General features: G+C 59.5%; 85 protein-coding genes, 1 tRNA gene and 8 pseudogenes (1 of these 94 running past the window's edge). 67 read left to right on the forward strand and 27 right to left on the reverse strand.

What is annotated here, in order from left to right; translation table 11 throughout:
* From pgaA to QF045_RS03745, 7 genes and pseudogenes are all read left to right on the forward strand, one after another.
* Positions 1-1,682 (forward strand): annotated as a pseudogene (gene pgaA, locus QF045_RS03715) (poly-beta-1,6 N-acetyl-D-glucosamine export porin PgaA) (it extends 800 nt beyond the left edge of the window).
* 12 nt (positions 1,683-1,694) lie between these two features.
* Entirely contained in the window at positions 1,695-3,692 is a 1,998-nt protein-coding gene (gene pgaB / locus QF045_RS03720; protein WP_306491099.1) for a poly-beta-1,6-N-acetyl-D-glucosamine N-deacetylase PgaB, read from the forward strand.
* 2 nt (positions 3,693-3,694) lie between these two features.
* Positions 3,695-5,035 (forward strand): poly-beta-1,6-N-acetyl-D-glucosamine synthase, encoded by a 1,341-nt coding sequence (pgaC, locus tag QF045_RS03725; protein WP_306491100.1) that lies wholly within the window; start codon positions 3,695-3,697, stop codon positions 5,033-5,035.
* Positions 5,036-5,037: 2 nt separating this feature from the next.
* The gene (gene pgaD, locus QF045_RS03730) at positions 5,038-5,520 is read left to right on the forward strand and encodes a poly-beta-1,6-N-acetyl-D-glucosamine biosynthesis protein PgaD (RefSeq protein ID WP_306491101.1); all 483 of its coding nucleotides are present in this window, start codon (positions 5,038-5,040) and stop codon (positions 5,518-5,520) included.
* A gap of 481 nt (positions 5,521-6,001) precedes the next feature.
* Positions 6,002-7,723 (forward strand): ShlB/FhaC/HecB family hemolysin secretion/activation protein, encoded by a 1,722-nt coding sequence (locus QF045_RS03735; protein WP_306491102.1) that lies wholly within the window; start codon positions 6,002-6,004, stop codon positions 7,721-7,723.
* 31 nt (positions 7,724-7,754) lie between these two features.
* Positions 7,755-17,963 carry a hemagglutinin repeat-containing protein gene (locus tag QF045_RS03740; RefSeq protein WP_306491103.1) on the forward strand — a complete coding sequence of 3,403 codons (10,209 nt, stop codon included), beginning with the start codon at positions 7,755-7,757 and terminating at the stop codon, positions 17,961-17,963.
* Positions 17,960-18,487: a hypothetical protein gene (locus QF045_RS03745; protein ID WP_306491104.1), complete on the forward strand. Its 528-nt coding sequence runs from the start codon at positions 17,960-17,962 to the stop codon at positions 18,485-18,487. The genes QF045_RS03740 and QF045_RS03745 overlap by 4 nt, the downstream gene beginning before the upstream one ends.
* 252 nt (positions 18,488-18,739) lie before the next feature.
* On the opposite strand, the pseudogene QF045_RS03750 reads toward QF045_RS03745, so the two are convergent.
* Positions 18,740-19,933 (reverse strand): annotated as a pseudogene (locus tag QF045_RS03750) (IS4 family transposase).
* 268 nt (positions 19,934-20,201) lie between these two features.
* Between QF045_RS03750 and QF045_RS03755 the strand changes: the two are divergent.
* Together QF045_RS03755 and QF045_RS03760 are read left to right on the forward strand one after the other, a co-directional pair.
* The gene (locus QF045_RS03755) at positions 20,202-21,572 is read left to right on the forward strand and encodes a hypothetical protein (RefSeq protein ID WP_306491105.1); all 1,371 of its coding nucleotides are present in this window, start codon (positions 20,202-20,204) and stop codon (positions 21,570-21,572) included.
* Between the two features lie 51 nt (positions 21,573-21,623).
* Positions 21,624-22,022 (forward strand): hypothetical protein, encoded by a 399-nt coding sequence (locus tag QF045_RS03760; protein ID WP_306491106.1) that lies wholly within the window; start codon positions 21,624-21,626, stop codon positions 22,020-22,022.
* 39 nt (positions 22,023-22,061) lie between these two features.
* Here the strand turns inward: QF045_RS03760 and QF045_RS03765 are convergent.
* Positions 22,062-23,256 (reverse strand): annotated as a pseudogene (locus tag QF045_RS03765) (IS4 family transposase).
* A gap of 77 nt (positions 23,257-23,333) precedes the next feature.
* Between QF045_RS03765 and QF045_RS03770 the strand changes: the two are divergent.
* The 7 genes and pseudogenes from QF045_RS03770 (at position 23,334) to QF045_RS03800 (ending at position 35,741) form a co-directional block, all read left to right on the forward strand.
* A complete protein-coding gene (locus QF045_RS03770) occupies positions 23,334-23,825 on the forward strand; it encodes a hemagglutinin repeat-containing protein (protein ID WP_306494848.1) in 492 nt (163 codons plus the stop codon).
* 141 nt (positions 23,826-23,966) lie between these two features.
* A pseudogene (locus QF045_RS03775) lies at positions 23,967-31,311 on the forward strand (DUF637 domain-containing protein).
* A gap of 385 nt (positions 31,312-31,696) precedes the next feature.
* Entirely contained in the window at positions 31,697-32,218 is a 522-nt protein-coding gene (locus QF045_RS03780; protein ID WP_306491107.1) for a TNT domain-containing protein, read from the forward strand.
* A gap of 1 nt (position 32,219) precedes the next feature.
* Positions 32,220-32,627, forward strand: a complete 408-nt coding sequence (locus QF045_RS03785) for an Imm63 family immunity protein (protein ID WP_306491108.1) — start codon at positions 32,220-32,222, stop codon at positions 32,625-32,627.
* A gap of 1,116 nt (positions 32,628-33,743) precedes the next feature.
* Positions 33,744-34,106 carry a hypothetical protein gene (locus tag QF045_RS03790; protein WP_306491109.1) on the forward strand — a complete coding sequence of 121 codons (363 nt, stop codon included), beginning with the start codon at positions 33,744-33,746 and terminating at the stop codon, positions 34,104-34,106.
* Positions 34,107-34,402: 296 nt separating this feature from the next.
* Positions 34,403-35,047 carry a hypothetical protein gene (locus QF045_RS03795; protein WP_306491110.1) on the forward strand — a complete coding sequence of 215 codons (645 nt, stop codon included), beginning with the start codon at positions 34,403-34,405 and terminating at the stop codon, positions 35,045-35,047.
* Between the two features lies 1 nt (position 35,048).
* Entirely contained in the window at positions 35,049-35,741 is a 693-nt protein-coding gene (locus tag QF045_RS03800) for a hypothetical protein (protein ID WP_306491111.1), read from the forward strand.
* On the opposite strand, the gene QF045_RS03805 is transcribed toward QF045_RS03800, so the two are convergent.
* Entirely contained in the window at positions 35,734-35,886 is a 153-nt protein-coding gene (locus QF045_RS03805) for a hypothetical protein (protein ID WP_306491112.1), read from the reverse strand. The two genes, QF045_RS03800 and QF045_RS03805, sit on opposite strands and share 8 nt — an antisense overlap.
* Positions 35,887-36,152: 266 nt before the next feature.
* On the opposite strand from QF045_RS03805, the gene QF045_RS03810 reads away from it, so the two are divergent.
* Complete coding sequence (locus tag QF045_RS03810) at positions 36,153-38,741, forward strand: autotransporter outer membrane beta-barrel domain-containing protein (RefSeq protein WP_306491113.1); 2,589 nt, start codon at positions 36,153-36,155, stop codon at positions 38,739-38,741.
* Between the two features lie 800 nt (positions 38,742-39,541).
* On the opposite strand, the gene QF045_RS03815 is transcribed toward QF045_RS03810, so the two are convergent.
* On the reverse strand, positions 39,542-40,129 hold the full coding sequence (locus QF045_RS03815) for a hypothetical protein (RefSeq protein WP_124369157.1): 588 nt from the start codon (positions 40,127-40,129) through the stop codon (positions 39,542-39,544).
* Positions 40,130-40,145: 16 nt separating this feature from the next.
* The gene (locus QF045_RS03820) at positions 40,146-40,757 is read right to left on the reverse strand and encodes a hypothetical protein (RefSeq protein ID WP_124384574.1); all 612 of its coding nucleotides are present in this window, start codon (positions 40,755-40,757) and stop codon (positions 40,146-40,148) included.
* 269 nt (positions 40,758-41,026) lie between these two features.
* Here QF045_RS03820 and QF045_RS03825 point away from each other — a divergent pair, with 269 nt between their 5' ends.
* The 6 genes and pseudogenes from QF045_RS03825 to QF045_RS03850 all read left to right on the forward strand — a co-directional run bounded on the left by QF045_RS03825 (position 41,027) and on the right by QF045_RS03850 (position 46,033).
* A complete protein-coding gene (locus QF045_RS03825; RefSeq protein WP_124384575.1) occupies positions 41,027-41,707 on the forward strand; it encodes a CsgG/HfaB family protein in 681 nt (226 codons plus the stop codon).
* A gap of 29 nt (positions 41,708-41,736) precedes the next feature.
* Positions 41,737-42,101, forward strand: a pseudogene (locus QF045_RS03830) (DUF4810 domain-containing protein).
* Positions 42,098-42,748 (forward strand): DUF799 domain-containing protein, encoded by a 651-nt coding sequence (locus QF045_RS03835; protein ID WP_124384577.1) that lies wholly within the window; start codon positions 42,098-42,100, stop codon positions 42,746-42,748. The pseudogene QF045_RS03830 and the gene QF045_RS03835 overlap by 4 nt, the downstream one beginning before the upstream one ends.
* A 221-nt stretch (positions 42,749-42,969) precedes the next feature.
* Positions 42,970-44,592 (forward strand): VWA domain-containing protein, encoded by a 1,623-nt coding sequence (locus QF045_RS03840; RefSeq protein ID WP_306491114.1) that lies wholly within the window; start codon positions 42,970-42,972, stop codon positions 44,590-44,592.
* 269 nt (positions 44,593-44,861) lie between these two features.
* Entirely contained in the window at positions 44,862-45,434 is a 573-nt protein-coding gene (locus QF045_RS03845) for an RNA polymerase sigma factor (RefSeq protein WP_306491115.1), read from the forward strand.
* A complete protein-coding gene (locus QF045_RS03850; RefSeq protein WP_306491116.1) occupies positions 45,431-46,033 on the forward strand; it encodes a hypothetical protein in 603 nt (200 codons plus the stop codon). Before QF045_RS03845 ends, QF045_RS03850 begins: the two co-directional genes overlap by 4 nt.
* Before the next feature lie 244 nt (positions 46,034-46,277).
* Here QF045_RS03850 and QF045_RS03855 read toward each other — a convergent pair.
* Positions 46,278-46,497, reverse strand: a pseudogene (locus QF045_RS03855) (hypothetical protein).
* A 545-nt stretch (positions 46,498-47,042) separates the two neighbouring features.
* Between QF045_RS03855 and QF045_RS03860 the strand changes: the two are divergent.
* A complete protein-coding gene (locus QF045_RS03860) occupies positions 47,043-47,576 on the forward strand; it encodes a Pycsar system effector family protein (RefSeq protein WP_306491117.1) in 534 nt (177 codons plus the stop codon).
* A gap of 15 nt (positions 47,577-47,591) precedes the next feature.
* On the opposite strand, the gene QF045_RS03865 is transcribed toward QF045_RS03860, so the two are convergent.
* Positions 47,592-48,878, reverse strand: a complete 1,287-nt coding sequence (locus QF045_RS03865; RefSeq protein ID WP_306491118.1) for an adenylate/guanylate cyclase domain-containing protein — start codon at positions 48,876-48,878, stop codon at positions 47,592-47,594.
* A 652-nt stretch (positions 48,879-49,530) separates the two neighbouring features.
* Between QF045_RS03865 and QF045_RS03870 the strand changes: the two genes are divergently transcribed.
* The 5 genes from QF045_RS03870 to QF045_RS03890 all read left to right on the forward strand — a co-directional run bounded on the left by QF045_RS03870 (position 49,531) and on the right by QF045_RS03890 (position 55,840).
* Positions 49,531-49,875: a hypothetical protein gene (locus tag QF045_RS03870; RefSeq protein WP_306491119.1), complete on the forward strand. Its 345-nt coding sequence runs from the start codon at positions 49,531-49,533 to the stop codon at positions 49,873-49,875.
* Positions 49,876-51,133: 1,258 nt separating this feature from the next.
* The gene (locus tag QF045_RS03875; protein ID WP_306491120.1) at positions 51,134-52,009 is read left to right on the forward strand and encodes a serine protease; all 876 of its coding nucleotides are present in this window, start codon (positions 51,134-51,136) and stop codon (positions 52,007-52,009) included.
* Positions 52,010-52,019: 10 nt separating this feature from the next.
* On the forward strand, positions 52,020-52,280 hold the full coding sequence (locus QF045_RS03880; RefSeq protein ID WP_223023322.1) for a hypothetical protein: 261 nt from the start codon (positions 52,020-52,022) through the stop codon (positions 52,278-52,280).
* Between the two features lies 1 nt (position 52,281).
* Positions 52,282-53,376, forward strand: a complete 1,095-nt coding sequence (locus QF045_RS03885) for an AAA family ATPase (protein ID WP_306491121.1) — start codon at positions 52,282-52,284, stop codon at positions 53,374-53,376.
* Positions 53,300-55,840 (forward strand): S8 family peptidase, encoded by a 2,541-nt coding sequence (locus QF045_RS03890; RefSeq protein ID WP_306491122.1) that lies wholly within the window; start codon positions 53,300-53,302, stop codon positions 55,838-55,840. Before QF045_RS03885 ends, QF045_RS03890 begins: the two co-directional genes overlap by 77 nt.
* A gap of 260 nt (positions 55,841-56,100) precedes the next feature.
* Here the strand turns inward: QF045_RS03890 and QF045_RS03895 are convergent, their stop codons facing one another.
* The 4 genes and pseudogenes from QF045_RS03895 to QF045_RS03910 form a co-directional block, all read right to left on the reverse strand.
* Complete coding sequence (locus QF045_RS03895) at positions 56,101-56,247, reverse strand: hypothetical protein (protein ID WP_306491123.1); 147 nt, start codon at positions 56,245-56,247, stop codon at positions 56,101-56,103.
* A gap of 65 nt (positions 56,248-56,312) precedes the next feature.
* The gene (locus QF045_RS03900; protein WP_306491124.1) at positions 56,313-57,176 is read right to left on the reverse strand and encodes a chromosome segregation protein SMC; all 864 of its coding nucleotides are present in this window, start codon (positions 57,174-57,176) and stop codon (positions 56,313-56,315) included.
* A 225-nt stretch (positions 57,177-57,401) separates the two neighbouring features.
* Positions 57,402-58,504: pseudogene (locus QF045_RS03905) on the reverse strand (DUF927 domain-containing protein); the annotation flags it as partial.
* 66 nt (positions 58,505-58,570) lie between these two features.
* Positions 58,571-58,647 (reverse strand) — tRNA-Arg (locus QF045_RS03910).
* Positions 58,648-58,843: 196 nt separating this feature from the next.
* Between QF045_RS03910 and QF045_RS03915 the strand changes: the two genes are divergently transcribed.
* The 10 genes from QF045_RS03915 (at position 58,844) to gabT (ending at position 66,246) form a co-directional block, all read left to right on the forward strand.
* Positions 58,844-59,560 carry a Crp/Fnr family transcriptional regulator gene (locus tag QF045_RS03915; RefSeq protein ID WP_306491125.1) on the forward strand — a complete coding sequence of 239 codons (717 nt, stop codon included), beginning with the start codon at positions 58,844-58,846 and terminating at the stop codon, positions 59,558-59,560.
* A gap of 87 nt (positions 59,561-59,647) precedes the next feature.
* The gene (locus tag QF045_RS03920) at positions 59,648-60,190 is read left to right on the forward strand and encodes an RNA polymerase sigma factor (RefSeq protein WP_306491126.1); all 543 of its coding nucleotides are present in this window, start codon (positions 59,648-59,650) and stop codon (positions 60,188-60,190) included.
* A gap of 103 nt (positions 60,191-60,293) precedes the next feature.
* Positions 60,294-60,521: a RebB family R body protein gene (locus QF045_RS03925; RefSeq protein WP_003187543.1), complete on the forward strand. Its 228-nt coding sequence runs from the start codon at positions 60,294-60,296 to the stop codon at positions 60,519-60,521.
* Positions 60,522-60,539: 18 nt separating this feature from the next.
* Complete coding sequence (locus QF045_RS03930) at positions 60,540-61,112, forward strand: hypothetical protein (protein ID WP_306491127.1); 573 nt, start codon at positions 60,540-60,542, stop codon at positions 61,110-61,112.
* Between the two features lie 82 nt (positions 61,113-61,194).
* Positions 61,195-61,821, forward strand: a complete 627-nt coding sequence (locus tag QF045_RS03935; protein ID WP_306491128.1) for a hypothetical protein — start codon at positions 61,195-61,197, stop codon at positions 61,819-61,821.
* Positions 61,822-61,861: 40 nt separating this feature from the next.
* Positions 61,862-62,173, forward strand: a complete 312-nt coding sequence (locus QF045_RS03940; RefSeq protein ID WP_306491129.1) for a hypothetical protein — start codon at positions 61,862-61,864, stop codon at positions 62,171-62,173.
* 82 nt (positions 62,174-62,255) lie between these two features.
* Positions 62,256-62,570: a RebB family R body protein gene (locus tag QF045_RS03945; protein WP_124384586.1), complete on the forward strand. Its 315-nt coding sequence runs from the start codon at positions 62,256-62,258 to the stop codon at positions 62,568-62,570.
* A gap of 50 nt (positions 62,571-62,620) precedes the next feature.
* The gene (locus QF045_RS03950) at positions 62,621-62,935 is read left to right on the forward strand and encodes a RebB family R body protein (RefSeq protein ID WP_078731054.1); all 315 of its coding nucleotides are present in this window, start codon (positions 62,621-62,623) and stop codon (positions 62,933-62,935) included.
* Positions 62,936-63,345: 410 nt separating this feature from the next.
* Complete coding sequence (gene gabD, locus QF045_RS03955; RefSeq protein WP_306491130.1) at positions 63,346-64,788, forward strand: NADP-dependent succinate-semialdehyde dehydrogenase; 1,443 nt, start codon at positions 63,346-63,348, stop codon at positions 64,786-64,788.
* Positions 64,789-64,968: 180 nt separating this feature from the next.
* Complete coding sequence (gene gabT, locus QF045_RS03960; RefSeq protein ID WP_306491131.1) at positions 64,969-66,246, forward strand: 4-aminobutyrate--2-oxoglutarate transaminase; 1,278 nt, start codon at positions 64,969-64,971, stop codon at positions 66,244-66,246.
* An 80-nt stretch (positions 66,247-66,326) separates the two neighbouring features.
* Here the strand turns inward: gabT and QF045_RS03965 are convergent, their stop codons facing one another.
* The 5 genes and pseudogenes from QF045_RS03965 to desA all read right to left on the reverse strand — a co-directional run bounded on the left by QF045_RS03965 (position 66,327) and on the right by desA (position 71,468).
* Entirely contained in the window at positions 66,327-67,526 is a 1,200-nt protein-coding gene (locus QF045_RS03965; RefSeq protein ID WP_373424395.1) for a hypothetical protein, read from the reverse strand.
* 13 nt (positions 67,527-67,539) lie between these two features.
* The gene (locus tag QF045_RS03970) at positions 67,540-68,427 is read right to left on the reverse strand and encodes a nitrilase family protein (RefSeq protein WP_306491132.1); all 888 of its coding nucleotides are present in this window, start codon (positions 68,425-68,427) and stop codon (positions 67,540-67,542) included.
* A 95-nt stretch (positions 68,428-68,522) separates the two neighbouring features.
* Positions 68,523-69,056: pseudogene (locus QF045_RS03975) on the reverse strand (FAD-dependent oxidoreductase); the annotation flags it as partial.
* A gap of 37 nt (positions 69,057-69,093) precedes the next feature.
* Positions 69,094-70,095 (reverse strand): sensor domain-containing diguanylate cyclase, encoded by a 1,002-nt coding sequence (locus QF045_RS03980; RefSeq protein WP_306491133.1) that lies wholly within the window; start codon positions 70,093-70,095, stop codon positions 69,094-69,096.
* A 188-nt stretch (positions 70,096-70,283) separates the two neighbouring features.
* The gene (desA, locus tag QF045_RS03985; protein ID WP_306491134.1) at positions 70,284-71,468 is read right to left on the reverse strand and encodes a delta-9 fatty acid desaturase DesA; all 1,185 of its coding nucleotides are present in this window, start codon (positions 71,466-71,468) and stop codon (positions 70,284-70,286) included.
* 165 nt (positions 71,469-71,633) lie between these two features.
* Between desA and dibA the strand changes: the two genes are divergently transcribed.
* The 6 genes from dibA (at position 71,634) to QF045_RS04015 (ending at position 77,973) form a co-directional block, all read left to right on the forward strand.
* On the forward strand, positions 71,634-73,547 hold the full coding sequence (gene dibA, locus QF045_RS03990; protein WP_306491135.1) for a phosphodiesterase DibA: 1,914 nt from the start codon (positions 71,634-71,636) through the stop codon (positions 73,545-73,547).
* A gap of 301 nt (positions 73,548-73,848) precedes the next feature.
* Positions 73,849-74,031, forward strand: coding sequence for a sulfur starvation response protein OscA (gene oscA, locus QF045_RS03995; protein ID WP_060755534.1), 183 nt, complete (start codon positions 73,849-73,851; stop codon positions 74,029-74,031).
* Positions 74,032-74,095: 64 nt separating this feature from the next.
* Positions 74,096-75,106 (forward strand): sulfate ABC transporter substrate-binding protein, encoded by a 1,011-nt coding sequence (locus QF045_RS04000; protein ID WP_124384594.1) that lies wholly within the window; start codon positions 74,096-74,098, stop codon positions 75,104-75,106.
* Positions 75,107-75,284: 178 nt separating this feature from the next.
* Positions 75,285-76,103: a sulfate ABC transporter permease subunit CysT gene (cysT, locus tag QF045_RS04005; protein WP_065949976.1), complete on the forward strand. Its 819-nt coding sequence runs from the start codon at positions 75,285-75,287 to the stop codon at positions 76,101-76,103.
* A gap of 13 nt (positions 76,104-76,116) precedes the next feature.
* Positions 76,117-76,989, forward strand: coding sequence for a sulfate ABC transporter permease subunit CysW (gene cysW / locus QF045_RS04010; protein ID WP_101219760.1), 873 nt, complete (start codon positions 76,117-76,119; stop codon positions 76,987-76,989).
* 3 nt (positions 76,990-76,992) lie between these two features.
* Complete coding sequence (locus QF045_RS04015) at positions 76,993-77,973, forward strand: sulfate/molybdate ABC transporter ATP-binding protein (RefSeq protein WP_065949978.1); 981 nt, start codon at positions 76,993-76,995, stop codon at positions 77,971-77,973.
* Positions 77,974-78,099: 126 nt separating this feature from the next.
* Here the strand turns inward: QF045_RS04015 and QF045_RS04020 are convergent, their stop codons facing one another.
* Positions 78,100-78,627 carry a DUF962 domain-containing protein gene (locus QF045_RS04020; protein ID WP_306491136.1) on the reverse strand — a complete coding sequence of 176 codons (528 nt, stop codon included), beginning with the start codon at positions 78,625-78,627 and terminating at the stop codon, positions 78,100-78,102.
* An 83-nt stretch (positions 78,628-78,710) separates the two neighbouring features.
* On the opposite strand from QF045_RS04020, the gene QF045_RS04025 reads away from it, so the two are divergent.
* On the forward strand, positions 78,711-79,397 hold the full coding sequence (locus QF045_RS04025) for a Crp/Fnr family transcriptional regulator (RefSeq protein WP_306491137.1): 687 nt from the start codon (positions 78,711-78,713) through the stop codon (positions 79,395-79,397).
* Here QF045_RS04025 and uraH read toward each other — a convergent pair.
* Positions 79,392-79,802 carry a hydroxyisourate hydrolase gene (gene uraH, locus QF045_RS04030; protein WP_306491138.1) on the reverse strand — a complete coding sequence of 137 codons (411 nt, stop codon included), beginning with the start codon at positions 79,800-79,802 and terminating at the stop codon, positions 79,392-79,394. The two genes, QF045_RS04025 and uraH, sit on opposite strands and share 6 nt — an antisense overlap.
* A gap of 23 nt (positions 79,803-79,825) precedes the next feature.
* Positions 79,826-80,299 (reverse strand): heme-binding protein, encoded by a 474-nt coding sequence (locus QF045_RS04035; RefSeq protein ID WP_306491139.1) that lies wholly within the window; start codon positions 80,297-80,299, stop codon positions 79,826-79,828.
* A 100-nt stretch (positions 80,300-80,399) separates the two neighbouring features.
* Here QF045_RS04035 and QF045_RS04040 point away from each other — a divergent pair, with 100 nt between their 5' ends.
* Positions 80,400-80,765: a response regulator transcription factor gene (locus tag QF045_RS04040; RefSeq protein ID WP_306491140.1), complete on the forward strand. Its 366-nt coding sequence runs from the start codon at positions 80,400-80,402 to the stop codon at positions 80,763-80,765.
* A gap of 110 nt (positions 80,766-80,875) precedes the next feature.
* Here the strand turns inward: QF045_RS04040 and QF045_RS04045 are convergent, their stop codons facing one another.
* On the reverse strand, positions 80,876-81,880 hold the full coding sequence (locus QF045_RS04045; protein ID WP_306491141.1) for an AraC family transcriptional regulator: 1,005 nt from the start codon (positions 81,878-81,880) through the stop codon (positions 80,876-80,878).
* 101 nt (positions 81,881-81,981) lie between these two features.
* Between QF045_RS04045 and QF045_RS04050 the strand changes: the two genes are divergently transcribed.
* Positions 81,982-83,052: a fatty acid desaturase gene (locus QF045_RS04050; RefSeq protein WP_306494850.1), complete on the forward strand. Its 1,071-nt coding sequence runs from the start codon at positions 81,982-81,984 to the stop codon at positions 83,050-83,052.
* Here QF045_RS04050 and QF045_RS04055 read toward each other — a convergent pair.
* Together QF045_RS04055 and QF045_RS04060 are read right to left on the reverse strand one after the other, a co-directional pair.
* Positions 83,039-83,854 carry an ABC transporter ATP-binding protein gene (locus tag QF045_RS04055; protein ID WP_306491142.1) on the reverse strand — a complete coding sequence of 272 codons (816 nt, stop codon included), beginning with the start codon at positions 83,852-83,854 and terminating at the stop codon, positions 83,039-83,041. The two genes, QF045_RS04050 and QF045_RS04055, sit on opposite strands and share 14 nt — an antisense overlap.
* A complete protein-coding gene (locus QF045_RS04060; protein ID WP_306491143.1) occupies positions 83,851-85,425 on the reverse strand; it encodes an ABC transporter permease in 1,575 nt (524 codons plus the stop codon). The genes QF045_RS04055 and QF045_RS04060 overlap by 4 nt, the downstream gene beginning before the upstream one ends.
* Before the next feature lie 278 nt (positions 85,426-85,703).
* On the opposite strand from QF045_RS04060, the gene QF045_RS04065 reads away from it, so the two are divergent.
* Positions 85,704-86,705: an ABC transporter substrate-binding protein gene (locus QF045_RS04065; protein WP_306491144.1), complete on the forward strand. Its 1,002-nt coding sequence runs from the start codon at positions 85,704-85,706 to the stop codon at positions 86,703-86,705.
* Between the two features lie 104 nt (positions 86,706-86,809).
* On the opposite strand, the gene QF045_RS04070 is transcribed toward QF045_RS04065, so the two are convergent.
* On the reverse strand, positions 86,810-87,730 hold the full coding sequence (locus QF045_RS04070) for a LysR family transcriptional regulator (protein ID WP_306491145.1): 921 nt from the start codon (positions 87,728-87,730) through the stop codon (positions 86,810-86,812).
* Positions 87,731-87,911: 181 nt separating this feature from the next.
* Between QF045_RS04070 and QF045_RS04075 the strand changes: the two genes are divergently transcribed.
* Positions 87,912-88,817 carry a TauD/TfdA family dioxygenase gene (locus QF045_RS04075; protein WP_306491146.1) on the forward strand — a complete coding sequence of 302 codons (906 nt, stop codon included), beginning with the start codon at positions 87,912-87,914 and terminating at the stop codon, positions 88,815-88,817.
* Positions 88,818-88,940: 123 nt separating this feature from the next.
* Here QF045_RS04075 and QF045_RS04080 read toward each other — a convergent pair whose 3' ends face one another.
* Positions 88,941-90,548 (reverse strand): alkaline phosphatase family protein, encoded by a 1,608-nt coding sequence (locus QF045_RS04080; protein ID WP_306491147.1) that lies wholly within the window; start codon positions 90,546-90,548, stop codon positions 88,941-88,943.
* Positions 90,549-90,738: 190 nt separating this feature from the next.
* Positions 90,739-91,683 (reverse strand): LysR family transcriptional regulator, encoded by a 945-nt coding sequence (locus tag QF045_RS04085; protein WP_306491148.1) that lies wholly within the window; start codon positions 91,681-91,683, stop codon positions 90,739-90,741.
* 155 nt (positions 91,684-91,838) lie between these two features.
* Between QF045_RS04085 and QF045_RS04090 the strand changes: the two genes are divergently transcribed.
* A complete protein-coding gene (locus tag QF045_RS04090; RefSeq protein WP_306491149.1) occupies positions 91,839-94,178 on the forward strand; it encodes a TonB-dependent receptor in 2,340 nt (779 codons plus the stop codon).
* Here the strand turns inward: QF045_RS04090 and QF045_RS04095 are convergent.
* Positions 94,149-95,348, reverse strand: coding sequence for a CynX/NimT family MFS transporter (locus tag QF045_RS04095; RefSeq protein WP_306491150.1), 1,200 nt, complete (start codon positions 95,346-95,348; stop codon positions 94,149-94,151). The genes QF045_RS04090 and QF045_RS04095 overlap by 30 nt on opposite strands.
* A gap of 108 nt (positions 95,349-95,456) precedes the next feature.
* Here QF045_RS04095 and QF045_RS04100 point away from each other — a divergent pair, with 108 nt between their 5' ends.
* The 12 genes from QF045_RS04100 (at position 95,457) to QF045_RS04155 (ending at position 106,037) form a co-directional block, all read left to right on the forward strand.
* Complete coding sequence (locus tag QF045_RS04100) at positions 95,457-96,308, forward strand: LysR family transcriptional regulator (protein WP_306494851.1); 852 nt, start codon at positions 95,457-95,459, stop codon at positions 96,306-96,308.
* Between the two features lie 241 nt (positions 96,309-96,549).
* Positions 96,550-97,356: an energy transducer TonB gene (locus QF045_RS04105; protein WP_306491151.1), complete on the forward strand. Its 807-nt coding sequence runs from the start codon at positions 96,550-96,552 to the stop codon at positions 97,354-97,356.
* Between the two features lie 25 nt (positions 97,357-97,381).
* On the forward strand, positions 97,382-98,104 hold the full coding sequence (locus tag QF045_RS04110; RefSeq protein ID WP_124388903.1) for a MotA/TolQ/ExbB proton channel family protein: 723 nt from the start codon (positions 97,382-97,384) through the stop codon (positions 98,102-98,104).
* A gap of 1 nt (position 98,105) precedes the next feature.
* Positions 98,106-98,507 carry a biopolymer transporter ExbD gene (locus QF045_RS04115; protein ID WP_010565408.1) on the forward strand — a complete coding sequence of 134 codons (402 nt, stop codon included), beginning with the start codon at positions 98,106-98,108 and terminating at the stop codon, positions 98,505-98,507.
* 238 nt (positions 98,508-98,745) lie between these two features.
* On the forward strand, positions 98,746-99,327 hold the full coding sequence (locus QF045_RS04120; protein WP_306491152.1) for an alpha/beta hydrolase: 582 nt from the start codon (positions 98,746-98,748) through the stop codon (positions 99,325-99,327).
* Between the two features lie 45 nt (positions 99,328-99,372).
* Complete coding sequence (locus QF045_RS04125; protein ID WP_306491153.1) at positions 99,373-100,299, forward strand: sigma 54-interacting transcriptional regulator; 927 nt, start codon at positions 99,373-99,375, stop codon at positions 100,297-100,299.
* 107 nt (positions 100,300-100,406) lie between these two features.
* The gene (locus QF045_RS04130) at positions 100,407-101,189 is read left to right on the forward strand and encodes a MetQ/NlpA family ABC transporter substrate-binding protein (protein WP_306491154.1); all 783 of its coding nucleotides are present in this window, start codon (positions 100,407-100,409) and stop codon (positions 101,187-101,189) included.
* Between the two features lie 324 nt (positions 101,190-101,513).
* Complete coding sequence (locus QF045_RS04135; RefSeq protein WP_306491155.1) at positions 101,514-102,878, forward strand: TcdA/TcdB catalytic glycosyltransferase domain-containing protein; 1,365 nt, start codon at positions 101,514-101,516, stop codon at positions 102,876-102,878.
* Between the two features lie 229 nt (positions 102,879-103,107).
* A complete protein-coding gene (locus QF045_RS04140; protein ID WP_306491156.1) occupies positions 103,108-103,773 on the forward strand; it encodes an amino acid ABC transporter permease in 666 nt (221 codons plus the stop codon).
* Positions 103,754-104,413, forward strand: a complete 660-nt coding sequence (locus QF045_RS04145) for an amino acid ABC transporter permease (RefSeq protein WP_306491157.1) — start codon at positions 103,754-103,756, stop codon at positions 104,411-104,413. Before QF045_RS04140 ends, QF045_RS04145 begins: the two co-directional genes overlap by 20 nt.
* Positions 104,410-105,186, forward strand: a complete 777-nt coding sequence (locus tag QF045_RS04150; RefSeq protein WP_306491158.1) for an amino acid ABC transporter ATP-binding protein — start codon at positions 104,410-104,412, stop codon at positions 105,184-105,186. The genes QF045_RS04145 and QF045_RS04150 overlap by 4 nt, the downstream gene beginning before the upstream one ends.
* Positions 105,183-106,037 carry a transporter substrate-binding domain-containing protein gene (locus QF045_RS04155; protein ID WP_306491159.1) on the forward strand — a complete coding sequence of 285 codons (855 nt, stop codon included), beginning with the start codon at positions 105,183-105,185 and terminating at the stop codon, positions 106,035-106,037. The genes QF045_RS04150 and QF045_RS04155 overlap by 4 nt, the downstream gene beginning before the upstream one ends.
* Before the next feature lie 120 nt (positions 106,038-106,157).
* Here the strand turns inward: QF045_RS04155 and QF045_RS04160 are convergent, their stop codons facing one another.
* A complete protein-coding gene (locus QF045_RS04160; RefSeq protein ID WP_306491160.1) occupies positions 106,158-107,318 on the reverse strand; it encodes an AAA family ATPase in 1,161 nt (386 codons plus the stop codon).
* A 121-nt stretch (positions 107,319-107,439) separates the two neighbouring features.
* Here QF045_RS04160 and QF045_RS04165 point away from each other — a divergent pair, with 121 nt between their 5' ends.
* The 4 genes from QF045_RS04165 to QF045_RS04180 all read left to right on the forward strand — a co-directional run bounded on the left by QF045_RS04165 (position 107,440) and on the right by QF045_RS04180 (position 115,037).
* Positions 107,440-108,522: an efflux RND transporter periplasmic adaptor subunit gene (locus QF045_RS04165; RefSeq protein WP_306491161.1), complete on the forward strand. Its 1,083-nt coding sequence runs from the start codon at positions 107,440-107,442 to the stop codon at positions 108,520-108,522.
* A complete protein-coding gene (locus QF045_RS04170) occupies positions 108,519-109,589 on the forward strand; it encodes an efflux RND transporter periplasmic adaptor subunit (RefSeq protein ID WP_306491162.1) in 1,071 nt (356 codons plus the stop codon). Before QF045_RS04165 ends, QF045_RS04170 begins: the two co-directional genes overlap by 4 nt.
* Entirely contained in the window at positions 109,586-112,642 is a 3,057-nt protein-coding gene (locus tag QF045_RS04175; RefSeq protein WP_306491163.1) for an efflux RND transporter permease subunit, read from the forward strand. The genes QF045_RS04170 and QF045_RS04175 overlap by 4 nt, the downstream gene beginning before the upstream one ends.
* Positions 112,643-112,835: 193 nt before the next feature.
* A complete protein-coding gene (locus QF045_RS04180) occupies positions 112,836-115,037 on the forward strand; it encodes a glycoside hydrolase (protein ID WP_306491164.1) in 2,202 nt (733 codons plus the stop codon).
* Positions 115,038-115,343: the final 306 nt, after the last annotated feature.

Here is a 115,343-nt window from a genome sequence, read left to right on the forward strand (position 1 = left end):
ACCGCGCCATCAACGACTACGACCGACTGATCGCCCGCTGGGCCCCGGACGCCAGCGCCCATGACGACGTGGTGCGCTGGCGCATCGACCGCCTGGGGGCGCTCAAGGCCCGGGCGCGCACCGCGCAGGTGATTCGCGAGTCCCAGACCCTCAACAGCGAAGGCGTGCAGTTGCCCACTTACGCGGTGCGTTGGGTCGCCGCGTCGTACCTCGACCAGCGCCAGCCGGAAAAAGCCGAACCGCTGTATCGCCAGGTGTTGAACGCACCGGATGCCGACGCCAGTTACCGCGTCGACGACAGCACTGCGTTGTTCTACGCGTTGCTTGAAAGCGACAAGGTCGAGGACGCCCGCCAGGTCGCCGACACCCTCGCCAAAGAGCAGAAACCCCGCGTCGAACTCAAGGGCCTGCCGATCGGCAACCCCAATGACAATTGGATGGACGCGCAACAGCTGTCTGCCCAGGCCGGCACCTTCGGCGGCGACCTGCCGGGCAGCGAAGCCAGCCTGGAAGCCTTGGTGGCCAAAGCGCCGGGCAACGTCGGCCTGCGCCTGGCCCAGGCCGACATGTACCGCGCCCGCGACTGGCCGCGCCGCGCCGAAGGCACCCTCAAGGAAACCGAAGCCCAGGCCCCGCGCGACATCGGCCTGGAAGTTTCCCAGGCCTACACCGCCATGGACCTGCAGGAGTGGCGCCAGATGGACGCCCTCACCGACGATGTGGTGGCGCGCAACCCGGACAACCGCCAGGTGCAACGCCTGAGTCGCCTGCGCGATGTACACGACATGGCCGAACTGCGCGTCGAGGCCTACACCGGCAAAAGCTACGGCGGCGGCAATAACAACGACACCGGTGCCGTGGCCGGTAGCCGCGACTGGGGCATCGAAAGCGTGATCTACACGCCGCCCATCGACGAAGACTGGCGCCTGTTCGCCGGTGCCGGCTACGCCACCGCCGACTTCAGCGAAGGCACTGGCCAGCACCGTTGGCAGCGCGTGGGTGTGGAGCGGCGCACCCGCGACATGACCCTTGAGGCCGAAGTGTCCAACCATTCCTACGGCGATGGCTCCAAGCAAGGCGCGAGCGTGTCGATTGCCCGCGACATCAACGATCACTGGCAGTACGGAGGCAGCCTCGGCTACCTGCTCAGCACCACGCCATTGCGCGCCTTGAACGACGGCGTGACGGCCAACGGCGGCAGTGGTTTTATCCGCTGGCGCGCCAATGAAAGCCGCGAATGGAAACTGACCCTCAGCCCGTCGCACTTCAGCGACGGCAACGACCGCTTCGAAGCGCTGCTCAGCGGCCGCGAGGGCATTTACAGTTCGCCCCATGTGCAAGTCGACCTCGGCCTTGAAGTCGGCGCCAGCCGCAACAGCAAGGAAGACACCGCCTACTTCAACCCGAAGTCGGACTTCACGGTGTTGCCGGTGATCAACATCAATCACGTGCTCTATCACCGCTACGAGACCCAGTGGAGCCAACAGTTCCAGATCGGCGCGGGTACCTACAGCCAGCGTGACTACTCCACCGGCGGCATCGGCCTTATCGGTTACGGCCAACGCTTTCGCTGGAACGACGTACTGGAAATGGGCGCCAACCTCAGCCTGATCAGCCGACCTTATGACGGTGATCGCGAACGCGATCTGCGCCTGCTCGTCGACCTCACTTACCGTTTCTAGAAGAGCCTGACCATGACCGTCCTCAGCCGTTGCTTGTTGGTCCTGGGTGTAATGCTGGCCGCCGCCTGCGCCCAGCAACCCGCGCCCTATACCCCACCCGCGCAGCGGCCAACCGCGCCGAACGAAGCGCCGTGGCCGAAAAACCATTTCCTGGGCATTGCCTACCACGACGTCAGTGATCGCGACCCCGATCAGGCGGTGGTGGCGGTGCGCACTGAGCGCTTGATCGAGCAACTGGCCTGGCTGCGCGAGAACGGCTACCAGGCGGTCAGCGTCGACCAGATCCTGAAGGCGCGCAACGGCGGCCCGGAGTTGCCGCCCAAGGCGGTGATGCTCAGCTTCGACGACGGTTATGCGAGCTTCTATACCCGTGTGATGCCGATTCTGCGCGCCTACCAGTGGCCAGCGCTGCTGGCGCCAGTGGGCTACTGGATCGACACGCCGCTGAACAAACCGGTGGACTTCGCCGGCTCACCGCGCCCGCGTGGAGAATTCCTCACCTGGCAGCAGATTCGCGAAGTGTCCCAATCGGGTTTGGTGGAGATCGCCGCGCACACCGACGACAACCACAAGGGCATCCTGGCCAACCCCCAGGGCAACCTGGAGCCGGCGGCGACCTCGCTGCGTTTTGATCCGGCTACTGGCCGCTATGAAAGCCAGGCGCAGTTTGACGCACGGATGCGTGCCGATGTGGCGGCCATCTCCAACAAGATCCAGACCGTCACCGGCAAGAAGCCACGGGTCTGGGTGTGGCCGTACGGCGCGGCCAAGGGCACTTCGCTGGCGATCGTCAGCGAGCAGGGCTATCAGATGGCCCTCACCCTGGAGGACGGCCTCGACAACCTCGACAACCTGATGAACAGCCCGCGCTTTCTGGTGGCCTCCGACCCGGACGGCGAGCACTTCGCCAACAGCATCGTCGCGGCGCAAACCCCGGCGCCGCTGCGCGTGTTGCACGTGGACCTGGATAACGTTTACGACCCCGACCCGGCCCAGCAAGCGCGCAACCTCGACCAGCTCGTCCAGCGCGTCGTCGACATGGGCGCCGGCACGGTATTCCTGCAAGCCTTCGCCGACCCCAAGGGTGACGGCCTGGTGCATTCGCTTTACTTCCCCAACCGTCATTTGCCGGTGCGCGCCGACTTGTTCAACCGCGTCTCCTGGCAGTTGCACACCCGCGCTCATGCCGCGGTGTATGCGTGGATGCCGGTGCTCAGTTTCGCCCTCGACCCCAAGCTGCCCCGCGTAAGCCGTTGGGACCCGCAAACCGGCAAGCTGGGTGCCGACCCCGATCAGTACAAACGCCTGTCGCCGTTCGACCCGCAGGTGCGCAAGATCATCGGCGAACTCTACGAAGACCTCGCCCGCAACAGCGCCATCGACGGTGTGCTGTACCACGACGACGCCGTGCTCTCGGACTTCGAAGACGCCAGCCCCGCCGCGCTCAAGGCGTACGCCGCCAATGGCCTGCCGGGCAGCATCGCCGCCTTGCGCGCAGACCCGGCAACCCTGCAGCGCTGGACCCGCTTCAAGAGCCGCTACCTGATCGACTTCACCCAGGAGCTGACCACCAAAGTCCGCGCCATCGCCGGGCCGCAGGTGCAGACCGCACGCAATATCTTCGCCGAGCCGATGCTCAACCCGGCCAGCGAAGCCTGGTTCGCGCAGAACCTCGATGACTTCCTGCAGGCCTACGACTGGACCGCGCCGATGGCGATGCCGCTGATGGAGGGCCAGTCCCTGGAAAACTCCAACGCCTGGCTGGAAAAGCTCGTCGCCACCGTCAAGGCCCGCCCCGGCGCGCTGGAGCGGACCGTGTTCGAACTGCAAGCCAAGGACTGGCGCACCCAGGCCGCCCCCGATATCGACGCTGCGCAAATGACCGAATGGATGGGTGTGCTCAAACGCCAGGGGGTCAAGAGCTTTGGCTACTACCCGGACAACTTCCTGGAAAACTCGCCGGACCTCAAGACCGTGCGTCCGGCCATTTCCAACCAGTGGAATCCTTGATCATGTTCGACAGAATCCTGGCTTTATTCGTGTTGGCGCTGGTACTGGGCGTGCCCCTGGGCCTGATCTTCCTGGTTACCGGGCAGTTCCTGATGGACTTCGTGTTTTTCTACCCGTTGTTCATGTCCGCGTTGTGGATCGCCGGCGGCCTGTACTTCTGGCTGCACTGGGAACGCCACTGGCCGTGGAAGGAAGACACCCCGGCGCCGACCCTGGCCGGCGAGCCGCTGATCTCGATCATCATCCCTTGCTACAACGAGGGGGATAACGTCGCCGACACCATGGCGGCCGCCTTGGCCCAGGTGTATCCGAACATCGAAGTGATCGCGGTCAACGACGGCTCCAGCGACAACACCGCCGCCGTACTCGACGCGCTGGCGCTGCAACACCCACGCCTGCGCGTGCTGCACCTGGCGCAGAACCAGGGCAAGGCCGTGGCCCTGCGCATGGGGGCAGTGGCCGCGCGCAGCGAATACCTGGTGTGCATCGATGGCGATGCGTTGCTCGACAAGAACGCGGCGGCCTACATGGTCGCGCCGATGCTCGACAACCCGCGCCTGGGCGCCGTGACTGGCAACCCGCGCGTGCGCACACGCTCCACCCTGATCGGCCGGGTGCAGGTGGGCGAGTTCTCCTCGATCATCGGCCTGATCAAGCGCACCCAGCGCGTGTTCGGGCGGATCTTCACGGTATCGGGCGTGGTGGTGGCGTTCCGTAAAAAGGCGCTGGACCGCATCGATTACTGGAGCACCGACATGATCACCGAGGACATCGATGTCAGTTGGAAGCTGCAGCTCGACCACTGGGCGATCTTCTACGAGCCGCGCGCGCTGTGCTGGATCCTCATGCCTGAAACCGTCGGTGGCCTGTGGAAACAGCGCCTGCGCTGGGCCCAGGGCGGCGCGGAAGTGCTGTTCAAGAATATCCGCGGCATCTGGCAATGGCGCCATCGCTACCTGTGGCCGCTGCTGTTCGAATACTGCCTGTCCACCGGCTGGGCCTTCACCTTTCTGCTCTCGGTGTTGTTCTGGGGCCTGGGTAAATTCGTGGTGTTGCCCCAGGCGATTACCGTCGACTCCCTGGTGCCACCGGCGTTTACCGGGCTGGTGCTGGCGATGGTGTGCCTGCTGCAGTTCGCGGTGAGCATCCTGATCGACCGGCGTTATGAAAAAGACCTGTGGAAAACCCTGTTCTGGACCGTCTGGTACCCGATGGTGTTCTGGCTGGTGAGCCTGTTCACCACGCTGGTCAGCTTTCCCAAGGTGTTGTTCAACCAGCACCAGAAACGCGCACGCTGGGTCAGCCCGGACCGTGGTATCAAACCTGCCCAAGAGGAGGCGTGACGATGAAATTGGTCAGAACCCGCCAGAACCTGGTGATGTGGATCATCGATGTGCTGCTCACGCTGCTGGCTTGGGGCGGCCTGGTCTGGCTGCTGGCCCGGGGCATGAGCGCCATGCTCGAAACCCACGGTGGCCCACGCCTGGAAGCGCCGATCTTCGCCGCGCTCAACACCTTGCAGACTTACCTGTGGATCGCGCTGTTCAACGCTGTGATCCTGATCGCCTGGGCGCGCTACCAGCAACGCAAAGGTCGCAAGTTCGCCCAGCGTCGCGCCGAAGCGAATGCCCTCAGCGACCAGCACCTGAGCAAAAGCTTCAACCTCGGCGAGGGCGACCTCGAACAACTGCGCCGCCCCGGCGTGCTGGTGATCCACAACGATGAAGAGGGCGGCGTGGAAGGCGTGAAGTCCCACGTGTCCCGCGACGTCGAACGCCCCGGCCTGGCCCTGGTGCCCGGCGCTGAAAAAGACAAGGGCATTGGCTAGGCATCTTTAATGGTGTGAATACCCAATGTGGGAGGGGGCTTGCTCCCGATAGCGGAGTGTCAGCCACAAATATCTGGCTGATACACTGCCATCGGGGCAAGCCCCCTCCCACATAGGCCCTTTCAAATTTCAAAAAGTGGTGGTGGTTCAAACCCTGCTGCTGGAATTCCGATAAGTGGGATCCAATTCACAAAACCCTCGCGAACTTTCCTCCAATCCTCGGTACTAACCCTAACTCGACGACACCTGATGGCCAAATAATGGCGATCATCGCTGATCAGTCGAATCACCATCGAAACAGCCGCCGCCGGTCGGATTAAACGTCTCAGCAATCCCGCCGGAAGCTGTTCGATGAATATTTATTCTTATTAATCAAAAAGTTAGTCGGATAAACGCGCTCGAACACCCAACAGCCCCAGCGTATTGGACGGCTGCAAGTTCGATGTTAGTTTGCCGGCCCTTGATTTTCGACGGATCGAACATGCCTCTGTTAATGCCACGGACTCGGTTTCTTCTATGCACCGTCCTGCTCACTTGCCTGGGCTTGAACACTGCATTTGCTGCCCCCACGCCCGGCGACCAGGACCTGATCCGCGACCGTCAAAACCGCCTGCTCGAAGAGCAGCAACGGCGCCTGCAGGAACTCCAGGACCTGCCCGGCAAAGCGGCCAAACCCGAAGCCCCGGCCGCGCCCGCTGACACGCGCTGCTTTCCGATCAAGAACATCGAACTCAAAGGCGCCGACAGCCTGCCGGCCTCCGACCGCGAGCGTCTGCTCAAGCCTTATATCGGCCAGTGCCTGGGCGTGGCCCAGCTCAACGAACTGCTCAAGGCCATCACCGACTATTACCTCGGCAAAGGCCGCGTCACCAGCCGTGCCTACCTGCCGCAGCAAGACCTTTCCAGCGGCCACCTGCAAGTGCTGGTGGTGGAAGGCAAGCTCGAAGCCCTGAAAAGCGCCGAGGGCAGCACGGTGACCGAGCGTGAATTGGCCATGGCCTTTCCCGGCAAGGTCGGCGAAGCGCTGAACCTGCGTGAAATCGAGCAACTGGTGGACCAGCTCAACCGCCTGCCGTCCAAACAGGCGCAGATGGAGCTGACCCCCGGCAGCCAGGTCGGCGGCAGCGACGTGGTGGTCAAGAACACGCCGCAAAAGCCCTGGCGCGCCAGCCTGTCGCGCAATAACGACGGCCAGAAAAGCACCGGCGAACAACAATGGGGCGCCGGCCTTGAGTGGGACAGCCCGCTGGGCCTGGGCGACCAGCTGATGCTGCGCGGCGGTCACGATGCGGTCAGCGACCACCAGAAAACCTCGAAAAACACCCTGCTTTACTACAACGTGCCGTGGGGTTGGTGGAACTTCAGTTACACCTACAGCGACAGTGATTACCGCGCGCTCGGCTACACCGATACCTTCAAGTTCAAGCAGTCGGGCGATAACGAAAACCATCAGTTGCGCGCCGAGCGCGTGATTCATCGCGACGATGTGAGCAAGACCTCGGTCAACGTCGGCCTCGCCCACTTGCGCACCAACAACTACGTCAATGACGCTCACCTTGATACCAGCAGCAACCGCCTCAGCGAACTGCAACTGGGCATCAACCACGGCCGACGCATCGGCAGCGCGTTCGTCAACCTCGACCTGGGCATGCAAAGCGGCATTGGCCTGCTCGACGCCCAGTCGCAGGAAGAGCGTGACTCCCTGGGCCGCCGCCAGCCGAATTCGCGCTACCGCAAATACACCGCCACCCTCAGCTACCTGCAACCGTTCAGCCTGTGGGGCGAGTCGTTCAGTTTTTCCAGCCTGGCCACCGGCCAACGCAGCGAAGACATCCTCTTCAGCCCACAACGCATGAGCCTGGGCGGCTCCGCCTCGATACGCGGTTTCAAGGACCAGCAACTGACCGGCGACAGCGGCGGCTACTGGCGCAACGAAGTGCGCTGGGCGCGCCCGGTGACCCTCGACTGGATGCGCCCGGCCTTCGCCGAATACGGCGCCAGCGTCGGCTACGACCAGGGCGTGATCAGCAACGACCGCTACAACGACAACCTGCATGGGCGGGTTTCCAGCAACTCCCTGGAGCTGTTCGCCCGTGGCAAACACGTCAGCACCAGCGTGACCTTTGCCCATTCGTTAGAAAGACCTGGCGTGATCACCGAGCGCGAAGCGCCGATCTATTTCCGCATGGACTTCTTCCTGTAATTCAACGCCCCGCTGCAATGAGAACCTGACAATGGATGTCCGCCACTTCGCCTTCCTGGCCCGCCAACCTTCTGCTGCTCTGAAGTCGCGAAACGCGTTCCTCGGTCTGCCCAAGCGCGGCCTTGCGTTGATCCTCGTCAACGCGCTGTTCTGGCAGCCGCTGCTGGCCCAGGCCGAGGGCATCGTGGTCAGCGCGCCGGGCACCACTGTGGGTGCGGCGGGCAATGGCGTGCCGGTGGTGAACATCGCCACGCCCAATGGCGCAGGCTTGTCCCATAACCAGTTCCAGCAGTACAACGTCGGCCCCAACGGCGTGATCCTCAACAACGCCACCGGTGCGGTGGTAAACACCCAGCTGGGCGGCTACATCGTCGGCAACCCCAACCTCAAGGGCGGCGCGGCGAGCGTCATCCTCAACGAAGTCAACGGCGGCAGCGCCAGCCAGTTGCGCGGCTACACCGAAGTGGCGGGGCAGTCGGCCAAGGTCATCGTGGCCAACCCCTACGGGATTACCTGCAGCGGTTGCGGCTTTATCAACACGCCCAACGTGACCCTGACCACCGGCAAACCGGTACTCGACCCGACCGGCCAGCTGAAAAGCTACCAGGTCGATGGCGGCGCCGTGACCATCGACGGCGAAGGCTTGAACGCCAGCAACGTCGACCGTTTCGACATCATCACCCGCTCGGCCAAGATCAACGCGCAGATCAACGCCCGCGAACTCAACGTGATCGCCGGGCGCAACGACGTCGATGCCAAAACGCTCAACGCCACGCCACGCGCCGACGACGGCAGCGCCAAGCCCGAGCTGGCCATTGACTCCTCGGCCCTGGGCGGCATGTACGCCGGTGCGATCAAACTGGTGGGCACCGAAGCCGGTGTGGGCGTGAAGCTCGATGGCACCCTGGCGGCCAGCGGCGGGGATATCCAGCTCGACGCCAACGGGCGCTTGAGCATGGCGCAGGCGGCGGCCACCGGGAACGTCAAGGTCACGGCGCAGAATGTCGACCTCACTGACAAGGTCTACGCCGGACAAGCGCTGGACGTGCAAACCCAAGGCGATCTCATCAATCGCAAAAGCCTCGCCGCACGTGACCGCATCGCGCTGTCCAGCGGCGGCACGCTGACCAACAGCGACATCATCGAAGCCGGCGTCAACCCCGATAACACCCGCAACGCGGCGGGTGATGTGAGCCTGCGCGCCAAGACCCTCAACAACACCGGCACCAGCGTCATCGCCAGCCGTGCGTTGGCCGTTGATGCCCAAACCGTGAACAACCAGGGCGGCACCCTCAGCGCGCGGCAACGCACCAGCGTCACGGCGGCTGCGCTCGATAACCGCAACAACGGGCGGGTCCTCAGCAGCGCCGCGCTGGATATCAGCGCCAGCGATCTGCAGAACGGCCAGGGCGGATTGGTCACCAGCAATGGGCCACTGACCGCCAATCTGGGCGCTGCGCACAATACCGGCGGCGAAATCTCCAGCCTGGACACGGCCACGCTGACGGTGACCACCCTGGACAACGTCGCAGGCCTGGTCACCGCCGGCAAGGCGTTGAGCCTCAACGCTGGCACGCTCGACAACCAGAACGGGCTAGTCACCAGCCAGGGCGTTCTTCACCTCACCGGTAATCGCCTGGACAACCGCCAGAAAGGCCTGGTCGCCAGCACTGGCGGCGTGCAGCTTGACGTCGCCAACATCGACAATCGCAACGGCGAGCTCTCCAGCCGTGCGGGTGTGGCGGTGAACGGCACGCAATTGGATAACAGCGATGGCGGCCTGGTGGTGGCCGCCAGCGGCTTGAACCTGAACGTCGATCAATTGCTCAACCGCAACCAGGGCCTGATCAGCAGCGAAGGACTGCTCACCGTGACCACGGGTACCCTGGTCAACCGTGGTGGCACGCTCTCAAGCGCTGGCCCGCTGAGCATCGGCGCCCGTGACGCGGTGAACAACCAGGGCGGGCGTCTGGTGACCGACGGCACCCTGACCCTTGAACTCAATCGTGGCCAGCTCAACAACCAGGGCGGGCTGATCAACGGCCCGCTGTTGGTGCTCAACAACCTCAAGGATGTCAATAACCAGGGCGGCGAGATTTCCAGCAGCCAGGCATTCACGCTCACCGCCGACAACCTCGACAACAGCGACGGTAAAGTGCTCGGCAATACTGCCCTGACCCTGCGCATCGGCCAGGCCCTGACGAACGTCAAGGGCATGATTGCCGCCGCTGCGGTGGATGCACGCGCCGCCAGCTTGGACAACAGCGGCGGAACCCTCACCAGCCGTGGCGATACCGTGCTCAACGTGAGCGGCCCATTGACCAACCAGGCCAGGGGCCTGATCAACGCGGCCAACCTGCTGAGCATCAATACCGCGAGCCTGGATAACCAGGGCGGCTCTTTGCTCGGCAGCGCCATTGCCGTGGACTTCGGCAGTGCTTCCGGCGACCTGAACAACACCGGTGGCCTGATCACCACCGCCGGCAACTTGAGCATCAATCACCTGCGCGACTTGAATAACCAGGGCGGCGAACTCTCCAGCGCGCAGACCCTGAACCTCAGCGGACGCACCCTCGACAACAGCGCAGGCAAGCTGATCAGCAATAACCTGCTGGTGCTCAACGCCGACACGCTGATCAACCAAAACGGGCTGATGTCCGGCTGGCAAGGCCTGAGCGCCACTGCCGCAAGCCTGGACAACCGCAACAGCGGCACCCTGTCGAGCCGTTACGGCGACCTCAATGCCACGCTCACCGGCCGCCTGCTCAACAGCGGCGCGGGTGCGCTGGTCAGCCAGAAGGCGCTGACGGTCAGCGCCGCCGAGCTGGATAACAGCGACAAGGGCGTTCTTTCCAGCGCTACCGAACAAAACCTCAAGGTCACCGGCCTGCTGAATAACGCCAATGGCGGCACCATCGACAGCGGCACGGCCCTGGACCTGACCGCGCAGAACCTGGACAACAGCGCCGGCAGCATCAGCGGCGGCACCGACACCCGCCTGGACCTGCTGGCGACCCTGACCAATACCAACGGCAAATTGGCCAGTGGCGGCCCGTTGCTGATCAGCCGTGCCACGCAGATCGACAACCAGGGCGGCCAGATCGCCAGCCAAGGCCTGTTGACGCTGCTGACCGGCGGCTTGGATAACCGTAATCGCGGCACGCTGGCGGCTAACGAGCGCATGAGTATCACGGCCAGCGGTCTGGTACAGAACGGTAACGACGGCTTGATCTACAGCCAGAACGCGGACCTCCAGCTCAACGCCGATCGTCTCGACAATGCCAAAGGCTCGCTGCAAAGCCAGGGCGGGCTGACGCTCGATGTGGTCAATGCTGTCGATAACCAGAGCGGCAAACTGATCGCCCAGACCGGCGACCTGAATATCAAAGCCGCCAGCCTGGACAACCGTGGCGGTACCCTCGCCAGTCTCAAGGCCTTGCTGCAAACCCGAGTCGTCGGCGTGCTGCGCAACGGCTACGACCTCAACAACAACCGCCAGGGCGGCGTGATGCAGGGCCAGACCCTGGACCTGCAGGCCGGTGGCGTCGATAACTATGGCGGACGCATCTCCGCCCAGGGCAGCGACGGCCTTGTGACCACCGGCAATTTCGACAACCGCAACGGCGGGCTCTATGCCAAAGGCCTGATGCGCGTGGTCGGCCACGATTTCGATAACAGCGGCGACAACGATGGCCAAATAGCTGCCCGGCAAATCGACCTGGACCTCAGCGGCGCGTTGAACAACCGCCTGGGCATCATCGAAAGCGAATCCACCCTCAAGGTCCGCGCCGCCAGCCTGGACAACCAGACCGGACGCCTGCGTGCCCTCGGGCCCGACGGCACGACTGAGTTCGCCATCGGTGGCGTGTTCGACAACCGCAACGGCGTGCTGGAAACCGCCAACACCAACCTGACACTGGACGCCGGCAGCCTGCAAAACCTTGGCGGTAGTGTGCTGCACGTGGGCACCGGCAACTTCGGCATTGCCCCCGCCAACCTCAATGACGTCGGCGGCAGCCTGGTGACGCGGGGCGACCTGACGATCACCCAGGACAACTGGACCAACAGCAGCGTGATCCAGGCCGGACAACTGACGGTCAACGTCAACACGCTCGACCAGACAACAACCGGCCAATTGCTCGGCGCCCGACGCTTTATCGGCAGCGGCGGCAACTGGTCCACCAACGGCCTGATCGCCAGCGACGGCGACCTTGACCTGACCTTGAGCGGCGCGTTGAACAGCAGCGGGCGCATCAGCAGCCTGGGCAAGTTGAACTTCACCGCCGCCCAGGCGAACTTGAGCGACGTCGCCAGCATCGCCGGCGGTGGCGTGACCCGCGCAACCCTCAGCGGCACCCTGAACAACCACGGCCGCCTGACCTCGGCCACTGACCTGCTGATCAACGCGGGCGCGCTCAACAACTACGCCACGCTCGGCAGCGGGCAAGCGCTCACGGTCACCACCGGCGCATTGCTCAACGACCACGGCCTGATCTTCAGCGGCGCTGACATGAGCCTGCGTGTGGCGTCGCTGAACAACAGCTACGGCGACGTCTACAGCATGGGCAACCTGAGCGTCGATCGTGACGGCAAGGGTGGGTTGGCTGACAGCATTATCAACAGCTCTTCGAGCATGCAGAGTGATGGTGACCTGACCCTCACCGCCGCTACGATCAAGAATGAACGTGCGGTACTGACCGTCAACGACGCGGGTGTCTACACCGCCTCGGCCACCGAGGGCGCGTGCATCGAGTACGTTAACGCCGGTGACTGCAAAGCAGGCGGCACCCCGCGCAACTACGTGTGGGAGTTGCTGACCCGCGACAAGCTGGAAGTGACCGCCGCCAGTGCCGGTTCGAGTATCACCGCCGGCGGCAACATGACCCTGGCGGGCGGCGACCTGCTCAACAGCAGTAGCTCGATTGCGGCCGGCGGTAACTTCACCGCGCGCCTGAACAACCTGGTCAACACCGGCATCGAAACCGGCGAGACCGAGACCTATCGTCTTTTCACTTCAGAGCGCACCAAGCACCCTGGACGCTGGTTCGATGCAGCCGCCGCACTTACCAACAAATATTGGTACAAAAGCGCCGGTTACAACCCCAATGACCTCGGCGGCCTTGAGGCCACCGTGGCCAACTTCGTCGGCATCATGGAGAGCGAACGCACCCAGTTCGGCAAAGTCACCAAAATCGCCAGCGATGATCAGCGTTACGCCGCCGTGATTCAGGCTGGCGGCGCGGTGGACGTCAAGGCGCAAGCCGGTATCGACAACAGCGTGGTGCGCCTGGGCTACAACTACATCGGTGCGGGCGCCAAAACCACCACCGGCGCTACCGGTGCCAGTGGCGCAGCCGGTTACTCGACCCGCATCACCCTCAACCAGCAATTGCCTCCTGATCTGGCCCAGCAGCAGATCAACCCGCTGAGCTTGCCCGGCTTCACCCTGCCCAGCGGGCAGGGCGGCCTGTTCCGCCTCAGTGGCGAAGGCAGCAGCGCGCCAGCCAGCACCGGCCCGCAAGGCTGGACGCTGGGCGGCGGTGGCGTAGACCGAGCACCGGTTACCGGGCCGGTCGTACCCGGCACCGGCTCCTCGGCCGACGGTGTCGTCATCAATCGGGTGCAAGGCCTGCCGGACAGCCAGTTCGTCTCCAACCCACAGAAATACCTGATCGAAACCAACCCGCAGCTGACCAACCTCAGCCAGTTCCTCAGTTCCGATTACCTGCTGTCCAAGATCGGCTACGACCCCGACCAGGCGCAAAAACGCCTGGGTGACGGCCTCTATGAACAACGCCTGATCCAGCAAGCGGTCATTGCCCGCACCGGCCAGCGCTTCATCGACGGCCAAACCAGTGACACGGCGATGTTCAAGTACCTGATGGACAACGCCATCGGCAGCCGTCAGGCGCTCAACCTGTCGGTCGGTGTAAGCCTCACCGCCGAACAAGTCGCGGCCCTGACCCACGATATCGTGTGGATGGAAAACGCCACCGTCGCCGGCCAGCAAGTGCTGGTGCCCGTGCTCTACCTGGCCCAGGCCAACAACCGCCTGGCGCCCAATGGCGCGTTGATCACCGGCAACGACCTGAGCTTGGTAAGCGGCGCAGACCTCAACAACGTCGGCACCCTGCGCGCCACCAACAACCTCGCGGCCAGCGCCGGACGCAACATGGTCAACAGCGGCCTGATCCAAGCCGGCAACCGCCTCGACCTCCTCGCCGGCAACAGCCTGACCAACCGCGCCGGCGGCATCATTGCCGGACGCGATGTCAGCGTGGGCGCGATCAGCGGCGATGTGCTCAATGAGCGCACCGTCACCAGCCACCAGAGCAGCAGCGGCTACCGCACCGAACGCACCGACTTCGTCGACAACGCCGCGCGCATCGAAGCCGCCAACACCCTGGCCCTGCAAGCCGGTCGCGACGTCAACAGCACCGGCGGTGTGCTCAAGAGCGGCGCCGACACCCGCATCCAAGCCGGGCGCGACGTGAACCTGGCCACCGCCGAACAGCGTAACGCCAATGTCGTCAGCACCTACTCACGCAACAGCAGCGTGACGCAGTACGGCACCGTGATAGAAGCGGGGCGGGACTTCCAGATTGTGGCGGCACGGGATATCAGTGCCATCGGCAGCCAGTTGAATGCAACGCGTGATCTGGCGATGGTGGCCAAAGGCAATTTGAACCTGGCTTCGGCGGCGAATGAACAGCATTCGGCGTTTAATTCCAAGAAGGTCACCAGTCAAGAAGATCACGTTCAGCAGGCCGGCACCTCACTGGTGGCCGGTGAAAACCTCTCCTTGAGCGCAGGCAACGACCTCGCCGTCAGCGCGAGCCGCGCAAGTGCGGGCAAGGAAGCCTACCTCTATGCAGGCAACGATCTGACGCTGAATGCCGCGCAGAACAGCGACTACAGCTATTACCGCAAGACCAAAACCAGCAATGGGTTGCTGTCCAGCAGCCAGAAAACGCGCATCGACAGCACTAACCAGATTTCCCAGCAGGGCTCCTCCATCAGTGCCGACACGGTGGTCGTGCGTGCCGGTCGAGACATTGGCACAAGCGCCAGTGACGTGGTGTCTACCAACGCCACCAGCCTGATTGCCGGGCGTAATGTGGTGATCGACGGAGCGACGGAAACCTTCGAGCAAAGCCATTCGTCCTCGACCAAAAAGTCGGGTTTGCTCAGCAGCGGCGGCATCGGCGTCACCCTGGGCTCAAGCAGCAATAAGAACACCTTTACCAGCAGCACCGAGACCACCCGGGCCAGCAATATCGGTAGTGTGCAGGGCAGCGTAAATGTTCAGGCGGGTAAAGACCTGACCATTCGCGGCTCTGATGTGGTTGCCGGTAAGGACATCAGCCTGATTGGGCAAAATGTCAGCGTCCTGGCTTCTGAGAACAACAACCGCAGCGAGCAGACCTCCAAGAGCAAATCCAGTGGTTTGACCCTGGCGTTATCCGGCACCGTGGGTGGCGCAGTGGACGCCGCTTACCAGACCGCCAAGCAGGCCAAGAACGAGGACGACAGCCGCCTCTCCGCGCTGCAAGGTGTCAAAGCAGGGTTGACCGGCGTACAGGCCTGGCAAGCGGCGCGGCAGGATGGCGGGATGACCGGCGACAACGCTGCCCAGTTTGTCGGTATCAGCATCTCTTTGGGCTCGCAAAAGTCCGAATCCAAACAGACGCAGGAGCAAACCTTAAGCCAGGGCAGCAGCCTGACGGCCGGCAATAACCTCACCATCGTGGCGCAGGGGAATGGCACGCCGGGTGACGCGGGTGATATCCGCGTTCAAGGCAGCAAGCTCCAGGCCACCAATGAAATGAGGCTAGCTGCGGAGCGCGATATTCGCCTTGAGGCTGCGGCCAACAATCAAAAGCTCGATGGAAAAAACAACAGCAGCGGTGGAGCGGTTGGCATCAGCCTGGGCGTTGGCTCCGAAGGCGGTGGCCTGAGCATTTTCGCCAATGCGAACAAGGGCACCGGCAACGAGAAGGGCACCGGCACCACCTGGACGGAGACAACGCTGGATGCGGGCAAACAGGTCAGCCTGATCAGCGGGCGGGACACTGCCCTCAAGGGTGCGCAAGTCAGCGCAGACAAAATCACTGCCACCGTTGGTCGTGACCTCACGCTGCAAAGTCTGCAGGACACCGATAACTACAAGTCCAAACAGACGGATGTCAGCGGGGGCATCAGCTTCGCCATCATCGGCACGGGTGGCAGCGCAAACCTGAGCATCAGCAAAAGCAAGATCGACTCTAAATACCAGAGCGTGCAGGAGCAAACCGGCCTGTTCGGCGGCAAGGGCGGCTACCAGATCGATGTGGGCAACCATACGCAACTTGATGGCAGCGTGATCGCCAGCACGGCTACGCCGGACAAAAACCGCTTGAACACCGGCACCCTTGGCTGGAGCGTTCTAAAGAACAAGGCTGACTACACAAGCCAGTTGCAGAGCGCCAGCGTCGGCAGTGGCAGCGATGGCACCAACGCATTCATCAGCAACATGCCCACCGGCAGTTTGATCGCATTCAATCATGGCGACAGCGACAGCGGCAACACGTCCTCGGCCATTTCCAATGGCACCCTCAACATCCGCGACCCTGCCAAACAGCAGCAGGACGTCGCGACGCTGAGCCACGATGTTGAACACGCCAACGGCGCCATCAGCCCCATCTTCGATAAGGAGAAAGAGCAGAAGCGGCTGCGGCAGGTGCAGTTGATTGCGGATATTGGTGCTCAAACCGTCGACATCGTGCACACACAGGGCGAGCTCAACGCCAAAGAGGCGGGTCGCAAGGAACTGATCGACAAAGGTGTTGATAAGCCGACGAAGGAGCAGATCGCGGCCAGCGATGCCTACAAAAAGGTCATGGCTGACTACGGCGTGGGTGGTGACTACCCGCGCGTGGCTCAGGCGGTGACAGCGGCATTGCAAGGGCTGGTTGGGGGCGATATCGGTTCAGCCGTTGCAGGCGCATCGGCGCCGTATCTGGCGCAAGTGATCAAGAAAACGACTGGAAACAACGACGCACTTAACACCATGGCACATGCCGTTTTGGGTGCGGTAATAGCGCAGGCGCAGGGCAACTCGGCGCTGGCAGGCGGTGCCGGGGCAGCGACTGGCGAGCTGATCGCGCATCAACTCTATCCGGGCACGGCGACGGCGGATCTGACGCAGGAGCAGAGGGAGACGGTGGTTGCGCTGTCGGGCTTGGCCGCAGGGTTGGCTGGGGGGGTTGCTGGTGGTGACCTGAGTGGGGCGGTGACCGGGGCGCAAGCGGGGACTAATGCGGTCCAGAACAACTATCTGAGCAAGGCGCAGAAGGCTCAGAGAGACAAGGAAATGGGGGAGTGTCCGACGTTGGTCTGCAGTACAGGCACAGCGACGAAGTGGACAGCGATCGACATTGCGCAGGATGCGAGTTTTACAATCGGTGCTGCCGCTGGTGCTGTTCTGGGGCTAAACGACACCGTTGACAGCATCGTGCACACTGCAGGCAGCCTCAAGGAGACTTATGCGGCGCTGAAAGCAGTAGTTGAGAGCGGTGGTGTTTGGGACGCGGTCAAGCAGCCGTATATTGACCGCATAGATCGACTGCAAGCGCAGTATGAAGAAGCCGGAGCCAGTGGTTCATATCAAGCCGGGGTTGAAACTGGAAGGCTGATCAGTGATATGGCTGCGGTTCTTTCAGTTGGCGGGGGGGTGGTGAAGGGCGGCGCCTTGTTGGCGGAGAAGGTTACGGCTAAGGTTGCTGCTCGAGTAGAGTTGGGGGGGGCGAAGGCAACTCCTTCAGGGCTGGTTTCTGGAGAAACTGGCTTTGTAGATGCTGGTAAGGCTGCTGCTAACGATGCGGATTTCGCGGGTCCAAAAACAACTACCAACGCTCCAAATACACCCAGGTTCATTACGGACTCTGCCGGTAATACTATTGATTTAGATTATACCAAGGGACTTAGGGAAACGAATGTGACGGTCACGGGAACGCGTGGTGGTGTTCAGTATCCGTTGCAAGGGCAAACTCCCGATTCTTATGCGAATCTTGGAAATGGGCATGTTGTTGTCTACGGTCCTGAGGGGCGTGCACTATATGATGTGTCTAGCTCTCGGATTAAGGTGGTCGAATGGAACCAAGCTCCGAATGGAACATATTTCCCCAAGAAGGGAAGTGATACAAAAGTTTTTGAGGGAAATGTTCCTCGGTCGGTTCTTGATAGCTTGGGGTTGAAATGATGAAAGTTTATCAGGGTAATATTTCTAAAGAGTCGTTAAGTCTGTTTGTTTCAGATATTGGCTCCGGGGAGTTTTTTTCATATGTAGGGCACTTGGTTTCATTAGAACAGGCAATTTCTGTTCTGGGTTTGCTATCTCCTGATTTTATTGAGGTCAATGGTCACATTTTCTGGCTGCCTAACGCTCAGCAATACGATTCGCAAAAATTTCATTTGAACGGGCTGGTTGAGACCGAATCTGGTGTGTTGGAGCAAAGTACATCGCGTAGAGACGTTGAACGATACAGAAATATTTTTTCAATAAATCAGTTCTTTTCAAAGTGGGAGGATGCACCGGGCCGACCCGTATTTAAAGTGGGTCTGTCGGAAGAAGATTATCGTCTTTGTCATTTATTTGCTGAACAGATCACTAGATATTGGAAACGCGCGTTATCCGACGCCTTTCCAGAAAAGGTATTTCAGTTTGAAATTGCTGACGATCTTCTAGATGAATATGGCGTCTGTCTGACATTCTGGCAGTCGTAGTTTAAAGAGCGCACAGGATGTGTCCGCGCCATATTAAAACCATTGCCAAAGGCTAAACAATGATTATGCGTTTAGAAATGGTTGAGAAAGGACTTGTAGAAAAGCTTAAGTTGGTCAGTGAGGAACGACGAAAAATTGCTGTAAAAGTGGCTTGCGAACTTGCTTTTCAGGCTTGTCCAGTAAAAGTACCTATTGTTGTCGAGTCTCTTAGGTGGGTGAATAGGGGGCAGACCCTGAGGGATCCCCACAAATTTACGCCAAGCTCTGTGCCTGATGATGCACCTCATCACGCAGAGCATGCTCCAGTATTTCCAAGTGTTTTCGGCCACCAAAATCGGTGCAACTGCGCCAGTACTCCAAACCTAATCGCCACAATGAAAGGACTCGCCTCTCTTTTAGGCTATTGCTTTGATAGCGCCGCTCCAATTGGTTCTCCCGTGCCTGCAGCCCCGTTAAGAAGATGAGGTAGTTGGCCAAAGCGGCAATCAACAACAACACTTCGATGCGCTTGGGACAATGGCTTCGATGCAGATTCAGGCCCAATCCCAGGTGCTCACTTTTTACATCTCGGAAGCCTTCTTCGATCTGCATACGGCGCTTATAAATCGCCACGACTTTTGCTGGATTCCACTCATCTTGCTTCAGGTTGCTGGCAAGCAACCACGGTTCACGCTCACGTCTGGCAGACTGCCGGCTGAGCTTGCTTCTGGCAATTGAGCCGGTGACCCGTTGATGCTTACGACCCTTGGCTGAATGGCGGACGCAGTACAAATCGATGAAGTGAGGGGCGCTACGCGTCATCTCGAAACGGCCTAACGACTTAGGTGATGAAGTGGCTAAAACATACAAATCCTTCACAGGCTGCCAGTCATTTTCTTCGTGGCGATAAAGCTCACGATTTCATATGCGGGCCACGTAATACCAGCCCTGCGCCGCTACGGCTTTCATCCAGGGGCGCCGGAAACCTGCATCAGTGACCAGGACTGGAACGCATCCCTCAGGTAGTAATGCAGCCAACGTTTTGAGCAGGCGACTTTGATATTTGGGGCAACTCTCGCGCTCATGAACGCTTTCATAAATAGGAAATGAGCGCCCCGCAAACGGGACCGCGGCTCTCAACAAAAAGGCGTCGCCAGACGCATCAATTCGAGACCAGTCGACCAAGATTAAAGGATGTTTCAAGGAGCCCAACAACGCCCGCAGCATCACCCAATAGAACAGTGGCCGCTCTGCTCTGAGGTGTTGATTACCCAACAATCGGTCCACTCGCTTGATCGCATGTTTTGGATGCGCCTGACCTGGCATAAAGCGTCCCAGCGCTGTCAGCGTCAGGCGACGGCCTTGCAGTAACGAACTGACACAACTCGTCAGCGTTGTCAGGCGGCGAGAATGGATTGAAGGCAGTGCTTGAGCGAGCGCTCTGCGTAAAAATCGGATGGCCTGCATGGGATCGGGTTCTTGTTTTTGTGTGGTGCAAACCAAGTTGCCGACTCATGCAGGCCTCTTCAATATTCCAACTTCTTGATTTTTGGTAAGAAAAATCGGGGATCCCTCAGGGTCTGACCCCTATTTTGCAGCCGTCGGGATTGTTGCCAATACGTCCTCCAGTGACATCTTTAAAAAGATAGGCGACTACGCTCAGACCAGATCCATAGATCCGAAATCCGATGCGGCCACCCGCGCAGCCTGGGCAGAGGGTGGTGCGGCACGTGTGATGTTGCATGCGCTGGCTGGGGCGGCGATTGGGTTGTCCAGCGGCAGCCCTCAAAGCGGTGCACTAGGTGCAGGTGCATCAGCCGCGTTGATACCCGCGATCACAGATGCTTTGGAAAAAAACCAAATCAAGGGTACGGATCAAGATGCGCTGGCGTCGTTGATTGCGGCGGGTGTGGGCACTGTTGTAGGTGCTGGTAATGGCGTAAACGGTTCGATAGTGGCGGGTGGAACGGCCAATAGTGTTGAAGTATTCAACCGTCGCCTGCACAAGACCCAGGAAGTGCCAATTCTGGAGAAGAAGGCCGAAGAGCTGGAAAAGCGGGGCAAAGCTGAGTCCAGTACACGTTGGATTGATTTGCTGATGATTGCCGCTGGCGGTGCGGTCGATAAAGCTGACGAAGCACGCTTGAATGCACTGGTGCAGCAATCCAAGGGCAACGACACCGAGTCCGAGCGATTCATGGAAGATTTGAACACGGCCAAGGGAATCGTTGCCCAGTTAGCCGCACAGGAAATTCCGCTGACTTGGAAAGATGGCACGCCCATTATGGTCAAGGGCGAGAAGGTCTACGCCTTCGGTGCCACAGAGAGTCAGAAAAACGATCCCACCCTTTTTAATGCGGCAAATGTCTACGGCCCCGGAGCGGTCTACGACCAATGGCGGCAGTACGGTCAAGAGCAGACGACTCAGCATCAAAACGAGCTATCGGGGCTGTCTACGTATGAGTCGAGCGTTGCGGATGCGTCGCAGCGTTTGGCGGACATCGCGATCAAGGGGACCAAAGACGTCACGCCTGAGCTGGATATTCTGGCGGCTGCTATGCCGGCGGCACGGGGGGCCAAGACTGTTTTCGAACTTGTTTTGGAGAGTATTGCGATTAAGAGGCTTGCATCAGGTGCCGAGTTAAACAGCGCAGCTAAGTCCGGTGAGCTGATCGCGGGAAAAAATTGGGCTGGTGCAGCTGATAACGAAGCTGGGTTAGCCGGGAGACCTCTTACGGTTGTTCCAGGAAGATTTGATAATGAAATTGACTTGGCACTTAAATCAGATGTCACGGGAGAGGTTTTAGAGGGGCAAGTCGGAAGAGCATTGAGCGAAAAAGGGATGCTTTTGGATTATCAAAGTAAATTCAGATCTGGTTTTTTTGACGGAAAACCTGTGGGAATTGGCGAGATAGACGCTGAAACACCTCGTTTTATCATTGAGGTTGCCAGCAGTCCGAAGCCTGGAAAAATCGAACAGTTACAGAAGTTACAAAATAACACTATGCTTAACCCTGATCGTAAAGAAGTCATACTTTTTGCTCCGAACGTGGTTAAGCCGCAGCAGATCAAAGCTTATGAAAAGGTAGGGGTTAAAAGTAATTAATAGCGTCGAAGAGTTATTCGAGTATGGAGCCAAAAAAGGGGGGTTATAGTTTTGAGCGACTCAGCATCAATTATATCGGATGTGGAAATTGATGAAGACACGTTCGCTGATTTTCTTCACTCTATAGGTGGAATCGTCAGCGGCGGTAAACGTAGTCGCGGAGTATTGAGCTGGGGCGAGGCGACTTTGTATGTGTCATTACTCACCTCCGAAAAATTCATAGGTTTTTATGATGCGCAAGATATTTTAGAATGGGAGACTTTATTGGGTGCCACACCGAGGACAATGATTGAAATGCAGTTGGGACACTCAAAAGGGTCGATGGAGATGTATTTATGGTTGGCGTACGAGTTCGGTAAAAAATGGAATTGTATTGTTGATGACGTTAATTCTGTGACCATTAATTACTCTGAAATCAGTGATAGGTATACAAGGTCGAGCGTGAAATAGCAGGGAATAGAGGGCAAACCCTGAGGAATCCCCACAAATCTACTCCAGCCTCTGAGCTTGCCGGTGCACTTCATCGCGCAGCAATAGCTCCATATCCGCCAATTTCGAGCAGGAGAATCCGGTGGTGGAGCATCTCAAGTATTCGAGGCCAAGACGCCAGAGTGAGAGCACCGGTTTATGCCTGATGCTGTCGCTCTGGAAGTGACGTGACCGCCCTGTCGTTCGAGCCTGAAGACCGGCCAGATACAGTGCATAACAGGCCAACGCGGCGATCAGCAGCAGGATCTCGATACGCCGTGGGCAGCGCGTTCGATGCAGGTCAAAGGCAAAGCCGAAACGCAGACTCTTCATGTCCCGAAAACCTTCCTCAATCTGCATCCGCTTGCGGTAAATACCGACAATTTTCCGAGCCATCCATTGCGGTTGCGGCAAATTGCTGGCGAGCAGCCAGGGCTCTTGTTCACGGCGAGCGTTCTGTCGGCTGAGTTTGCTGCGCGCGATGCTACCCGTCACTCGCCGATGTTTTCTTCCCTTGGGCGGTTGGTGAATGCCGTACAGCGCAACCCAGTACGGTGCGCTACGCGTCATCTCAATTTGGCCAAGCGAACGTGCGGTCGATGTTGTCTGCCGGTAGAGCTGCTTTATCGGTTGCCATTGACCTTGCTCGTTACGATAGAGATCACGATTGCGCACACGTCCCACGTAATACCAGCCTTTGGCTTCGACAGCCTGGAACCAGGGACGACGAAACCCGGCATCCGTCACCAGGATCGGTACGCACTGCTCGGGAAGCATAAGTTCAAGCGCATCGAGCAACCGCCGCTGCTGCCTGGGGCAACCTTCACGATCATGCACGCTCTCGTAAATAGGGAACGCTCGGCTAGCCAGCGGAATTGACGCCCGCAGCACGTAAAGATCAGAAGCGGCATTGATCGGCGACCAATCCACCAAAATCAAGGGATGGCGCAAGGAGCCAATCAGTGCCGTGAGCATTTTCCAGTAGAACAGCGGACGTTCATGTTTGCAGCTGAACGTTGCCGAGCAGGCGATCCACACGTTTGATCGAATGCTTGACGTAAGCTCTGCTGGGCATAGCTCTGCCCAGATCGGTCAGCGTCAGACGGCGCCCGTACAGCAAAGCGCTGACGCAGCTCATCAGGGCGCTCAGGCGCTTGCGGTGCAGAGTGGGGAGTGCTTGGGAAAATGCCTTGTGTAAGAATCGTACGGCCTGCATGAGTCTCGGGTGATTGGTTTGTTTGGCGACTACCAAACTGCCCGACTCATGCAGGCCAGTTCAAGCTATCTGACTGAATTGCAAGGAAGTTTTGTGGGCTTTCTCAGGGTCAGACCACGTTTTTGCGTGATGGAAAAAACAACAGCAGCGGTGGAGCGGTTGGCATCAGCCTGGGCGTTGGCTCCGAAGGCGGTGGCCTGAGTATTTTCGCCAATGCGAACAAGGCCACCGGCAACGAGAAGGGCGCCGGCACCACCTGGACGGAGACAAGGCTGGATGCGGGCAAACAGGTCAGCCTGATCAGTGGGCGGGACACTGCCCTCAAGGGTGCGCAAGTCAGCGCAGACAAAATCACCGCCACCGTTGGTCGTGACCTCACGCTGCAAAGTCTGCAAGACACCGATAACTACAAGTCCAAACAGATGGCAGCGTGCTCGCCGGCTGCGTCGATGCCAGTCAAACCAGCCCCACACATAAATTCCGATAAGTGGGATCCAATTCACACATCCCTCGCGAACTTTTGCCCCTTTCCTTGTACTAACCTATTCGGCGATTTGATGGCTAAGTAATGGCATTTGCTCGATATGGAAATAAGAGCTGAGGTTCTATTTCCCGCCAGCCTGACGGTCGCGTGTCGGCAGTAATGAGCGAGCCCCCACCGCCGATTACTGCCGCATGTCCTTAATGCCCGCTGCAACGAGAGTACGAAAATGGATGTTCGACACTTCGCCTTCCTGGCCCGCCAACCTTCTGCTGCTCTGAAGTCGCGAAACTCGTTCCTCGGCCTGCCCAAGCGCGGCCTTGCGTTGATCCTCGTCAACGCGCTGTTCTGGCAGCCGCTGCTGGCCCAGGCCGAGGGCATCGTGGTCAGCGCGCCGGGCACCACCGTGGGTGCGGCGGGCAATGGCGTGCCGGTGGTGAACATCGCCACGCCCAATGGCGCAGGCTTGTCCCATAACCAGTTCCAGCAGTACAACGTCGGGCCCAACGGCGTGATCCTCAACAACGCCACCGGTGCGGTGGTGAACACCCAGTTGGGCGGCTACATCGTCGGCAACCCCAACCTCAAGGGCGGCGCGGCCAGCGTCATCCTCAACGAAGTCAACGGCGGCAGCGCCAGCCAGTTGCGCGGCTACACCGAAGTGGCGGGGCAGTCGGCCAAGGTCATCGTGGCCAACCCCTACGGGATTACCTGCAGCGGTTGCGGCTTTATCAACACGCCCAACGTGACCCTGACCACCGGCAAACCGGTACTCGACCCGACCGGCCAGCTGAAAAGCTACCAGGTCGATGGCGGCGCCGTGACCATCGACGGCGAAGGCTTGAACGCCAGCAACGTCGACCGTTTCGACATCATCACCCGCTCGGCCAAAATCAACGCGCAGATCAATGCCCGCGAACTTAACGTGATCGCCGGGCGCAACGACGTCGATGCCAAAACGCTCAACGCCACGCCACGCGCTGACGACGGCAGCGCCAAGCCCGAGCTGGCGATTGACTCCTCGGCACTGGGCGGCATGTACGCCGGCGCGATCAAACTGGTGGGCACCGAAGCGGGCGTGGGCGTGAAGCTCGACGGCACCCTGGCGGCCAGTGGTGGGGATATCCAGCTCGACGCCAATGGGCGCTTGAGCATGGCGCAGGCGGCGGCCACCGGGAACGTCAAGGTCACGGCGCGGAATGTCGACCTCACCGACAAGGTCTACGCCAACGGCAACGTGCAGGTCACCAGCGCTCAAGACCTGGTCAACCGCAAAAGCATCGCCGCCGGCCAGCGCATCGAGCTTAACGCGGCCAACGTGAGCAACCCCGGCATCATCGAAGCCGGCGTCGCCGCCGACAACAGCCGCAACACCACCGGCGACCTGGTGGTCAACGCGCAAACCGTCACCACCTCCGGCAACCTGCTGGCCAGCCGAGGCCTGGCGATCACCGCCGCGCAAGCGCTGACCAACCAGGGCGCGGTCATCCAGGCCAAGAACATCGAAGTCAGCAGCGCCAAACTGACCAACCAAGGCGCCACCGCGCGCCTGTTCGGCGAGCAGAGCCTGGCGATCACCTCGCCGGCCATCGTCAACCTCGGCGGGTTGATTCGGTTCGGCGAAGGCCAGGCCGCCACGCTCAACAGCGCCTCCCTGGACAACCGCCAGGGCCGTATCGAAATGGCCGGTGGCAGCTTGGTCGTCACCAGCGCCAACCTCAACAACAGCGGCGGGCAAGTCATCGCCAACGACCTCACCGTCAACGCCGGCAACCTGAACAACCAGAACGGCGTGCTGGTGGGCAAGACCGCCACCGTCAATGCCAGCGACCTCGACAACAGCCTCAAGGGCCTGATCCAGGCGGACGGCGGCGCGCTCAACCTCACCGTTGCCAACGCCTTCAACAACAACCAGGGTTTCGCCCAGGCCAGCACCGACCTCAACGTGAACGCGGGCAGCCTCAGCAACAACGCAGCCGGCGTGCTCAGCGCCGACACCGGCAAGTTGACCCTCACCGCCGCGCAACAGCTCAACAACGCCCAGGGCCGCCTGCAGGCCGGGCAGGGCGATATCGAACTGCACACCGCCCAGCTGAATAACCAGGGCGGTGTGATCGTCGGCAAGCAATTGCTGCTCGACGTCACTGGTGGCGATATCGACAACCGCGCCGGGCGCGTGCTGGGCGACCAGCTCGACGTGCGCGCATCAGGCCTCGACAACCGCAGCGCCGGCCTGCTGGCCGGTGGCGCACAGGGCGTGAGCCTGCTGCTCAAAGGCCCGGGCCAGTTGCTCAATGCCCAAGGCCGTATCCAGAGCGAAGGCCTGCTGCAATTGCAGGGCGAGCGTTTCGATAACAGCGCCGGCATCTTGCTGGGCCAGACGGTCGACGTGACCGCGCAGACCTTCAACAACAGCAACAAAGGTGCGCTGGTCAGCGATGGCGGCGACGTGGTGCTCAAGGTCAGCGACCTGCTCACCAACGTCGGCGGCCAGATCGACGCGGGCGAGCGCAGCGTGCTGGTCAAGCAACTCACCACCCTCAACAACGACGGCGGTACCCTGCGCGGCAAGCGCGTGGACATCGCCGCACAGCACCTGAACAACGACAACGGCCAACTGCTGGCTGGCGCCGAAGGCGTGAGCTACAGCGGCCAGGACCTGAGCAACCGCAAGGGCCTGATCCTCAGCGGTGGCGCGCCCACCGTACTGACCACCGGTAGCCTGCAAAACCAGGACGGCACCGTGCAAGGCGACAGCCTGAACATCACCGCCGCCAGCGTCGACAACAGCAACGGCGGCCTGCTGGCGAGCCTGGTGGGTGACCTGCAACTGACCGTGCAAGCCCTGGCCAACCGTGGCGGCAAACTGTTCGGCAAAGAGCAGCTGACCCTCAGCGGCGCCACCCTCGACAACAGCGCGGGCGGCCAGATCAGCGGCAACCAGCTCACCCTCACCTCCCGCGACACCCTCACCAACCAGGGCGGCCTGATCGAAGCCAACCAGGGCCTGACCCTCACCGGCGGCAACCTGGACAACAGCGCCAACGGCCAACTGCGCGCGCTGGGCGGCGCCAGCAGCAGCCTCAACCTCAGCGGCCAGGTGAACAACCAGAACGGCACCCTCGAATTCGGCAGCCAGGCCTTCAGCCTTGACGCAGCCAGCCTCAACAACCAGAGCGGTATGCTGCAACACGCCGGCACCGGCCTGTTCCACCTTAACACCGCCGGCCTCTCCGGCAGCCAGGGCAATATCCAGGGCATGGGCAGCGCCGACTGGGCGTTCGGCAAAGTCGACGGCTTGGGCCGCGTGCAACTCAACGAAGTGCTCACCTACAAGAGCGACCAGGCCCTGGCCCTCAAGGCCGGCGACCGCATGGCCAGCGCCAAGGGCTTGATCCTCAAGGTGGCCAGCCTGGACAACGGCGGCGAACTGCTCAGCGACGGTGACATCAGCATCACCACCGGCGATATCAACAACAGTGGCCGCGTATCGGCCCTGCAAACCCTCACCGTCGTCGCGAACAATCTCAACCAGAACGGCGGCCGCCTGGCGGCAACCAATGCCCCGCCTGACCCTCAACGGCACCCTGGCCAACCTCGGTTTCCTCACCGCCCGCCAGCAACTGGATATCGCCGCCGCGCAAATCGACAACCGCGGCACCCTCGGCGCCCAGGGTGCGGTGAACCTCACTGCGGTCAACGGCATCACCAATGCGGCCGATTCGCTGCTGTTCAGCGGCGGTGACCTTACCCTGCGCGGTAACAGCTTCAGCAACCTTTACGGTGATGTCTACACCAAGGGCAACCTGACCTTTACCGCCGTCAATGGCGCGCGCGCGGCAGGTTTCAGCAACCTTTCCGGCACTGTGGAAAGCGAAGGCAATATCGGCATCAATGCCGCGTTTGTGGAAAACGCCAAAGCAGAGTTCGAGCTGGGCCAGACACTGACAACCGGCCGTATAGAGTGGGTTTGTGGCCAGCATTGCGCCGGCCACGACTCGTTCAAGCGCGGTCAAATCAACATTTACCAGACCTACCTGGAGTCGGCGATCAAGGACTCGGCACCTGCTCGCCTGGTCGCTGGCAAAGACGTGGTCATCCAGGGCGACAACGTTCAGAACCGCTACAGCCTGCTGGCCGCCAATGGCAACCTGAGCATCAGCGCCAATGACCTGCTCAACCAGGGCGCGGGCACCCGCACCGGCCAAAACACCATCGTCGTGGGTACACCCAAAAGGATCGACATCGATTATTGGGACCAGATGGAGTTTCACGACGTCCCAGCGTTCAATGCCGCTGTCGCAGCCGGCAACTTCGACCTGGCGCGGTTTGAAGCACTCAAGGCGCGGTCTTCCGATGACCGCTTTGCCGAGGTCAGCAACGCCACTACCTGGACCGACAACGGCGGTCCAGGCTACGCGGCCACGCTACAAGCCGGCGGCACGGTCAACCTCAACGTCGCCCGCACCCTGCAAAACGGCACGCTGCACAACAACACCCTGGCCCAGTTGACCGGCACCCTCGGCGACGACCAGACCGGCATCCCCGTCGGCGGCATCAACATCAACCTGAGCAAACACGCCAACGACCCGAGCGCCCAGGCGCCCGGCAGCGTATTGCCTGTAGTGGGCGTGGCCCCCGGCGGCGGCTTCGTGCCCGTGGACTACACCGGCACCGCCTTCGCCCCGGTCGACCCCACCACTTCGCCCACCTTCCAACTGCCCAAGGGCGAGTACGGCCTGTTCGTCAAGAACGCCGACCCCACCAGCCACTACCTGATCGAGACCAACCCCGAGTTCACCTCGGTGTCGGGCTTCTTCAGCTCCGACTACATGCTCGGCAAACTCGGCTTCAACTCCGACAACGCCTGGCGCCGCCTCGGTGACGGCCAGTACGAAACCCGCCTGATCCGCGACGCCGTGCTCGCGCAAACCGGCCAACGCTTCCTCGCCGGCGGCCTGTACAGCGACGCCGACCAGTTCCGTTACCTGATGGACAACGCACTGGCCAGCAAAGACGCCCTGCGCCTGAGCCTCGGCGTGTCCCTCACCGGCCAGCAAGTCGGCGCTCTGACCCACGACATCGTGTGGATGGAAAACCGCGTCATCGACGGCCAGACCGTGCTCGTCCCGGTGCTCTACCTGGCCCAGGCCGACTCGCGCAACGTGCGCGGCAACAGCCTGATCCAGGGCCGCGACCTCAACCTGGTCACCGGCGGCGACCTGATCAACGTCGGCACCCTGCGCGCCAGCAACAACCTCTCCGCCATCAGCAGCGGCAGTATCTACACCGGCGGCCTGGTCGAAGCCGGCAACAACCTCAACCTGCTGGCCCAGGACAGCATCCGCAACGCCATGGCCGGCGAAATCCGCGGCAAGCAAGTCAGCCTCACCGCACTCAAAGGCGATGTCATCAACGACAACACCGCCATCCAGGTACGTGACGGCGCCGGCATGCGCACCCTCACCGACACCAGCGCCGGCACCATCGTCGCCCGCGAAAACCTCGCCATCGACGCCGGCCGCGACCTCACCAACCGCGGTGCCCTCACCGCCGGCAACGACGCCATCCTCACCGCCGGCCGCGACCTCAACCTCATCGCCGCCAGCGATACCCGCGTGAAACACGAGTTCAGCGACGGCGGGCACAAATCCAGCATCACCACCGACGTCAAAAACCTCGCGGCCAGCGTCACGGCAGGCGGCAGCATCAACCTGCAGGCCGGGCAAGACGTCAACATCATCGGCAGCAACGCCACGGCGGGTAAGGACCTCAACATCGCCGCCGGCCGCGACGTCAACGTCGCCTCGGTCAGCGACATGCACAACGTCGAAGGCAAGGAAAAAGACGGCAAAAAACGCATCAAGACCTCAGACGACCAGACTACTCAAGTGGCGAGCGTGCTGACGGCGGGTGGGGATTTTGTCAGCCAGGCTGGGCGTGACACCGCGATCGTGGCGAGCAGGATCAGTGCGGGGAATGAGGCTTATCTGTATAGCGGGGATAAGTTGAGTTTGTTGGCGGCTGAGAACAGTACGCATACGTTGTATGACATGAAGAAAAACAGCGGCTGGGGTTCCAAGAAGACCCAGCGCGACGAGGTCACTCGCATTACCAACGTCGGTACTGAAATCAAGTCCGGCGGCGATCTGATACTCAAGAGTGAAGGCGATCAGACCTATCAACTTGCCAAGCTTCAAAGCGGCAAGGACATCACCTTGGATAGTGGTGGCGCGATTACTTTTGAAGCGGTCAAAGACCTGCATCAGGAGAGCCATGAGAAGAGCAATAACAATGCGTTCTGGGTTTCCTCCAAAGGTAAAGGCAACACCGACGAAACCGTCCGCCAGAGTCAGCTGATCGCCGAAGGCAATGTGGCAATCAAAGCTGTCGCCGGTTTGAAGATCGACATTAACCAGGTCAATCAGGAGACAGTCAGCCAATCCATTGATGCGATGGTTAAGGCCGATCCGCAGTTGGCTTGGATCAAGGACGCTGAGAAGCGTGGCGATGTGGACTGGAGGCAGGTCAAGGAGATCCACGACAGCTTCAAATACAGCAACTCGGGCTTGGGGCCGGCTTCGCAGATCATTATTGCGATTGTGATGGCGGCAGTGGTTGGGCCGCTGGCGGCAGGCGCAATGGGCACTGCTACTGGAGGCATGGTTGCTGCCGGAACCATTTCCGTAGAAACGGCGGCCGGTATTTCAGCTGCGGCAGGTGCCGTTGCAGCAGGGGCAGCGACCAATGCAACCGTCAGTGTCGTTAATAACCGAGGCAACCTGGGCGCGGTATTCAAGGACGTAACCTCTTCGGATGCGATGAAGGGATACGTTATTGCAGGAGCAACAGCCGGTCTGACTGCCGCTTATTTCGATGGTTGGACGGGTACAAAGACCGAGTACGGGACAGGGAATATTACGTCTCCGCCTTTGAATACATGGGCCGGGGCAGGGCAGTTTGCTGCGAATCAGACGTTGCAGAACGGTACGTCGATGCTTGTTGGCAAGGCTTTAGGACAAGGTGGAAGTGGCAGTGACGCGCTGAAAAGCGCGCTATTCAACACGCTTGCGGCAGTCAGCTTTAATGCTGTGGGGGACTATACAAAAGGGCGTTTGACCGAGGGCTATCCACCAAAAATTATTGTGCATGCGATGGTAGGTGGCTTGCTTGCGGAAGCTACCGGAGGCGATTTTAAAACCGGTGCTTTAGCGGCGGGCGTGAATGAGGCAGTAGTTGGGCATTTGAGTTCATTAGTTCGTGGCGATAAGACCCTGCTTTCCATGAGCTCTCAAGTAATAGGTGTACTCGCTGCGGCCACGCAGGAAGACGCTGACGCGGAATCCTTGGAAAAGGGTGGCTGGATAGCGAAGAATGCTACTCAATACAATCACTCGTTGCACGAAATGCAGACCGTGGCGCTGGATGAGCTACGTCGACGCAACCCCGAGAACAAGGCGAAGTATGACGCTGCAGCATGTGCATTGACCCATTGCAGTGCGTCTGTTCCTGCGAGTGACAAGAATTACAAAACGCTTGTTGATCTAGAGAACCAGGGTAAGGAATTTTACTGAGGAAATTGCGTTACTCAAAAGCACAGGGCAATTTGATTACACTTTCAAAGATCGCGTAGACGACGCCCTAAGTGCGAACGACGAGTTACTTACAAATCTCGGGCATACTACAAGTGCAATTGGCGGGGCGGGAGCAGGCACGCTGTCTTACATTGGTATGGTAGGTTCCTCCCCAGCCTGTGTGAGCGTTGTTGGTTGCGCTGCTCCATTCACTTTTGGCGCTTTCGGCACCGTCGCGTTCGCAGGTGCAGCTGATTCGTACGACCAGATCGGTGCACCTTACACATCAACAGAGGGTGACCGAGTTTTAGCTTCGCTTCACCCTGAGCAATACCCGGGAGAGGCTAACCCCCTGGGAGATCTAAGCTATAGAGCGGCCGAGTCGTTGGCGGAGCTGGCAGCTGCGCATTATGCAGGTAAGGCACTGTCCGGGGAGCTTTCTTCAGCTTTGAAAGGGAGTTCCCCTCCGTCCAAGGTTGTCGAAACTTCACCAAAAGGACAGCCTTCCATTGGTGCAACAGCTGATAACGAAGCCGCAGGCTACTCTTACTATGATCAATTTAAAGCCGGTGACGGCGGCTGGGCATGGCCTAAAGATCTTGGTTTTGCCGGTGCTCGCGATAAGGGAACGTTACCTGTCGGTACAAAATTAGACCGTTATGGCTCACCGGACGGATCATTCCTCTCACCTCTGGGTGTCCCTTTTGAGCAGAGAGCCTTGGCTCCTGGCTCAAGAGCCTCGGACTACCATCAATACGAAGTTATGAAACCGCTGCCTGTTGTAAGAGGTGAAATCGCGCCGGCCTTCGGTGAGCCAGGTGGAGGCGTTCAAATTTTGCCGGATTTTGCAGAAAGATATAATGTGAAAAGGTTGATCGAAGAAGGTTATCTGAGGAGAACGAATTAATATGGTTTCCAATGTCGGTGAACTGCAGCAAGCCGTGGATTTGATAGGTGATAAGTTGGGGGCGCCTAGGTCTATGCTGCTGGTCAGAGTGAGCTCTCCGGAGGATGGGACTCCTCACGTGGAGATAAAAAGTGATGGTTTTGAATATATTTCCTCAGAAAGGGGTTATGAGATTTTCAGAAAGCACACGCGTTCTCTGGATGAACTTCTCTTTTGGATAATTAGTCGTGTAGCTTTCGATATGGCGGTGGAGTACGAACTTCATCATCGTGTAACTGGAAAAGACTCCAGAAGAATGATTTTTGAAAAGTACATCTCGGAACTTGGGAAGATTAATAAGGAGTGGGAAAAAAAAGCGTCCGATGAAATCGAGGCGATACTGATCAGCGCTCCATTTGTAGATAATTGAGATTTGAGGAAATGACCCAAAAAAGAGAACGAGAAATGGGGCGGATTTTTATTTGATTTCGAGGTGGAGGAATAGTGATCAGAGCACGCTTTCGCGTTTTTTAGATTTCAGCAGAGTTGCTATTTGGTTGGCCTGTTGATAGACGGCTAAGCTGTAAACTCTTATTCAGTTAGTGGGAATAGGGGTCAGACCACGGTCTTGCATTTTTTAGAGTTTAGCGGAATTGCTCTTTAAAAATATGATTTATTTTTTGTAATTATTCTATTTCGGTGGCCTGTTGATCAGCGGCTAAGCTGTTAACTCTTATCAAGTTAGGGGGGGTTATATGGCTCGCCGTCCTAGGGTTTTACTGCCGGGTATCCCGTTGCATATTATACAGCGGGAAATAATCGGTCTGCGTGTTTTCATTCAAATGAAGACTACATTTTTTACATTGATATATTAGCCGTGCTTGCTCAACTGTATGGCTGTAAAGTTCATCTGTTGTTGACTCCCACCTGCTGCGCAGGGGCTGGCCTATTTATGAAGGGGGCGGGGCAGCGATATGTTCAATATGTCAATCGAACATATCAACGAACGGGCACTTTGGGGGAAGACCGTTTCCGCTCCTGTTTGGTTCAACAAGACAACTATGGTTTAGCGTGCTATCGATATATCGAAATGAACGCGGTCAGAGCGGGTATGGTTGCCCATCCGGGCGATTATCGCTGGAACAGCTATAGGGCAACCGCACAAGGCGAGCTATCAGACTTTATACGCCCGTATGTGGTTTATAGCGAGTTAGGTAGCGGTACCACGCAACGAGCCGAAGCTTATCGGTCTATATTCAAGGATCTGCTTTCACCTGTATTGATAGAACAAATTCGATCTTATACTAACGGTAATTACGTTCTGGGCGATCAGAAGTTTGCGTCGGAGATCGCAAATATTTTAGGTAAGAGAGTTTCACCGAGTATGTCAGGGCGCCCGAAAAGTCCGAGGTAAAGAATAGAAAAATAGTGGTCTGACCCCTATTTGTTCTAATGGTCGGGGCTTCGTCGATAAACAGTATTGTGGAGAAGTAAGTGCCGACGGAAAAGTTGTATGGTTTTGGATTTTAGATAAGTAGGTATCAGCATGTCGAATGATGTATTTGGATATGTTTTTCCGCCACCCAGCCCAGACGCTTTGGTAACGTTGGATAAATATATTTCCGAAAGCGATCTGGGGATATTTAAAATTAGCAGCGCGGAGCTATTTAATTATCCGCCGCAGTTGTTGCCAAGCGAAGAAACTTTTGTGTTTCTAATTGGGGATAGACCCGGGTATCCCAATGCGACGTATTTGACTGACTATAACCAGTATGATCCGCTGTATTCGGATATTGGGTTTCCTAGTGATCCGGTAGAAAGAGTTAAAATTTTATTGGCGGCGATTTTTAAGATTATTGCAATTTGTGAATGTAAAAAGCTTGTGTTTTCAATTTCAGACAGTAGCTAAATAGAAGTAATTAAAAAATTGATGTTTTTAGTGTTGTTGATGTCGTTTTGTCAGATTTTGAACGTGCGCAGGCCCCTCCGGACACCTTATACGAAGTTTCTATAGAATAAGTTAAATGGGCAGAGAAAAGTCAGGGCCTGACGTGATGATGTTCTTTGTTCTTTGTCGGTACGGCATGGCAGCGGAAATGAGATTATGACGGTAGAGGAAAGCGGGCGGATTTATTTAATATTAACTGGAAGACGCATTAAATAAACATAGCCCCTTTATAGTCCGGCGCTGCTTGAGGATAAAAAGTGGACGACAAGATAAATGAACTGCTGCATTTCGTCCCCCAGCATGCCGATTATGCTGTGGACGCTACAGATCTGGACTCGGAAGATATCCCCGACCGTCGAATAGCGGGCGTGACCGAGTTGCTCAGTACTCATCCCGATGAGGGCGTGCGGCTGTTGGCCGCGCGTTTGTTGACGAGTTGGGGCGTACAAGAAGGATTGAGCTATACGGTTCATATCGTTGACCACTTCGAGGCATTCGGAGGGTTTGATTCACATCGGTTGCACGGCCACGACGAGACCTTCAAGTTTGTGCTGAGGTCGTTAGTGGGTTACTTCTGCAGACTGGCAGATGCAGGTGAAAGCGAAAAAGCACGGGCTGACATCTATGAACCAATGGTGAAAATCATCCATCTGTCGAATGACCGCCCTTTTGAAATCGCTGATATGTTTTGGTTGGTCAAGCGCGAAGAATTCAGGGATTTCATTCCTGCGTTGCGTGAGCATTTGTTGGCTATTAGCGCGCATCCTGAGCTTCACCGATGGAAAATTTATGATGTTTTGGAGCTTTTATTAAAAGTGGATGCTGAGTTCGCTTCTGGATTCTTGAAGCGGGTCGGCAAGTCACATGACGACTTCAACTTGAATAAAACATTAAAGGACTGATGTGAAAAACCTCCTCCTAATCCTCTTCACCACCCTCATCCTCGGCGGATGCGTCAGCCACCCCCTCACCCCCGAAAACCGCGCGCAGATCAAGACGGTAAAAGTCCTGCCCGTGAAGTGGGAAAAGAACATGGTGTACTTCGGCCGCGAACAAGCCTGGGGCGCAGCCCTGGGCGCCGGCGTTGGCGCGGGTGTTGGCATGGCCAGCGGCGCGTCCAAGGTGGGGACTGCGGCCTTGAGCGGCGCCGGTTTGGCTGGCGGCATGAAGCTTGGGCAGCTGGCTGAGATGCCGACTTCGGCGGCGATCCTGACGTTGATTGAAGCGGAAAACATCGACGTGGGTGTGTTGCTCAAGCAAGGCTTTGTCGATGCACTGGGCAAGACTTCGACGCTCAAGGTGGTCGGTGACGATGAACCTGCCGATGCGCAGATCCAGCTGACCGTGTCCGAGTGGGGCTTTCGCCTGACCCAGGGGTTCAGCAGCGTGATTTATCCTACCCTCAGCGTGGTGGCGCAGATGAATCGCGGTGATGAAATGATCTGGCGCACCTTTGAAACGGTTACGCCATTCAATGGCCAGAACGTTTATGGCTACACGCCGCTGACTTATCGCACCGACCCTGAAGCGTTGCGTCGGGCGTTAACCGGGATTACGCAGATATCTGCGCAGTATCTGGTGAAGGAGCTTAAGTAAGCCTGGCGGTGATGTGGCGCTGTTGGTGGCGCCACGGCCAGGCAGCGTTGCCCTGGTTGATCGCGTTATCGTTGACGATTTTCGCGAGCAAGCTCGCTCCTACAGGGTTGGCGGTGTCAGGGCGTACCGCTTTGGCTTTGAACATTTCGTTTATCCCACTGTCTTTACCCCGCCCACCCGCAACCGGTCGGGCTGCATGGACTGCAGCGTTTTCAAATGACATTAAGGATTGATGTGAACCTATTCCCCTTACGGCCCCTATTTGCCACCGCCCACGGTGCGCGTGCCTGCGCCTGGGATTCGGAAGGGCGGCCGCCAGGGGAGTCATTTGGATCGAGTGATCCTTTCGTTCAGCACACCTACTCCGCCGGGCCTGTTGGCGGTTTTGACCTGTAGTTCATGGAGTTTGAAATGAAGCGCAAGCAGTTCCAGAAAAGTCTGTTGGCAATCATGGTCGGCGCGATCAGCACCCAGGTGCTGGCCGTGGAATTCGACCTGGGTCAGGGCAAGAATATCTGGGTCAATGAGACGTTCAATGAGCCCGTGACCATCACCGGCCAGTTTTCCCGAGTGGTCGACTCCAACACCACCGACCCCGCCGGCCTGGGATTTGCCAACACCCATATTCAAGGCTCGCTGATCAACCGCGCAGACATCACGCTGGACTCACAAGGCAAAACCATTCGCGCCATCGCCATCGACCCTATGTTCTGGACTGGCCCGACCGGTTTGAACCCGAGCACTGTCACCGGGGATGTGGTTCAGGCAGGCAATATCTTGATGAACCACGGCGCCTACGAAGGGCTTGAAATCGGCGCCACGACCATTGGCGGCAGCGTTATCAACTCCGGCACCATCCGCTCCACGCCGCCAGTGAGCGCCGAGCCCTTTCCCGGCTACCTGGGCGGTGGTGAGGGCATTTACCTGCACGGCACCACGGTTGCCGGCGACGTTTCCAACACCGGCGTAATCGACATGGCCGGCCCGGATGCGATCGGCCTGATCCTCGACGTCAACAGCGGCACGCCGACCACCATCAACGGCAAGCTGCTCAACTCGGGTTCGATTATCGCCACAGGTGACGGCGCCTGGGGCATGGAGGTTGAAACCGCTACCAACCCCCTGCGCATCGAAAACAGTGGCCTGATTTCCGCCAACGGCAATGAGGCCAAGGGCCTGACGTTTTACGCGGGCACCGTCGATTACATCCTCAACACCGGCACCATCGAAGCCAAGGGCGCGTCGGCCAATGCCTTCGACCTGTCCGGCGCCAGCTTTGCGCAGAACAGTGCTGCCGGTGCGCGCGGTATCGTCAACCGTGGCCTCATTACTGCCGACGGCACTGCGATCCAGGTGAGTGCTGCTGAGCAGTTCTCGCCGTTCGAAATCAACCAGCAAGCCGGCGAAATCCGCAGTAACGCGGGCACCGCCGTCGACGCCGCCAACCTGGCGACGCTGAACTGGACCGGCGGCAAAATCACCGGCGACCTGCTCAACCTCAACGCCGTCAACGTCGACGGCCAGGCGGGTTTTACCGGCAGCCGTATCATCGCGCCGGTGTCGGTCAACTCGGGTTCGCTGAACCTGTCCGCGCCCGGCACCGCCATCACCGGTAACCTCAATGTGGCCAGCGGCGCAGGTGTTGATATGCACCTGGCCGACAGCGTGGTGCCGACCACGCCGTACCTCACCGTCAACGGCACCGCCAACCTGGCCCAGGCTTCCAGGCTGACCGTCAGCGCCAACCCTGGCGACTTCGCGGCGCCTAAAGGCGGTACGCAATACACCTTGCTGCAAGCCACCAATGTGCAGAACAACGGCGTGGCGGTGGCGAGTGCGTCGTCGTTGCTGGACGTGCTCAGCTACTCGGCCGATGCGCAAACGGTCAAGGCCGTGGTGGCGGTGAAAAGCGATCAGCAAGTGCAGCAGGAGCTGGCAGGTGTCGGCACCGGCGCGGCAGCGGCCACGGCGGTCAACAGCTTCAAGAATGGTGTGCTGAGCAATCTCAGCCAGGACGATCAAGTCTTCCAGACCCTGGCCAACGCAGGCACCGCGCAGCAACTGGCGCAGGTCGGCGACCAACTCGCCCCGGACGTCAACCGTGGCGCGCTGGACGTGGCGCTGTCGGGGCAGACCGTGGTCAACGGTGCGATCTTCAATCGCCTCACCGACCAGCGTGAAAGTCACCAAACCGGTGGTGTGTGGGTACAGGGCCTGAGCAGCAACATGGACCAGGACGGTCGCGGCGGCAATAACGGTTACTCGGCCAACAGCAGCGGCATGGCGGTAGGCGTGGATGGCCGTGTGAACGACACCACCACCCTGGGCGTGGCGTACAGCTACCTCAATTCGAATATCCATTCGGACCTTGGCAACAAGACCGACGTCGAGGGCCACGCGCTGTCGCTGTATGGCAACTGGGCGCTGCAGAACTGGTTTGTGGATGGCAGCCTCAGCTACGGCCACAACGAGAACGACAGCAAACGCCACGTCGCGGCCACCACGGCCAAGGGCAGCTACGACAGCAATGTGTTGTCGGCCAGCGTGATCGGCGGCTACAGCTTCAAGCCGTCCCAGGCGATGGTGATCGAGCCACGCGTGGCGGCGCGCTATGCCAACGTGCGTATGGATGGCTACACCGAGAAAGGCTCGTCGGCGGCCTTGAGCACGGGTTCGCAGCGTTATGAATTAGGTGAGTTGGGTGCCGGTGTACGCCTGGCAGGCAACCTGCCGATGGGCGCTGGCGTGCTGCAGCCGGAAGCGACCTTGATGGCCTATCACGACCTGATGGGTGACCGCGTGGCGCAAACCTCCAGCTTCGTGGCGGGTGGTTCGGCGTTCACCGTGACCGGTGCTTCGGTGGCGCGTGACAGCTATGAAGCCAGTGTGGGCGTGAACTACCAGGTGTCGGACTTCACCGTCGGCGCCAGCTACACCCGCCAGGCGCGCAGCGGTTTTGACGCCGACGGCGTCATGCTCAAGGCGCGCTACGCCTTCTAACCCACACCGCAAAACAAGTGTGGGAGGGGGCTTGCTCCCGATAGCGGTGGCCCAGCCAATCATGCATTGACTGACCCGCCGCCATCGGGAGCAAGCCCCCTCCCACATTTGGATTTGTGTGAATCCGTCAGAACAACTTGCGCTGTAGAGCCTCACCCCGCGTACGTGAAGCCTGACGCTATTCCCCTGTGGGAGGGGGCTTGCTCCCGATAGCGCTGGCCCAGCCAATCATGCATTGACTGACCCGCCGCCATCGGGGCAAGCCCCCTCCCACATTTGGTTTTGTGTGAATCCGTCAGAACAACTCGCGCTGTAGAGCCTCACCCCGCGTACGTTAAGCCTGACGCTATTCCCCTGTGGGAGGGGGCTTGCTCCCGATAGCGGTGGTCCAACCAATCATGCATTGACTGACTCGCCGCCATCGGGGCAAGCCCCCTCCCACATTTGGTTTTGTGTGAATCCGTCAGAACAACTCGCGCTGTAGAGCCTCACCCCGCGTACGTTAAGCCTGACGCTATTCACCTGTGGGAGGGGGCTTGCTCCCGATAGCGGTGGCCCAGCCAATCATGCATTGACTGACCCGCCGCCATCGGGGCAAGCCCCCTCCCACATTTGGTTTTGTGTGAATCCGTCAGAACAACTTGCGCTGTACAGCCTCAACCCGCGTACGTGAAGCCTGACGCTAATCCAGTGTGGGAGGGGGCTTGCTCCCGATAGCGGTAGTCCAGCCAATGATGTGCTGGCTGACCCACCGCCATCGGGAGCAAGCCCCCTCCCACATTTGGTTTTGTGTGAATCCGTCAGAACAACTTGCGCTGCACCGCTTCATCCAGCGTGCTGCGCGTCAGCGCCTCTACCACCTCCCGGGTGTCTGCCTGGAATGGGATGCCCACGATCAGCACCAAGTGCATCCAGGTGCGCACCGACTCGCTTTTCTTGACCCGGCCCAATTCCTTGCCGTCTTTGTCCTTGAACACGGTTTCCAGGGTGAAAGTGTTCTTGGCCGTGGACGGAATGATGAAAAACGTCACACCGGTGATGATCGCCGAGGCCATGCTGAACTGCTCATTGTTGTACAGGGTGGCGTCGGCGTAGATGTCCGAGTCAACCTTGTCGGTGCTCACCCGTGCAAAGCGGTTGGACTGGCGGAACCCATCCGCCACGGCTTTTTCCCACAGGGCGGCGGGTGCGCCGGCAGCGGCGTTGGCGGGGCCGCCGTTGACCTGGTTCAGCCCGGTGGTGCGCACGTACGCCGTAGGTTTCTGCGCGGGCGCGTTGGCGGTCGGTGGCCAGGTCTGTACCGGTGGCAGTTCGTGTTGCGAGTAGGACACGCAGCCTGTCAGCAAGACCGCCGCGAGTACCAGGCTGTGCTTGATCAATCCTTTCATGGGGGGCTCCTTGAGCTTACGGTTTGGCCAGTTTGGCGGTGGCGGTGTCGAGCAGTTGCGCGACGAGTTCGTTCAGTTGTTTGGCGCCCATGGTCGGGGCCCAGTATTCGCGACCGTAAAGGCCCACGTTGCGCTCGAACTTGACCTCTTGTTTGCTGCTGGCCAGTTCCTTGCCGTCGCGGTCGACGATCACCAGGTCGCCGGCCAGGTCGAAGGTGTCGACGTAGATCGGGCCGTTGACCCAGATCCAGATCGTCAACGTCAGCAAAGCACCGGGCACGTAACCGGGATGCACGCCGCGGTGACCCTTGAGAGAGGTCATGTTGAACTTGAGCGAAACATCCTGCTCACCCAGGCGCACCGGGTACTCGGTGACCTGCTTGAAGTAACCGGCGGTGCGCACGTACTGGTTGAGTTGCAGCGTCAACGAACGGCTGATCGCGGTTTTGTTGGCATCATTGATGTCAGCGGCATTCACCGTCACATCAGCGATTTGCGCGCTGCGCGGGCTGCTGACAGAAGCTTGGTGTAACGGGGCGCCGATAGGGCCGGTGACGGTGTAGGACACACAGCCGGTCATCGACAGTGCGGCAACAAGGGCCGCTGCCCGCAAGAGGATTTTCAACACGCAATATCCCTATTAATGAATGAACCAGGCCAGGGTCTCGGCACGTCAGCTCAGAACTTTAGGCCGATCCTATTTCGCTCCCCCAGCAAGCCCATTCATCACTTAAATCTGCGTTTATTTAAAACACCTTGAGAACCGCCCTCAACCCCGTAAAATGCCGCAGCCGTTGCGGCACGACAGATTCAGGGATGAATGCAGACGCACGTGTTTCCCTCCTTGAAATTGCCGCAGCCCTGCGCTCTGCCGATTTCTCACTTTAGGAGCAACACGTGAAGACACCCTTCAAAATCTTGCTGTCGGGCCTCACCGCCGCAGCGCTGTTGACCGTGGCCGGTTGCGCCACCGAGAGCAACCGCGCCATGCCGGTGGAGCAGGTCGCCAGCGCCAGCGTGGCCTATTCCGGCGTGCGTGTGCCGATCGCAGTGGGCAAGTTCGACAACCGCTCCAGCTACATGCGCGGCATCTTTTCCGACGGCGTCGACCGCCTCGGTGGCCAGGCCAAGACCATCCTCATCACCCACTTGCAGCAGACCAACCGCTTCAGCGTGCTGGACCGCGACAACATGGGCGAAATCTCCCAGGAAGCCAAGATCAAAGGCACCGCACAGAAGCTCAAGGGCGCTGACTACGTGGTGACTGGCGATGTGACCGAGTTCGGCCGCAAAGAAACCGGCGACCGCCAGCTGTTCGGCATTCTCGGCCGTGGCAAGACCCAAGTGGCCTACGCCAAAGTCGCATTGAACATCGTCAACATCAGCACCTCCGAAGTGGTGTATTCCACCCAGGGCGCCGGTGAGTACGCGCTGTCCAATCGTGAAGTGATCGGCTTCGGCGGCACCGCCAGCTACGACTCTACCCTCAATGGCAAGGTCCTGGACCTGGCCATGCGCGAAGCGATCAACCGGTTGGTGGACGGCATCAACGCCGGCGCCTGGAACCCGCGTAACTGATCAGCCACACCACAAGGAGCAGTACACGGATGAGCAAGGCAGTGAAATTGGCGCTGACGCTGGCAGCAATCGCGGCTGTAACCGGGTGCCAGACGGCGCGCCCCAACCCCTGTATCAATGGGAAAGCTACCAGCCGCAGGTTTACGAATACTTCAAGGGTGAGCCCAAGGAAGCGCAGGTGGAAGCACTGGAACGCGATCTGCAGAAGATCAACGCCAGTGGCCGCAAGGCGCCGCCGGGTTACCACGCGCACCTGGGCATGCTCTACATGAACATGGGCAAGGACGACCAGATGGTGCAGGAGTTTCGCACCGAGAAGGCGCTGTTCCCTGAGTCGGCTGCCTACATGGACTTTCTGCTGAAAAACGCCAAGACCGGAGTCGCCACCAAATGAGCCTGTTAAAACTCACCGGCGCCTTGCTGGCCCTGGCTTTGCTCGGCGGCTGTGCGGCGCCCAAGACGTTCGATTATTCGGCGTACAAACAGGCGCGGCCCAAGTCGATCCTGGTACTGCCGCCGATCAACGAATCGCCGGAAGTGCAGGCGTCGTACAGCCTGGTTTCGCAAGTGACCTACCCGTTGGCCGAAGCCGGCTACTACGTGCTGCCTATCGCCCTGGTGGACGAAACCTTCCGCCAGAACGGCCTGACCACCGCCAACGATATCCAGGGCGTACTGCCGGCCAAGCTGCATGACATCTTCGGCGCCGACGCCGCGCTGTACATCACCGTCAGCGAGTACGGCACCAAGTACATGCTGATTTCCAGCGACACCTCGGTCACCGCCTCGGCCAAACTGGTGGACCTGCGCACCGGCACCACCCTGTGGACCGGCACGGCGCGCGCGTCGAGCGAAGAGGGCAACAACAACAGTGGTGGCCTGGTAGGGATGCTGATCACGGCGGCGGTCAAGCAGGTGATCAACAGCTCCACCGACGCGGCGCACCCGATTGCCGGTATCACCAGCGCACGATTGCTCTCGGCCGGGCAGCGCACCGGAATCCTCTACGGCCCGCGCAACCCGAAATACGGCACGGACTGAAGTAACCTTTTCTTCAGACAATAAAGATCAAATGTGGGAGGGGGCTTGCCCCCGATAGCTTAGTGTCAGCCACTGCATCTGGTGGCTGACCCGCCGCCATCGGGAGCAAGCCCCCTCCCACACTGGTTTCTGCTGTTGTCTAAATTGCATGGATTAACCCGAACCCTCCACACCTCGCGTCTGACCTTGTGAACGGACTATTCACTCACGAGGCTCAGCCCATGTCCCATCCTCCAGTTCTCCTGCGTCCTGTTGCCCAAGGCGTTGCCGTTACCTTGCTGATGGCGCTGGCCGGGTGTGGCGTGTCTTCCTCCCCTGAGCTGGCCCAACCGGCTACCCCGGTGGCCGAGCTGCAAAGCGCGCCGGCCCAGGGCGCCGTGGCAAAGCGCATGGCGATGCCGGCACCCATGAGAACGCAAGAAATGACGGTGATGGCGGACCGCAACGAACCCCGCGAACAATACGCCAACCTGCCCGACAACCCGGTGCATCGCGTCGCCGAAACCCCGGTCTCCACGTTCAGCGTGGACGTCGATACCGGCAGCTACGCCAACGTAAGACGCTTCCTCAACCAAGGTCGCCTGCCGCCCGAAGGTGCTGTGCGACTGGAGGAAATGGTCAACTACTTCCCCTACGACTACGCGTTGCCAACCGATGGCTCACCGTTTGGCGTCACCACCGAGCTCGCCGCCACGCCGTGGAACCCACATTCAAAACTGTTGCGCATCGGCATCAAGGCGTCCGAACGTTCTGTGGCGCAACTGCCGCCGGCCAACCTGGTATTCCTGGTGGATGTGTCCGGCTCCATGGACCGTCGCGAAGGCTTACCGCTGGTAAAAAGCACCCTGAAACTGCTGGTGGACCAACTGCGCGATCAGGATCGCGTTTCACTGGTGGTCTACGCCGGTGAATCCCGCGTGGTGCTCAAGCCCACGTCCGGGCGCGACAAAACCAACATCCGCAACGCCATCGACCAACTCACCGCCGGCGGCGCTACCGCCGGCGCGTCCGGTATCGAACTGGCCTACCAAATGGCCCGCGAAGGGTTTATCGACAACGGCATCAATCGCATCCTGCTGGCCACCGACGGTGACTTCAACGTGGGCATCAGCGACTTCGACAGCCTCAAGCAAATGGCCGTGGAGCAGCGTAAAAGCGGGGTTTCGCTGACCACCCTCGGCTTTGGTGTGGACAACTACAACGAACACCTGATGGAGCAGCTGGCCGACGCCGGCGACGGCAACTATGCCTACATCGACAACCTGCGCGAAGCCCGCAAGGTATTGGTAGACCAACTCAGCTCGACGCTGGCGGTGGTGGCGCGCGACGTGAAATTGCAGGTGGAATTCAACCCCGCGCAGGTCAGTGAATACCGCCTGCTCGGCTATGAAAACCGCGCCTTGAAGCGTGAGGATTTCAACAACGACAAGGTCGATGCCGGCGAAATCGGCGCCGGGCATACGGTGACGGCGCTGTATGAAATTGTTCCAAAGGGCGAGGAGGGCTGGTTGGAGCCTTTGCGCTACGCCAGCGCGCCTGCGGCTGAGGGTAAATCCACTGAATTGGCGATGGTACGCGTACGCTACAAGCCTGCTGCGGGCGGTGACAGCCGCTTGATCGAACGAGCCGTCGAGCCCACCACCGCCAAGCCCAGCGACGACCTGCGCTTCAGCGCCGCCGTGGCCGCGTTCGCCCAACAGCTCAAGGGCGATGGCCGTTACACTGGCAGCATGAGTTTGCAGGAAACCGCCAAACTGGCCCGCTCAGCCCGCGGCGACGACCCGTTCGGCCTGCGCAACGAATTCGTGCAACTGGTCGAACTGGCCCAAAGCCTTAAACCCTGACCTCGAACGCAACATTGTCCAATGTGGGAGGGCAAGCCCTAAAGCCAGTCAGTTAAGCGAACGGGGCTCACTGTAGGAGCGAGCTTGCTCGCGAAAAACGTCCAGGCGACGCGTTCATTCTGGATAAACGCGGTGGCTTTGAGTTCTTCGCGAGCAAGGGCTAGCCGCCCGCCTCGCTCCTACAAAAAGCCTTAACTGACTGGCATTAGGGCAAGCCCCTTCCCACCGTTAATCCTGATTCGGCTGACAAAAGGAGTTCACCCCACCCCATGGCCGTCCCAGATGACCCACCCAGCGACGAATCGCTGCTGGCCCGCTACCGAAGCGGTGACGCCAGCGCATTCGAAGCCCTGTACGCACGGCACCGCCAAGGCCTGTACCGTTTCCTCGTGTCCCTGTGCAACAAAGCGGAGCTTGCCGAGGAAATCTACCAGGACACCTGGCTCAGCCTGATCCGCAGCACCACCCAGCCACAGGGCCGAGCGAGTTTTCGTACGTGGTTGTTCCAGATCGCGCGCAACCGCCTGATCGACCACTGGCGCAAGCACGGCATTCACAACCCGCTGCACGACAGCTACGACGAGCAGCTGCACGCCCAGGCCGACGACAGCGCTGGCCCCGAGCAACACCTGAGCCTGAGCCGCGACCAGGCGCGCCTCGACGCCGCCGTGCAAAACCTGCCCGAAGACCAGCGCGAAGTCTTCCTGCTGCGCCTGCACGGCGAGCTCGAAGTCCCGCAAATCGCCACCCTCACCGGCGCCCCGCTGGAAACCGTGAAAAGCCGCCTGCGCTACGCCCTGCAAAAACTGCGGCGCCTGCTGGCCGAGGAGGTAACCGTATGACTGACACCCGACCCACCCCAGACGACGAACTGCTCCAGCACTACCGTCAATACACCACCGGCGAACCGCCCGCGTCCCTCGACGCCTTCATCCTCAACACCGCCCGCCGCGAAGCCCCGACACCGCAACCGAGCCTGTGGCAACGCTGGCTGCACGCCTGCCAACGCCCACGCTGGCAAATGGCATTCGCCACCGTCGCAGGTATAGCGCTGATGATCGGCGTGATCACCCGCTCCCCCGTGCCGCAGCCGGACGTCTCCCCCGCGACATTCTCCGCCCTGCGCCACGAAGAAGCCGCCCAGCCAGCGCCGCAAGCGCTTTCCGCACCTGCGCCAATGGCCCGAATGGCCGCGGCGCCCAGGCTTGAACGCGCACCGGCTCAGGCTGAAACCGCAGATGCACTGACGGCCCCGCCAGCGGTAAAGCTCAGCAAAGCCGCGCCGGTGGCATTGCCATCTTTGGAGCAGGAGCTGCAGGCCATCGTGAGGTTGCGTGAGGCGGGAGAGAGCAAGGCGGCTGATGAGAAGCTGCTGGCGCTGCATAAGCGCTTTCCGGAGGAGGATTTGCCGGGGAGGTTGGAGGCGTTGCGGAAGCGTTGAAGTGACAGCCACAAAAAAAGCCCCAGGTCTTTCGACCTGGGGCTTTTTTATTCATATCTGGTGCCCCGGCGTCGTTTGAACTGGGCAGTAATATGCCCGTATTTATTGGGTGTGTTTGGTGGTGCTTCGGTTAGGCATACATGTGGGCATACACGGCGCTTCCGTCTGGCCACCTTTTCGAGGTATCCACGTAGGGTAAAGCAACACAAAATGGTTGCTGATTTGTTGCCATCCGGCTTAGTGGTTACTTCTTCGTTCGACCTTCTGCCGCCAGTGAGGGAGCGCAAGGGCGATACTCCTGCATTTCCATCCAGGGTATCCAGTGCCCCTCGAATGTTCTGTGCCACTTCTTTAGATCCTCTTTGCTCAACCCAGTTTGACAGCTCCTCGATAGCTGCCCCCAGGGCCAGTTGGTTTTCATTCATGCGCTTGAGCAATGACGCAAGCCAAGGGGTGTCTTCCATGATGTTCTCCCGCCCTGTTATCAGGTAGTCAATCTACCTCTAGCCAGTAGCATTGCATATCAGCTGTCCTTACCACCTAGTGACCAGAAATCACGCCGACCATCTTGATTCCCTAGGTGCGAAGTTGCATGGACTTGCCCACCCATTTGCATTCGACTTGACCAATCGTTTGCATCGGATGCGACCAGCACACTGGGTGGCCTTGATCGGCAGAAAACGGCCATCTGTAGTCGTTGGCGAATGATTGCATTGGGGGGCGGTTCTTCAATACGGGCTTGGCATCCAGCGTCCCCCTTCCCTGCCGTCCATTTATATGGTCAAGCGGCGCCCTTATTCTCGTAGCTTCGTGGGGGGGGGGCTGACGAAGATGTCTACTTTTTAGGTACACCAGATATCACTGAACGTGTCGACTCTGTGTCACAGATTCTTTACCATCTTGGGCGATTCTGATCCGCTCTGTGACTACTCTGTCCCCTCAGTGCCGTGTACTGTCGCCCAGGAATGATTGAACGGAATTCATCGATACGACCAAAGAGGGAAGTAACGTGTCGGATAGCGAAAAAAAGATAAAAAACCAATTTGAGACTCTTAAGCGAATTGATACCTATATCGGTACAACAAATACTAAATGCACCATTATCATGTCGTATTGTGCGGCAGCTACTGCATTCATATTTACGCTGTTGGCAAAACTAAGTCCAGCTGGCGTAAGCGTCCAATTGATGGTCGCGATCGGTGTGTTTTCAGTCTTAAGCCTGGCTTTCGCTATATGGTGCATGGTATTAGCTACGCTTACCATCTTCCCCATGACATTTAGTAAGCCGGGATCTCCAAAGGGAACATCACTAATATTTTACGGTGACATTGCCTCTATTAGCAGCGGGGAGATTTATTCGCAGCAAGTTCAGAAAGCCAACGACGAGGAATTCCTAAAAGACCTCAATGGGCAGGTTTACACACTCGCATTAATTGCTTCGAATAAGTTTTCCCGTATAAAATTCGTAACTATAATTCTTATGGCCCACTTCGGATGTATGGCAGCTGTTTTGGTCGGCGCACTTATCTACTACCTATTTTAGCGATTTGGGCGGGGGTCACCCAATATAGACGCTATATTTTTGCTCTGGGATGGTAAGTAAACCATCCTCCAGCACAGATACGTACATGTGGTGTAATCCTACATAAGCTGTATTTTCCCATTGTCTCGCAAAGTACTCACCACTTTCACGCCGTCTTGCAGCTACTGGAGTTTGGTGGTTTCCCTTACCATCTATTGAGGCGGCTTGGGAACCGTTATTCTCGACTCTGAAAATGACTTTGATATCGTCTGAATTTGTGCGAGGTCGGACGAGGGCCTTGAATTCAATACCATGCGTTAACGGTACAGCGCGGGAACATTTGAAATAGTGGTCATCTGAGACGTCATCGCTACGGCGCTTCAACGTGCTGGAAATTTTAACTGGCTGATCCAAGTCCTCCTCAAATGGTAGAAGCCCACTATAGTTATTTTGAGAAAGCACATACTGCCGATAATTCATTGGCTTTTTGTTAGCGTCCGTGTAATTTGGTGTGACGTAGGGCTCTAATATTTTCTCACCTCCTTTGGTAGACCTACGAACTTCGATTACTTCGTCGTGTAACCCGAGAAGGTCTACCACAGACTGCCCGAGCATCACACGATTCCTTGGAGCGCTTTGTTGTAGTTTTGCTGCGACGTCAACGTGGAAGGACGTAGCTGTTACTTCAGAGACACCTGAGTAACCGTACATCCCCCAAAGTACGTGAGTGTGTGAGCCATAATCCACGCCTACTCTGATACCAACATCCTCCGCCAAGCCACGCTCTCTGAGCTGCGGGACTACCTCCTCACGGATGAATTGGACGAGGACAGCGCCGCAATTTATAGCGTCAATGGCGCTATTTCGCTCGTTACCGTTGCCTCTGAAGAATGCCAAAATGGCATCACCCATAATGCGATGCACATGGCCGTCAAAAGCCATTACACATTCGATTGCGCACTTGATTATCTGATTTTTGAAGTAAAAAACCAAATCTGGAGTATAAAAAACACCTAGCCGCGTGGAACCTTGGATATCCACAAACAGAGATGTTACAAAACCGTTCTCTTTTTCACCACTATCAACAAGATGATTGAAGTCTGGATGTCCGCCGATGACAGCTTTCTTTACTCCTGGCTTACCGTAAAGTTTTCTGAGATTGTTTTGAATATTATAATCATGCTTGTCTTGAAATGTTTCGATACCTGTAATTGACTCTGTGGAAATTGACTCATGCATCCCCCTCTGCACGCTTGCGCTATCCATTGCAGCAGATTTAATAATGGTCGGAGACATCTCAAAAGACCCAAAAATACTCTTCATCCGTGACACTGGCAGTACCTCTATCTCGTAAATAGCTAAACTTGAGAAAAAACTTACGCAGGGTGGCAAATTAATATCACATTCGTCAAGCCGCCACAAATTTCGAAAAAAGAATTTTTATCATAGGTTTGTTGTGAAAGGCCTGTACAAGGTTTTTGGCATCTTCCCCTGTGGTGGCAGGTGCTCGTTATAACCATGTGCACCCAGGGGCAGAATCAAGCTGACACATGGATCTCGGGGCTTGCCCCAAAGACATTTACGGAAGCTGCCGCCCATCACTCATAGCAATGCCCCCGAATCAGCGCTAGGCTAAATGGTAGGCTTTGCCTGCGGCGTTGCAGGAGGCTGCTCAATCGAGGCTATCATCATGATCAAAGATGGCGTTGGTAACATCGCGGCTGCATCAGTGAACTCCGCTTTGGACACAGTTCTAATATTGACAGCTGCTGCCAATCCACAGCCTCCGCGGTCGAGGCGTCGCGGATACTGACGATCGAATCCGTGCGAAATCTTCTGGAGCAGCAGCTTGGGAACAAAAGCGCATCCGTGATCACACACAAGCTAGCTACCTCAACTGTGGTATGCGTTCCCGCGCCATTGAGCTGCACACCGAAAGCAGTAAGCGCAGTAGGACTAGGTAGGCTGTAAAAATATGATCACTACAGTGAACCAAGATGATTGCTTAATCTATTTCGTCGTCGTGCATGGCATTGACATTGAGACCTACGAACGACTGGCCGTTCACTTCGAATGTCGTCGTGGCGGCATGCGAGTGACGGATGGAAGCCGGTATATCTCTATCCCAGTCACGATGGTTGCCTTAGGGGACACCCTTGCTTGGGTCAAAACCGAACTCGGTGGGCGCTACTGTGAGCTGTATTTAATAGTGTGCGTCGCAACCAAATTGTCTTGGAGCGAGGTTGTCATCAACTCTGAGATAGCTTTGCTCGCTGGTCAAGCTGGTGCGGCGATTAAGGTTGCTTTTAAGCGAGCGTGATTTCATCTCTGCAGTATCCACATTGGGTCGACTTCTGCCAATCAGGGCCACCCAGTGTGCTGGTCAAATCCGATGCGAACGACTTGCCAAGTCGAATGCAAATGAGTGGGCAAGTGCAATGCAAATGGTTGGTCAGGTTGAGTGCAATTACCCACCCCCTCCAAAACTGGTGTAACCGGTGTTACGAGTGCAACGCTCTTCACCAAACGCCCGGTTTCATTGGCTTTCATGCCTGTTACACAGTCGGGCGACATAGCGTACCTCCGATGTAACGCTGCCACTGCGTGTAACGCTAAGGTCAGCATCCGGGTTTTGTGAGCAGGCGCTTTGCGCTCAAGCCTACCAAGCGAATTTCGCGGGCTCCGCCTTTCGATGAGAGGAAATCGCGCTGGGGACCCTGAGAGTTTTAGCTTTACACGGGGCATGAAACCCGCGGGACCGCGTTAGCGGCAGCCGTGCCAGCTTACTGAAATTTCAATGTTGAAATTGAAAGGATCTTGAAGAAAAGGGGGTATCGTTACCGTATTGGTAATGGTGTACGCAGAGGAGCCAAACGGTAGGGCAAATGCACAGGTGAACTGGAGTTCACCTGTTCACTAAGCTGGGTAACTATCCGCTAACACGATCCTGCGGGTTTCCTACCCCGTATTCAAAGGAATGCCCCAGGGGGCCCCGTGTTTTCTCAAGCGGCCATGCATTTCGCTGGAGGATATAGCGTTTCCAGGGTGCAGGGGCTACCCCCCTCGGAGTAGTGTTACCGCTGTTAAAGGTGTAAAAACTCATAAGTACATGTATTTAAAGCGATTTTTAAGTGGTCAAGCGCTCATGCTTTGTTAATAAGGAGTGCTACTTCCATGGTAGGTGTAACGCGGAAAAAAGAGAAGACTGGCTCGACATCGCCCTTATTTAGTCGCTCGGTTCGTAGCCGGTACGATTTTGGTATTAGCCTCGGCGCACCCCGAACCCCACACTACTCACGTTGGCCTGAGCGCAGAATCCTTGAGCGAGCTTCATCAGACTGAAGCAGACTGCCGATGGGTGATCACCCCGAGTGAAATTTATCTGCATTTTCTGACATTGATTCTGTGATGATGTCGAGCAATGCTAGGATAAGCAGGTAGATGAGTGTTGACGGACGCTGCCAAAGCAGATATCACCGGGCCTCCAATGCACCTAATTTCCTGCTGAGTTACACAGGTAATTAATATTAACTTGCTAAGTGTATACATAAGATCTTTAATAACCACGGGTGGATAAAATGAGTTCGCGTTATGATAGGGATATTTATAGTGACTCGCCAATGCTAGAGGTTGCGGCTGTGCAGAAAACCAAGTTGTGTGAGGGAGATGTCGGTGCGCTACCCGATCATACACAAGGCTGCTCCTCCGATAAGTTAATTGTCCGTGGTAAGCAGGATGCTTCTTTAGTGTCTAAAATTTCTTTTGGGCAAAGTCTACTAGTTCCGGGACATGATCGGCGATCACGAATTTTGGATACGACTTTCGATCCGTGGCGAAAAATTTGCGCGCTGGAAATTACGTCAAAAGATGGTGATTCATTTATCGGCACAGGTTGGATCGCGGGCCCTCGACTAATTATTACTGCTGGTCACTGTGTTTTTAATAGCTCCTATGGTGGATGGATGGAGAGTATCGAGGTCATACCCGGTCGTGATGGTGATTCCGAACCATTTGGACGATATAGGTCTAAGCTTTTGTGTTCAATGGAAAGGTGGACCTCTGCCGGTGATGAAAATTACGATATTGGTGCGATAATACTCTCTGACGACTTAGATAGTCGCTTAGGGTCCTTCTCCTTTGGTTTCTATCCGGATCTCCAATTAAAAACGCAAATGGTGAATATTTCCGGATATCCTATCTGTGGTGTTGGTGAGGAGCAGATGCATCACTCCAATAGAATTTGCTCCGTTACTGATCATAAGATCTATTATGATGTTGATACAGAAGGTGGGCAGAGTGGTTCTCCTATTTGGATGTATCAAAAAGATTTAATTACTCCGGTGGTCATTGGGGTTCATAGCAATGGTGCTGGTACGAGACTGAATGCAAATTCGGGGGTTAGAATAACTCCGGTTTTGGTCGATAAGATCTCTGAGTGGCGTACGCGTCAGTAAAGGTGCGACGATGAAATCGAAAATGATTTGTGGGTGTGTTGTGGATGATATGGGACACCCTGTGAAGGGAGCTTTCGTGATGGTGGAGAGTTCAGATATTCCTGCGAAGGATATAGCGATTATTACGAATGAGCGGGGCGTTTTTAGACTAGAGTTACCTGGTGGGGACTGTTGTATTTCCGCAGTGACGAAGTCAGGAATGAAGGGTGTGAAGAAAATATCAAAATACGCATCCTCTAATGTTACGCCAACAATCTGCGTGCATAACTGATATGGCAAGAAGCGATCTTGTTGTGAAGCTTGCCCAGGCTGGTTTGGGTGGAGATAAAGCCTCAGTTAGACGTGTAGTCGAAGCTATAGTCTCTGAGGAGAGCTCTAGACAACACCATATTTATGCGCAGAAGCTTACTGATGTACTTCGGACCGCGAGGTGGGCCGATCCTGGGGAACCTGCGGGAAGAACTACTGCATTCTCATATGGAGGTGGAGGCGCTTCTTCGAAGGAATCAGCTCAAGATCTATACTCAGAGGTGATCTCGACTAGAGGTATTTCGAATTTATATCTGTCTCCCGAAGTTGGTTTGGTATGTGCGGAATTGATTGAAGAGCACCAGCGTGCGAATTTGTTACGCTCATTTGCCGTTGAGCCGCGTAGTAAGATTTTGTTAACCGGCCCTCCAGGTAACGGTAAAACTAGTTTGGCTGGTGCTTTGGCTTATGAGTTAGGCTTGCCTTTCTTTGTAATGCGCTATGAAAGAATCATTGGTAGTTATCTCGGTGAAACTGCTTCGCGACTTCAAGCCGCGTTTGATTTTTTTAAAACACGTCCGTGTGTAGTGTTCTTTGATGAGTTTGATGCTATTGGTAAAGAAAGATCCGATATGCATGACGCGGGTGAAATAAAAAGGATCGTTAGTACACTGCTTCTCCAAGTAGATGATCTACCTTCGTATAATGTATTCGTTGCAGCAACGAATCATCCTGAGTTGATTGATAGGGCTGCTTGGCGCCGATTTCAAATTCATGCCAATCTGGTTTCCCCAACACCTGACCAAATTCATAAATGCTTGGAAGAATTTGAAGTCTTGGTTGGTGAGCGTTTTGATGTGCTGATAGATGATTTTGTCGGTTTGCTAGCGGGTAAAAGTTTTTCCGATATCGAACAGGTTTTGCTTGATATTAGACGGAAGTTGATTCTTTCAGAGGGGCGGTTGAGTCTCAGGTCGATTGTCAAACAACGCCTGTCGCTGACTCAGCCTAGTATTTCGACTAAGGACAATCGTAAACATCATGGAAAAGCTCCCGCTGCTGATTCTAAATCCACCAAAGCAAGACGCTCGCCTGAAGGGCAGTCCGAAATTTTTTAGCATTACGACACCTAGCTCTAACCGCCAGGGCGCTAGATTGGGACCAAAATTTGATACTCTAAGGCGATATTCTGAAACCCCTATATCTAGTGGAACTATTTCGGATGGTACGGATGGTTTGCATCCTGAGAAAGCAATTGTATTTGAATTGGCCCAGTCCAAGCAGGAATTTAAGAGGGCCGCTGAGAAAATTGGATTAACTTGGGTTGACGAAGCGGACTTTTCTTATGAGAGTGATGAAGACTTTTATGATAAAAATAAACCTAACAAGCCTATGGAAGGGCGGCTATATTTAACCGTTCCAAACCAGCGAGCAATTGAGGAGTTACTGAGGCTTTGGACGCTTTATAGTTCTGGTAAAGGACTTCCTAGAGGGTATGGAGATTGGGATAAACTATTTTCTCATTTAATAGATATCCGTTCATGGGGAGCCCAAGATAGACTTACACCTGAGGCGGCGAAGTATATATCTGACTTGGATGGGGAAAGTGATGATGAAGTTAATTTTGAAGTAGAGCTGGTATTCTACGCCTCTGAAGATCGAGCCTTAGCGGCCGAGCAAGCTCTTCTAAAAAAACTTAAAATTGAGTCTGCCAAGCTACTGGATACGTCTTATATACCTGAAATAAGATACCATGCTCTTCTAATATCTATAACTCATGCGAGTGCACGGAAGCTTCTTGGTTTTGAGTCGGGAATTTTAAATTTTGAGGAGGTTGCATATTTACGACCTCAAGCAATGAGTATGTCATCGTCTGAGCCTGAAGATGCAGAGCAGATTGCTGAAACTTCTGAAGAACTGTCATTGCAATATCCTGTAGCAGCATTGTTTGATGGTGTCGTAGTTCAAAATCATGAGCTTTTGAAGGGGCGTCTTGTTATCGATGATGGCGAAGACCTAGAAAGAACATCGCCAGTCCATACCCGGCATCATGGAACCGCTATGGCATCACTAATCCTGCATGGTGATATTGCGAAAGAAGAGAGCGCCTTACCTCGAAAGCTATATGTTCAATATTTATTAGCAGCAACACAGGAGTCCTCGGTCGAGACCACTCCGACCTCTCGTTTGTTACTTGACGTCATTTACTCTGCGGTAGTGCGTTTAAAACAAGCCCCTAAAGAATTAGGGGGTGAAGTTTTTGTTGTTAATATTTCTTTAGGTGATGTGAATCGACCGTTTACAGGTCAGATGAGTGCTTGGGGTAGACTAATAGATTATCTTTCGTGGAAATATAATTTATTGTTTATTATTAGTGCGGGGAATATTGCGGATGGTCTATCTCTCACTACGATCAAACAGCCGGTGCAGCTTACTAGGTTGACGGATGACGAGAGGCACCTGCTTTTCGTTACAGCGGTTCAAGCTAAAATGGCTCACCGAACCATATTTTCACCAGCGGAAGCAATTAACGCCCTCACTGTGGGTGCTAGTCATTCTGACGGCTGCAAAGCGATTCCTAGTCCATATCTTATAGAGCCATTTTCGAGTGAGAAGTTCCCAAGTCTGATATCTGGCCTAGGACTAGGCTACAAGCAAGCGGTTAAGCCTGAGGTGCTTAACTGTGGCGGAAGAGCTTTATACTCCTACGCTGCAAACGCTGATGGACTTCTGCTTGTGCCTGGTAGAGCAGGTCGTTATTTTGGGCAGCAAGTCGCGGGTGTTTCAACTTCCATTGATGTAGTGCGTACAATTGGGACGAGTAACTCGGCCGCTCTGGCAACTAGAGCCGCCGTAATTATTCATGATGAATTAAAGAGCCAATTCTCCGCTAAAGAGTTTGCGCATCTTGGAGACTTTTTACCTTCAATTGTAAAAGGTCTAATTGTCCATTCCGCTAGTTGGGGGAGTGCCGGCGTATTCCTTGAAGGGGCCTTAGAACCGAGAAGTGGTAGGTTATGGAAGAATCGTCGTTCTAACATCACTCGTTTCCTAGGCTATGGCAAGATTGATCTCTCTCGAGTACTCGAATGTACTGAGCATCGAGTTACTATGCTTGGTGTAGGCACTTTACAAAGTGACGATGCAGAGTTGTTCAGTTTTCCCGTGCCGAAGTCATTGTCTGGCAGAAAGGATGAAAGAAAGCTGGTTGTGACTCTAGCGTGGCTGAGTCCTACTAAGCCCGCAGAGCAGTTTTATAAAGATGCTCTGTTAGATTTTGTTACTGAGGATACCAATGGCTCGCCAATTGGCGTTTATCGGGTGCCTGCGAATCAGCCTCCATCAGATACTTCTCGCCGCGGAACAGTTATTCATGAAATTTATCAAGGAGAAGATGCCGTTCCGATTGGTGATGATGATGTTTTACGTATTAGGGTTGAGTGTCGAACACAGAGCGCTGGAACATTGCCTTCCATACCTTACGCCTTGACTGTTACTTTTGAGGTGGATAGCACGATAAACGCAAATGTATATTCGGAGATTAGAGATAAAATCAAGTTATCTTCGCGCGTGAAAATCTAAACTTTTAGTTGTGTTGTTGTCGCGGGGCGTATTGCGCACGTTAGATTAGAGTAATAATTTCGTGTGGGCGATAATCAACTAATTGGCCGTACTTTTGCTCTGTTTTATGATGTCAAAGGTATAGGGGGAAAGGGCCGCAAGGCCCTTTTCTTTGCTGTGGTTTTAATTGTTGCATATCTGAATATGACTATTTAATAGTGTTGCGGCTTACAGGGTCATAGTTGCAGTCGCACTTTAACGTGCTTTCGCTGTAGCTTATTTTATTTTAATAAATTTTTGGTGAGCTCTTGGGGCGTTCTGATCTTTCCAGCCTTTATGTCGACAACTTTAATTAAGGCAGTCAAGTTTTCTTTACGTGATTTCAGGGTATCGCTCCAACTCGCACTGTTTCGGATTTTAGCGGTCATAATCTATATCCTGACGTGGTTTTAAACAGCCCACATACGTAGGCTGTCTCATGTCTCTTGGCGCTTTACAACGAAAGAACGTCTTGCAAGGTGTGCTTATGAGAGAGCTCCGACAATTCACGGCTGCCCCATGCGTCGAAGCCTTCACCTTCTTTTGGAAGCACCAATCTCCTCAGGCTGATTTGATCGCCACCCAGCATCTTTTCAACAGCCCACAGCTTGCCTCCTGCATCCATTAGCGCTTCCGCTTTTTCGTTCCACTGTTCTTCCAACACCGTCTGTGCCAGGAGCATGGCTGTCCGTTCGATGGCATTGTGTTCTTTTTGAGCCTCAACCATGTGCAGGTCGACGATGACCATTTCCTGTTCCAGCGCTACAACGATCAAGCGCTTGCGACGATTGTGCTCGGTTGCAGTCGTGAGGTTTTTCGCAGTCTTTTGCGCTTCAGCATTGGGGTTCTTTTCGCCCTCGGTGTCGCCCCACGCCACAGCTTGAGCATAGGCGGTAGCTGCATCTGTTTCGGCCTGTCGGGCTTTTGCCATGTCCTCAGCCGCTTGCTTCTGGATCTGCTCCAAACGGGTACTGAGGCTGCTCCGCTTTTCGTTGAGCTCCTGCTTGTCGGCTTTCCAGTTCGCCATCGATTCGGTGTAGCCCGCCATCAATGTCTCGTGATTAAGGAGCTCATGTCGGCTAATCTGATTAGTAACAACGGCGGCCTGATGCTTTCGAGAGTTGTAAGGGATTTTCAGGGTGTTGTACTGTTTGCGAGTTTCGTAAAGTCGATCAGCATCCAGCGTCTCCTCATTCTCTAGGGGTGCCTCCAGCGGAGCGATCTCGATATACATCTGTTCGACTTCACTCAGGTATTTTCCCTCTCGACTTTCAGTTTTTCGATCTCGCCCAGCAGCAGCTGTTTCTTGACGCAACACCCGGTCGCTTCACTGTTATCCGAAAAATCCTGTGCGAGCTCTGTAGCTTTACGGCTTTCCAGCTCAGCTCGGTTAATAGTTCACGTTGTTCTGTGGATGCTTGAAATTCGTTCATGTGTCATGTTCATTAAAATTTGGGTTTGGGTTTGGGTTTGGGTTTGGGTTTGCTGAGCGCCTGGCGAGGCCGGGATTGAGCCAGCGCTACCTCGATCGTCAGAGAGGCTTTCAGGCAGCCCGGTCGCTGCTCTCATCCGTACCTGGAATCGTCTTCAAGATGTAGCAGCGCTGCTGTCCCAGACCGGGTAACCGAACCAGGCTCGATGCCTTGCCGTCGCTGGCCGGTTGCAACACGCCTCGTTGCAGCAGCTCCTTGTTCACCGCGCTGATGTTCGTGCCCTTGAAGATCTCGGCCCTCCTCGCTTTAGGCAGTACGTAGTAGGTATTGGTGGTGTGTAGGGCATCACCCATGCCGTGTTCCAGGGTCTTGCGAAAACCCGGCCGGTCAATCGTGCGTGGGCCGTGCTCATCGATCTTGGCGGCTGCAGATTCCCAGCGGGTAAAGCGGCTTTCTCCAAAGCGCTCAATGACCTGCCTCAGTCGCGCCAAAATCGCATCGTCCTCGAAGTTACTGGCGCCGCCACGCTCGGCTAGCGACGCATGCAGACACACCCGTGCGGCGGTCTCGGCTGTGCCGTCCGGATTCGCTACTCGGGCCTTGAGCGCATCGGAGGGGGCGGCAGCGTCCTCAAAACCATTCAGCACATCGAACATGCCGAGGCCTTTGCTGGCACGGCGAGCATGCGTACCTCCATACCGGCTTTGAGCTCCTTGTTTGCATCTGCCATGTGCTGCGCCAACGTCTTCTCGCCGGTCGAGAGAAACAGCAAGCGCCACTCCTGCACCTGTCGGCCCGCTCGTCCTCGATCATTCGCCCGGGCCTAGCCGGTGCCGTTGCCGAGCATGTAGACCGTCTCGCCGATAATGCGCGGATCGCACATGCCTATTTCAGCCAGCACGAGGAGGCCGTCTGAGTGTGCAGCGGCGATGGACTCCAGAGCGTTATCTGTCGAGCGCCACGAACGCACCAGGCGCGGCCCGCCATAGACCGAGGCGGCGACCTGCAAGTGGGTGGTCTTGCCACCGGAGCTGTAGTCGTAAAGGTGGACGCCGCCCGACTCATGCCCGACTGGGTTCAGCTGGGGCCTTGCAAACGTCACAGAGATGACAATCGCTGAGGGGTGGTTGCCAACGCGTAGCGCGCCGGGTTCATGGCGGCCCTGGCGGGAAGTCATAGGGATAGACAGCGACGGAAAGCCAGAAACAAAAAAGCCCGCACAAGGCGGGCTTCTTTGAGGTGTTTCGTAAACTGTCTAAAACAGTCCGAAACCAGTATCTGGTGCACCCGGCGGGATTCGAACCCACGACCCCTGCCTTCGGAGGGCAGTACTCTATCCAGCTGAGCTACGGATGCTTGTGCGGGCGACATCATACCCATGTCGACCAGATGCGTCCATTCCGGCGTTTTGGCTGTCGCTGTCGGATCTTTCCGGTCAAAAAATGGCTAACTGCCAGCATTATTCACAACTCCCCGCGCTGTACGTCCCTTTGTTTGCTTTGCTCTTGTGGCTTTGAACCGCTTCCACGCCGCCATTCCCCCAGGTGAACGCATGCATTCCAAAGGAACCGTGATGCTCGATCTCCCGTTGAGACAGACCTTGCTTGCCCGCTCCGATTTGTTTCGAGGTATGCCGGAGCAGCTTTTGCGCTATGTCGCCACCCACATGGTGGAGCGCGTATTGGATGATCGCGAGTTGTTGTATTTCAAGGACGACACGCTGGAGTTCATTGCGTTGGTGGTGGAAGGCCGGATTTATTCGGTGGTGCATGGGCCGGACGGTCGAGAGCAGATCATCGGCAGTACGGGGGCGGGGCAGGTGGTGGGGGAGACGGCGTTGATCAAGGACCATGGTCGCGAGTCGTCGACCTTTGCCAGTGGCCCGACGCGTTTGTTGCAGTTGGGCAGCCGCCATTTTGCCGTGCTGTTCGAGGAGCCGGTGTTCCTGCGGCGTTTGCTGATGCTGATGATGGTGCGTTTGCTCCACGCCATCGAGTTGCTTGAGCTGGTGTGCCTGCATCGATTGGAGTCGCGTTTGGCGCGGTTTCTGTTGGCGAATATGAGCGATATCGACCTGGCGCTGGCCATGCCCAGTGTGTCGTTGCCCGCGAGCCAGGGGGTGTTGGCGTCGATGCTCAACACCAGCCGGCCCAAGCTCAATGTGCAGTTGCAACTGTGGCGCCGCACTGGCGTGATCAGCGGCAATCTGGAGCGCATGGTGATCAACGATCTGGAGCATTTGCGGCGCAAGGCGTTTGCTGTGAATTAATCGTTGCGGTGTTCCCCAGGTAACAGCGTACCCCTGTCGAGCCCTCCCACACTGGCCCTTCATCAAGGATGCACAGGAGTGCTGGCGATGGGGATGACAATTGGGTTCAAGGGCTGTAGCGGCGCCGATGATCACTTGTTCGAAGCGAGTTGGCGCGCCGTGCATGGCGAGCTCAGGCGCCGCGCCTTGCGGCGGGCCAAGGGCAATCAGGACCAGGGCCAGGAGTGGCTGTCGGCCACGGCGATCAAGGCTCTGTTGTTTTTTCGGCGCTCGCCGGAGCGTATTCGCGACCCCCAGGGGTTTCTGTTTCTGGTGCTCGATCATGTGTTTCTCGACAGCCTACGGCGTAGCAAGCGCGAGGGTCGGCTGTTCGATGATTCGGTGGATCTTGAGCACGATCACCTGGCCGCGCTTGCCGCGCCCTGCGCTTCGGTGCTGGAGCGGGTGGAATGCTATGAGCGTCTGGAACAGGTCAAGGCGCAGGTGGCGCGGTTGCCGATGTTGCAGCAGCGCTTGTTCGAAATGCGCTTTGTCGACGACCTGCCGTATCCGCAGATTGCCGCCGAGTTGCAGGTGAAGCTGCCGCTGGTGCGCAAGCGCGTGCAGCTGCTGCGCAGTGCCTTGCGCTGAGTGTGATTCACAGACCCTGGCGCGGAGCGTTCTAGTTGTATGAGCGCGTCCCGCCGCCACTATTCACGCCCAACCCTGGGTGAATGCCATCAAGGAGAGATGTATGACAGAGGTCAACAGTCAGATCACCGACGCGGTCACCCAAACCAACGTGAAGGTGGTGGCGGAAGCGCCGGCCCAGGCCATTGCGTCGCTGTACCAGGTGGCCAGCAGCGCGGCGGGCCTGTCGTTGCAGAACGCGGTCAACAGCCAGCAGGCGATGAACCAGATTTCCAATGCGGTGATCTCCAAGGCCGTGGCGCTGATCATGCAGATTGGCGAGAAGGGCTGAGGCCTGGGGAGAGCGATCATGTCGTGGTTCAGCAAAAAGAAGCCTGCCGCCCCTCAAGCAACGCCCGCCGCCGACCCGCCTGCACCGGCGCCTACTGCCCCGGCCTCGCGCTCGGTCATGGCGCGCATGAACGAGCATTTGCTCAATCAGGTGAGCGCGCCGTCATCCGACAGCACGGCGGCCCTCAACAGCCAGATCGTGCAGGCGGTGCAGTTCACCAACTCGCAGAACTTCGCCTATGCCCCGGCGCAGATCGCGGTGCCGGCCGACATGATGATCAGCCAGGCGGCCGGGTTGGTGGCGCAGGCGGCAGCGGGGTACTTCGACGGAGTCAGCAAGATTGCGCTGGCGGCCCAGGCCGTGCTGCTCCAGCAAATGACCGAGAACATCGTCAAAAACAACCTGCCGGGCGCCGCCGAAGACGCCTTGGGCGCCCTGGCCACCGACCTGCTGGTGGGCGCCGCTGCCGCTGTGGCCGCCGCTGCCGGGGCGATGGAAGCCGAGGCGGCCAGCGTGGCCATCGACAAGATCGACCAGAGCATCGCCAAGTACGCGAGCACCCTGGCCAACCGGGCCGCGCCAGCGGCCTGAACCGAGCACAGCGTTCCAGCGTTCTGCTGGAACGGTGCAACAGCAACTTGAAAGCAACTTTTCTTGAATGAGGAGCGACATCATGCAGCCTGGAGATATTATTTTTTCGGTAAAACAAGATGACGACAGCGCAACGCGGGCGTTCATCAAAGCCGGCCAACTGGTCAAGGCCAAGGTGTTCTCGCAGGACACGACCTACCTGAACGTGGTGCATCCGGCCATTGCGGTAAGCGACACGCTGGTGATCGAAAGTGTCGGCAGTGGCCTGGCCCTGACCGACCTGACCCTGGAAAAACCGCCACGCTCGGCGATGGTGTTTTCCTGTGCCGACATCGAGCTGGGCGAGGCGGCGACAGTGGCTGCCAAGCAGTTCTACTTCGACAAGATCGGCGGTGACATCCGTGGCCGCTACAGCGTGTGGAGCGCGATGATCTCGGCCTTCCGGCGCTGGACCTCCGACACCAGCCTGGTGACGCGGATCAATGAGTCCATCGACATCGGCAGCGGTTCCTTCTGTTCGCAGTTCGCGGCCAACTGCTATGAAGTGGGGAACCTCTACAACCAGGCCAACCTGCTGCCGCCACCGCCTGCCATTTTCCCTCATCAGCCCAGCGCCATCACGCCTGCGGAGTTGGCGACCTTCTGTGATTCCTCGCCTTGTTTCTATTTCTCGGGCTTCTGGCAGGACAACGTTGAGGTGCGGCTTTAGCGGCGCTGTTGCCGTTAAGCCATCGCCGCAGGAGATTGAAATGCAGCCACCGGTGCTGTCCGCCGTTGATCGCCAGCGACTGGAGTCGATGCTGCGCAACCCGCAGATCTTCGCCGGAACGCCCCAAGCCATCGTCGACGAAACCCTCAAGCGCGCCAGCCAGGTGCTTGAGCAATCGAAGGCCAACGAGCACGCGCTCAAGACCGCCGCCGAGCAGCGTGACGCGGCGCTACGCCAAGTGTTGGACGGCGCGGCTCCGGACCGGGACGCTCAACGCAAGGAAGTGCAGGCATTGGTCCAGGGCTTGATCACGCAGATCGAAGCCGCGTTGAAACCCGCTGCAAAACCCTGAGCACCAGCGCTTCACAGCCACTGTTTTGTAACGTTCATTCATGAACACGGAATGCACCGTGTACTAAATAAGGAAATTGATCATGGCATTTGTCAGCGAACAAATTACCGACGCAGTCACCCAGACCAACGTCAAAGTGGTGGCCGAATCGCCAGCGATGGCGATGAGCACCATCTACCAGTCGATGGCGCAGGCCACCGCGATTCTGTTCCAGAACGCGGTATCGGCCCAGCAGCAGCAAAACACCCTGGCCCAGGCGGCCACCAACCAGGGCGTGATGCAGATTTACAGCGTCGACACCACCGCCGGCGCCGCCGCTACCGAGAAAGTCGCCCAGGGCGGCGTGTCGGATAACCTCACCAGCCTGTTGACCGTGCTCAAGTCGTTCCAGTCTTAAGCACCGCGCCATAACGGATGTTGTTCTTTCGAAAACCAGGAGTTTCAACCATGAGCACAGTCAGCCCGCAAATCACCGACGCCGTCACCCAGACCAACGTGAAGGTCGTTGCCGAATCGCCCGCGATGGCCATGAGCACGATCTACCAATCCATGGGCCAGGCCACGGCGATCCTGTTCCAGAACTCGGTCTCGGCCCAGCAACAGCAAAACACCCTGGCCCAGGCCGCCACCAACCAGGGGGTGATGCAGATCTACAGCGTCGACACCACCGCTGGCGCCGCCGCCACCGAAAAAGTCGCCCAGGGCGGTGTGGCCGACAACCTGACCAGCCTGTTGACCATCCTCAAATCGTTCCAGTCCTAAGCCGCAAGGCCCAGACACCCCCGGTGGCCGCAAGGCGCCGGGGGTGTTGTCGTTTGATCCGAAAATTAGGCCAAATGCGTCGTTTACGTTCTTTTTTTCGAACAGACTATTGCCCCTTCCCCCCATTGATCCTAGGATTCGTTTGAGATTTCAAACGCTCTGTCTCCCGCGCGCTTTCGCCTATCCTGGCGTGCTGGACTGATTTCCCTGACGGCAGCCCCTGGCTGATGCGGTGTAGGAGCGAGCTTGCTCGCGAAAATCGTTAACGATGACGTCGCGTTTCTGGTTTTACGCGGCGCCTTTGAATTTTTCGCGAGCAAGCTCGCTCCTACAACGACATTGCCCACAAGGCGCCTTTCAACAACTCTAATTCGCTCCGCGTGCGCGCGGTGCTGTTAAGGAAAGCCGACATGCAGCTTAAAGACACCCAGTTGTTCCGCCAGCAAGCCTTTATCGATGGCGCTTGGGTCGATGCGGACAATGGTCAGACCATCAAGGTCAACAACCCGGCCACGGGCGAAATTCTCGGCACCGTGCCAAAGATGGGCGCCGCGGAAACCCGCCGCGCCATCGAAGCCGCCGACAAGGCCCTGCCGGCCTGGCGTGCCCTCACCGCCAAGGAGCGCGCCAACAAGCTGCGCCGCTGGTTCGAACTGCTGATCGAAAACCAGGACGACCTCGGCCGCCTGATGACCCTCGAACAAGGCAAGCCGCTGGCCGAAGCCAAGGGTGAAATCGTCTACGCCGCCTCCTTTATCGAGTGGTTCGCCGAAGAAGCCAAGCGCATCTACGGCGACGTGATCCCCGGCCACCAGCCCGACAAGCGCCTGATCGTGATCAAGCAGCCAATCGGCGTGACCGCGGCCATCACACCCTGGAACTTCCCTGCGGCGATGATCACCCGCAAAGCCGGCCCGGCCCTGGCCGCCGGTTGCACCATGGTAATCAAGCCCGCTTCGCAAACGCCGTTCTCGGCCCTAGCCCTGGTGGAGCTGGCACACCGCGCTGGTATTCCTAAAGGCGTGCTGAGCGTGGTCACCGGCAGCGCCGGCGACATCGGCGGCGAGCTGACCAGCAACCCGACTGTGCGTAAATTGTCCTTCACCGGTTCCACCGAAATCGGTCGCCAACTGATGGCCGAATGCGCCAAGGACATCAAGAAAGTCTCCCTGGAGCTGGGCGGCAACGCACCGTTCATCGTGTTCGACGACGCCGACCTGGATAAGGCCGTCGAAGGCGCGATCATCTCCAAGTACCGCAACAACGGCCAGACCTGCGTGTGCGCCAACCGCCTGTACATCCAGGACTCGGTGTACGACGCGTTTGCCGAAAAACTCAAAGTGGCCGTGGCCAAGCTCAAGATCGGCAACGGTCTGGAAGAGGGCACCACCACGGGCCCGCTGATCGATGAAAAAGCGGTGGCCAAGGTGCAGGAACACATCGCCGACGCCCTGAGCAAAGGCGCCAAGTTGCTGGCCGGTGGCAAGGTGATGGAAGGCAACTTCTTCGAGCCGACCATCCTCACCGACGTGCCGAAAAACGCCGCCGTGGCCAAGGAAGAAACCTTCGGCCCACTGGCGCCGCTGTTCCGCTTCAAAGATGAAGCCGAAGTGATCGCGATGGCCAACGACACCGAATTCGGCCTGGCGTCGTACTTCTATGCGCGCGACCTTGGGCGTGTGTTCCGTGTGGCCGAAGCGCTGGAATACGGCATGGTCGGCGTCAACACCGGGTTGATCTCCAACGAAGTGGCGCCGTTCGGCGGCATCAAGGCGTCGGGCCTGGGCCGTGAAGGGTCCAAGTACGGGATCGAGGACTACCTGGAAATCAAATACCTCTGCCTGGGCATCTGACCGGCAGGCGATTGCAGCAAACGCAGAGGGCACGAGAGCGCTGTCCCTTTGCGTGTTTCACACCGTAATTCGTAGTGGCCGGGAAAGCTGTGGCAGTCGATCATCGCATGCTGCCGTAGTTGCCTCCCCGCCACGTATTCCTTGAACAACGCCACCCGATGAGTGGCGAATGAGGACTTTATGAGCAAGACCAACGCATCCCTGATGAAACGCCGCGAAGCCGCTGTACCGCGCGGTGTTGGCCAGATTCACCCGATCTTCGCCGAATCCGCGAAGAACGCCACCGTGACCGACGTTGAAGGTCGCGAGTTCATCGACTTCGCCGGCGGTATCGCCGTGCTGAACACCGGCCACGTACACCCGAAAATCATCGCGGCCGTGACCGAGCAGTTGAACAAGCTGACGCACACCTGCTTCCAGGTACTGGCCTACGAGCCCTACGTGGAAGTCTGCGAAAAAGTCGCGGCCAAGGTGCCCGGTGATTTCGCCAAGAAAACCCTGCTGGTCACCACCGGCTCCGAAGCGGTGGAAAACGCCGTGAAGATCGCCCGTGCCGCCACGGGCCGTGCTGGTGTGATCGCCTTCACCGGCGCCTACCATGGTCGCACCATGATGACGCTGGGCCTGACCGGCAAAGTCGTGCCTTACTCGGCCGGCATGGGCCTGATGCCAGGCGGCGTGTTCCGCGCGCTGTACCCGAATGAACTGCACGGTGTGAGCGACGACGACGCCATCGCCAGCATCGAACGCATCTTCAAGAACGACGCCGAGCCGCGTGATATCGCTGCGATCATCATCGAACCGGTGCAGGGTGAAGGCGGTTTCTACGTCGCGCCTAAAGCCTTTATGAAGCGCCTGCGCGAACTGTGCGACAAGCACGGCATCCTGCTGATCGCCGACGAAGTGCAAACCGGTGCCGGCCGTACCGGGACCTTCTTCGCCATGGAGCAGATGGGCGTTGCCGCCGACCTGACCACCTTCGCCAAATCCATCGCTGGCGGCTTCCCGCTGGCCGGTGTGTGCGGCAAGGCCGAATACATGGACGCCATCGCCCCAGGCGGCCTGGGCGGCACCTATGCCGGCAGCCCGATTGCCTGCGCGGCTGCATTGGCGGTAATGGAAGTGTTCGAAGAAGAGCACCTGCTGGACCGCTGCAAGGCCGTCGGCGAGCGCCTGGTGACCGGCCTCAAGGCCATCCAGGCCAAATACCCGGTAATCGGCGAAGTGCGCGCCCTGGGCGCGATGATTGCCTTGGAGCTGTTCGAGGATGGCGACAGCCACAAGCCGAACGCTGCCGCTGTTGCAGCCGTGGTAGCCAAGGCGCGTGACAAGGGCCTGATCCTGCTGTCGTGCGGTACCTACGGCAACGTGTTGCGCGTACTGGTGCCGTTGACCTCGCCGGACGAGCAGTTGGACAAGGGCCTGGCGATCATCGAAGAGTGCTTCTCAGAGCTTTAATCCCAGGGTTGTGTCGATAAAAAACCCCGCCTCGGCGGGGTTTTTTGTGCCGGGTGAATCACCTTCAGGCGTTGGTTGGCTTAATCAACGATCACAACACCGATCAACGGCACGATCAATACCGTACTGATCGCCATAGACAATACGTTGCCGATGTAGGGGTGCAGGTAGCCCGGCAGGCGCCCGGCAATCGCGCAGGCCAGCGGCGGGGCGATCAACGCCCCCAATAACGCGCTGGTTACAATCACTGCTGCGTTGCCGCCATAGGTCAACACGGCAGCGGGCACTACCGATACCAGAGGCACATAGGTTGGGTACCAACCCCGCTCACGCCATTGTCGACGCCACACAATAATGCCGATGAGTGAGGTCAGCGCTTGACCGGCAATCAGGTGTGGCAACCATCCAGATCCATAAGCGGGGCTCAGCGGATTCATTGCGTAGGCCAGCAACACTCCAGCGAGCAAACCCAGGCTTGCCCACTCATTGCCAAAGAACGGTGCTTCGGAAAAGTCCGCCAGCACCCGACGTAACGTCCAGCGTATACCGTAATCGGGTATTTTCTGGGCGGCGGCGGGTGCTGTGCTGGCCTGGGTTTCAGCTGCCCGGCTGACCAGCACCGGCAGTGCACGGCATAGTAAAAACGCCACCACACTGCCTAAAGCCATGCCCAATACGTTGCCAATCACCACCGGCAAACCCAGCGGAATGCACAGGTAGTTCACCAGCAACAGGCAGCTCGGCGTCACCAGAAGCGCGCCGAGCAAGGCGCCATTGAGCGTGACCTTCCACCCCCCGCCAAACAGCAGCACCATGGCTGCCGGCAGCGAAACAAAGGCGGCAAAGGTGGGTTGCCAGGAGCCCGCCGTCAAGGTCCAGCCCCAGAGCGCATTGCTCAGCAGCAGGCCCAGCAACGAACTGGTCACCAGCCAGGGCCACAGCCCCGTGCCGTAGGCAATGCTGAAGCCTTGCCAGGCTTGAGCATGACGACTGGTCCAGTAACCGAAAGCGCCACCGAGCAGCAGGCCGAGTGACGCGAACTCGTGTTTGTAGAAGGCCACCTCACTGATATCGCCGACCACCCAGCGCAACCACGCGGTCGGCGTGGGCAGGCTGGCCATCATGTCGTTGTAGCTTGGCCAGAGCTGCGGCGCCGAGGTGGAGTAAGCCACTGACAACCCTGTGAGCGACACTACCAGGGTGAGCGAGGCCAGGATCAGGATGACAAGGTGGCGAACGGATGAGTCTGATGATGCTTTTTTTGTTGGTATGAAACCCATGATCGCACCTCCATCAGCGTGGCAGGCACGGGTGAAGGCGGTAGCCGAGCATCGCGTCATACAGGTCGCCCCGACGATCTCGTTGCAGGTCGTTGAGGCTGTTCCAGATCGGTGCGCTGCGGGCGCTAGACAGGTCGATGTCGGCGTAAATAATCGCTTGCTCGTTGGGTGAGGCGACCTTGCCGATAGGCCAGCCGTTGGTGCCAGCAATCAACGAACAGCCAAGGTAGCGCGCGTCCTGTTCCTCGCCGATGCGGTTGGCCGCAGCAATGAACACGTTGTTGACGTGGGCGGCAGTCATGGTCAAGTACGAGGCCATGCATTTGCCTGCCTCGTCGAACAGTGGCGGTGGGGTCCACACCCAGTTATTCAGGCTGCAAATGATATCGGCGCCTTGCTGGGTCAGGATGCGTGGGACTTCGGGGAACCAGATGTCCCAGCAGATCAGTAAGCCTATGCGGCCTATGGGCGTGTCAAACACGGGGAAACCAAGGTTGCCGGGGCTGAACCAGAGCTTTTCCTTGTTCCACAGGTGAGCCTTGCGGTATTTGCCAATCAGGCCCTCGGGGCCCAGCAGTACTGCGGTGTCGAACAGTTGCATGCCGTCGCGTTCAGCCAAGCCTGCCACGAGATACACCTGGTGGAGCTGGGCGAAATCCATCCAGGCCCGCAGGCTGGGACCGTCTGGAACGGGCTCGGCATGGAGATAGGCATCCTCGCGACTGTTGAATAGATAACCGGTATTGGCCAATTCCGGCAGCACAATCAGATTGGCGCCATTGTTCACCGCTTGCAGGGCAAGGCTAAGACTGGTTTCCAGATTGGAGGTGCGATTGTGGGTGCCGACTTGCGGATCAAATTGCACAACGGCGACGCGTACTGGGCTCGTGAACTCGTTCATGGTGCAGACCTCTTTTTATTGTTATGAACCCACCGGGACGGGTGGGTGTTTAATAGGAGGTCTTTTTTGTTTATACGTCAGTAGGCTGTTTCAGCTTAAGTCGTAGGCAGCTGCTGTAACGATGGCTGGCCTTGGTAGCGTGGGTACTCATCCAGGGTAAACCCCCCGTTGAACGTGGCTTGGGTGGTATTGCAGAGATTGATCACCGCGTCGATGGCGCCGCGCAGGCAAGGCTCGGTCCACCCTGCATCCACCGAAAACGATTCGCCGGCCAGGTACAGACCGGAAACATGGGCATAGTCGCGGTTGTACTGCATCAAACTGACGGCATCGTAGTAAGTCCCGGCGCGATAGAGCTTGGCGCACCCTAGCGCGCTCTTGTCGGTCATCCAGCGTTGGACGATGGCGTTTTTTGTATCGATGTAGGGCGATATCGGCGTTTTGATATTGGCGCTGCGTAACAGGATGCGGTCCAGTTCCATGACGCACTTGTTGATCAGCGTTTGGTCGTCAAAAGAGGCCAGTTTGGTCGCGTCATCCTCCCAGGTGTAACTGAGCAAAATGCAGTCGTAGGGATAGGCGTCGTGGTAGCGATACGTGTACACATCATGAATAAAACTGTTGAAGATCGTTCCCACGCGGAGCGTGAGAACGATCAGTTCAGCACTAACCCGCGATTACGCGGTTTTTGCCCTGGCGCTTTGCCTCATACATCGCCGCATCGGCGCGGCCGAACAGGCTGTCGAGCGTCGAGTCGTCTTCGCGCAGGCTGGCCAGGCCCTGGCTGACGGTCACGGTAAATGCGTGGCCTTCGACGCTGAAGCTCAGCCTTTGGATTTCCTTGCCCAGCCGCTCGGCCACCTGCAGGGCCATCTCCGGGGCGCAGCCGGGTAGCACGGCGGCAAATTCTTCGCCGCCGATGCGCCCGAACAGGTCGCCACGGCGCAACACGCCTCTGCCGCTCTCGGCGATGCGGCGCAATACCTGGTCGCCTTCCAGGTGGCCATACGTGTCATTGATGTCTTTGAAGTCATCGATGTCCAGCAACAAAAACGCCAACGGCGTGCCCTGCACACAGGCGCTGTCAAAGGCCTGGTTGGCAAGCTCGAAGAAGTGCCGGCGGTTGCTGCTCTGGGTCAGCACATCGGTGGTGGCCAGGCGATGCAGTTCCAGCTCCAGGTGCTTCTTTTCGGTGATGTCCTCCGCCATGCCCACGACGATCATCGGCTTGCCCGGCTCGGCATGCTGATTGATATAGCATTTGTCGCTGAGCCAGCGAATTTGCCCGTCGGCCGTGACGATGCGGTACTCGCGGTCTTCCACGGCGCCCTGTTCCAGCACGCGGGCCAGGCTGTGTTCGGCGTAGTCGAGGTCTTCAGGGTGAATGCTGTTGCGCCATTCCCGATGATCGGCCAACAGCAAACCGGCGCTGCGGCCGAATATGCGCTCGTAGGCCGGGCTGACGTACAGCACACGGCGCGTTTCCCAATCGATGGCCCACAGCACGGCATTCACGCTCACCAGCAGCGAGCTGAGCAGCTGCTCACGCTCACTCAGCCGCTCGACCTCGCCCTGGGCATGCATGAGCGCCAACAGCGTCGACGCCGCGGCTGGGCGCGGTGGCTGGTCAGTGGACACATCGGGCAGGCAAGGCTTTTCGTGAACCATCGGAACAACTCTCTCTGGGCGCGCCGCAGGATGCAACAGCGGTCACTACAAGGGGTCACCATGATGGCGAAGTGTTCTTTGAGAGAGGGGAATTGCGGTGAAGTTCCGTGATCGGGGTCGATTGGCGGCGCCCGGAAAATGACGTCAGAAAGCCAGTGTGCGGGAGGGCGAGCCCTCCCGCGGTAGCATCAGACCGCTGCGGGGCGCAGTGAATAGGTCTTCAGTTGGTGCGCAAAATCGCGCAGGGATTGGATACCGCTGGCCTCGGCTTCGTGTACCCATTCCTTGATCGCCGCCAGCATGTCGTGGCCGTTGGAGCTGGTCTTGAGCCAGATCTGCTGCAGCGCCAGGCGCTTCTCGTAGATCACGCTCAGCGCTTGGCTGTGTTCCAGCATGCTCTGGATGCGCACATGGTGGCGATCGTTCAGCAGGCTGGTTTCCCGCGACAGCAGGCGCTTGGCGCGGTGGAACTGGTGGCGCACCGAATGATCGACCTTCTCCAGCTCCTGCTTGACCAGCGGGCCGATCACCAATTTGCGGTACTGGGCCATGATCTGGAAGCGGTTGTTGAGGATCGCCATGGCGGTGTCCATGTCCAGGTGACCCTTGCCTTCAACGCGGTGGGCGATGGGCGCAACGCGCTGCACCTTGGCCAGGCGCAGGAAGCTGAACACCTTGATCCAGGCCCAGCCCAGGTCGAATTCCCACTTCTTCACCGACAGCTTGGCCGAGTTGGGGTAGGTGTGGTGGTTGTTGTGCAGCTCTTCACCACCCACGATGATGCCCCAGGGCACCAGGTTGGTCGCCGCGTCGCGGCATTCGAAGTTGCGATAGCCCACGGCATGGCCCAGGCCGTTGATCACGCCGGCGGCCCAGAACGGAATCCACATCATCTGGATCGCCCAGATAGTGATGCCGATGGTGCCGAACAGCAGCACGTCGATCACGCCCATGATCGCCACGCCCAGCAGCGGGTAGGGCGTGTAGAGGTTGCGTTCGATCCAGTCGTCCGGGCAGTTCTTGCCGTAGATGCGCAGGGTCTCGGGGTTTTCCGCCTCGGCGCGGTACAGCTCGGCGCCTTTGCGCAGCACGGTGGACAGGCCCTTGATCACCGGGCTGTGCGGGTCATCGACGGTTTCGCATTTGGCATGGTGCTTACGGTGGATGGCGGTCCACTCGCGGGTGTTCTGCGCCGTGGTCAACCACAGCCAGAAGCGGAAGAAGTGTTTCAGGCCGGCATTGAGCTCGAGCGAGCGATGGGCTGAATAACGGTGCAGATAGACCGTGACCCCGATAATGGTCACGTGGGTCATCAACAGCGTGACTGCCACCAGTTGCCAGGCTGACAGGTCAAGAAAACCGTTGTACCACATAGGCTGTATGGCCCTCAGATAAAGTAAAGAACAGCTCACGCATTATCACTAAGCCTACAGAGAAAACCAGCCGCCCTTTCAGATAGGAGTGACTGGATGTTTCTTATTCTATAATCCTCAGCCTTCGTAGGGCGATTCTGTTTTTTGGTAAGGATTACTGAGCATATGCTGTTTTCATACCGTGGAGCCCTACGTGCGGGGCTGGTATACCTGCTGATTTCCATTCTGTGGCTCCAGCTTAGCCGCCAACTATTAATCAACTTTATCGATGAACCCCAGGCGTTGGCGCATTGGCTGCAGCTGCGCGGCTATGTTTGGGCAGGCCTGAGCGCGCTGGCGATTTACCTGATGGGCGTGCGTTTTGCCCGCGCCCACCGGCTGCAACAACCCCTAAAGGAAAACCGTGAACGCTTGCAACAGGCCGCCGCGGTCTTTGATTGCACCCGCGAAGGCGTGCTGGTGACCGACGCCCGGGGCCTGATCGTGCACGTCAACCGCGCGTTCATCGAGATCACCGGTTACCGGCGCGAAGACGTCATGGGCCAGCCGCCCAGCCTGTTCAAGTCCGGGCGCCATTCGTCGAATTTTTATCAACAGATGTTCCAAACCCTCGAACACAGCGGCGAATGGAGCGGCGAAATCTGGAATCGGCGCAAAAGCGGCGAAATCTACCCACAGTGGCAAACCATCCGCGTCATTCGTGATGACCAGGACCATATCAGCCACTATGTGGCGGTGTTCTCGGACATCAGCGCCATCAAGGATTCCGAACACGAGCTGGCGCACCTGGCCCATCACGACCCGCTGACCGACCTGCCCAACCGCCTGCTGTTCACCGACCGTGCCGAGCAGGCGCTGGCCTCGGCGCAGGTGCACAAACGTGGCTGTGCGCTGCTGCTGATGGACCTGGACCACTTCAAGATCATCAATGACAGCCTGGGCCACAACGTCGGTGATCAACTGCTCAAGCTGGTGGCCGAGCGTCTCAAGGGGCTGTTCGGGCCAGGGGTGACCCTGGCCCGCCTGGGCGGCGATGAGTTCGCCGTATTGGCGGAAAGTTGTCCACAGGTGATGCAGGCCGCAGCCCTGGCGCAGCGCATGCTCGATGCCATGAAGGACGCGTTCATTTTTGACGGCAACCAGCTATTCATCAGTGCCAGCATCGGCATCAGCCTGTTCCCCAGCGATGCGCTGAGTGCCGAACAATTGTTGCGCAACGCTGATTCTGCCTTGTTCAAGGCCAAGAGTGCGGGGCGTGAAGGCTACGCTTTGTACACCGAGGAACTGACGGCGCACGCGCAGAACCGGGTGGAAATCGCCAACGAATTGCGCCGCGCCCTCGACCAACAGGAACTGCGCGTCTATTACCAGCCGGTGCACGACCTGCAGGACAGCCGCCTGGTGGGCGTCGAGGCGCTGGTGCGCTGGCAGCACCCGGAACGCGGCCTGGTGCCGCCGGGTGAATTTATCCCCATCGCCGAGCGCACCGGCTTGATCGCCGACATCGATGCCTGGGTGATGGACCAGGCCTGCCGCCAGATGTGCCAATGGTTGGCGGACGGCGTGCCGTTGGAATTTATCGCGATCAACGTCTCCAGCCGTCTGTTTGCCCGGCGTGAACTCTATGAACAAGTCGGGCAGGTGCTCCACGACACAGGCCTGGACCCGGCGTTCCTTGAGCTGGAAGTCACCGAAAGCGCAGTGATGGACGACCCGGAAGTGGCCCTCGAACAATTGCACCGCCTGCGCGAGCTGGGCCTGCGCCTGGCCATCGACGACTTCGGCACCGGCTATTCCTCACTGTTGCGCCTCAAGCGCCTGCCGGTGCAGAAACTCAAGATCGACCAAGGCTTCGTCGCCGGCTTGCCGTGGGATGAAGATGACGCCGCCATCGTGCGCGTGGTCATCGCCCTGGCCAAAAGCATGGGCATGCAGGTGCACGCCGAAGGCATCGAGCAGGTGGAGCAGGCGCGCTTCCTGCTGGACCAGGAGTGCGACATGGGCCAGGGGTATTGGTTTGGCAAGCCGATGCCGGCTGACGCTATCGACTGGAGCCGAGCACCCCCCATCCAAATTTGAAATGCATTCAACTGTGGGAGGGGGCTTGCTCCCGATAGCGGTGCATCAGGTTAGAAAATCTTTGCCTGACCCACAGCTATCGGGAGCAAGCCCCCTCCCACCTTTGGATTGCATCACGCCTCAATTTCAGTGGTTGAACGTAAAACCCACGCGCAACCCCACGTCCCGTCAGAAAATTCTTTCTGGTTATATAAACATTCTTAAATAGTATTTTTAAGAATATCCGCGCTTATCTACTATCGCCCTCACGCCGCAAGCAGTGCCGCCACTGCCAGGCACTATTCATTTCAGGAGCGAGACCATGAGCGCATCTCTACGTAGCGTCGACGGCCAGGACGAAGCAGCCATTTTGCGTGAGATCCAGAGCGCCTTGCGCGATCTGCGGTTTGGCGCGGTGGAAATCACTGTGCACAACGCTCAAGTGGTACAGATCGAACGCAAGGAAAAATTCCGTCTGCAGAACCCGGGTAACAAACCGAACTAAGCAGGAACGGCGATAGACCCGCAATTATAAGAAAAGCCAACACCTAAGAATTTCAGGAGCTTCTATGTCGTCGATTCGCCGTTATGCCTTGGCCGCATTGGCCAGTGCCGTGTTTGCCGGTTCCGCCGTTGCCAAGGACTACGAGTTGCTCAACGTCTCGTACGACCCGACCCGCGAGCTGTACCAGGACTACAACGCTGAGTTCACCAGCTTCTGGAAACAGTCCCACCCGGGCGACAACGTCAAGATCCAGCAATCCCACGGTGGTTCGGGCAAACAAGGTCGCGCCGTGATCGACGGCCTGCGCGCCGACGTGGTGACCCTGGCCCTGGCCGGTGACATCGACGAAATCGCCAAGCTGGGCAAGACCCTGCCGGAAAACTGGCAAACCCGCCTGCCGGATGCCAGCACCCCGTACACCTCGACCATCGTGTTTCTGGTGCGCAAGGGCAACCCCAAAGGCATCAAGGACTGGGGCGACTTGATCAAGAAAGACGTTTCGGTGATCACGCCGAACCCGAAAACCTCCGGTGGTGCACGCTGGAACTTCCTCGCCGCCTGGGCCTACGGCCTGAAGACCGGCGGCAGCGAAGCCAAGGCCCAGGAATACGTCAAGGAGCTGTTCAAGCACGTGCCGATTCTCGACACCGGCGCGCGCGGCTCCACCATCACCTTCGTCAACAACGGTCAGGGCGATGTGCTGCTGGCCTGGGAAAACGAAGCGTTCCTGGCGCTCAAGGAAGACGGCGGCGCCGACAAGTTCGATATCGTCGTGCCGTCCCTGTCGATCCTCGCGGAGCCGCCGGTGGCCGTGGTCGACAAGAACGCCGAGAAAAAGGGCAATACCGAGATCGCCACCGAATACCTCAAGCACCTGTACAGCCCGGCTGGCCAGGAGATTGCGGCGAAAAACTTCTACCGTCCACGCGATGAGAAAGTCGCCGCCAAATACGCCCAGCAGTTCCCTAAACTGGACCTGGTGACTATCGACAAAGACTTCGGCGGCTGGAAAACTGCCCAACCGAAATTCTTCAACGACGGTGGCGTGTTCGACCAGATCTACACGGCGCAGTAACAACACCGATCACTGTAGGAGCGAGCTTGCTCGCGAAAAACTTCAAGGCACCGCGTGCAAACAGACCGCCCGCGTTATCGTTGACGATCTTCGCGAGCAAGCTCGCTCCTACAGTGGTCAGGAGAGCCCGCATTCATTTGCGGGTTTTGCATATCCGTTCCGCTAACCAAGGACTCTTATGTCGCGTCGTATTTCCCCCGTCATACCCGGCTTCGGGCTGACGCTGGGCTACACCGTGGTGTACCTCAGCCTGATCGTACTCATCCCGCTGGCGGCGATGTTCGTACACGCCGCTCAACTCACCTGGGATCAGTTCTGGAACATCATTTCCGCGCCCCGCGTGCTGGCCGCGTTGAAGCTAAGCTTCAGCACCGCGTTGTACGCCGCGCTGATCAACGGTGTGATCGGCACCCTGCTGGCCTGGGTGCTGGTGCGCTACACCTTTCCCGGACGCAAGATCATCGATGCGATGATCGACCTGCCGTTCGCCTTGCCCACCGCCGTGGCCGGTATCGCCTTGACCGCGCTGTATGCGCCCAACGGGCTGGTTGGCCAGTTTGCCGCCGACCTGGGGTTCAAGATCGCCTACACCCCGCTGGGCATCACTCTGGCGCTGACCTTTGTCACCTTGCCCTTCGTCGTGCGCACGGTGCAGCCGGTGCTTGCCGACATCCCCCGCGAAGTCGAAGAGGCCGCCGCCTGCCTGGGCGCCAAGCCGCTGCAGGTGTTCCGTCATATCCTCGTGCCGGCGCTGCTGCCCGCCTGGCTGACCGGTTTCGCGCTGGCCTTCGCCCGTGGCGTGGGTGAGTACGGTTCGGTGATTTTCATCGCCGGCAACATGCCGATGAAAACCGAGATTCTGCCGTTGCTGATCATGGTCAAGCTCGACCAGTACGACTACCGCGGCGCCACCTCCATTGGTGTGCTGATGCTGGTGGTTTCCTTTGTCCTGCTGCTGCTGATCAACTTGCTGCAGCGGCGCATCGAACGTCCATAAGGAGGCGCGGAACATGTCCCAATCGTCTATTTCCGCCGCGTCCTCGGCCAACGCCGCTCGGCGTGGCAGTGCCACCTCGCGACGCATCCTGATCGGCCTTGGCTGGCTGGTGTTCGCACTGTTCCTGCTGCTGCCGCTGTTGATCGTGGTGTCGCAGGGCTTGAAGAACGGCCTCGGCGCATTCTTCACCGCGATCCTTGAACCGGACGCCCTGTCGGCGCTGAAACTCACGGTGATCGCCGTGGTGATTTCGGTGCCGCTCAACCTGGTGTTCGGCGTCAGCGCTGCATGGTGCGTGAGCAAGTATTCGTTCCGTGGCAAAAGCATTCTGGTGACGCTGATCGACCTGCCGTTCTCGGTCTCGCCCGTGATCGCCGGCCTGGTGTACGTGCTGATGTTCGGCGCCCAGGGCTTTTTCGGGCCGTGGTTGCAGGAGCATGACATCCAGATCGTGTTCGCCTTGCCCGGTATCGTGCTGGCGACCATCTTCGTCACCGTGCCGTTCGTGGCCCGTGAGCTGATCCCGCTGATGCAGGAGCAGGGCACTCAGGAAGAGGAAGCGGCGCGCCTGCTCGGTGCCAACGGCTGGCAGATGTTCTGGCATGTCACCGTACCGAACATCAAGTGGGGGCTGATCTATGGCGTGGTGCTGTGTACCGCGCGGGCCATGGGTGAGTTCGGCGCGGTGTCGGTGGTGTCCGGCCACATCCGTGGCGTGACCAACACGCTGCCGCTGCACGTCGAGATTCTTTACAACGAATACAACCACGTCGCCGCCTTCGCGGTGGCCAGCCTGTTGCTGATCCTGGCGCTCTTCATCCTGCTGCTCAAGCAGTGGAGCGAGAACCGAATCAACCGCCTGCGCAACAGCGCCGGTGAGGAATAAGTCATGTCGATCGAAGTCCGTAATGTCAGCAAGAACTTCAACGCCTTCAAGGCCCTGGACAGCATCAACCTGGATATCCAGAGTGGCGAGCTGGTGGCGTTGCTCGGCCCGTCCGGCTGCGGCAAGACCACCTTGCTGCGCATCATCGCAGGCCTGGAAACCCCGGATGCCGGCAGCATCGTGTTCCACGGCGAGGACGTCTCCGGCCACGATGTGCGCGATCGCAACGTGGGCTTTGTGTTCCAGCACTACGCGCTGTTCCGCCACATGACCGTGTTCGACAACGTCGCCTTCGGCCTGCGCATGAAGCCCAAGAACCAACGCCCCACCGAAAGCCAGATCGCGAGCAAGGTTCACGAACTGCTGAACATGGTGCAACTCGATTGGCTGTCTGATCGCTACCCGGAACAACTTTCCGGCGGCCAGCGCCAACGCATCGCCCTGGCCCGCGCCTTGGCGGTGGAGCCTAAAGTGCTGCTGCTGGACGAACCCTTCGGCGCCCTCGACGCCAAGGTGCGCAAGGAGCTGCGCCGCTGGCTGGCGCGCTTGCACGAAGACATCAACCTGACCTCGGTGTTCGTGACCCACGACCAGGAAGAGGCCATGGAAGTCGCCGACCGTATCGTGGTGATGAACAAGGGCGTGATCGAGCAGATCGGCTCACCGGGCGACGTCTACGAAAACCCGGCCAGCGATTTTGTGTACCACTTCCTGGGCGACTCGAACCGCCTGCACTTGGGCGAAGACAAACACCTGCTGTTCCGCCCCCATGAAGTGTCGTTGTCGCGGCATGAGCTTGAAGACCACCACGCCGCCGAAGTGCGAGACATCCGGCCACTGGGCGCCACCACGCGAGTGACCCTGAAGGTCGAAGGCCAACCCGAGCTGATCGAAGCCGAAGTGGTAAAAGACCACGACAGCCTCACCGGCCTGGCCCGCGGCGAAACCCTGTTCTTCAAACCCAAGGTCTGGCAAAAGGCCTGAGCACACCCCCGGAACCACATGTGAAAACGGGGACAATGTGGGAGGGGGCTTGCTCCCGATAGCGGTGGGTCAGCCAGAATATTTGTCACTGACACACCGCTATCGGGAGCAAGCCCCCTCCCACAGTTAGACCTCACTTGGCTTGAGATCCCGGCGCGCCACCGGCCCCGAGCGCTGTTCGATCTGCTGTTTCAGGCCCTGTCGCAACCCCAGCAGAAACGCCAACTCCGCCACCACAAACAACGGCCCCACGATCAGCCCCGACACATCATCCACAAACGCCGGCTTGCGGCCTTCGTAGTAATGCCCGACAAACTGGATCACCCAGCCCACCACGAACAGGCCCACGCCGCTGCTCAACCACACCGTTGTGCTCTGCGCCGCCAGCGCGTGCCCGGCCCACACCGACAACCCCATCAGCAGCGTCATCAACCCACCCAGGGCCCGTTCCAGGCGCAGGTAAAACCACGCCGAAAACAGCGCCAGCAGCACCGCCGGTGATAGCCACAGCCCACCCACCGACCACTCGGGGCGCGACAGCAGCACGGCGACCGCCACCACAATCAACGGAATACCGATGAAATGACTGGCGATATTGCGCGGGTCGCGGTGATAGGCGGCGTACTGACTGAGGTGATCGACGAGGCTTTTCATTTTTGTTCCTCCTGTAGGATGTTTGATCATGCCCTGTCAGTCGGTGCTGAACTGTCAACTGGGCGACAATCTACGGAGTTCCCATGGACACAGCGAAATGGCACGCGCAGCTAGCCAGCGGCCACTGGTTCCGCCACCTGCCCGCAGACCTGCAGCGTCGCCTGCTGGCGGCGGCGCGGTTGCGCTCGCTGACGGCGGGGCAGTTGCTGTTCAAGCGCGGCGATCCGCCGTGTGGCCTGTATGCGGTGCTGGAGGGGGCGGTGCGCATCAGCGCGGTGAATGCACAGGGCAAGGAAGCGGTGCTGAGCCTGGTTGAAACGCCTTACTGGTTCGGTGAGATCTGCCTGTTCGACAACCTGCCGCGCACCCACGATGCCCTCGCCATGGGGCCTTGCACCCTGTTGCAGGTACCGCAGGCGGCGATGCTCGGCATGCTTGAGCAGCAGCCGGCGTATTGGCGCGAGGTGGCCCTGTTGATGAGCCACAAACTGCGCCTGTCGTTGATCAATATCGAGCAGATGAGCCTGATGCCAGCCTCGGCGCGGCTGGCCCATCGGCTGCTGATGATCGCTGAGGGTTACGGCGAGGTCGAGCAGGCCCGGCGGGTGTTGCAGCTGCCTCAGGAAGACCTGGCGGCGATGCTGGGCCTGTCGCGCCAGACCATCAACAGCCTGCTCAAGGCGCTGGAGCAGCAGGGCATTATCGGCCTGAGCTACGGCGCCATTGAGATCCTCGACCTCAATGGCTTGCGGCGGGCGGCGGGCCTATGAACCGCGATAGGTGGAGAAGCCGTAAGGGCTGAGCAGCAGCGGGATGTGGTAATGCTGGTCGGCCTGCTTGACCTGGAAAATCACCGGCACTTCAGGGAAGAAGGTTTCGCGGTTGGCTTGCTTGTAATAGTCACCGGTCTTGAACACCACGCGGTACTCGCCCGGCTTCATGCTGCGGTCAGCGGGAAACAGCTCGGCGATGCGCCCCTGCTGGTTGGTGACGCCCTGGGACAGCGACTTCCACTGGTCGCCCACGTGTTCTTCCAGGGTGACGTTGACGCCGGCGCTCGGCAGGCCGTTTTCCAGGTTGAGCACGTGCACGCTCAGCGGGTTGCCGGCGGCCAGGGCCAGATTGCACAGGCCGCTGAGGCTCAGGGCGGCGAGGGTCATGCTTAGGGTTTTCATCGAGAAGTCCTTTTTGACACGGTTCAAGGGGTGATTTTCAAGCCCAATTGCTCGGCGGCTTGTACGGCGCAGGCTTCATCCTGCGGTGCGCCACCGGCACCGGCGATGCCCAGCGCGCCGACCAGTTCGGCGTCGGCAAACAGCGGCACGCCACCGCCGAGCAACAGCAATTCGGGCAAGCTGTTAAGGTTGGCGGCTTCGGGGTTGTTGCGCGCACGCTCGGCGAACAACCGGGTTGGGGTTTTGGTCGACAACGCGGTGTACGCTTTGCGCTGGCTGGCGAGGCTGTTATGCGGGCCTACGCCATCGGCGCGCAGGGCCAGCAACAGGTTGCCGCCGCGGTCGAGCACGGTCAGCGCGGCGTTGCAGTGCGCCAGACTGGCATCGGCCAATTGGCGCGCGGTGCGTAAGTCCAGCTCGGCGTGGCGTGGCAGTTGGGGCGTCGCCTGGGCGGCAGTCGCCACGGCGAGGCTTAAAAACACAGCAGTGCGATACATGGTGAAAGCTCCAGAAGGCAGGCCGTCAAGGTAGCCAGTGGACGTGGTCAAAAGCCGCACAATTTGATGACAGGTTTGTAATCAAACCCAGAGGAAAGGCATGCACGTGTTGTTAGTGGAAGACCAGCCGCAACTGGCGCAACGTATGGCCCAGGGCCTGAGCGAGGCCGGTTTTTCGGTGGAAGTCGCGGCCAACGGCATGGCGGCGCTGCGCTTTGTGGAAAGCACTGTGTACGACTTGGTGATCCTGGATGTGATGCTACCGGGCCTGAATGCCTGGAAGTTGCAGCAGGAAATTCGCCAGCGCGGTGAAACGCCGTTGTTGTTTCTGACCACGCCCAATGGCATTGAAGATCGTCTGCGCGGGCTGGAACTGCATGAAGATGATTACTTGCTCAAGCCGTTTGACGCCAAGGCATTGGTGGCGCGGGTGAGGAAGGTGTTGCGGCGTGATCGGGGGCGGTGAGGGCCTGGGCAATCGCTATCGGGAGCAAGCCCCCTCCCACAGGTGAACGCATTCCAAATGTGGGAGGGGGCTTGCCCCCGATGAGGCCCTCAAACCCACCCCACACCTGCCTACCGCAACCCATCCCTGAACTGCCCCGGCGTAATCCCCGTCCAGCGCTTGAACGCCCGATTGAAGCTGCTGGTATCGGCAAACCCCAGCAAATGGCTGATCTCGGCCAATGAACACTGCGCATCGCGCAAGTGCAACAACGCCAGGTTCTGCCGGCATTCGTTGAGCAACGCATCAAACCGGCAGCCTTCGTCCGCCAGGTGCCGCTGCAAGCTGCGCAAGCTCAGATGCAAGGCCTGGGCGACACGCTCCGCGCTGGGTTCGCCGTCGGGCAGTTGCGCCTCGATGGTGGCGCGCACCTTGCGCTCCCAGGTCAGCGGTTGCAGTTGGGCCAGGGTGCGCTTGAGCACGGTTTCATTGTGTTCGGCCAACTCCGGGTTGGCGTCGTCCAGGTGGCTGTCGAAGTCGTGGGCGGCGAACTCCAGGCGGTCTTCCTCGGCGCCAAAGAACACCGGTGAGCGAAACACCGTGTGCCATGGCGCGGGGTCGGCCGGTTCCGGGCGCCGCAGGTAGACCGCCAGCGGTGCGTAGTCGCGCCCCAGGCGATTGCGGCAGGTGCGCACGTAGATCGCCGCAAACGCATCGATGGCTTCCAGCGCCGGCGCCGGGCTGCCTTCCGGTTGCAGCAGGCGAAACCAGTAGCAGTCGCCCTGACGGCTCAGCTCCAGGCTCAGCGCATCACTGACCACCTGGTGATAGCGCACGATCCGCTCGAACACCTCGCGCAGGCTGCCGCTGGCCACCAGGGCGTAGCCCAGCGCATGAAAGGTGGTGGGGCTGACAAACCTCGACACCCGCAAGCCAATCGCCGGATCGCCACTGGCCTGCACCGCCAGTTCCCACAGGCGCGTGGTGGCCGACAACGGATAGCGCGCATTCGGGTCGTCCATCAACAGCGGGTCGAGCCCGGCTTCCAGGCATAGCGCGGCGCTGTCGAGGCCCAGGGCATCGAGTTGCTTGCGCAGGGCGCGGGTCCAGCTGGCGAGAGACGTGGGTTCGGTCATGGCGATTGGCGCTTGCGGTCAACAGGTTGGCGTGCGGAGCTAGCGTGCTGCGCCAGGGTTGGGCGCAAGATGCGGGCATCACTGCACAAGAGAATGAAAGCATGGACGGTATTTCTGCAAGCCCCCAGCAGATGAACGCGCAACAGCGTTCGGCGCATATCCGTGAAGTCGTGCTGGCCGAGGGCGCACGCTTGCGTCAGCGGCACCCCTGGCTGCTGCACCAGGACGCGCTGGGCGCGGGCATTCTGGCGTTTGCGCTGGCCGGCATGCTGGGTTCGGCGGCGCTCTATATCAACGGTCAGATGGCCTGGTGGGTGTGCCTGTTGCTCAATGCCTTCTTCGCTTCACTCACCCATGAGCTGGAACATGACCTGATCCACAGCATGTACTTTCGCAAGCAGCGCGTGCCGCACAACCTGATGATGGGCCTGGTCTGGCTGGCGCGGCCGAGCACCATCAACCCGTGGATTCGCCGCCACCTGCACCTCAACCATCACAAGGTGTCCGGCACCGAGGCCGACATGGAAGAGCGTGCAATCACCAACGGCGAGCCGTGGGGCATCGCGCGGTTGCTGATGGTGGGCGACAACATGATGTCGGCGCTGATCCGCCTGCTGCGCGCCAAGACCTGGCCGCACCGGTTCAGCATCTTCAAGCGCGTGCTGCGGGTGTACGCACCGCTGGCGCTGCTGCATTGGGGCGCCTGGTATGTGTTCCTGGGCTTTCATGCCGCCAACGGCATCGCCAGCCTGATGGGCGCGCCCATCGCCTGGTCAGCCGGCACGCTGCAGGTGATGCAGGTCATCGACATCGCTGCCGTGGTGATCATCGGCCCCAACGTGCTGCGCACCTTCTGCCTGCACTTTGTCAGCTCCAACATGCATTACTACGGCGACGTGGAGCTGGGCAATGTGATCCAGCAGACCCAGGTGCTCAACCCCTGGTGGATGTGGCCGTTGCAGGCGTTCTGCTTCAATTTCGGCAGCACCCACGGCATTCACCATTTTGTGGTGAAGGAGCCGTTCTACATCCGCCAGATGACCGCCAAGGTGGCGCACAAGGTCATGGCCGAGATGGGCGTGCGCTTCAATGACTTGGGCACGTTTGCCCGGGCCAATCGGTTGGAACCCCAGGATCAGCCACGCAACGAACTCGCTTTCAGCAAGCGATGAACGCCAGCGGCAGGTCGCGGATCTGTTCGCGCGGCGGCGGCTGGTAGTGATCGTCGCTGGTCAGCTCATGCAGCAGCTCTTCGCGCAGTTGGTGAAACTCAAAGCTGCTGCGCTGGCGCGGATGGGCCAGGTCGATTTGCACGACCTGCTTGATCCGCCCTGGCCGGGGCTCCATCACCACCACACGGTCGGCGAGGAAAATCGCTTCTTCCACATCGTGGGTCACCAGTACCGTGGTGATGCTGGCGCGGGCGCGAATCGCCAGGAGTTCGTCCTGCATCTGCTGGCGAGTCAACGCATCCAGCGCGCCGAAGGGTTCGTCCAACAGCAGAATCCGTGGGCTGGCCACCAAGCCACGAGCGATCGCCACTCGCTGCGCCATGCCGCCGGACAGCTGGTGAGGATAGGCGCGGGTGAAGTCGGTCAGGCCCACCAATTCGATGAAGTCGCTGATGCGTCGGTTGCGCTCGGCCTCGCTCAACGGCTCATTGACCAGGCCCAGGCCGATGTTCTGCGCCACCGTCAGCCAAGGGAACAAGCGGTGTTCCTGGAACACAATGCCGCGTTCGCCACCGATGCCGTTCACGGGTTTACCGTCAACCTGGATCTCGCCGCGAAACTGCGTGTCCAGCCCCACCAGCAAACGCAGCAGGGTGGATTTGCCGCAACCGCTGGAGCCGACAATCGCCACAAACTCGCCTTCGGCAATCGCCAGGTTGAACTCGCGGATGGCTTCCAATTCGAAGCCGTCCACATCGAAAGACTTGCCCACATGGTTGAAGCTGACAATCGGTGCGTTCATGCGTGTCTCCAGCGCGTTGCGCGGGTTTCAAGGCGTTGGCCGATAAGGTTGAGGGTGGCGCCGGTGAGGCCCACCAGCAGCATGCCGCTCATGATCAGGTCCATGCGCAACAGTTGTTGGGCGCCGATCATCAGGCTGCCGATGCCGCCGTTGGACGGCATGAAGTATTCCGCGCCGATGGTGCCCAGCCAGGCGTAGATCAGGCTCAGGCGCAGGCCGGCGAAAATGCCCGCCGCTGCGCCGGGCAAAATCAGCCGGCGCAGCCGTTGGAACAGGTCCAGGCGCAGCACCTGCGCGGCTTCGCTCAGTTGGGGTGACAGGTTCAACACGCTGCGTTGGGTGGCGATAAACAAGGGGAAGAACGCCGCCAGGCCGATAAACACCCACTTGGCCAGTTCCCCCAGGCCAAACCAGGCCGTGAGCAGCGGCACCCAGGCGAAAATGGCGATCTGGCGCAACGCGGCGAGGGTAGGGCCGAGCACTCGCTCGCTGCGCGCCGACAAGCCCAGCCACAAGCCCACCGCAAACCCCAGGCTGCCGCCCAGGATCAAGCCGCCCAACGTGCGCCCAAGGCTTTTGCCCAGCGCGCCCGACAACGTGCCATCCACCACGCCGCTGACGGTGGTGTGCAGCACGGTCCATGGGCTGACCAGGATATTCGCGTCGACCCAGCCCTGCTGCGCGGCCACCTGCCACAGCGCCAGCAACAACAGCGGCAGCAGCCACGGCTGCAGGCGTTGCCAGCCTTGGTAACGCGGGCCGCGCCGGATCTGCGCCGTGGCTGGGTGCGGCCAGTGCACCCAGTGGCGGTCCAGCCAGCCGACGCCACGGTCCATCACCACGCCCAATACACCGATGACCACGATGCACACAAAGACGATGTCGAGCATGAACAACTGGCGTGCCCACACCATCAGGTAGCCGATGCCTTCGCTGGAAGCCAGCAGCTCCACCGCCAGCAGCGACGTCCAACCGGCCGCCAGGGCCAGGCGTACACCGGCCATGAACGCCGGCAGCGCCGCCGGCAGAATCAGCCGGCGGATCAACAGAGGGGTGGGCAGGCGCAGCACACGTGCGGCTTCACGCAACTGGGGCTGGGCATCGCGCACGCCGACCAGCGTATGCAGGGTCACCGGCACCACAATCGCCTTGACCAGCACCACCAGTTTCAGCGTCTCGCCGATGCCGAAAAACACCATGAACAGCGGGATCCACGCCAGGGTCGGCACCTGCGACAACGCGCTGAAGGTGGGAAACACCAGGCGCTCGGCGCGCGCGCTGAAGCCCAGCCAGGCACCGAGCAAGGCCCCGGCGCTGATGCCCGCCAGCAAGCCCCAGCACAAGCGTTGCAGGCTGATCGCCAAATGGCTCCATAACTCGCCGCCCGCCAGTTCCGCCGCGCTGCTCCACACCAGTGACGGCGGCGGCAGGATCTGCTCGCTCATCCAGTGATTTCGGCTGGCCAGCCACCACAGGGCGAACAGCGTCAGCGGCAACAGCCAAGGGCTGAGCGACGGCCAGCGCAGCGTGGGCGTGGCAAGAGGCAGGCTCAACCGTGCGGTTCGGGCCATTGACGACCTCCGTTTCGTTATGTGATTTCGATCTTATAAAAACGTAATCAAGATGATTGGGGGATAAGAGAAGCCATTTAAAGCCCGCGCCCGGCACGCATCCAATGCATTCGAAGAATATTTTCGATGCTGTTTATGCATAGTCCGCTGCAGCCTGCGGTTTGGCCCGCATAGTTCAAAAAGCTATTAAATTGTGAATTTATAGTATTTAAAGTTTTCATCGAGCTATGCCTACTTTCAGCTCCCCAGGCGACCGTCGCCCACCAGGAGCTGCGCTTATGAAACTGCCCTTCAAACGTCTGATCACGCTGTTCGCAGGCACCGCGCTGGCGGGCCTGGTGCATGCCGCCGAGCTCAAGGAGATCCGCATTGCCGTGCCCGACCTCAGCGCCGGCACCCAACACAGTGGCGGTGGCATCACCGATGTGTTGCGCGAGCAGCAGATCTTCGAAAAGGCCTTCGCCGACCAAGGCATCAAGATCCAGTGGAATTACTTCAAGGGCGCGGGCCCGGTGATCAACGAAGCCTTCGCCAATGGCCAGGTGGACCTCGCCTACCTGGGCGACCTGGCGGCCATCATCGGCCGTTCCAATGGCCTGGACACCCGCTTGCTCAGCGCAACGGCGCGGGACATCAAGCAGTACCTCGGCGTGGTGCCGGGTTCGGGCATCAAGACCCTGCAAGACCTCAAGGGCAAGCGCGTCGCGGTGTTTCGCGGCACGGCCAGCCAGCTATCGTTCGACAGCGCATTGGCCAGCCAGGGCTTGAATGAGAAAGACCTGAAAGTCATCAACCTGGACTTCAACGCGGCCGGTGCGGCGCTGGCCGCCAAGCAGATCGACGCGACCTGGGGCGGCTCGAACCTGACCGCGCTGCAAGCCAAGGGGCTGGCCGAAATAGCCCTCACCACCAAAGACCTTGGCGGCGCCGGTAGCATCCAGGCGGTGCTGGTGGGCAGCAAACAATTTGTCGACGAGCATCCCGACGCGGTGGCCAAGCTGCTCAAGGCCCAGCAGCAGGCGGTGCAGTGGTTGACCGATGACAACAACAAGCAGGCCTACATCGAACTGGTGTCGGGGCTGGCCAGTTACCCGCCGGTGATCCTGACCAATGATTTGAAAGACCAGCAGCTCAGCGCGATTTTCCCGGCGACCCTTGATCCCGTGTTCCTTGGCAAATTGCAGGACGCGGTGGACCTGGCTTCCCAGGAGAAGCTGATTCGCCGGTCGTTCCAGGTGAGTGAATGGGTGGCGCCTGGGTTGGTGGCGGCGGGGCTTTGAGCATTGCGGTGTCTGGGATATCGCATCGGGAGCAAGCCCCCTCCCACAGTTGATCTGTGAATACATTCAAAATGTGGGAGGGGGCTTGCCCCCGATGAGGCCCTTCAAACCGCCACACTCACCTCCTGCTGATCCACTTCCAGCAAGGTCTCAATCATTGCTTTGGCCGCCGGCGACAAGCGCGACCCGGTACGGCTGACAATCCCGCAGCGCGCACTCAGGGTCTCCATGTTCTGCGGCAAGTTGCGCCAGTGCAGCAGCACCAGCGCCCCTCGGGCGATGTCCTCGGCGAACGCTTCCTCGGTGCCCACGCCGATGGCATTGGACTGCAGCACAATCTTTACCAGCGCCGGGAAGTGCTCGGTCTGGATGCTGGGTGAAAAGTCCATGCGCCCGCTCAGGTTCGCCAGCAATTTGCGGATGCCCTGGGAGATCAGCGGAGCGGCCAGTGGGTAGTCGAACATGTCATTGGTCGACAGGCTGTCCTTGGCCAGCAACGGGTGCCCGGGGCGGCAGAAAAACACGCCGCGCTTGGGCGTCAGCGCACGGGTCTGGAAGTTTGGGTCGGCTTCGAACTGACGGATGTCGGCAATGAAGAATTCGATCTCCTCGCGGCTCAATGCGCGGCTGAGTGTTTCCCAGTTATCCACCTGGAAACGGGTGCGGATTTTCGGGTGCGCGCCGATAAACCGCGCCACTGCATCCGGCACCAGCTTCACCGCCGGCGCCGGGCCGCAACCGAAGCGCAGGTCGCCGGCGTCGAGCTTGGTCATGCGCGTGACTTCACTGCTCAGCAAGGCGGCGCCATGCACCAGCGTGAGGGCGTGTTGCAGCACCACCTGGCCTTCCGGCGTCGGGCGCAGGTCCTTGTGGCCACGGTCGATCAGCACACAGCCGAACTCCTGTTCCAGCCCCTGAATGCTGCGGCTGAATGCCGGTTGCGTGATGCCCATGGCGTCCGCCGCGCGCACAAAACTGCGGTGTTCGTTAAGGGCAATGAAGTAGCGCAGTTGACGAAGATCCATATGCATTCCCGGCATTTGAAAAATAGGTCGAAGGCATTTGCGAGCGACGCAGCTGAGGTTTTAAATGCAAGCTCTTATTCCGTCAACGAAGCATTACTTCATTTGCTAGATCCAAAATGCATATGAATAGAGCGTTGTCGGCGAACGTTCCACCATCCGCAGGCACACGAGGGTCATCACAATGAGCAACGCCGCATTAGCTGTTCAACCCATCGCCCAGGCACTGGAGATTCATCCGGTCGCCGGCCGCATTGGCGCCGAGATCCGTGGCATCAAACTGTCCGGTCACCTCGATGCCGCCACGGTCGACGCCATCCAGCAGGCGCTGGTGCGGTACAAGGTGATCTTCTTTCGCGAGCAGACCCACCTCGATGACCAGAGCCAGGAAGCCTTCGCCCACCTGCTCGGCGAGCCGATTGCGCACCCGACCGTGCCGGTGCGCGACGGCACGCGCTTTCTGATGGAACTGGACGGCACCCGCGGACAGCGCGCCAACTCGTGGCACACCGACGTGACCTTTGTCGATGCCTACCCCAAGGCCTCGATCCTGCGTTCGGTGCTGGCGCCGAGCTCCGGTGGCGATACCGTCTGGGCCAACACGGCGACAGCCTACAACGACCTCAGCGTCGAACTGCGCGCCCTGGCGGACAACCTGTGGGCCATCCACAGCAACGAATACGACTACGCCGCGCGCAAGCCGGATGTGGCGGTGGAAAAACTTGAGGAATACCGCAAGGTGTTCACCTCGACGGTGTATGAAACCGAGCATCCGGTGGTGCGCGTGCATCCGGTCAGCGGCGAGAAAACCCTGCTGCTGGGGCATTTTGTCAAACGCCTCAAGGGCTACTCCCAGGCCGACTCGACGCAACTGTTCAACCTGCTGCAAAGCCACGTCACCCGCCTGGAAAACACCGTGCGCTGGCGCTGGAACAGCGGCGACGTGGCGATCTGGGACAACCGCGCCACCCAGCATTACGCGGTGGACGACTACGGCACCCAGGAACGTATCGTGCGCCGGGTGACGCTCAAGGGTGATGTGCCGGTGGGTGTGCAGGGCCAGCGCAGCCAAACGACAAAGGGCCTTTAACCCCACACAGGTTCAAATGTGGGAGGGGGCTTGCTCCCGATTGCGGAGTGTTAGCCACTGCACCTGTGACTGACCCACCGCTATCGGGAGCAAGCCCCCTCCCACATTTAGACCTGTGTCGTTCTACCAGACGCCGATCTGCACGACCTTCTCCGCCTCCGGCTCCCCATAGCGAAACCACTGCCCACGTACTTCAATCTCCGTGTGGCTGATGGTCGTGCGCCGCTTCAGCCCGCGCAGCCAGTCGAACAGATAATCCAAGTGTGTCTCGCGCACTTGGGCATACGCCGGGTCGGCGCCGAGGTCGTGCAGTTCCTGCGGGTCGTTTTGCAAGTCGAACAGCTGCGGGCGGAAGCCGTCGTACGCCAGGTATTTCCAGCGTTCGCTGCACACCATGGTCATGCGGCAACGGTCGATCGCCTGGCCCAGGCGCTCGCGGGCCGGGGCCTGGAAGGCGTAGTCGTATTCGGCAATTGCATAGTCACGCCAAGGTATCGCTTCACCCTGCAGCAGCGGAATCAGCGAACGGCCTTCCAGGCGGTGATCGGCAGCGGGCAGGCCCAGGGCGTCAAGGAAGGTCGGCAGCGCGTCGATGGTCTCCACCAGGCGTTCGTCCACCGTGCCGCGGCTGATATCGGCACTGGCGCGCGGGTCACGCACGATCAACGGGATGCCCACCGCAGGCTCCAGCAGGAACTCTTTCTCGCCGAGGAAGTGATCGCCCAGGAAGTCGCCGTGGTCGCTGGTGAACACAATCAGCGTGTCATCCCAGCGCCCATTGCTTTGCAGGAAATCAAACAGCCGCCCGAGCTGGTCGTCGATCTGTTTGATCAGCCCCATATAGGTGGGCACCACCGTGAGCCGCACCTCGTCGCGAGAAAAATTCAGGCTCTCCTGGTGCTGACGAAACGCCTGGTACACCGGGTGATCGCTGGTCTGGCCCGGTTGAATTGGCGCCTGGATATGCTCGGCGCCATACAACGCGTGATACGGCGCCGGTGCGATGTAGGGCCAGTGCGGCTTGATGTAGGACAGGTGCAGGCACCAGGGTTGCTCGGCCTGCTCCTGGATAAAGTCGATGGCGCGGTCGGTGGTGTAGACCGTCTCCGAATGCTGCTCGGCTACCCGCGCCGGCAATCCGGCGTTGCGCATGTGCCAGCCGCTGAGCACTTCACCGTTTTCACCCTGCGCGGCATTGGCCCATTCATGCCACGGGTTGCTGCCGCCGTAGCCCTGCTCGCGCAGGTAGTGGGTGTAGGGCGCCGACTCGCGTTTATCCGCGAACAGCGGGCTGTCGGGGTAGATGCCATCGTGACGGAAGTAGGTGTCGAAGCCCACTTCATTCAGCGGCTCGGCCTGGGCGCTGTCAGGGTCGATGTTCAAGCGTTGCAGGGCATCCAGATTCGGCGTGGCGTGGGTCTTGCCGACCAGTGCGGTGCGGATGCCGTGGGGGCGCAGGTAGTCGCCGATGGTCAGCTCTTCCAGCGGCAGCGGCACGGCATTCCACGCCACCTGATGGCTACTGACATAACGCCCGGTGTACGCCGACATCCTCGACGGCCCGCAGATGGTGCCTTGGGTATAGGCACGGCTGAAACGCACGCCGGCAGCGGCGAGGCGGTCGATGTTGGGGGTGTGCAGATGCGCATGGCCATAGCACGACAGGTAATCGCGGCGTAGTTGATCGCACATGATGTACAGCACATTGCGCACAGGTTGGGATTTGGACATGAGGCTTCACCGAACGGAGGACAGGTGACGGTTTTCGCCGTTCGGATGGGCGCTGGCAAGTGCATTTGGGGACTGGGGTTGATGCAGCAAATGCATGGGTGTTGATACCGGCGCCATCGGGGGCAAGCCCCCTCCCACACTTGAAATGCATTTCAAATGTGGGAGGGGGCTTGCCCCCGATAGCGCCGGTTCACACAGCGACATTCTCCAGCGTACACAGGTCTTCATCCTGCTCATCAATCTCCTTGATCTGCTCAATCATCGCCTCCGCCAGCGGCGACAATCGATACCCCGCTCGGCTGACGATGCCGTAGCGGGTGTAACGCTCCTCCAGGTTTTCATCCAGGCCGTCGATCTTCAAGCACACCAATTCGCCTCGGGCCATTTGCAGTACGTCGCTGTTGGCGCTGACGATGCCGATGGCGTCCGAGCGCAGTACCACTCCTAGCAGGCCGTAGCCGTTTTCGCATTCGACGTTGGGCAGGTAATCGGGCCGGCCGCTGAGGTCGACGATGACTTTGCGCAGGTTCGGCGGGCGGATGGTGACGGCCAGGGGATAGCTCATCAGTTCGGCGGCGCTGACGCTGTGGCGGGCGGCGAGGGGGTGGCCGATGCGGCAGCAGAAGTACCAGCGGCGTGGGCGCAGGCGATGGGTGTGATAGTCGGGGTTGGCTTCGAAGTGGCGGGTGTCGGCGACGAAGAATTCGAACTCTTCGCTGAGCAGGCGTTTGCTCAGGCTTTCCCAGTCGTCTACCTGGAACTGCACGCGAGCCTTGGGGTAGCGCCCGATAAAACTGCCGATGGCGCGGGGGATCAAACCGCCCGCCGGCGCCGGGCCGCAGCCAAAGCGCAGCTCTCCCGCTTCAAGGCCGTTGAACTGGCTGATTTCGTTCGCCAGTTGCTGCGCCCCGCTGACCAGGCGCCGTGCATGTTCGAGCAGCACCTGGCCCTGTTTGGTCGGCGCCAGGTCTTTGCGGCCGCGGTCCACCAACTGGCACCCGGCGCTGTGTTCCAGGGCCTGGATGCTGCGGCTGAAGGCCGATTGCGACAGGTTCACCGTCAACGCCGCCGCGACAAAACTGCGTTGTTCGGCGAGGGCGATGAAGTGGCGAAGTTGGCGCAGATCGATATGCATTTTTCACATCAAAAATATCCGGGAAATGCATTGGCTATGCATTAGGTCGACTCCTTATAAAGGCTATCTCTTATGCAGTAAATGTTCGTAAAAACATAAATAAATAACCTAAAGGAATATCGGTGGTTGGATATTTCGGGGTTTCGGAGCCGCTCATGAGTCTGTTCAAGCCCGCTGTACCTTGCTCTCCCCGGACGCTCAAGCGCCTGCCCCTGGCCATGTTGCTCGCCGGCAGCGCCAGTTGGACGCCCAGCCATGCGGCCGAGCCGGCACCTGCGGGCGAAAGCGCCAGTGGCCAGCTGGAAACCGTCACGGTTACCGCACGGCGGCGCACTGAAAGCGCCCAGGCGGTACCGACGCCCATGAGCGTGGTTGGCGGCCAGGCGCTGGAGAGCCAGCGGGTGTACCGGATTCAGGATTTGCAGCAACTGGTGCCCAGCGTCAACGTCGCCTATATGCATGCACGCCAGTCCAGCGTGTCGATTCGCGGCCTGGGTAACAACCCGGCCAGCGATGGCCTGGAAGGCAGCGTGGGGCTGTACATCGACAACGTTTACCTAGGCCGTCCCGGCATGGCGGTGTTCGACCTCATGGACATCGAACAGCTTGAAGTGCTGCGCGGCCCGCAGGGCACTTTGTTTGGCAAGAACACCACGGCGGGGGTGATCAATATCAGCACCCGCGCGCCCAGTTTCACCCCGGAGCGCAGCATCGAAACCTCGCTGGGCGAGGACGGTTATTTCCAGACCAAGGGCACGATTTCCGGGCCGCTGACCGATGAACTGGCCGGGCGCTTTTCGGCCTATCGCACGCGCAATGACGGCGACATCAAGAACGAGCACGACGGCCATGACCTCAATGGCGGTTCGCGCCAGGGCTTTCGCGGACAACTGCTGTACAAGCCCAATGAGGCATTCAACTTGCGCTGGATCGGTGACTACAACGAGGAGGATTCCAGCGCCGGTACCCGCGTGCTCTACAGCACCGGGCCAACCATCAACGGCACCAACCTCTACCAGTCCAGGGCCAACGCAGCGGGTGCGACGCTGGTCGACGGTACTCACCGCAAGGTCAATTTGGACAATGATCAACACGTCACGGTGTTCCAGGGCGGAACGTCACTGGAGGCCAACTGGACCTTGCCGAGCGACTTCACCCTGACGTCGGTCAGCTCTTACCGCTGGTGGAACTTCACCCCGCGCAACGATGATGGGCTTAACGTGCCGGCCTCGTATAACGCCGGGGTCTCGGTGGAAGACAAACAGTGGTCCCAGGAATTCCGCCTGGCCTCACCCCAGGGTGGGTTCTTCGACTACGTGCTCGGCGCTTACTATTTCGGCTCCGACCTGGACAACAAGTCCTTCGCCTATTACGGACCCAAGGCGGACATCTGGAACGGCACGCCGACCGGTGCGTTGAACAATGTCAGCAGCGTGGGCAACGGGCATATCCGCACCGACAGTTTTGCGTTGTTCGCCCAAGGCACCTGGCACCTGACTGAGCGCCTGGATTTCACCGCCGGCCTGCGCGGCACCTACGAAGAAAAAAGTGCCTGGGTGACCCGCAATGCACCGCTGGGTGGCGCTGCGGTCGCTGGCGCTGCTGCCACGGCGCGGCGCGGGCGCACCGGCGCGTATGACTCGGGGGACCTGACGCAGTACAGCGCGACACCGTCGGGGCTGCTCAACCTCAGTTATCACTTCAACGACAACCTGCTGGGCTACGCGACGCTGTCCCACGGCGAGAAGTCCGGCGGCGTCAACCTGGCGGTGGGCTCGGCACCAACGGCGGGGGCCGACTCGCTGTTGATCGGCACCGAGCGCGCCAACAACGCCGAGCTGGGTTTCAAGAGCACGCTGTGGGACCGACGCCTGCAGCTCAATGCCAACCTGTTCTGGACCCAGGTCAACGGCTACCAGACCAATGCCTACGATCAGGACAACCGCGTGCAGTACCTGACCAACGCCGGCTCCGTACGCTCACGCGGTGTGGAAGTGGAAAGTACGCTGGTGCCGATCAAGGGCCTGACGCTGAACCTCAACGGCTCGTTCAACGATGTGAGCTACCTGTCGTACAAGGACGCGCCATGCCCGCCGGAAGTCAGCCTGCGCCCGGGTGCACCGGCCTCCTGTGACCTCACCGGGCATCAGGTGGTGGGCGCGTCGAAATGGATCGCCAATGCCAACGGCGAGTACAAGTGGAACCTGGATAACGGCTTTGAACCCTACGTCACCGCCAGTTATGCCTTCCGCTCCAAGGCGGTGGGTACCGTGGAAGATTCCGACTTCGGGCAGATCCCCGCCTATGCGTTGGTCAACCTTTCCACCGGCCTGCGCGGCAACTACGAGCAGGGCCAGTGGGACGTGTCGTTGTGGCTGAAAAACGCCTTCGACAAGACCTATTACACCACCCTGTGGACCGGCGGCAACGGCGGTTACGAAGGCCTGCTGGGCGCTCCGCGCACCCTAGGCGTGACCGGGCGCTACGACTTCTAGCCCGGTGCGGTAGGTGGCCGGGCTGAACACCCGCGTCACCAACAGCATCGCCACCACGGTCACCGTCAGTACGATCCAGGCGCTGACGAAGTGGCCGGTGAGTTCGCGCAGCCAGCCGGTCAGCCAGGGCGAAACCGCGTTGATCAAAAAGCCCACGCCTTGTACGAAGGCGGCCAGTTGGCCGGCCTGGCGTGGGTCGCGGTGATGGTCCAGGGTCAGCAGCAGGCTCAGGGCGAAGCACGCGCCCAGGCCGAAGCCGCACAAGGCCACCCACACATGGGGAAATTCCTGTGGGGCGATGATCAGGCCGAGGTAGCCGATGGTCTGCGCCAACAGGCTGATGCCCAGCAGCGGGCGACGGTCGATGCCGCGTTGCGCCAGCACCGGCATCAGCAGCGCGGCGAGCACCTGGAAGATGGTCATGAACGCCAGCAGCGAGCCGCTGGGCAGCACGCCCCAACCCAGTTGCTGATAGTAGGCCGGCAGCCACGCCACCATGCTCATGTAGCCGCAATTGACCAGGCCGAAATACAGCGCCAGCAACCACGCACGGCGATTGCGCAGGCCTTTGAACGCGGGGGCGACCTGTGTGTTGCGGGCGGCGCCCAGCGGCAGCCATGCCCACAGTAATAAGGCGCCCAGCGCCGGCAACAGCCACACCCCCAACCCCGCCTGCCATTGCTGGAAATGCGTGGCCACCACTGGGCTGAGCAGCGCCGCCAGCCCGCCGCCGGCCATCAGCGAGGCCGAATACACGCCCATCGCCACCGGTACGCGGTGATGAAATTCGCGCTTGATCATCGCCGGCACCAGCGCCTGGATCAGCGCCACGCCCGCGCCGCCAAGCAACGCGGTCACCAGCAGCGCCGACGCCTGGCCCAGCAGCCAGCGCGCCAGGCACGCCAGCAGAATCATCATCAGGCCCAGGGCAATCCCGCGCCGTTCGCCCAGCCGCGCTTCCACACGCACGCCCACCAGCGCCACCAGGCCCATGCACACCACCGGCAGGCTGGTGAGCAGGGCGCTGCTCTGAAAACTCAGGCCGGTGGCCTGGCGAATCTCGCCGAGCAGCGGGCTGATGGAACTGAGGATCGGCCGCAGGTTGAGGCCGAGCACCACCAGCAGGCCCCAGCCGGCCAGTCGTCCGGTGAATGGGGTGTTGAGCGTCATACAGGGTTTTCCGACTACGCAAATGAGCGGTGAGTATGGTCAGCTAGCGAGGTATTCTGAAATTAAATATAACCATGCCTATCAGTGGCAAACGGAATGCTCATGACCTTGTTCGATCCGCTGTTGTTGCGCAGTTTTGTCGCCGTGGTGGACTGCGGCAATTTCACCCGCGCCGCCGAACGCCTGCACGTGACCCAATCCACCGTCAGCCAGCAGATCCGCCGCCTGGAAGAAGCCGTGGCGTGCCGGCTGTTGGACCGCGACCAGCGCCGTGTGGTGGCGACGGTCGAGGGTGAGCGCCTGTTGGCGTATGCGCGCCGGATCCTCGCGTTGCATGAGGAAGCCGCCGACGTGTTGATCAACCAGCAGAGCGACGGCGTGTTGCGCCTCGGTGTGCCGGAAGATTTTGCTGCCGAGCGCTTGATGCCGTTGCTCTCGGCGTTCGTGGCGAGGTATCCGCGGGTACGCCTGGAAGTCGCCAGCGGGCTCGGTCCCGAACTGCAGCGCCAGTACCGCGGCGGTGAGTTCGATGTGCTGCTGGTCAAGCAGATGGGTGACAGCGACGACTGCGTGGCCTCGTGGCCGGAGCCGCTGTGCTGGGTCGACAGCCTGAGCACGCCAGTGCTGGGGCGCGACCCGCTACCGCTGGTGGCTTTTCCGGTGGGCGGGCTGTACCGCAATGACATGCTGCATCACCTGGAACTGGGCGGTTGGCGCTGGCGTATCGGCTATTCCAGCGCCAGCCTGGCCAGCGTGTGCTCGGCGGTCGCGGCGGGGTTGGGCGTCAGCCTGTTGCCCGAACGCGTGGTGCAACCGGGGCACCGCATCCTGGGCGCCGACAGTGGTTTGCCGGCGGTGCAGGGCGTGCGCCTGGCGTTGTACGGTCGCAATGGCCTGGGTGCCGCTGGGCAGACCCTGTTGAGCGAGTTGCTTGCCTTGTGCGGTGCGAATCCGCGCTGAGCCATGCCTTTGATGAATATTTTGCATGCCGCAAAAGCATGCGAAATCAGGCACTTCGCGCCAAGCCACGGAACACGTGGCGTTGACGACCTAGGTCATTTTGTTTATTCGGTTTTGGTATATCCATAACTTTAAAGATTACTTTAAGAGATAAGCGTCTAGCCCCGATGATTCAGTCCTCGATGACCTGCCACGCAGGCCTGTCGGTTTTTTGGATTTGAACACCGTAGGGAGTGAATCAATGGGCAATGTCCAGACCGCTGCTCGTGCACCCGAGGCGCAAGAGCGCCTGGCACCGGGTGGTGAGTTGGTCGACCTTGGCCGACCACATCGGGCGCCGTTGGGGCAATTGCGCCTGCAGCAGACCCCCAAGCGCTTTTCCAGCCGTCGCGAGGGCGTGCTGTTGGGTTTGCTGGTGTTGGCCTTGCACGGCGCGGTGATCTATTGGGTGAGCCAAAAGCCCACCCCGGTGCTGCCCGTGGTGCCACCGGAAATTCCGCCGATGACCATCGAATTTTCCCGGCCGGCGCCGCCCGTAGTCGAGCCACCACCACCGGTGCCGCCGCCACCTCCGGTAGTCGAGCCGCCACCACCGGTGGTGGATGAGCTGGCCGCCAAACCGGCACCGCCAAAACCGATTACTAAACCCAAACCCGTGCCCAAACCCAAGCCTGTGCCCAAGCCGGTACCCAAGGCGATTGAACAGCCGCCCGCGCCGCCTGTGCCCGCTGCCCCGGCACCGGTTGCACCACCGACGCCGGCCCCGGTAACGCCCGCTTCGGCCAACGCCGCGTACCTGAAGAACCCGGCGCCGGAATACCCGTCACTGGCTCAGCGTCGCGGTTGGGAAGGCACGGTGTTGTTGCGGGTGCACGTACTGGCCAGCGGCAAACCGGGTGAGATTCAGATCCAGAAAAGCAGCGGTCGCCAGCAACTCGACGACGCCGCACTGGCCGCCGTGAAGCGGTGGAGCTTCGTACCGGCCAAGCAGGGTGAAGTGGCGCAGGACGGTTGGGTCAGCGTACCGATCGATTTCAAGATTCATTAATTATTCAGCGGCACAGAGGGAAAACATCATGGCTTTGGCATCTCCACTTGAATCCATCGAAAGCGCGGTGATCTGGCTGCTGGTGGCCTTCTCGGTCGCCACCTGGGGCTTGGCGTTGTTGAAGGGCGTGCAGTTCGGGCGCCTCAAGGCCCAGGATCGCAGGTTTCATAAACAGTTCTGGGCCGCCTCGAGCCTCGACGCCGCCGCCGAACTGGCCGAAACCCAACCAGGCGCAGCCGCTCGTGTGGCCCACGCCGGCTATGCTGCGATCCAGGTCGGCGACACCCAACACGCGGCTGACCTGAGCCAGGCCATCAATCACCAGGACCGCCTCGAGCGTGCCCTGCGCCAGCAGATCGTGCGTGAGCGCCGCTCCCTGGAAACCGGGCTGGCGGTGGTCGCCAGTATCGGCAGCACCTCGCCGTTTATCGGCCTGTTCGGCACCGTGTGGGGCATCATGGAAGCGCTCAAGGGCATCAGCGCCGCCGGTTCGGCCAGCCTTGAAACCGTGGCGGGGCCCATCGGCGCGGCACTGGTTGCGACGGGTGTCGGGATCGCCGTCGCGGTGCCGGCGGTGCTGGTCTACAACTATTTCCTGCGCCGCCTGAAGTTGACGGCTGCCGACCTCGACGACTTTGCCCACGACTTTTACAGCCTGGCGCAAAAGAACGCCTTCCGTGTGCTGCTGCACCCGGCGCTGAACAAAGCCGGCGCTGGCAGCCCGCAAAAAGTGAAGGAGGCGTCCTGAGATGGCCTTTTCCACCCAAGACAGTGATGAGGTGCTGAGCGAGATCAACGTCACGCCGCTGGTGGACGTGATGCTGGTGCTGCTGGTGGTGTTTATCGTCACCGCGCCGCTGCTCACCAACGCCATTCCCATCAACTTGCCCAAGACCGAGGCCGTCGCCCCGGTCGAGCAAAAAGACCCGTTGGTGGTAAGCATCGACGGTGCCGGCAAGCTGTTTATCAACAAGGACGAAATCCAGCCGGACCTGCTGGAATTCAACCTGCAGGCGGCCAAGGCCAAGGACCCCGATGTGCGGGTGCAACTGCAGGCGGACGATGGCGTGAACTACGGCGAAGTGGCGCGAGCCATGGCGTCGATTGAACGCGCGGGGATTACGAAGTTGTCGGTGATTACGGCGCGGTAGCGCGTGGTTGTGAGCCTCAAGCTGCAAGCGGCAAGTAAAAGCCCGTCCGCTTACAGCTATTTTTTCAGGCCGTCTCCTTGGCAGGGTGCGGCCTTTTTTTTGCTCCAAACTTACCGCTTGCCGCTAAACCCTTGAAGCTGCCTTTCAGTTATTAATAAATAGCTTCTTATTCCTTAACGAATATAAACCTCGTCCCTATACTGGTCAGCAACGTTAAACGCTGCAGGAGGGCACACCCATGCACAGCGAGTCGATTCGTTACCTGATCGTGCCGGGCTGGCAAGGATCGCCAGAAAATCATTGGCAAAGTCACTGGCAGAACAGCCTGCCCAACAGCGCGCGCGTGGAGCAGGATGACTGGCTCACCCCGCGCCGCGAAGACTGGGTGGCCGCACTGGCCGAGGCCATCGCCGCCGACAGCACCCCCGTGATCCTGATCGCCCATAGCCTGGGTTGCATCACCGTGGCGCACTGGGCGGCCACCGCGCCGGTGCATTTCCTGCGCCAGGTGCGCGGTGCCTTGCTGGTGGCCCCGGCGGACGTCGAACGCCCGGCCTGCGCGCCCGCCCTGCGCAACTTCGCGCCGATTCCTGGCGACCTGTTGCCGTTTCCCAGCCAGGTGGTCAGTTCCGACAACGACAGCGCCGTCAGCGCGCCGCGTGCGTTGGAGCTGGCGCGCCAGTGGGGCGCCGAAGCCGGGATTCTGTCCGGGGCCGGGCATATCAATGTGAAGTCCGGCCACCAGCGCTGGGAGCAGGGTTTCGCCTACCTCTATCGCCTGCAAAATCGCCTCGAGCATCACGCTCGGCGCACTGCATAAAACATTTCAACCCCGTCCCTGAGCGGATGGGGGCGGGAGCCTGCCATGAGTCTGCATGAAACCTACGGCCAGCCGTTGCTGACCTTTCCCGATGCCGAAAAAAGCCCGCTGAGCATTCGCGCCAAGGCGTTGGTGTTTGTCGACCCGCGTTCGCGCAAGCTGCGCGAAGACCTGGAAAACCTCGCACCGCGTGCATTGCCCGTGTTGATTCGTGGCGAGACGGGCAGCGGCAAGGAGCTGCTGGCGCGGCATATCCACCGTGGCAGTGATCGCACCGGCCTGTTTGTGTCAGTCAACTGCGGCGCGATCAGCCCGACCTACGCCGATGCGGAATTGTTCGGCTATGCCGCCGGCAGCCACAGCGGTGCGGCGAGCAGCCGGGCCGGGTGGTTTGGCTCGGCCAATGGCGGCACCCTGTACCTGGACGAAATCGGCGATCTGCCGTTGCCAATCCAGGTCAAATTGCTCGCCGCCCTGGAAAATCACGAAGTCACCCGCGTCGGCGCCCAGCAGCCAAGCCCGGTGGACGTGCGCCTGGTGGCGGCCACCAGCATCGACCTGGCCCAGGCCGTGGCGGCGGGCAAGTTCCACGAGCGCCTGTTTCATTATTTGAGCGAAGGCCAACTGGACCTGCCGGCATTACGCGAGCGGGTTGGCGACATCCTGTCCCTGGCCGAATACTTCCTTGGCATCTACAGCCAGCGCCTGGACCTGCCGGTGCCGCTGATCAGCGACGCGGCGCAGCGGGTGCTGGAGCACCATAGCTGGCCGGGCAATACCCGCGAGCTGGAAAATGTCATTCATTTTGCGCTGTTGGTCAGCAGCGGCGATGAAATTCTGCCCGAGCACCTGAACCTGCCCGTTGCCGGCTCGCCGTTGGAGCAGGTGCGGCGGATTTTCGCGAGCGCCAGCCCCGCCGAGCAGGAGACGCTGCGTAAATTCCTGTATGAGCAAAATGGAATATCAACGTGAATAAAAGATATTGTTCGGGAATAAAAAATCTAGGTATTGTCCACTCCACGCCGCGATAGCACTTCGCTGGCACCTCACATAAAAAACGGTCGTTAGAAGGACATTGCATGAAAAAGGTTCTGTTGTTTACCGCACTGGCGGCTGCCCTGACTGCCAGCTTCGCCCAGGCCAACGAGAAACTGGTGGTGGCCGCCACCCCGATCCCGCACGCCGAGATCCTTGAGCTGATCAAACCAACCCTGGCCAAGGAAGGCGTGGACCTGGAAATCAAAGTCTTCACCGACTATGTACAGCCAAACGTGCAGGTCGCCGAGAAGCGCCTGGATGCCAACTACTTCCAGACCCTGCCGTACCTGGAAAACTTCAACAAGGGCAAAGGCACGAACCTGGTCACGGTTGTCGGTGTGCACGTAGAACCCTTCGGTGGTTACTCGAAAAAGATCAAAAATATCTCCGAGCTCAAGGATGGCGCCACCGTGGCTATCCCGAACGAAGGCTCCAACAGCGGCCGCGCCCTGTTGCTGCTGCAGAAAGCCGGTGTGATCACCCTGAAAGACCCGAGCAATGCCCTGGCCACGCCAAAAGACATCGCCAGCAACCCCAAGCACCTGAAATTCAAGGAGCTGGAATCGGCCCTGCTGCCGCGCGTGCTGGACCAGGTTGACCTGGACCTGATCAACACCAACTACGCTCTGGAAGCTGGCCTGAACCCAGCCAAAGACGCGCTGATCATCGAAGACGCCAAGTCGCCTTACGTGAACTTCCTGGTAGCACGCCCGGACAACAAGGACAGCGACGCGATCCAGAAACTGTCCAAGGCGCTGACCAGCCCGGAAGTCAAAGCCTTCATCGAGAAGAAGTACAACGGCGCGGTCGTGCCAGCGTTCTGATGTAAGTCAAAACCCCCTTCAAGGTTTCAACGCCGGTGGCTAATACAGCGCCGGCGTTTTTTTTATGCGGCGGACACAGCGTGTGGAAATAAAGCATCAACTCGTAATTCAATTAATTTGGCGCGATGTATTAAGGGTGTTTGTTGGCTCTATGGGCGAATAAGTTCCAATGCGTTTATTAATTAATTCAAGGTTTATTTATTTAAATAATCTTACATTTAGGGTTTTGTTTTTTTTGTTTTTTACCCGCACGCTTGTAGGGGATGTAGGAACTACCGCATGGAGGCGCCGGCAAGTCTTGTCAGCTTTTGGAGCCAATAGTCTATGATTCAGCACATCTCCCACCATCACCCGCTTACCCCCTCAGCGTGCGTGAACCCGCTAGCGTCCCAACCTCATAGCGCCCACAGCTTTGAAACTGCGTATCCCCTCAGTGAGTTCAAGCCCGTCCCGAACAATATCCACATGGTGTGGGTCGGCTCGGAACCCAGCGCCAAGCAGGATGAATACTTGCGTCAGTGGGCTACCAAGAATCCCAACCATGAGGTCACGTTGTGGGTGGACTCCACTCAGTTCGATGCTTACGCTATTAATAAATCTGCGCAGGCCAAGGCAGAAGCTGTATATCCGGATTATCAGTCAGAGCGGCCAATACGCGGTTTATTCAGTCAACTTAAAGTGACAACGCAATACCCCTCGCAGCGTAAGGGTGCAGAGCACGCGCAAGTTATCAGCGAGTTGAACAAGGAACTGTCCGCCTTGGGTAACAAACAGTTGAAAGCGTGCTGGCTGCCCGACGGTGGAAAAGTGACGCCCACTAATGCTCGGCTTGTTCTCAACCAATTCGAGCGCTATGCACAGCGCAACGACGATAAGTTTTATCAAGCAGAAGCCGTGATTCTGGACCAGACAACAAAGTCATGGGACCGTCACGCGAGTAATGCCCCTCGTAATATCGGTAAGCTGACAAGTTTAAAAGAGCGATTTGCCGATCAAAAGAACGTGCAGATTCGTGACCTGAGCAATCCCTCGGACATTCGTTTGCAAAACAAAGACGTGTATCTACACGAAGTCATCGGACGCAATGGTGGTTATGCCGCAGCCTCGGACGTTGCACGTTATGAAATCGTCAATCGTTATGCGGGTACTTATACGGATATTGACCTGGAGAGCGTACGACCACTCGATGGCGCACTGCATGCCCATCCCGACTTGATGCTGGTCGGCATGGCTGAAGGCAAAAATGACGCAAAGGGCAGCGCCACCCCTTATTTCGCCAACGCCTTGTTTTCCAGCCATGCCCAGAGTGCAATGCTGTCCAGTCTGATCGACGACATCGGCAACAACTACCGTTCCATGAAGGGCAATGAGTACGGTGGTGACCGTTACTTCAGTCGCCCGAATAAAAGCACGATCGAAACCACCGGCCCCAATGCATTACGCGGGCACGTCGACAAGGTGATACAGCAAGCCAAGGGGCGGCCGGATCTGGTGCGCAGCGACGCCCACTCTCTGGCTGATCGGATATGGGACAAATCAAAACCGCAAAACGAGGAGTATTGGAAACTGGTGGATTCCCATTTCAAATTCCCGGACAACTACGTCAATTTTGAGACCGAAGAGCAGCAGAACAGCGCTACCAAAGCAATGGCTGGCGGCGCCCAGGGCGATACGCTGAAGAAGGGCTAAGTAGTGTTGTAAGCCTCGCGTGCCAGCGGGGCTTTTTTGTCGACTCGCTCTCGCCTTGCGCTCGCTCAAGCAGTTCACCTATCCAGGTTAGTTTTTTGAGTGCTATGGATATTCTATTTAGGTATTTAAAGTTTGTTTTTTATACCTTTAAAGTTCGCGCTACCCGACGTTATCCACGCCGGAACGGACTGCGCTCGCGGCATTACCCATGCGGCGATCTGGACTGCACATGACCTTCGATTTCGCTTTTATCCTCAGTACCCTGCCGGCGTTTCTCAAAGCGGTTGGGGTGACGCTGCAAGTAGGTTTGATCGCCATTGCCACCTCCTTGCTGGTGGCGCTGATCAACGCGGCGCTGCTGGTGTTTCGCACGCCTTACCTGGCGCGGCTGGTGGCCGTGTATGTGGAGCTGGCGCGTAACACGCCGCTGCTGATCCAACTGTTCTTCGTGTATTTCGCGCTGCCGGCCCTGGGCTTGAATATCTCCGGGTTCTGGGCGGCGATTATCACCATGACCTTTCTTGGCGGCGCCTACCTCACCGAAGTGCTGCGCGCAGGTGTGGAGGCGGTGCCGCTGGCGCAGATCGAGTCGGGAAAATCCATCGGCTTGTCCGACTGGCAACTGCTGCGCCATGTGATCCTGCCCCAGGCCGGGATCCTCAGCCTGCCAGCGCTGTTCGCCAATTTCATCTTTCTGCTCAAGGAGACCACGGTGGTCTCCGCCGTGGCGGTGCCGGAGATTCTCTACACCACCAAGAGCTACATCGCGCTCTACTACAAGACCTACGAAATGCTCGCCGTATTGACGCTGATCTGCGTGCTGCTGTTTCTGCCGTTGTCGCTGTTGCTCAGCCGCGTGGAAAGGAGGCTCCAGCATGGCCAGTTCGGGTCTTGAGCTGTTGTGGGTGTCGTTGCCGCAACTGGGCAAGGGCGCTGCGCAAACCCTGTCGATTTCCTTCTTGAGCATCGCTTTCAGTACCGTCGGTGGGGTGCTGTATGGCGTCTTGCGCACCTTGAACAACCGGGTGGTCAATGCGCTGCTGCGGGTCTACCTGGAGTTGTTTCGCGCCATTCCGGTGCTGGTCTGGCTGTACCTGTTGTTTTTCGGCCTGCCGATTTTCTTCGGCCTGAGCCTTCCCAGTTTCTGGTGTGCGGTGCTGGTGTTGTCGTTGTGGGGCGCCAGTGAAGTCGGCGAAGTGGTGCGTGGCGCGTTGCATTCGCTGCCGCGTGGCCAGCGCGAAGCCGGCTTGTCGATCGGGCTGTCCGCCCCGCAGTTGTATGGCTACGTGCTGCTGCCGCAAGCGCTCAAGCGCATGACGCCGCCGACCATCAACGTCTACACGCGCCTGATCAAGACCAGCTCGCTGGCCGTGCTGATCGGTGTGGTGGATGTGATCAAGGTCGGCCAGCAAATCATCGAGCGCACCTATGAGTCGGTGTTGATCTACGGCGCGCTGTTCCTGTTTTTCTTCTTTATCTGCTACCCGTTGTCGGCCGCCTCCAAGGTGCTGGAACGGCGCTGGGCCCAAGCATGAGCGCATTGATCGAGTTTCAGGGTTTCAACAAATTCTTCGGCGAACACCAGGTGCTCAAGGGCATCGACCTGAGCGTGCAAAGTGGCGAAGTGGTGGTGATCCTCGGCCCCAGCGGTTGCGGCAAAAGTACCTTGCTGCGCTGCCTCAATGGTTTGGAAGTGGCTCACAGCGGGCACTTGCGCTTGGCCGGCAAAGAGCTGCTGGACAAGCACACCGACTGGCGCCAGGTGCGCCAGGACATCGGCATGGTGTTCCAGAGCTACCACCTGTTCCCGCACATGAGCGTGCTCGACAACATTCTGCTCGGCCCGTTGAAAGTGCAGAAGCGAGACCCGCGTGAAGCCCGCGAGCAAGCGCAAAAACTGCTCGAGCGCGTGGGCCTGGCCGACAAGCGCGACGCCTTTCCACGCCAGCTTTCCGGCGGCCAGCAGCAACGCATCGCCATCGTCCGTTCGTTGTGCATGAACCCGCAGGTCATGCTGTTCGATGAAGTCACCGCCGCCCTCGACCCGGAGATGGTCAAGGAAGTGCTGGAAGTCATCCAGGACCTGGCCCGCGATGGCATGACCCTGCTGATCGTCACCCATGAAATGGCCTTCGCCCGCGCCGTCGCCGATCGCGTGGTGTTTATGGAGGCTGGCCGCATCCTCGAACACAACACCCCCGAGGCATTCTTTACGAACCCGCAAACCGCACGCGCGCAGCAGTTCCTGGAGAAGTTCTCCTTTGTTTCAACACTGCCCAAAAAGATCAAGGAACTGGAGCTGATATGAAAAAGTTACTGCTGCCCCTGCTGGCCGTCGCGTTACTGGCCGGCTGCGACAAGAAGGCCGAAGAGCCCACCAAACCTGCCGCCGCCGCGGTGAGCGCGCTCGACAAGATCAAGGCACGCGACAAGCTGATCGTCGGCGTCTTCACCGACAAGCCGCCGTTCGGCTTCGTCAACGAGGCGGGCCGCTACGTCGGCTTCGATACCGACATCGGCCGCCAATTCGCCAAGGACCTGCTGGGCGATGAGAACAAAGTCGAGTTCGTTGCCGTGGAGCCGGCCAGCCGCATTCCGTTCCTGCAAAGTGACAAAGTCGACCTGATCCTGGCCAACATGACCGTGACCCCTGAGCGCAAGGAAGCGGTGGACTTCACCAACCCCAACCTGAAAGTCGCGGTACAGGCGCTGGTGCCCAATAACAGCCCGGTCAAGAGCCTGGATGACCTGGCAACCGGCACCACCATCGTCACCACCGGCACCACCGCCGACATCTGGCTGACCAAGAACCACCCGGACTGGAAGCTGCTCAAGTTCGAGAAAAACTCCGAGTCGCTGCAAGCATTGTCGGCCGGCCGTGGCGATGCCTACGCCCAGGACAACCTGGTGCTGTTCAGCTGGGCCAAGCAGAACCCCGGCTACCGCGTGCTCGAGCAGAAACTCGGCGATGAAGCACCGATTGCCCCGGCGGTGAAAAAGGGCAACATCGAACTGCGCGACTGGGTGAACGCGGAACTGGCCAAGTTGGGCGAAGAGAAATTTCTGCTCAAGCTGTACGACCAGTATGTGCGCAAAGAACTGAGCGATGACACCAAGCCTGAGAGCGTGATTGTCGAAGGGGGCAAGTGGCAGGGCTGATAAAGCTATCGGGGGCAAGCCCCCTCCCACACTGGATTGGGTTCACAAGTCGTCCTGATATGTGAATGCATTCAAATGTGGGAGGGGGCTTGCCCCCGATGAGGCCAGTACAATCACCCCCTATTCCGGCCAATGCCACGCCGGCGCATCCAGCAGCCCCTGGCCCACAATCCGCGTTTCCCCCAGCACCTTTTCCAGCACAATCGAATTACACCCCTCATCCTGCTGCAACGCCGCAATCAAGCGGCTGGCATGGGACACCACCCACACCTGGCAGTGCTTCGACGCTTCGATAATCAAGCGCGCCAAGGCGGGCAGCAGGTCCGGATGCAGGCTGGTTTCAGGTTCGTTCAGCACCATCATGGTCGGCGGTCGTGGCGTCAGCAGCGCGGCGATCAGCAGCAGGTAGCGCAAGGTGCCGTCCGACAACTCCGCCGCCGACAACGGTCGCAGCAAGCCTTGCTGGTGGAACTCGATGGCAAAGCGTGCGCCTTGCAACGGCTGGATATTCAAGCGCGCCCCAGGGAACGCATCGCTGACGGCGCGGTGCAAGGCATCCGGGTCGCCAATCTCGCGAATGGTCTGCAGCGCCGCCGCCAGGTCACGCCCGTCGTGATGCAGCACCGGCGTGCGCGTGCCCAACTGGGGCTGGCGCACGGGCGCGTCCACGTCGCTGCGAAAGTGATCATAAAAGCGCCAGCCACGAATGCTCTCGCGCAGCAGCAGCACTTCCGGCGAGCCACGCAGATTGCCGACCTGGTCGAACAGGCTGTGATAATTCGGCGTGTGCTGGGCCAACACATCCCACGACGGGCCTTCGCGAGCGCGCACCATCGGCCCGGAGCGTTGTACCAGCAAACTGGCGGGGCGGTAGACGTGCCCGGCCCAGATGCATTCTTTCTTGACCTCTGGGTCGAGGCTGAAAAACGACTCGGTGGGTTCCGGCAAGCCCAGGGAAATGGCGTAGCTGAAGTCTTCGGCGGCGAACCCCAGGCGTAGGCGCTTGACGCCCTGGCGCACGCTGGATTCGACCGGCACTTCGCCGCTGTGCATGCGCCGGCTGATGATTTGCGGCCCGGCCCAGAAGGTCGAGTCCAGCCCGCCTTCGCGGGCCAGCGCATTGATCACCCCGCCCTGGGCGGTTTCGGCCAGCAGGCGCAGGGCGCGGTACAAGTTGGACTTGCCGCTGCCATTGGGGCCGGTGACCAGGTTCAGTCGGCCCAGGGGCACCACCAGTTTATTGATCGAGCGGTAATTGGCCACCGCGAGGGTCTTGAGCATGGCAATCGAGTCGGTGTGGGAACCCTTGAAGTATGGGATCCTGCAGGCAGATAAGGAACCCTCAACTAAGCTCACAGTCGCATACACACTGGCACGTCAGCATCACGCAAAAGGAGCCTGCATGGGCGGTCGCATTTCCACATTTTTGTTCGGCCTTGGCTTACTGACGCTGCTTGGCGGCTGTGGCGAGGAAAAGGCCGAACCCAAGGCCCATTCCCGAGTTTTCGTGCAAACCGTGCAGCCGGCGGATTTCGCTGCCGCGGTCACGCTCACCGGGGATATCCAGGCGCGGGTGCAAACCGATTTGTCCTTTCGTGTGGGGGGCAAGATCATCCAGCGCATGGTCGACGTCGGTGATCGAGTGACGGCCAAACAAGTGCTGGCCAAGCTTGACCCCAAGGACCTGCAGACCAACGTCGACTCGGCCCAGGCCCAGGTCGTGGCCGAGCAGGCGCGGGTCAAGCAAGCGGCTGCCGCCTTCGTGCGCCAGGAAAAACTCTTGCCCAAGGGCTACACCAGCCGCAGCGAATACGACGCCGCCCAGGCCGCGCTGCGCAGCAGCCAGAGCGCCTTGGCCGCCGCCCAGGCCCAGTTGGCCAACGCCCGTGAACAACTCGGCTACACCGCCTTGATCGCCGATGCGCCGGGCATTATCACGGCGCGCCAGGCGGAAGTCGGCCAGGTGGTACAAGCCACCGTGCCGATCTTCAGCCTGGCCCGCGATGGCGAACGCGACGCGGTGTTCAACGTTTACGAGTCGCTGCTGGTGGAGCCGCCGCCGGATGCGCCGATCACCGTCAGTCTGCTGGATAACCCGAGCATCAAGGCGCAGGGCAAGGTGCGTGAAGTCACCCCTGCCGTGGCCGCCAACACCGGCACCGTGCAGGTGAAGATCGCCCTGCAAAGCCTACCCAAAGGCATGGAACTGGGCTCGGTGGTGAGCGCCACCGCCAATGGCCCGGCCAAGGCCAGCATCGAGTTGCCGTGGTCGGCCCTGACCAAGGTCCTCAGCGAACCCGCCGTGTGGCTGGTGGACGGCGACGGCAAGGCGCAGCTGCACAAGGTCACGGTGGCGCGCTACCTCACCGGCAAAGTGATTATCGGCGACGGCCTTAAAGGCGGCGAAAAAGTTGTGGTGGCCGGTGGGCAGTTGCTGCACCCCGGCATGCTCGTCGAAATCGCCCAGCAAGGAGCGCAGCCATGAAGCAACTGACGGTTATCCTCGCCGCCAGCCTGTTGCTGGTGGCCTGCTCCAAGGAAGAAGCGCCGCCCGAACCGGTGCGCCCGGTGCTGTCCATGGAAGTGAAGGCCGAAGACCAGGAAAACCTCGGTCGCTTTGCCGGCACTATCCAGGCGCGCTACGAAAGTAACCTGGGTTTCCGCGTACCTGGCCGTATCGCTCGCCGCACTGTGGACGTGGGCGCCGAGGTGGAGAAGGGCGCCTTGCTCGCCGTCCTCGACCCCACCGACCAGCAGAACCAGTTGCGCGCCGCCCAGAGTGACCTGGCCCGCGTGCAGGCGCAGTTCATCAACGCCCAAGCCAATGCGCGCCGCCAGCAAGAGCTGTTCAACCGTGGCGTCGGTGCCCAGGCTCAGCTCGACGTGGCCCAGACCGACCTGAAAACCACCCAGGCGAGCCTCGACCAGGCCCGCGCGTCGGTCAATCAGGCCAGGGACCAGCTCAACTACGCCGAACTGCGCACCGACCATGCCGGCATCGTCACCGCCTGGAACGCCGAGGCCGGCCAGGTGGTCAGCGCCGGCCAGCAAGTGGTGACCCTGGCTCGGCCAGACATCAAGGAAGCGGTGATCGACCTGCCTGCCGGCCTGGCCGAGCGCCTGCCCGCGGACGTGGTGTTCCTGGTGGCCGGGCAACTGGACCCCAGCGTGCATACCACCGCCATCGTCCGCGAGATCGAGCCCCAGGCCCAAAGCGCCACGCGCACCCGTCGTGCGCGCTTGACCCTGACCGACACCCCGGCTGCGTTTCGCCTGGGCACCGCCATCAGCGTGACCGTGAGCACCGCCATTGCGCCGCGTATCGAGCTGCCCCTGAGCGCCCTGCAGTACGTCGACGGCAAGACTCGCATCTGGCTGCTCGACACCCAGAGCCAGACGGTGCAACCGCGTGATGTCACGGTCGTCAGCCGTGACACCAAAAGCGCGCTGCTCAACGCGGGCGTCAAGCCCGGTGAGCGCATCGTCACCGCCGGTGTGAACAGCCTGAAAGCCGGGCAAAAAGTCAAAATCGACGAGGACAGCCCGCGATGAAAGGCAGCTTCAACTTATCCGACTGGGCCCTCAAGCATCAGTCCTTCGTCTGGTACCTGATGTTCGTCGCGCTGCTGATGGGCGTGTTCTCGTACATGAACCTGGGCCGCGAGGAAGACCCCTCGTTCACCATCAAGACCATGGTGATCCAGACCCGCTGGCCGGGCGCAACCCAGGAAGAAACGCTCAAGCAGGTCACCGACCGCATCGAGAAAAAACTCGAAGAGCTCGACTCCCTCGATTACGTCAAAAGCTACACCCGGCCGGGCGAGTCCACGGTGTTCGTGTTCCTCAAGGACACCACCAGCGCCAAGGCCATCCCTGAGATCTGGTACCAGGTTCGCAAGAAGATCGACGATATTCGCGGCACCTTCCCCCAGGGGCTGCAGGGGCCGTCGTTCAACGATGAGTTCGGTGATGTGTTCGGCTCGGTGTACGCCTTCACCGGCGACGGCCTGTCGATGCGCCAGTTGCGCGACTACGTGGAGCAGGTGCGCGCCGAAATCCGCTCGGTGCCGGGGCTGGGCAAGGTCGAGATGATCGGCCAGCAGGACGAAGTGATTTACCTGAATTTCTCCACGCGCAAACTGGCAGCCCTGGGCATCGACCAGCGCCAGGTGGTGCAAAGCCTGCAATCGCAGAACGCGGTGACGCCCGCCGGGGTAATCGAAGCCGGACCGGAGCGGATTTCCGTGCGCACCTCGGGGCAGTTCGCCTCGGAGAAGGACCTGGCCAACGTCAACCTGCGCCTCAATGACCGCTTCTATCGCCTGGCCGACATTGCCGACATCAGCCGTGGCTACGTCGACCCGGCGCGGCCGATGTTCCGTTTCAACGGCAAGCCGGCGATTGGCCTGGCGATTGCGATGCAGAAGGGTGGCAACATCCAGTCGTTCGGCAAGGCGCTGCACGGGCGTATGGACGAGCTGACCGCCGACCTGCCGGTGGGCGTCGGCGTGCACAAGGTCTCGGACCAGGCCGAAGTGGTGGAGGAGGCCGTCGGCGGCTTTACCAGTGCGCTGTTCGAAGCCGTGATCATCGTGCTGGTGGTGAGCTTTATCAGCCTGGGCATGCGTGCCGGGCTGGTGGTGGCGTGCTCGATTCCGTTGGTGCTGGCGCTGGTGTTCGTGTTCATGGAATACAGCGGCATCACCATGCAGCGGGTGTCGTTGGGCGCCTTGATCATCGCCCTCGGCCTGCTGGTGGACGATGCGATGATTACCGTGGAAATGATGATCACACGCCTGGAAAAAGGCGAAACCAAGGAGCAGGCGGCGACTTACGCCTACACCTCCACGGCATTCCCGATGCTCACCGGTACGCTGGTGACCGTGGCCGGTTTTGTGCCGATCGGCCTTAACGCCAGTTCGGCGGGCGAGTACACCTTCACCTTGTTCGCGGTGATCGCCGTGGCGATGTTGGTGTCGTGGGTGGTGGCGGTGCTGTTTGCACCGGTTATCGGCGTGCATATCCTCAGCACCAATGTAAAACCGCACAGCGCCGAGCCTGGGCGCATTGGCCGTGCCTTCAATGGCGGCATGCTCTGGGCCATGCGCAACCGCTGGTGGGCCATCGGCATCACCGTGGCGTTGTTTGTGGCCTCGGTATTTTCCATGCAGTTCGTGCAGAACCAGTTCTTCCCGTCGTCGGATCGACCGGAAATCCTGGTGGACCTGAACCTGCCGCAAAACGCCTCGATCAATGAAACGCGCAAAGCCGTCGACCGCCTCGAAGCCATCATCAAGGACGACCCGGACATCGCGCGCTGGAGCACCTACATCGGCCAGGGCGCGATCCGTTTCTACCTGCCGCTGGACCAGCAGCTGGAGAACCCGTACTACGCGCAGCTGGTGATCGTCAGCAAGGGCCTGGAAGAGCGCGGCGCGTTGATCACGCGCCTGCAGAAACGCCTGCGCGATGATTTTGTCGGCATCGGCAGTTTCGTGCAGCCGCTGGAAATGGGCCCGCCGGTAGGACGCCCCATCCAGTACCGCGTGTCCGGCAAAGACACCGATCAGGTGCGCAAGCACGCCATCGAACTGGCGACCTTGCTCGACCAGAACACCCACCTGGGCGAGATCATCTACGACTGGAACGAGCCGGGCAAAGTGCTGCGCGTGGATATCGCCCAGGACAAGGCGCGGCAACTGGGGCTGTCGTCGGAAGACGTGGCGCAGTTGATGAACAGCGTGGTCAGCGGCGCCTCGGTGACCCAGGTGCACGACGATATCTACCTGATCAACGTGGTCGGCCGCGCCGAAGACGCCGAGCGCGGTACGCCGGAAACCTTGCAGAACCTGCAGATCGTCACGCCCAACGGCACCTCGATCCCGTTGCTGGCCTTCGCGACCGTGCGCTATGAGCTGGAGCAGCCGCTGGTATGGCGTCGCGACCGCAAGCCGACCATCACCATCAAGGCCGCGGTGCGCGATGAGATGCAGCCGACCGACCTGGTCAAGCAGCTGGCGCCGACCATCCAGAAGTTCAGCGATGGCCTGCCGGTGGGTTACAAGGTCGCCACCGGCGGTACCGTGGAAGAGAGCGGCAAGGCCCAGGGCCCGATTGCCAGCGTGGTGCCGCTGATGCTGTTTTTGATGGCGACGTTCCTGATGATCCAGCTGCACAGCGTGCAGAAGATGTTCCTGGTGGCGAGTGTCGCACCGCTGGGGCTGATTGGCGTGGTGCTGGCGCTGATTCCCACGGGCACGCCCATGGGCTTCGTGGCGATCCTGGGCATCCTGGCGCTGATCGGCATCATCATCCGCAACTCGGTGATCCTGGTGACGCAGATTCACGAGTATGAAGTGGCGGGCTATTCGCCATGGGATGCGGTGGTGGAAGCGACCGAGCATCGACGCAGGCCAATTCTGCTTACAGCGGCGGCGGCCAGCCTGGGCATGATCCCGATTGCGCGGGAAGTGTTCTGGGGGCCGATGGCTTACGCGATGATCGGCGGGATCATCATTGCCACCTTGCTGACACTGCTGTTCCTGCCGGCGCTGTATGTGGCCTGGTATAAAATCCGCGAGCCAAAACAGGAAGAGCACGGTTAAAAATGTGGGAGGGGGCTTGCTCCCGATTGCGGTGTGCCAGTCAGCAAGTTTTTAACTGACAGACCGCTATCGGGGGCAAGCCCCCTGCCACAGGGATTTTTGCACAGCAGGAAACTTCCTGACATGACGCTTGGTTCGCTGCCAACCGCCGGGTGTTTTACCCTCCGACGTTCACTCTGAACGGTCGCCCGCCATGCACCCTGTGCGTCATACCTTGCTGATGTGTTGTCTCCTGCTATCGCCGCTGACCTTCGCCGGCACGGTTCTGGAAAATAAGCTGTGGCGCATTGAGCTTGAGCCCGCCACGTTGGCATTGCGTGTGACCCCGGCGGGCGAAGCTGCGGTACAAGCCTCCAGCGGTGTGGCCGCGCATGCGGTCAATGCACTGCGAGCCGATGCTAAGCAGGCCACCTGGCAATGGGACAACGGCGCCTATCGCCTCACGGCCCGGCTGGAACAGCGCGAACTGTCCCTGACAATCCAGGCCCGCGAGGCGGGTGAACTGGCCGTACTGCGTCAACCGGCCAGCGCCATGGGCCAAGGGCTGATCTGGCCGTTGGCCGAGGGGCATTACGTGCCTGTTGGTAACGCCGTGTGGAAGGATTTCCTGCTGGAACAAGGCGCGCTCGATACCACCCAGGACCTCAGCCTGCCGCTGTGGGGAGTGGATCACGGCCGCTTTACGCTCAACTGGCTGCTGACCAACCCCTATAACAACCGACTCGCATGGCGCGCGGACGGCCAGGGCCTGGCGCTGTCAGCGTCCCATGAATTCACCTCGCTTGAGCCGCACGCGCCGATGACGCTGCGCCTGTACCTGGGCGAGGCCGACCCGTTGGCCGGCGCCAAGCGTTATCGTCAGTGGCTGGTCGAGCAGGGCCGTTACGAGCCACTGGCGGACAAGCTGCGGCAAACCCCCGAGGCGGAAAAGTTGCTCGGTGCCAGTCACGCTTATCTGTGGGGCAACGGCTTGCTGGCGCTGGACGACGTGCTTGACTGGCCAAGGTTGATCAAACGGCTGCGCACGCACGTGCTCAAGGGGCTGATGGACACAGAGACCGCGACCGTACTCGCGAAGACCGACCCATTGAATCCCTATGAGCAGACCCTGCTGTTGCGCGGCCTCAACGCGGCCATCAACACCAAGGCCCGCCAGGCGTGGCAAGTGGAAGAGCCCGACATGACGCTCCTCGCCGCGCGCTACGGTGAGTTGCGCAGCGAGCTGGCAGCGGATTTTGCCGGCGCCTTGAGTGATCGCCCCGAAGCCTGGGGGGGTTCGACTATCCAGGCTTTGCGCGACGCCGGTCTGGGGCGTCTGCTGGTGACCCTGAGCGAAGGCTGGGAAGGCGGTCTGTGGCACCCCGAAGCCATTCGCGCCGGGGTGGATGCCGGTTACTTGATGGCGCCCTACGACTCCTATGAAACGGCGCTGTCGGCGACTGAAAACCCTGACTGGACCACTGCCCATCTGGGCGGCAAGGCGTACCGGGAATGCGCGGTTGTGTTGAAGGACGGCACGCTCAAGGTCGGCTTCCAACAATCGGGCTATTACACCGATCCGCGCTGTGTGCGGCCGTTGCTGGAGGCGCGGGTGCAGGCCGTGCAAGCCAAAGCGGGCTTCAATGCCTGGTTCCTGGATGTCTACGCAGCCGGCATGCTGTTCGACAATTATCGCAGCGGCGCCAGCATGACCCAGGCGCAAAACGCCGACGCCAATATCGACGCCTCACGCTGGATCAACACCGTGCCCAAGTTGGCAACGGGCTCTGAAGACGGCAACGCCATCACCGCCCAGGGCATCCTGTTTGCCCATGGTATGCAAACCCCGGTGATGGGTTGGGGCGATCGCGAGATGACTCGGGACGCTCAGTCACCTTACTACGCGGGCAACTGGTACCCGCTGGAGCAACCGACCGTGTTCTTCAAGCCGGTGCCCCTGAAAGCGTCGCTGCGCACGGTGTATTTCGACCCGACGATGCGCCTGCCGCTGTATCAGGCGGTGTTTCATGGCTCGGTGATCACCACCCATCACTGGTTGTTCGACAGCCTGAAACTGAACAATGTGCGGGTTGAAAACGAGCTGGCCCAACTGCTTTACAACGTACCGCCGCTGTATCACCTCAGTGCGGCGACGCTCAAGCAGCGGCTGCCGGTCATGCAGCGCCAGGACCGGTTTTTCCGCCCGTTGCATCAGCGATTGGCGACCCAGGCGATGACGGATTTTCGCTGGCTGACCGCAGATAAACAGGTGCAGCAAACCACGTTCGCCGATGGCACGCGGTTGGTGGCGAATTTCTCGGCGGGAGAACAACAAGGCTATGCCGGGCGCAGTGTGACCGCGCTGGTGGAGGGGGAAAAGCCGGTGGTGTATCAGGTGGGTCAGCAGGGAAATTGAGTCCATTGGGAGCAAGTCGAATCGTCGCACCGCCCTTCCCACAGGGGTATGCATTCCAAATGTGGGAGGGGGCTTGCCCCCGATAGCCATAGGTATCTACACAACTTTGTAGCAGCCTACGGTAACCACGATGCGAAGCGAGCCGCTCTTGATCTTGATCTTAGGCGCCCCGTTAAACCACGCTGGCCGGAATTCGATAGTGATTTGGAGGGTAAACCGGCAGGGATGCTGGTTTAGCCGCCCCGCGCCATGGATGGCGCGTGGCGGCGGCCCTCCAAATCAATGTCGGATTACGGGCACACCGAG

The organism is Pseudomonas sp. W4I3 (assembly GCF_030816195.1).
Classification (GTDB): domain Bacteria; phylum Pseudomonadota; class Gammaproteobacteria; order Pseudomonadales; family Pseudomonadaceae; genus Aquipseudomonas.

Coding starts and splice junctions, on each gene's coding strand:
- pgaB (WP_306491099.1), top strand. CDS start 1,695: ATGACCGTCCTCAGCCGTTGCTTGTTGGTCCTGGGTGTAATGCTGGCC.
- pgaC (WP_306491100.1), top strand. CDS start 3,695: ATGTTCGACAGAATCCTGGCTTTATTCGTGTTGGCGCTGGTACTGGGC.
- pgaD (WP_306491101.1), top strand. CDS start 5,038: ATGAAATTGGTCAGAACCCGCCAGAACCTGGTGATGTGGATCATCGAT.
- QF045_RS03735 (WP_306491102.1), top strand. CDS start 6,002: ATGCCTCTGTTAATGCCACGGACTCGGTTTCTTCTATGCACCGTCCTG.
- QF045_RS03740 (WP_306491103.1), top strand. CDS start 7,755: ATGGATGTCCGCCACTTCGCCTTCCTGGCCCGCCAACCTTCTGCTGCT.
- QF045_RS03745 (WP_306491104.1), top strand. CDS start 17,960: ATGATGAAAGTTTATCAGGGTAATATTTCTAAAGAGTCGTTAAGTCTG.
- QF045_RS03755 (WP_306491105.1), top strand. CDS start 20,202: ATGTTGCATGCGCTGGCTGGGGCGGCGATTGGGTTGTCCAGCGGCAGC.
- QF045_RS03785 (WP_306491108.1), top strand. CDS start 32,220: ATGGTTTCCAATGTCGGTGAACTGCAGCAAGCCGTGGATTTGATAGGT.
- QF045_RS03790 (WP_306491109.1), top strand. CDS start 33,744: ATGTCGAATGATGTATTTGGATATGTTTTTCCGCCACCCAGCCCAGAC.
- QF045_RS03805 (WP_306491112.1), bottom strand. CDS start 35,886: ATGTTCAAAGCCAAAGCGGTACGCCCTGACACCGCCAACCCTGTAGGA.
- QF045_RS03810 (WP_306491113.1), top strand. CDS start 36,153: ATGAAGCGCAAGCAGTTCCAGAAAAGTCTGTTGGCAATCATGGTCGGC.
- QF045_RS03815 (WP_124369157.1), bottom strand. CDS start 40,129: ATGAAAGGATTGATCAAGCACAGCCTGGTACTCGCGGCGGTCTTGCTG.
- QF045_RS03835 (WP_124384577.1), top strand. CDS start 42,098: ATGAGCCTGTTAAAACTCACCGGCGCCTTGCTGGCCCTGGCTTTGCTC.
- QF045_RS03840 (WP_306491114.1), top strand. CDS start 42,970: ATGTCCCATCCTCCAGTTCTCCTGCGTCCTGTTGCCCAAGGCGTTGCC.
- QF045_RS03845 (WP_306491115.1), top strand. CDS start 44,862: ATGGCCGTCCCAGATGACCCACCCAGCGACGAATCGCTGCTGGCCCGC.
- QF045_RS03850 (WP_306491116.1), top strand. CDS start 45,431: ATGACTGACACCCGACCCACCCCAGACGACGAACTGCTCCAGCACTAC.
- QF045_RS03865 (WP_306491118.1), bottom strand. CDS start 48,878: ATGAAGAGTATTTTTGGGTCTTTTGAGATGTCTCCGACCATTATTAAA.
- QF045_RS03870 (WP_306491119.1), top strand. CDS start 49,531: ATGATCACTACAGTGAACCAAGATGATTGCTTAATCTATTTCGTCGTC.
- QF045_RS03875 (WP_306491120.1), top strand. CDS start 51,134: ATGAGTTCGCGTTATGATAGGGATATTTATAGTGACTCGCCAATGCTA.
- QF045_RS03880 (WP_223023322.1), top strand. CDS start 52,020: ATGAAATCGAAAATGATTTGTGGGTGTGTTGTGGATGATATGGGACAC.
- QF045_RS03885 (WP_306491121.1), top strand. CDS start 52,282: ATGGCAAGAAGCGATCTTGTTGTGAAGCTTGCCCAGGCTGGTTTGGGT.
- QF045_RS03890 (WP_306491122.1), top strand. CDS start 53,300: ATGGAAAAGCTCCCGCTGCTGATTCTAAATCCACCAAAGCAAGACGCT.
- QF045_RS03895 (WP_306491123.1), bottom strand. CDS start 56,247: ATGACCGCTAAAATCCGAAACAGTGCGAGTTGGAGCGATACCCTGAAA.
- QF045_RS03915 (WP_306491125.1), top strand. CDS start 58,844: ATGCATTCCAAAGGAACCGTGATGCTCGATCTCCCGTTGAGACAGACC.
- QF045_RS03920 (WP_306491126.1), top strand. CDS start 59,648: ATGGGGATGACAATTGGGTTCAAGGGCTGTAGCGGCGCCGATGATCAC.
- QF045_RS03925 (WP_003187543.1), top strand. CDS start 60,294: ATGACAGAGGTCAACAGTCAGATCACCGACGCGGTCACCCAAACCAAC.
- QF045_RS03930 (WP_306491127.1), top strand. CDS start 60,540: ATGTCGTGGTTCAGCAAAAAGAAGCCTGCCGCCCCTCAAGCAACGCCC.
- QF045_RS03935 (WP_306491128.1), top strand. CDS start 61,195: ATGCAGCCTGGAGATATTATTTTTTCGGTAAAACAAGATGACGACAGC.
- QF045_RS03940 (WP_306491129.1), top strand. CDS start 61,862: ATGCAGCCACCGGTGCTGTCCGCCGTTGATCGCCAGCGACTGGAGTCG.
- QF045_RS03945 (WP_124384586.1), top strand. CDS start 62,256: ATGGCATTTGTCAGCGAACAAATTACCGACGCAGTCACCCAGACCAAC.
- QF045_RS03950 (WP_078731054.1), top strand. CDS start 62,621: ATGAGCACAGTCAGCCCGCAAATCACCGACGCCGTCACCCAGACCAAC.
- gabD (WP_306491130.1), top strand. CDS start 63,346: ATGCAGCTTAAAGACACCCAGTTGTTCCGCCAGCAAGCCTTTATCGAT.
- gabT (WP_306491131.1), top strand. CDS start 64,969: ATGAGCAAGACCAACGCATCCCTGATGAAACGCCGCGAAGCCGCTGTA.
- QF045_RS03965 (WP_373424395.1), bottom strand. CDS start 67,526: ATGGGTTTCATACCAACAAAAAAAGCATCATCAGACTCATCCGTTCGC.
- QF045_RS03970 (WP_306491132.1), bottom strand. CDS start 68,427: ATGAACGAGTTCACGAGCCCAGTACGCGTCGCCGTTGTGCAATTTGAT.
- QF045_RS03980 (WP_306491133.1), bottom strand. CDS start 70,095: ATGGTTCACGAAAAGCCTTGCCTGCCCGATGTGTCCACTGACCAGCCA.
- desA (WP_306491134.1), bottom strand. CDS start 71,468: ATGTGGTACAACGGTTTTCTTGACCTGTCAGCCTGGCAACTGGTGGCA.
- dibA (WP_306491135.1), top strand. CDS start 71,634: ATGCTGTTTTCATACCGTGGAGCCCTACGTGCGGGGCTGGTATACCTG.
- oscA (WP_060755534.1), top strand. CDS start 73,849: ATGAGCGCATCTCTACGTAGCGTCGACGGCCAGGACGAAGCAGCCATT.
- QF045_RS04000 (WP_124384594.1), top strand. CDS start 74,096: ATGTCGTCGATTCGCCGTTATGCCTTGGCCGCATTGGCCAGTGCCGTG.
- cysT (WP_065949976.1), top strand. CDS start 75,285: ATGTCGCGTCGTATTTCCCCCGTCATACCCGGCTTCGGGCTGACGCTG.
- cysW (WP_101219760.1), top strand. CDS start 76,117: ATGTCCCAATCGTCTATTTCCGCCGCGTCCTCGGCCAACGCCGCTCGG.
- QF045_RS04015 (WP_065949978.1), top strand. CDS start 76,993: ATGTCGATCGAAGTCCGTAATGTCAGCAAGAACTTCAACGCCTTCAAG.
- QF045_RS04020 (WP_306491136.1), bottom strand. CDS start 78,627: ATGAAAAGCCTCGTCGATCACCTCAGTCAGTACGCCGCCTATCACCGC.
- QF045_RS04025 (WP_306491137.1), top strand. CDS start 78,711: ATGGACACAGCGAAATGGCACGCGCAGCTAGCCAGCGGCCACTGGTTC.
- uraH (WP_306491138.1), bottom strand. CDS start 79,802: ATGAAAACCCTAAGCATGACCCTCGCCGCCCTGAGCCTCAGCGGCCTG.
- QF045_RS04035 (WP_306491139.1), bottom strand. CDS start 80,299: ATGTATCGCACTGCTGTGTTTTTAAGCCTCGCCGTGGCGACTGCCGCC.
- QF045_RS04040 (WP_306491140.1), top strand. CDS start 80,400: ATGCACGTGTTGTTAGTGGAAGACCAGCCGCAACTGGCGCAACGTATG.
- QF045_RS04045 (WP_306491141.1), bottom strand. CDS start 81,880: ATGACCGAACCCACGTCTCTCGCCAGCTGGACCCGCGCCCTGCGCAAG.
- QF045_RS04050 (WP_306494850.1), top strand. CDS start 81,982: ATGGACGGTATTTCTGCAAGCCCCCAGCAGATGAACGCGCAACAGCGT.
- QF045_RS04055 (WP_306491142.1), bottom strand. CDS start 83,854: ATGAACGCACCGATTGTCAGCTTCAACCATGTGGGCAAGTCTTTCGAT.
- QF045_RS04060 (WP_306491143.1), bottom strand. CDS start 85,425: ATGGCCCGAACCGCACGGTTGAGCCTGCCTCTTGCCACGCCCACGCTG.
- QF045_RS04065 (WP_306491144.1), top strand. CDS start 85,704: ATGAAACTGCCCTTCAAACGTCTGATCACGCTGTTCGCAGGCACCGCG.
- QF045_RS04070 (WP_306491145.1), bottom strand. CDS start 87,730: ATGGATCTTCGTCAACTGCGCTACTTCATTGCCCTTAACGAACACCGC.
- QF045_RS04075 (WP_306491146.1), top strand. CDS start 87,912: ATGAGCAACGCCGCATTAGCTGTTCAACCCATCGCCCAGGCACTGGAG.
- QF045_RS04080 (WP_306491147.1), bottom strand. CDS start 90,548: ATGTCCAAATCCCAACCTGTGCGCAATGTGCTGTACATCATGTGCGAT.
- QF045_RS04085 (WP_306491148.1), bottom strand. CDS start 91,683: ATGCATATCGATCTGCGCCAACTTCGCCACTTCATCGCCCTCGCCGAA.
- QF045_RS04090 (WP_306491149.1), top strand. CDS start 91,839: ATGAGTCTGTTCAAGCCCGCTGTACCTTGCTCTCCCCGGACGCTCAAG.
- QF045_RS04095 (WP_306491150.1), bottom strand. CDS start 95,348: ATGACGCTCAACACCCCATTCACCGGACGACTGGCCGGCTGGGGCCTG.
- QF045_RS04105 (WP_306491151.1), top strand. CDS start 96,550: ATGGGCAATGTCCAGACCGCTGCTCGTGCACCCGAGGCGCAAGAGCGC.
- QF045_RS04115 (WP_010565408.1), top strand. CDS start 98,106: ATGGCCTTTTCCACCCAAGACAGTGATGAGGTGCTGAGCGAGATCAAC.
- QF045_RS04120 (WP_306491152.1), top strand. CDS start 98,746: ATGCACAGCGAGTCGATTCGTTACCTGATCGTGCCGGGCTGGCAAGGA.
- QF045_RS04125 (WP_306491153.1), top strand. CDS start 99,373: ATGAGTCTGCATGAAACCTACGGCCAGCCGTTGCTGACCTTTCCCGAT.
- QF045_RS04130 (WP_306491154.1), top strand. CDS start 100,407: ATGAAAAAGGTTCTGTTGTTTACCGCACTGGCGGCTGCCCTGACTGCC.
- QF045_RS04135 (WP_306491155.1), top strand. CDS start 101,514: ATGATTCAGCACATCTCCCACCATCACCCGCTTACCCCCTCAGCGTGC.
- QF045_RS04140 (WP_306491156.1), top strand. CDS start 103,108: ATGACCTTCGATTTCGCTTTTATCCTCAGTACCCTGCCGGCGTTTCTC.
- QF045_RS04145 (WP_306491157.1), top strand. CDS start 103,754: ATGGCCAGTTCGGGTCTTGAGCTGTTGTGGGTGTCGTTGCCGCAACTG.
- QF045_RS04150 (WP_306491158.1), top strand. CDS start 104,410: ATGAGCGCATTGATCGAGTTTCAGGGTTTCAACAAATTCTTCGGCGAA.
- QF045_RS04155 (WP_306491159.1), top strand. CDS start 105,183: ATGAAAAAGTTACTGCTGCCCCTGCTGGCCGTCGCGTTACTGGCCGGC.
- QF045_RS04160 (WP_306491160.1), bottom strand. CDS start 107,318: ATGCTCAAGACCCTCGCGGTGGCCAATTACCGCTCGATCAATAAACTG.
- QF045_RS04165 (WP_306491161.1), top strand. CDS start 107,440: ATGGGCGGTCGCATTTCCACATTTTTGTTCGGCCTTGGCTTACTGACG.
- QF045_RS04170 (WP_306491162.1), top strand. CDS start 108,519: ATGAAGCAACTGACGGTTATCCTCGCCGCCAGCCTGTTGCTGGTGGCC.
- QF045_RS04175 (WP_306491163.1), top strand. CDS start 109,586: ATGAAAGGCAGCTTCAACTTATCCGACTGGGCCCTCAAGCATCAGTCC.
- QF045_RS04180 (WP_306491164.1), top strand. CDS start 112,836: ATGCACCCTGTGCGTCATACCTTGCTGATGTGTTGTCTCCTGCTATCG.